Source organism: Corynebacterium sp. MSK195 (genome assembly GCF_030228885.1).
In the GTDB taxonomy this organism is placed as follows: Bacteria; Actinomycetota; Actinomycetes; order Mycobacteriales; family Mycobacteriaceae; genus Corynebacterium.
Genome location: NZ_JASPGT010000002.1, coordinates 222696 through 336553, shown reverse-complemented (window position 1 = coordinate 336553; position 113858 = coordinate 222696). Strand labels below are relative to the sequence as shown.

General features: G+C 62.8%; 107 protein-coding genes, 2 tRNA genes, 1 other RNA gene and 1 pseudogene (1 of these 111 only partly in view). 70 read left to right on the top strand and 41 right to left on the bottom strand.

Annotated features, from left to right (window positions below; all coding sequences use genetic code 11):
- Positions 1-38: 38 nt before the first annotated feature.
- The 6 genes from ffs to recR all read left to right on the top strand — a co-directional run bounded on the left by ffs (position 39) and on the right by recR (position 5547).
- Positions 39-137: signal recognition particle sRNA small type (gene ffs / locus QP909_RS03505), an RNA gene on the top strand.
- A gap of 60 nt (positions 138-197) precedes the next feature.
- A complete protein-coding gene (locus QP909_RS03500) occupies positions 198-1469 on the top strand; it encodes an aspartate aminotransferase type Ic (RefSeq protein ID WP_284766151.1) in 1272 nt (423 codons plus the stop codon).
- Entirely contained in the window at positions 1423-2013 is a 591-nt protein-coding gene (locus QP909_RS03495) for a hypothetical protein (protein WP_284766150.1), read from the top strand. Before QP909_RS03500 ends, QP909_RS03495 begins: the two co-directional genes overlap by 47 nt.
- 18 nt (positions 2014-2031) lie before the next feature.
- On the top strand, positions 2032-4389 hold the full coding sequence (locus QP909_RS03490) for a DNA polymerase III subunit gamma and tau (RefSeq protein ID WP_284766149.1): 2358 nt from the start codon (positions 2032-2034) through the stop codon (positions 4387-4389).
- 62 nt (positions 4390-4451) lie between these two features.
- Positions 4452-4820 (top strand): YbaB/EbfC family nucleoid-associated protein, encoded by a 369-nt coding sequence (locus tag QP909_RS03485; RefSeq protein ID WP_005327377.1) that lies wholly within the window; start codon positions 4452-4454, stop codon positions 4818-4820.
- A gap of 70 nt (positions 4821-4890) precedes the next feature.
- Positions 4891-5547 carry a recombination mediator RecR gene (gene recR / locus QP909_RS03480; RefSeq protein ID WP_005323161.1) on the top strand — a complete coding sequence of 219 codons (657 nt, stop codon included), beginning with the start codon at positions 4891-4893 and terminating at the stop codon, positions 5545-5547.
- Between the two features lie 23 nt (positions 5548-5570).
- Here the strand turns inward: recR and QP909_RS03475 are convergent, their stop codons facing one another.
- The 7 genes from QP909_RS03475 to leuA all read right to left on the bottom strand — a co-directional run bounded on the left by QP909_RS03475 (position 5571) and on the right by leuA (position 15194).
- Positions 5571-6674 (bottom strand): HNH endonuclease signature motif containing protein, encoded by a 1104-nt coding sequence (locus tag QP909_RS03475; RefSeq protein WP_284766148.1) that lies wholly within the window; start codon positions 6672-6674, stop codon positions 5571-5573.
- A gap of 109 nt (positions 6675-6783) precedes the next feature.
- Positions 6784-7557, bottom strand: a complete 774-nt coding sequence (locus tag QP909_RS03470) for a type 1 glutamine amidotransferase (protein WP_284766147.1) — start codon at positions 7555-7557, stop codon at positions 6784-6786.
- Positions 7550-8827: a Mur ligase family protein gene (locus tag QP909_RS03465; RefSeq protein ID WP_150851661.1), complete on the bottom strand. Its 1278-nt coding sequence runs from the start codon at positions 8825-8827 to the stop codon at positions 7550-7552. Before QP909_RS03465 ends, QP909_RS03470 begins: the two co-directional genes overlap by 8 nt.
- Positions 8828-8854: 27 nt before the next feature.
- On the bottom strand, positions 8855-10147 hold the full coding sequence (locus QP909_RS03460) for a DNA polymerase III subunit epsilon (protein ID WP_502868557.1): 1293 nt from the start codon (positions 10145-10147) through the stop codon (positions 8855-8857).
- A 198-nt stretch (positions 10148-10345) separates the two neighbouring features.
- Positions 10346-12430 carry a hypothetical protein gene (locus QP909_RS03455; protein ID WP_284766145.1) on the bottom strand — a complete coding sequence of 695 codons (2085 nt, stop codon included), beginning with the start codon at positions 12428-12430 and terminating at the stop codon, positions 10346-10348.
- A 109-nt stretch (positions 12431-12539) separates the two neighbouring features.
- On the bottom strand, positions 12540-13319 hold the full coding sequence (locus QP909_RS03450) for a hypothetical protein (protein WP_284766144.1): 780 nt from the start codon (positions 13317-13319) through the stop codon (positions 12540-12542).
- Between the two features lie 57 nt (positions 13320-13376).
- Positions 13377-15194, bottom strand: a complete 1818-nt coding sequence (gene leuA / locus QP909_RS03445) for a 2-isopropylmalate synthase (RefSeq protein ID WP_284766143.1) — start codon at positions 15192-15194, stop codon at positions 13377-13379.
- Positions 15195-15411: 217 nt separating this feature from the next.
- On the opposite strand from leuA, the gene QP909_RS03440 reads away from it, so the two are divergent.
- A complete protein-coding gene (locus QP909_RS03440) occupies positions 15412-16539 on the top strand; it encodes a mannosyltransferase family protein (protein WP_284766142.1) in 1128 nt (375 codons plus the stop codon).
- Here the strand turns inward: QP909_RS03440 and QP909_RS03435 are convergent.
- Positions 16536-17414, bottom strand: coding sequence for a DMT family transporter (locus tag QP909_RS03435; RefSeq protein WP_284766141.1), 879 nt, complete (start codon positions 17412-17414; stop codon positions 16536-16538). The genes QP909_RS03440 and QP909_RS03435 overlap by 4 nt on opposite strands.
- A 230-nt stretch (positions 17415-17644) precedes the next feature.
- Here QP909_RS03435 and QP909_RS03430 point away from each other — a divergent pair, with 230 nt between their 5' ends.
- On the top strand, positions 17645-18910 hold the full coding sequence (locus tag QP909_RS03430) for an aspartate kinase (protein ID WP_179387282.1): 1266 nt from the start codon (positions 17645-17647) through the stop codon (positions 18908-18910).
- Between the two features lie 34 nt (positions 18911-18944).
- A complete protein-coding gene (locus QP909_RS03425) occupies positions 18945-19976 on the top strand; it encodes an aspartate-semialdehyde dehydrogenase (RefSeq protein WP_239278455.1) in 1032 nt (343 codons plus the stop codon).
- 99 nt (positions 19977-20075) lie between these two features.
- On the opposite strand, the gene QP909_RS03420 is transcribed toward QP909_RS03425, so the two are convergent.
- Positions 20076-21488, bottom strand: coding sequence for a YkvI family membrane protein (locus QP909_RS03420; protein WP_284766140.1), 1413 nt, complete (start codon positions 21486-21488; stop codon positions 20076-20078).
- A gap of 284 nt (positions 21489-21772) precedes the next feature.
- Positions 21773-22315 carry an RNA polymerase sigma factor gene (locus tag QP909_RS03415; protein WP_284766139.1) on the bottom strand — a complete coding sequence of 181 codons (543 nt, stop codon included), beginning with the start codon at positions 22313-22315 and terminating at the stop codon, positions 21773-21775.
- 106 nt (positions 22316-22421) lie between these two features.
- Here QP909_RS03415 and QP909_RS03410 point away from each other — a divergent pair, with 106 nt between their 5' ends.
- Complete coding sequence (locus QP909_RS03410; protein ID WP_284766138.1) at positions 22422-23972, top strand: catalase; 1551 nt, start codon at positions 22422-22424, stop codon at positions 23970-23972.
- Positions 23973-24063: 91 nt separating this feature from the next.
- Here the strand turns inward: QP909_RS03410 and QP909_RS03405 are convergent, their stop codons facing one another.
- Positions 24064-24660 (bottom strand): hypothetical protein, encoded by a 597-nt coding sequence (locus tag QP909_RS03405; RefSeq protein ID WP_284766137.1) that lies wholly within the window; start codon positions 24658-24660, stop codon positions 24064-24066.
- Between the two features lie 86 nt (positions 24661-24746).
- Between QP909_RS03405 and QP909_RS03400 the strand changes: the two genes are divergently transcribed.
- Together QP909_RS03400 and QP909_RS03395 are read left to right on the top strand one after the other, a co-directional pair.
- Positions 24747-26195 (top strand): hypothetical protein, encoded by a 1449-nt coding sequence (locus QP909_RS03400; RefSeq protein WP_284766136.1) that lies wholly within the window; start codon positions 24747-24749, stop codon positions 26193-26195.
- Between the two features lie 455 nt (positions 26196-26650).
- Complete coding sequence (locus QP909_RS03395) at positions 26651-28015, top strand: CitMHS family transporter (protein ID WP_284766135.1); 1365 nt, start codon at positions 26651-26653, stop codon at positions 28013-28015.
- Positions 28016-28050: 35 nt separating this feature from the next.
- Here the strand turns inward: QP909_RS03395 and QP909_RS03390 are convergent.
- Positions 28051-28127: transfer RNA gene (locus QP909_RS03390), tRNA-Pro, on the bottom strand.
- 78 nt (positions 28128-28205) lie between these two features.
- A complete protein-coding gene (locus tag QP909_RS03385) occupies positions 28206-29096 on the bottom strand; it encodes a metallophosphoesterase (protein ID WP_284766134.1) in 891 nt (296 codons plus the stop codon).
- Between the two features lie 33 nt (positions 29097-29129).
- Here QP909_RS03385 and QP909_RS03380 point away from each other — a divergent pair, with 33 nt between their 5' ends.
- Positions 29130-29594, top strand: coding sequence for a GatB/YqeY domain-containing protein (locus QP909_RS03380; RefSeq protein ID WP_239278470.1), 465 nt, complete (start codon positions 29130-29132; stop codon positions 29592-29594).
- Between the two features lie 27 nt (positions 29595-29621).
- Here QP909_RS03380 and QP909_RS03375 read toward each other — a convergent pair whose 3' ends face one another.
- Positions 29622-32129 carry a transglycosylase domain-containing protein gene (locus tag QP909_RS03375; protein WP_284766133.1) on the bottom strand — a complete coding sequence of 836 codons (2508 nt, stop codon included), beginning with the start codon at positions 32127-32129 and terminating at the stop codon, positions 29622-29624.
- A 144-nt stretch (positions 32130-32273) separates the two neighbouring features.
- Here QP909_RS03375 and QP909_RS03370 point away from each other — a divergent pair, with 144 nt between their 5' ends.
- From QP909_RS03370 to QP909_RS03355, 4 genes are read left to right on the top strand one after another with little or no spacing between them, the layout of a single operon-like run.
- Positions 32274-32597 (top strand): WhiB family transcriptional regulator, encoded by a 324-nt coding sequence (locus QP909_RS03370; protein WP_005323132.1) that lies wholly within the window; start codon positions 32274-32276, stop codon positions 32595-32597.
- Between the two features lie 45 nt (positions 32598-32642).
- Positions 32643-32801, top strand: coding sequence for a Sp36 family protein (gene sp36 / locus QP909_RS03365; protein ID WP_005323131.1), 159 nt, complete (start codon positions 32643-32645; stop codon positions 32799-32801).
- Entirely contained in the window at positions 32802-33260 is a 459-nt protein-coding gene (locus QP909_RS03360) for a RidA family protein (protein ID WP_198492395.1), read from the top strand.
- An 18-nt stretch (positions 33261-33278) separates the two neighbouring features.
- Positions 33279-34094 (top strand): MBL fold metallo-hydrolase, encoded by an 816-nt coding sequence (locus QP909_RS03355; RefSeq protein ID WP_204610435.1) that lies wholly within the window; start codon positions 33279-33281, stop codon positions 34092-34094.
- A 219-nt stretch (positions 34095-34313) separates the two neighbouring features.
- Here the strand turns inward: QP909_RS03355 and glxR are convergent, their stop codons facing one another.
- Positions 34314-34997 carry a CRP-like cAMP-activated global transcriptional regulator GlxR gene (glxR, locus tag QP909_RS03350; RefSeq protein WP_005323128.1) on the bottom strand — a complete coding sequence of 228 codons (684 nt, stop codon included), beginning with the start codon at positions 34995-34997 and terminating at the stop codon, positions 34314-34316.
- A gap of 340 nt (positions 34998-35337) precedes the next feature.
- On the opposite strand from glxR, the gene nth reads away from it, so the two are divergent.
- Genes nth through QP909_RS03330 form a run of 4 tightly spaced genes read left to right on the top strand, consistent with a single transcriptional unit; the run spans position 35338 to position 38519 of the window.
- The gene (nth, locus tag QP909_RS03345; RefSeq protein ID WP_284766132.1) at positions 35338-35994 is read left to right on the top strand and encodes an endonuclease III; all 657 of its coding nucleotides are present in this window, start codon (positions 35338-35340) and stop codon (positions 35992-35994) included.
- Between the two features lie 9 nt (positions 35995-36003).
- The gene (locus tag QP909_RS03340; RefSeq protein ID WP_284766131.1) at positions 36004-36567 is read left to right on the top strand and encodes a TlpA family protein disulfide reductase; all 564 of its coding nucleotides are present in this window, start codon (positions 36004-36006) and stop codon (positions 36565-36567) included.
- Entirely contained in the window at positions 36564-37265 is a 702-nt protein-coding gene (locus tag QP909_RS03335) for an NUDIX hydrolase (RefSeq protein ID WP_284766130.1), read from the top strand. The genes QP909_RS03340 and QP909_RS03335 overlap by 4 nt, the downstream gene beginning before the upstream one ends.
- A 57-nt stretch (positions 37266-37322) precedes the next feature.
- Entirely contained in the window at positions 37323-38519 is a 1197-nt protein-coding gene (locus QP909_RS03330; protein ID WP_284766129.1) for a MarP family serine protease, read from the top strand.
- Here the strand turns inward: QP909_RS03330 and QP909_RS03325 are convergent.
- Positions 38516-39430, bottom strand: coding sequence for an alpha/beta fold hydrolase (locus QP909_RS03325; RefSeq protein ID WP_284766128.1), 915 nt, complete (start codon positions 39428-39430; stop codon positions 38516-38518). The genes QP909_RS03330 and QP909_RS03325 overlap by 4 nt on opposite strands.
- Before the next feature lie 122 nt (positions 39431-39552).
- The gene (locus QP909_RS03320) at positions 39553-40059 is read right to left on the bottom strand and encodes a phage holin family protein (RefSeq protein ID WP_239278546.1); all 507 of its coding nucleotides are present in this window, start codon (positions 40057-40059) and stop codon (positions 39553-39555) included.
- Between the two features lie 105 nt (positions 40060-40164).
- On the opposite strand from QP909_RS03320, the gene QP909_RS03315 reads away from it, so the two are divergent.
- The gene (locus QP909_RS03315) at positions 40165-40881 is read left to right on the top strand and encodes an oxidoreductase (protein ID WP_284766127.1); all 717 of its coding nucleotides are present in this window, start codon (positions 40165-40167) and stop codon (positions 40879-40881) included.
- Here QP909_RS03315 and QP909_RS03310 read toward each other — a convergent pair.
- Positions 40878-41756 (bottom strand): HAD family hydrolase, encoded by an 879-nt coding sequence (locus QP909_RS03310; protein ID WP_284766126.1) that lies wholly within the window; start codon positions 41754-41756, stop codon positions 40878-40880. The two genes, QP909_RS03315 and QP909_RS03310, sit on opposite strands and share 4 nt — an antisense overlap.
- Before the next feature lie 460 nt (positions 41757-42216).
- Here QP909_RS03310 and ssd point away from each other — a divergent pair, with 460 nt between their 5' ends.
- From ssd to QP909_RS03270, 8 genes are read left to right on the top strand one after another with little or no spacing between them, the layout of a single operon-like run.
- Complete coding sequence (gene ssd, locus QP909_RS03305; protein ID WP_284766125.1) at positions 42217-43284, top strand: septum site-determining protein Ssd; 1068 nt, start codon at positions 42217-42219, stop codon at positions 43282-43284.
- Positions 43281-44459, top strand: coding sequence for a TadA family conjugal transfer-associated ATPase (locus tag QP909_RS03300; RefSeq protein ID WP_284766124.1), 1179 nt, complete (start codon positions 43281-43283; stop codon positions 44457-44459). Before ssd ends, QP909_RS03300 begins: the two co-directional genes overlap by 4 nt.
- Positions 44452-45240: a type II secretion protein F gene (locus tag QP909_RS03295; RefSeq protein WP_284766123.1), complete on the top strand. Its 789-nt coding sequence runs from the start codon at positions 44452-44454 to the stop codon at positions 45238-45240. The genes QP909_RS03300 and QP909_RS03295 overlap by 8 nt, the downstream gene beginning before the upstream one ends.
- Positions 45237-45833 carry a type II secretion system F family protein gene (locus QP909_RS03290; protein WP_284766122.1) on the top strand — a complete coding sequence of 199 codons (597 nt, stop codon included), beginning with the start codon at positions 45237-45239 and terminating at the stop codon, positions 45831-45833. The genes QP909_RS03295 and QP909_RS03290 overlap by 4 nt, the downstream gene beginning before the upstream one ends.
- A 24-nt stretch (positions 45834-45857) precedes the next feature.
- Positions 45858-46046: a DUF4244 domain-containing protein gene (locus tag QP909_RS03285; RefSeq protein WP_284766121.1), complete on the top strand. Its 189-nt coding sequence runs from the start codon at positions 45858-45860 to the stop codon at positions 46044-46046.
- Between the two features lie 55 nt (positions 46047-46101).
- A complete protein-coding gene (locus tag QP909_RS03280; protein WP_284766169.1) occupies positions 46102-46416 on the top strand; it encodes a hypothetical protein in 315 nt (104 codons plus the stop codon).
- Positions 46409-46735, top strand: coding sequence for an Rv3654c family TadE-like protein (locus QP909_RS03275; RefSeq protein ID WP_284766120.1), 327 nt, complete (start codon positions 46409-46411; stop codon positions 46733-46735). Before QP909_RS03280 ends, QP909_RS03275 begins: the two co-directional genes overlap by 8 nt.
- The gene (locus QP909_RS03270) at positions 46732-47085 is read left to right on the top strand and encodes a hypothetical protein (RefSeq protein ID WP_284766119.1); all 354 of its coding nucleotides are present in this window, start codon (positions 46732-46734) and stop codon (positions 47083-47085) included. The genes QP909_RS03275 and QP909_RS03270 overlap by 4 nt, the downstream gene beginning before the upstream one ends.
- 201 nt (positions 47086-47286) lie before the next feature.
- Here QP909_RS03270 and QP909_RS03265 read toward each other — a convergent pair whose 3' ends face one another.
- A complete protein-coding gene (locus QP909_RS03265) occupies positions 47287-49650 on the bottom strand; it encodes a Zn-binding domain-containing protein (RefSeq protein WP_284766118.1) in 2364 nt (787 codons plus the stop codon).
- Between the two features lie 176 nt (positions 49651-49826).
- On the opposite strand from QP909_RS03265, the gene QP909_RS03260 reads away from it, so the two are divergent.
- Entirely contained in the window at positions 49827-50030 is a 204-nt protein-coding gene (locus QP909_RS03260) for a cold-shock protein (RefSeq protein ID WP_284766117.1), read from the top strand.
- Between the two features lie 30 nt (positions 50031-50060).
- On the opposite strand, the gene QP909_RS03255 is transcribed toward QP909_RS03260, so the two are convergent.
- Positions 50061-50690, bottom strand: coding sequence for a DedA family protein (locus QP909_RS03255; protein ID WP_284766116.1), 630 nt, complete (start codon positions 50688-50690; stop codon positions 50061-50063).
- A 248-nt stretch (positions 50691-50938) separates the two neighbouring features.
- On the opposite strand from QP909_RS03255, the gene topA reads away from it, so the two are divergent.
- Together topA and QP909_RS03245 are read left to right on the top strand one after the other, a co-directional pair.
- Positions 50939-53914: a type I DNA topoisomerase gene (gene topA, locus QP909_RS03250; protein WP_284766115.1), complete on the top strand. Its 2976-nt coding sequence runs from the start codon at positions 50939-50941 to the stop codon at positions 53912-53914.
- 18 nt (positions 53915-53932) lie between these two features.
- Positions 53933-54529, top strand: coding sequence for a hypothetical protein (locus QP909_RS03245; protein WP_284766114.1), 597 nt, complete (start codon positions 53933-53935; stop codon positions 54527-54529).
- On the opposite strand, the gene QP909_RS03240 is transcribed toward QP909_RS03245, so the two are convergent.
- Both QP909_RS03240 and QP909_RS03235 read right to left on the bottom strand, forming a co-directional pair.
- Positions 54479-55717 (bottom strand): DUF418 domain-containing protein, encoded by a 1239-nt coding sequence (locus QP909_RS03240; protein ID WP_284766113.1) that lies wholly within the window; start codon positions 55715-55717, stop codon positions 54479-54481. The two genes, QP909_RS03245 and QP909_RS03240, sit on opposite strands and share 51 nt — an antisense overlap.
- A gap of 11 nt (positions 55718-55728) precedes the next feature.
- A complete protein-coding gene (locus QP909_RS03235; RefSeq protein WP_284766112.1) occupies positions 55729-57261 on the bottom strand; it encodes an adenylate/guanylate cyclase domain-containing protein in 1533 nt (510 codons plus the stop codon).
- 37 nt (positions 57262-57298) lie between these two features.
- Here QP909_RS03235 and QP909_RS03230 point away from each other — a divergent pair, with 37 nt between their 5' ends.
- Entirely contained in the window at positions 57299-58498 is a 1200-nt protein-coding gene (locus QP909_RS03230) for a DNA polymerase III subunit delta' (protein ID WP_502868556.1), read from the top strand.
- Positions 58499-58574: 76 nt separating this feature from the next.
- Positions 58575-58650 (top strand) — tRNA-Thr (locus QP909_RS03225).
- Between the two features lie 54 nt (positions 58651-58704).
- Here QP909_RS03225 and QP909_RS03220 read toward each other — a convergent pair.
- Entirely contained in the window at positions 58705-60327 is a 1623-nt protein-coding gene (locus QP909_RS03220; RefSeq protein WP_284766110.1) for an AMP-binding protein, read from the bottom strand.
- Between the two features lie 151 nt (positions 60328-60478).
- Between QP909_RS03220 and QP909_RS03215 the strand changes: the two genes are divergently transcribed.
- The 3 genes from QP909_RS03215 to QP909_RS03205 are packed head-to-tail and all read left to right on the top strand — an operon-like array spanning position 60479 to position 63046.
- Positions 60479-61294, top strand: coding sequence for a GDSL-type esterase/lipase family protein (locus QP909_RS03215; protein ID WP_284766109.1), 816 nt, complete (start codon positions 60479-60481; stop codon positions 61292-61294).
- Between the two features lie 52 nt (positions 61295-61346).
- A complete protein-coding gene (locus QP909_RS03210; RefSeq protein ID WP_284766108.1) occupies positions 61347-62432 on the top strand; it encodes an S-(hydroxymethyl)mycothiol dehydrogenase in 1086 nt (361 codons plus the stop codon).
- The gene (locus QP909_RS03205; protein ID WP_005323087.1) at positions 62432-63046 is read left to right on the top strand and encodes an MBL fold metallo-hydrolase; all 615 of its coding nucleotides are present in this window, start codon (positions 62432-62434) and stop codon (positions 63044-63046) included. Before QP909_RS03210 ends, QP909_RS03205 begins: the two co-directional genes overlap by 1 nt.
- Before the next feature lie 3 nt (positions 63047-63049).
- On the opposite strand, the gene rfbA is transcribed toward QP909_RS03205, so the two are convergent.
- From rfbA to QP909_RS03170, 7 genes are all read right to left on the bottom strand, one after another.
- Positions 63050-63898, bottom strand: coding sequence for a glucose-1-phosphate thymidylyltransferase RfbA (rfbA, locus tag QP909_RS03200; protein ID WP_284766107.1), 849 nt, complete (start codon positions 63896-63898; stop codon positions 63050-63052).
- Positions 63899-65254, bottom strand: coding sequence for a dTDP-4-dehydrorhamnose reductase (gene rfbD / locus QP909_RS03195; protein ID WP_284766106.1), 1356 nt, complete (start codon positions 65252-65254; stop codon positions 63899-63901). It abuts the gene before it with no gap.
- A gap of 2 nt (positions 65255-65256) precedes the next feature.
- The gene (rfbB, locus tag QP909_RS03190) at positions 65257-66252 is read right to left on the bottom strand and encodes a dTDP-glucose 4,6-dehydratase (protein ID WP_284766168.1); all 996 of its coding nucleotides are present in this window, start codon (positions 66250-66252) and stop codon (positions 65257-65259) included.
- A 64-nt stretch (positions 66253-66316) separates the two neighbouring features.
- Positions 66317-67795, bottom strand: coding sequence for an HNH endonuclease signature motif containing protein (locus tag QP909_RS03185; protein WP_284766105.1), 1479 nt, complete (start codon positions 67793-67795; stop codon positions 66317-66319).
- 140 nt (positions 67796-67935) lie between these two features.
- Positions 67936-69261 (bottom strand): M1 family metallopeptidase, encoded by a 1326-nt coding sequence (locus QP909_RS03180; protein WP_284766104.1) that lies wholly within the window; start codon positions 69259-69261, stop codon positions 67936-67938.
- Positions 69262-69306: 45 nt separating this feature from the next.
- Positions 69307-70386, bottom strand: coding sequence for an alpha/beta hydrolase (locus tag QP909_RS03175; RefSeq protein ID WP_284766103.1), 1080 nt, complete (start codon positions 70384-70386; stop codon positions 69307-69309).
- Positions 70387-70419: 33 nt separating this feature from the next.
- Positions 70420-71805, bottom strand: coding sequence for an alpha/beta hydrolase (locus QP909_RS03170; protein WP_284766102.1), 1386 nt, complete (start codon positions 71803-71805; stop codon positions 70420-70422).
- Between the two features lie 533 nt (positions 71806-72338).
- On the opposite strand from QP909_RS03170, the gene lpdA reads away from it, so the two are divergent.
- A complete protein-coding gene (gene lpdA, locus QP909_RS03165) occupies positions 72339-73751 on the top strand; it encodes a dihydrolipoyl dehydrogenase (protein ID WP_005327177.1) in 1413 nt (470 codons plus the stop codon).
- Positions 73752-73877: 126 nt separating this feature from the next.
- Here lpdA and ramB read toward each other — a convergent pair whose 3' ends face one another.
- Complete coding sequence (gene ramB, locus QP909_RS03160; protein WP_284766101.1) at positions 73878-75287, bottom strand: acetate metabolism transcriptional regulator RamB; 1410 nt, start codon at positions 75285-75287, stop codon at positions 73878-73880.
- A 369-nt stretch (positions 75288-75656) separates the two neighbouring features.
- Here ramB and QP909_RS03155 point away from each other — a divergent pair, with 369 nt between their 5' ends.
- The 10 genes and pseudogenes from QP909_RS03155 (at position 75657) to QP909_RS03115 (ending at position 84580) form a co-directional block, all read left to right on the top strand.
- The gene (locus tag QP909_RS03155) at positions 75657-76412 is read left to right on the top strand and encodes a succinate dehydrogenase cytochrome b subunit (protein WP_284766100.1); all 756 of its coding nucleotides are present in this window, start codon (positions 75657-75659) and stop codon (positions 76410-76412) included.
- A gap of 15 nt (positions 76413-76427) precedes the next feature.
- Positions 76428-78443, top strand: coding sequence for a fumarate reductase/succinate dehydrogenase flavoprotein subunit (locus tag QP909_RS03150; protein WP_201802305.1), 2016 nt, complete (start codon positions 76428-76430; stop codon positions 78441-78443).
- Positions 78443-79192 carry a succinate dehydrogenase/fumarate reductase iron-sulfur subunit gene (locus tag QP909_RS03145; protein WP_005323073.1) on the top strand — a complete coding sequence of 250 codons (750 nt, stop codon included), beginning with the start codon at positions 78443-78445 and terminating at the stop codon, positions 79190-79192. Before QP909_RS03150 ends, QP909_RS03145 begins: the two co-directional genes overlap by 1 nt.
- A 56-nt stretch (positions 79193-79248) precedes the next feature.
- Positions 79249-79623 (top strand): hypothetical protein, encoded by a 375-nt coding sequence (locus QP909_RS03140; RefSeq protein WP_284766099.1) that lies wholly within the window; start codon positions 79249-79251, stop codon positions 79621-79623.
- Positions 79624-79908: 285 nt separating this feature from the next.
- Positions 79909-80430 (top strand): annotated as a pseudogene (locus QP909_RS03135) (IS6 family transposase); the annotation flags it as partial.
- Positions 80431-80846: 416 nt separating this feature from the next.
- A complete protein-coding gene (locus QP909_RS11885; RefSeq protein WP_350309213.1) occupies positions 80847-81191 on the top strand; it encodes a pentapeptide repeat-containing protein in 345 nt (114 codons plus the stop codon).
- 792 nt (positions 81192-81983) lie between these two features.
- A complete protein-coding gene (locus QP909_RS03130) occupies positions 81984-83318 on the top strand; it encodes a DUF445 domain-containing protein (RefSeq protein WP_284766098.1) in 1335 nt (444 codons plus the stop codon).
- Positions 83319-83337: 19 nt separating this feature from the next.
- Positions 83338-83775 (top strand): CGLAU_01105 family protein, encoded by a 438-nt coding sequence (locus tag QP909_RS03125; protein WP_284766097.1) that lies wholly within the window; start codon positions 83338-83340, stop codon positions 83773-83775.
- A gap of 5 nt (positions 83776-83780) precedes the next feature.
- Positions 83781-84071, top strand: a complete 291-nt coding sequence (locus tag QP909_RS03120; RefSeq protein ID WP_284766096.1) for a DUF2516 family protein — start codon at positions 83781-83783, stop codon at positions 84069-84071.
- On the top strand, positions 84071-84580 hold the full coding sequence (locus tag QP909_RS03115) for a beta/alpha barrel domain-containing protein (RefSeq protein ID WP_284766095.1): 510 nt from the start codon (positions 84071-84073) through the stop codon (positions 84578-84580). The genes QP909_RS03120 and QP909_RS03115 overlap by 1 nt, the downstream gene beginning before the upstream one ends.
- On the opposite strand, the gene QP909_RS03110 is transcribed toward QP909_RS03115, so the two are convergent.
- The 3 genes from QP909_RS03110 to QP909_RS03100 all read right to left on the bottom strand — a co-directional run bounded on the left by QP909_RS03110 (position 84577) and on the right by QP909_RS03100 (position 86814).
- Positions 84577-85425 carry an LmeA family phospholipid-binding protein gene (locus QP909_RS03110; RefSeq protein WP_284766094.1) on the bottom strand — a complete coding sequence of 283 codons (849 nt, stop codon included), beginning with the start codon at positions 85423-85425 and terminating at the stop codon, positions 84577-84579. The two genes, QP909_RS03115 and QP909_RS03110, sit on opposite strands and share 4 nt — an antisense overlap.
- Positions 85426-85489: 64 nt before the next feature.
- Entirely contained in the window at positions 85490-86302 is an 813-nt protein-coding gene (locus tag QP909_RS03105; protein WP_284766093.1) for a class I SAM-dependent methyltransferase, read from the bottom strand.
- Between the two features lie 20 nt (positions 86303-86322).
- Positions 86323-86814 (bottom strand): DUF2505 domain-containing protein, encoded by a 492-nt coding sequence (locus tag QP909_RS03100; RefSeq protein ID WP_005327201.1) that lies wholly within the window; start codon positions 86812-86814, stop codon positions 86323-86325.
- A 24-nt stretch (positions 86815-86838) separates the two neighbouring features.
- On the opposite strand from QP909_RS03100, the gene QP909_RS03095 reads away from it, so the two are divergent.
- Complete coding sequence (locus tag QP909_RS03095) at positions 86839-87945, top strand: UDP-N-acetylmuramate dehydrogenase (protein WP_284766092.1); 1107 nt, start codon at positions 86839-86841, stop codon at positions 87943-87945.
- A gap of 136 nt (positions 87946-88081) precedes the next feature.
- On the opposite strand, the gene QP909_RS03090 is transcribed toward QP909_RS03095, so the two are convergent.
- On the bottom strand, positions 88082-88558 hold the full coding sequence (locus QP909_RS03090; protein ID WP_023020462.1) for an S-ribosylhomocysteine lyase: 477 nt from the start codon (positions 88556-88558) through the stop codon (positions 88082-88084).
- A 71-nt stretch (positions 88559-88629) separates the two neighbouring features.
- Here QP909_RS03090 and QP909_RS03085 point away from each other — a divergent pair, with 71 nt between their 5' ends.
- Complete coding sequence (locus tag QP909_RS03085) at positions 88630-89913, top strand: YihY/virulence factor BrkB family protein (RefSeq protein ID WP_284766091.1); 1284 nt, start codon at positions 88630-88632, stop codon at positions 89911-89913.
- On the opposite strand, the gene QP909_RS03080 is transcribed toward QP909_RS03085, so the two are convergent.
- The 4 genes from QP909_RS03080 to QP909_RS03065 all read right to left on the bottom strand — a co-directional run bounded on the left by QP909_RS03080 (position 89910) and on the right by QP909_RS03065 (position 95444).
- Entirely contained in the window at positions 89910-91448 is a 1539-nt protein-coding gene (locus QP909_RS03080; protein ID WP_284766090.1) for an AMP-binding protein, read from the bottom strand. The two genes, QP909_RS03085 and QP909_RS03080, sit on opposite strands and share 4 nt — an antisense overlap.
- An 11-nt stretch (positions 91449-91459) precedes the next feature.
- Positions 91460-93169, bottom strand: coding sequence for a long-chain-fatty-acid--CoA ligase (locus tag QP909_RS03075; protein WP_284766089.1), 1710 nt, complete (start codon positions 93167-93169; stop codon positions 91460-91462).
- A 72-nt stretch (positions 93170-93241) separates the two neighbouring features.
- Positions 93242-93727 (bottom strand): methylated-DNA--[protein]-cysteine S-methyltransferase, encoded by a 486-nt coding sequence (locus QP909_RS03070; protein ID WP_284766088.1) that lies wholly within the window; start codon positions 93725-93727, stop codon positions 93242-93244.
- Between the two features lies 1 nt (position 93728).
- Positions 93729-95444, bottom strand: a complete 1716-nt coding sequence (locus QP909_RS03065) for a long-chain-fatty-acid--CoA ligase (RefSeq protein WP_284766087.1) — start codon at positions 95442-95444, stop codon at positions 93729-93731.
- Positions 95445-95510: 66 nt separating this feature from the next.
- On the opposite strand from QP909_RS03065, the gene mshA reads away from it, so the two are divergent.
- The 4 genes from mshA to QP909_RS03045 all read left to right on the top strand — a co-directional run bounded on the left by mshA (position 95511) and on the right by QP909_RS03045 (position 99592).
- Complete coding sequence (gene mshA, locus QP909_RS03060; RefSeq protein WP_284766086.1) at positions 95511-96776, top strand: D-inositol-3-phosphate glycosyltransferase; 1266 nt, start codon at positions 95511-95513, stop codon at positions 96774-96776.
- 39 nt (positions 96777-96815) lie between these two features.
- Positions 96816-97562: a phosphoglyceromutase gene (locus tag QP909_RS03055; RefSeq protein ID WP_284766085.1), complete on the top strand. Its 747-nt coding sequence runs from the start codon at positions 96816-96818 to the stop codon at positions 97560-97562.
- 63 nt (positions 97563-97625) lie between these two features.
- Positions 97626-98888, top strand: coding sequence for a sensor histidine kinase (locus tag QP909_RS03050; RefSeq protein WP_284766084.1), 1263 nt, complete (start codon positions 97626-97628; stop codon positions 98886-98888).
- Positions 98885-99592, top strand: a complete 708-nt coding sequence (locus QP909_RS03045; RefSeq protein ID WP_284766083.1) for a response regulator transcription factor — start codon at positions 98885-98887, stop codon at positions 99590-99592. The genes QP909_RS03050 and QP909_RS03045 overlap by 4 nt, the downstream gene beginning before the upstream one ends.
- Here QP909_RS03045 and QP909_RS03040 read toward each other — a convergent pair.
- Positions 99589-100515: a DUF3109 family protein gene (locus QP909_RS03040; protein WP_284766082.1), complete on the bottom strand. Its 927-nt coding sequence runs from the start codon at positions 100513-100515 to the stop codon at positions 99589-99591. The genes QP909_RS03045 and QP909_RS03040 overlap by 4 nt on opposite strands.
- Before the next feature lie 33 nt (positions 100516-100548).
- Here QP909_RS03040 and QP909_RS03035 point away from each other — a divergent pair, with 33 nt between their 5' ends.
- From QP909_RS03035 to QP909_RS03010, 6 genes are all read left to right on the top strand, one after another.
- Positions 100549-101478 carry a Ppx/GppA family phosphatase gene (locus QP909_RS03035; protein ID WP_284766081.1) on the top strand — a complete coding sequence of 310 codons (930 nt, stop codon included), beginning with the start codon at positions 100549-100551 and terminating at the stop codon, positions 101476-101478.
- A gap of 9 nt (positions 101479-101487) precedes the next feature.
- A complete protein-coding gene (locus QP909_RS03030; RefSeq protein ID WP_284766080.1) occupies positions 101488-102492 on the top strand; it encodes an Rv0497 family membrane protein in 1005 nt (334 codons plus the stop codon).
- Between the two features lie 72 nt (positions 102493-102564).
- Positions 102565-103356: a pyrroline-5-carboxylate reductase gene (proC, locus tag QP909_RS03025; protein WP_239230458.1), complete on the top strand. Its 792-nt coding sequence runs from the start codon at positions 102565-102567 to the stop codon at positions 103354-103356.
- A gap of 225 nt (positions 103357-103581) precedes the next feature.
- Entirely contained in the window at positions 103582-103770 is a 189-nt protein-coding gene (locus tag QP909_RS03020) for a helix-turn-helix domain-containing protein (RefSeq protein ID WP_005276651.1), read from the top strand.
- Between the two features lie 250 nt (positions 103771-104020).
- A complete protein-coding gene (locus QP909_RS03015) occupies positions 104021-104122 on the top strand; it encodes a 30S ribosomal protein bS22 (RefSeq protein ID WP_003855542.1) in 102 nt (33 codons plus the stop codon).
- 228 nt (positions 104123-104350) lie between these two features.
- Positions 104351-104716 (top strand): DoxX family protein, encoded by a 366-nt coding sequence (locus QP909_RS03010; RefSeq protein ID WP_284766079.1) that lies wholly within the window; start codon positions 104351-104353, stop codon positions 104714-104716.
- A gap of 70 nt (positions 104717-104786) precedes the next feature.
- On the opposite strand, the gene QP909_RS03005 is transcribed toward QP909_RS03010, so the two are convergent.
- Entirely contained in the window at positions 104787-105824 is a 1038-nt protein-coding gene (locus QP909_RS03005) for an HAD family hydrolase (RefSeq protein ID WP_284766078.1), read from the bottom strand.
- An 88-nt stretch (positions 105825-105912) separates the two neighbouring features.
- On the opposite strand from QP909_RS03005, the gene QP909_RS03000 reads away from it, so the two are divergent.
- The 9 genes from QP909_RS03000 to QP909_RS02960 all read left to right on the top strand — a co-directional run.
- Positions 105913-106155 (top strand): glutaredoxin family protein, encoded by a 243-nt coding sequence (locus tag QP909_RS03000; RefSeq protein WP_198492452.1) that lies wholly within the window; start codon positions 105913-105915, stop codon positions 106153-106155.
- Positions 106156-106228: 73 nt separating this feature from the next.
- A complete protein-coding gene (locus tag QP909_RS02995) occupies positions 106229-107563 on the top strand; it encodes a glutamyl-tRNA reductase (protein WP_284766077.1) in 1335 nt (444 codons plus the stop codon).
- Positions 107564-108451, top strand: coding sequence for a hydroxymethylbilane synthase (hemC, locus tag QP909_RS02990; protein ID WP_005323002.1), 888 nt, complete (start codon positions 107564-107566; stop codon positions 108449-108451). It begins immediately after the preceding gene.
- A gap of 208 nt (positions 108452-108659) precedes the next feature.
- Complete coding sequence (locus QP909_RS02985) at positions 108660-110336, top strand: bifunctional uroporphyrinogen-III C-methyltransferase/uroporphyrinogen-III synthase (protein WP_284766076.1); 1677 nt, start codon at positions 108660-108662, stop codon at positions 110334-110336.
- A gap of 28 nt (positions 110337-110364) precedes the next feature.
- A complete protein-coding gene (gene hemB, locus QP909_RS02980; RefSeq protein ID WP_284766075.1) occupies positions 110365-111348 on the top strand; it encodes a porphobilinogen synthase in 984 nt (327 codons plus the stop codon).
- Between the two features lie 9 nt (positions 111349-111357).
- Positions 111358-112098, top strand: a complete 741-nt coding sequence (locus tag QP909_RS02975; protein ID WP_284766074.1) for a hypothetical protein — start codon at positions 111358-111360, stop codon at positions 112096-112098.
- A complete protein-coding gene (locus QP909_RS02970) occupies positions 112095-112586 on the top strand; it encodes a tellurium resistance protein TerC (RefSeq protein ID WP_284766073.1) in 492 nt (163 codons plus the stop codon). Before QP909_RS02975 ends, QP909_RS02970 begins: the two co-directional genes overlap by 4 nt.
- A 37-nt stretch (positions 112587-112623) precedes the next feature.
- The gene (gene hemE / locus QP909_RS02965) at positions 112624-113658 is read left to right on the top strand and encodes a uroporphyrinogen decarboxylase (protein WP_284766072.1); all 1035 of its coding nucleotides are present in this window, start codon (positions 112624-112626) and stop codon (positions 113656-113658) included.
- A protein-coding gene (locus tag QP909_RS02960) for a protoporphyrinogen oxidase (RefSeq protein WP_284766071.1) crosses the window boundary here: on the top strand, positions 113659-113858 show its 5' portion. 1180 nt of this gene lie beyond the right edge of the window; only the first 200 of its 1380 coding nucleotides appear in the window; it begins with the start codon at positions 113659-113661; the stop codon falls past the right edge of the window.

Genomic DNA, 113858 nt, shown 5'->3' with positions numbered 1-113858 from the left:
CCATTTGGCTAAACCGGCGCGCGGGCGTTAAAGTATGGGGCAGGATTCCGCGTGGCGTCCATCCTCTGAACTCCCCCAGGGCAGGAATGCAGCAAGGGTCAGGAGGCTCTGGCGGGTGCGCGGGGTCCCCTTTTTGTATGGCGTGCGTTACTATTGGGGGCTAAAAGTCGCCCTATACATGGAAGGTAGACATACGCATGTCGCTTCTTACTTTGGAATCGTCCGAACTCGCGGAGCTCGCCGCCCAGGTCCGTAAGGACTACGAGGATCTTAAGGCTAAGGGCCTGAAATTGGACCTGACCCGCGGCAAGCCGGCGAAGGCGCAGCTGGACCTCTCCAACGATCTCCTCGCTTTGCCCGGCCTAGGCCATTACACCGACGCGGCCGGAAACGACCTGCGTAACTACGGCAACCAAAAGGGCATCAAAGAACTGCGCGATATCTGGGGCAAGCTGACCAACATGGACCCAGAGCTGCTGGTTGCCGCAGACTCGTCCTCGCTGAACATCATGTTCGACCTGATTTCTTGGGCGTTTCTCTTCGGCACCAATGATTCCGTGAAGCCGTGGAGCAAGGAAGAAAAGCTCAAGTGGATTTGCCCGGTGCCGGGCTACGACCGTCACTTTGCCATCACGGAGCAGTTCGGCTTCGAGCTGGTCACGGTGCCAATGGAGGAGGACGGGCCGGATGTAGAGGCCGTCGAAAAGCTGGTGGCGGATCCGGCAGTCAAGGGCATGTGGGTAGTGCCGATGTTCGCTAACCCCACCGGCGCTGTGATTTCTGAAGACAAGGCCCGCCGCCTCGCCCGCATGGAGGCCGGCGCGCCGGACTTCCGCATCGTGTGGGATAACGCCTACGCCGTGCACACCCTGACCGAGGACTTCCCGGAAATCCTGCCGATTCTGGATATCGCTGCGGAAGAAGGCAACCCGAACCGCTTCTGGGCCATGTCCTCTACCTCGAAGATCACCTTCGCGGGCGCGGGCGTGGGCTTCTTCGGCACCTCGGAGGACAACCTCGAGTGGTACCTGGAGCACGCGGGCATCCGCGGCATCGGCCCCAATAAGATTAACCAGCTGGCGCACCACGAGTTCTTCGGCTCTGCCGAGGGCGTGCGCGCCGTGATGCGCCGCCACGCAGCGCTGATTAAGCCCAAGTTCGATGCCGTGCTGCGCATCCTGGACAAGCGCCTCGGCGAGTACGAGGTGGCGCAGTGGACCAACCCGAAGGGCGGCTACTTCATCTCCCTCGACGTCGTCGACGGCACCGCCAACCGCGTCTGGGAGCTCGCGCGCGATGCCGGCATCCTGCTCACTCAGGCCGGATCCGCCTTCCCTTATGGTCAGGACGATAACGACCGCAATATCCGCCTCGCCCCAACCCTGCCGCCGCAGGAAGAGGTCGAGGCCGCGATGGACGGCGTTGCCACCTGCGTCCTGCTCGCCGCCGTGGAGAAGCTGGGGGCCTAAAATCAACGCCGACGAGTCTGCCCTGTGGCTGAGCGAGATTATCCCGGCGCCGCTGGAGTTCCGCTACGTCGATAAGCGCCGGCTAGGCCTTGCCTCGCTTGCCGACGCCCAATCGCTCGCCCTCACCACCACCTTCAACACCACCGACACCGGCCTGCAAAGCCAGGACGACGGCACCGATGTGCGCTGCGAGCTGCTCACGGTGGCACGCACCGGGCAGCCCGAGGTGGCCGCCGCCATCAACGCCGCGGCTGACACCTTCGAAAAGGCCGGCGGCCTGCTGCCGGCGCAGCCGGGCGTGATGCTGCCGTCCATCCTTGACGTCCCAGATATCACCGTGCACCACGGACTGTTCATCGCCCCGTACCTGTGGGGCGGGCAGACCCCGCAGTTTCGCGAGGAGGGCCGCCTGACCCTCATCTTGCAGCTGCTCATGCTGACGGATTCGGAATATGCGTTTGGGGTAGAAGAGGGCGTCGGCAAGCTGCAGGGAGCGGTGGCCGAGCAGGGCATTGACCTGCTGGACTGGTCGCGCGAGGGTTAGCCGGTAAACTGGCTAACCGTGGCTTTATACCGGAAATATCGTCCAGCAACGTTCGCGGAGGTCGTGGGCCAAGAGCAGGTCACCACGCCGCTATCCGCCGCCCTTGACGCAGGGCGCATCAACCACGCCTACCTCTTTTCCGGCCCGCGCGGCTGCGGCAAGACCTCCTCGGCGCGGATTATGGCCCGTTCGCTCAACTGCGAGCACGGGCCGACCTCGACGCCGTGCGGCAAATGCGATTCCTGCGTCTCCCTCGCCCCCGGCGGCCCGGGCAACCTGGACGTGACGGAGCTCGACGCCGCCTCGCACAACGGCGTGGAGGACATGCGCGAGCTGCGCGACCGCGCCTACTACGCTCCGGCCGAATCGCGCTACCGCATCTTCATTATTGACGAGGCGCATATGATCTCGCCCTCCGGTGCGAACGCGCTGCTCAAGGTGGTGGAGGAGCCGCCCGAGCACGTCATTTTCATCTTCGCGACCACGGAGCCGGAGAAAATCATCGGCACCATTCGCTCGCGTACCCACCACTATCCCTTCCGCCTGCTGACCCCGCCGGCCATGAAGGGCCTGCTGCAGCGCACCGTTGCGGCCGAAGGCGTGCATGTCGAAGACGCCGTGTACCCCATGGTCATTGAGGCGGGCGGCGGTTCCCCGCGCGATACTTTGTCTCTGCTGGACCAGCTGCTGGCCGGCGCCGGGCCCGATGGCCTGACCTATGACCTTGCCCGGCCGCTTTTGGGTGTCACCGATGTCTCGCTGCTTGACGACGCCATCGAAACCCTCGCCAACCAAGACAAACCCGGCCTCTTCGCGATGGTCGACCACGTCATCGAGGCCGGCCACGACCCGCGCCGCTTCGCCGTCGATTTGCTTGACCGTTTGCGCGATTTGATGATTCTGCAGGCCGTGCCCGGCGCCATCGAAGCCGGCCTCGTCTCCGCGCCCACCGACCGCGCCTCCGTGCTCACCGCCCAGGCGCAGCGCTTTTCCGGCCCGCAGCTAACTTACCTGGCCTCCACGGTCAACGACCGCATCAGCGACCTCACCGGTGCGACTTCACCGCGCCTGCTGCTGGAAATCATGTGCGCGCACCTGCTTATCGGATCCACCGGTCCGGCTGCTTCCGCGCCAGCACCCGCAGCGGCTACCGCCCCCGCTGCCAATGCTGCTGCGGTCTCGCCCGCGCCGGCTGGCCCAGCGACCCCGGGCGGTGCTCCCGCGGCCAACTCCGCCGTTGCCGGTGCCCAAGACCCCCAGTCCGCCGCGGCCGCCATCATCGCTCGCCGCCGCGCTAAGTCCCAGGAGCAGCAGGCTTCTGCCCCTTCTTCTGCTCCAACCTCTGCACCGGCCAACCAGCCGCAGCCGCAGGTCCCGTCCCAACCGGAATCGCAACCGGATGCGCAGCCGAAGGCGCAACCCGAGCAGCCGGCGGCCGCCGAGGCGCAACGCACGCAGAAGCCTCAGAACCAAGAGCCGCAACCGCAGCAGCAAGAGGCTGGGGACCCGTGGCAGCGTGAGCGGAAAATCCCGCAGGCAGAGGTGCCCGAGCAGCAATCGGCGCAGTCGGCGCAGAGTGAGGCGTCGCACTCAGCGTCGGCTGAGGAGAAGCATCGCGAGCCACTGGAGAAGCCCGTTCCGGCCCGTGCAGAGGAATCTGCCCAGGAAACCAAGCCGGAGTCTGGCGCAGAGAAGGCGTCGGAAATGGCGCAGCCGCAGGCGGCGGAAGAGCCGACAGGCGACTTCGCAGAGGCCGTGAGGGAGAAATGGGTGGCGTTGAGGGGGAGCGTCGGAAAGCGGAATAAGGTGGCCGAAATCATGCTGGCCGAAGCCCGCGTGCTTGGCTTCCGCGATGGCACCCTGACGCTGGGACACACCACCGGCGCGCTGGCCGAGCGCATCAACGCGCCCGCCAATAACGCCGTCATCGTGGAGGTGCTCAAGGAGGAGTTCCAGCGCGATGTGGCCGTGACCTGTGTGGTGGGTACCGACCCGAAGACCGCCGGTTTCGATGCCCCGCGGCCGCCGCAGAGCAAAGAAGCGTGGAAGCCTAATCCGCCGGCGCGCGAGCCTGCCGACGACCAGGAGGCGGAGAGTAAACCGGAAAGCGCGCCCGGGTGGCGCTCGCGCATCGCACGGGCGACGCAGGCTGCCAAGCAGCGCGATGAATCGCAGTTCAGCAACGGCGTGCCGCTGCCGCCCGAGCCTGAGCCGGACTTTGCCGCTCCGCCCGAGGAGCCGCCGGCCTATACCCGCGACGACGAAGAGCGCGACATGATGGAGGCCGCGCAGTCCACCGGCGAGATGGATCATCGCAGCGCTACCGAGGTAGCTATGGAGCTACTGGAGCGCGAGCTGGGCGCTCGGCGTGCCTAACCGGCAAGCACGGTACACTCGGGCGGTAGCGAAATTTACAGTTGATTTAGAAAGGAAACAACATGGCTGACCAAGACCCAATGCAGCAGGCAAATGACATGAACGACCTCATCGCGCAGGCCGCTCAGGTGCAGGCGGACCTGCAGAAGGCGCAGGAAGAAATCCTCGCCACCAACGTCGAGGGCCAGGCAGGTAACGGCCTGGTTAAGGTGACCATGACCGGCGGCGCCGAGCTCGTGGACCTGCAGATCGATAAGTCTGTCGTGGACCCAGAGGACGTCGATACCCTGCAGGATCTGGTCATGGGCGCGTTCAAGGAGGCCCACGCTGCGGCCGGCCGCCTGGCACAGGAGAAGATTGGCCCGCTGTCCCAGGGCATGGGCGGCCAGGGTGGTCCGTCTTTTGAGGATGTCTTCGGCGGCAACCAGTAGCCCGCGCGATACGATAAAAGGCCGTTGCCCCGGTTGGGGCCGCGGCCTTTTGCTGATTTGGGAGTAATTGATGTTTGAAGGACCTCTGCAAGACCTCATCGACGAGTTTTCGCGCCTGCCGGGCATTGGCCCGAAATCAGCGCAGCGCATCGCGTTTCACGTTTTGCACATGGAGCCCGAGGACATCGAGCGGCTGCAGAACGCATTGGGCGCGGTGCGCGATGGCGTGACCTTTTGCCGCATCTGCTGCAATATTTCCCGCGAGGATGTCTGCCGCATCTGCATTAATTCGCAGCGCGACGCCTCGACCATTTGCGTGGTGGAAGAGCCGAAGGATATCCAGGTCATCGAGCGCACCGGCGAGTATGAGGGCCGCTACCACGTCTTGGGTGGAGCGCTGGATCCGCTGGCGAATGTGGGCCCGCGCGATTTGAATATTTCCACGCTGCTACAGCGCCTGGGCGGCGTGCTGCCCGACCGCGAGCTGGCGGATTCCACCCCTGAAGCCCCGCTTTACGACGCCACCCCCACCATCCACGAAGTCATTCTCGCCACCGACCCCAATACCGAGGGCGAGGCCACCGCCGCATACTTGGTGCGGTTGCTGCGTGACTTCCCTGATTTGAAGATCACCAGATTGGCCTCCGGCATGCCGCTCGGAGGCGATCTGGAGTTCGTGGACGAGCTCACCTTGTCCCGCGCGCTCTCTGGCCGCCTGACCATTTAACGCGGGGAATCCGCAAGCGCGGGCTAGGGGACGGCGGCCGTGGGCCCGGTTCGCGCGCGGCCGGTGAACACCGGCGGGCCGTGCGCTCTGCTGGCCGTCCCGTTATCTGCGCTGCTGTGTATACCGCTGTGGCCGCTATGCATGCTGCTATGCGGGCTGCTAGGCGTAGCGTTGTGCCGGCTGGCGGGCGGGAGCCAAGCGATTCGACCGTTGACGCGGGCCATGCGGCCGCGGCCCGGCAGGCCGTTGATGGAGTTGTGATACGGGCAGAGCAGCGTCATGTTTTCGGGGTGGGTGAGGCCGCCGCGGGAGTATTCGATGAGGTGGTGGGCTTGGCATTCGGAGGCGGGGCGTCGGCAAGCGGGCCAGGCGCAGCGGGCGCCTTCGGCCTCGAGCATGCGACGCTGCTTAGGGGAGGCCTGCCGGGTGCGGTAGAGATTGACGGGGCCGCGCTCGGGATGGATGAGCGTGAAAAGGCCGGCGCCGGCTAGGGTGCGGCGGACGAGTTCGGCGCCGGTGATGGTCGCGCCATTGGTCATCGCGAGGCGGATGTCGTCGCCGTCGCCTGTCAGGATTTTCAGGTAATCCGGCAGCTCCATGATGACATTTGTGGTCACGGTCGCGGCCGCGGCGGCGCGGGAACCGGTGAGCCAGGCCAGCGGGTCGGACTTGGCGGCGGCCCAGATATCGGCCATCTGCGCGGCGGGGCCGGTGAAACTCAGAGTAGTTTTCTCGCCGTGCATGATACGGCGGCCGCCGTCCTCGCGCTCGGGCGGCGGGTTGATTTCGCGCAGCAGCCGAGTCGCCGCGCGCGAGACCTGCGCGGTGGTGCCGGCGGTGGCGCACAGCTTCTCGCGAAATTGCCAGCGTTTGGTGGGGTCAGAAATGCCGCGCGAGCGGCGGGCGATGAGCGCGAGGGTCTCCAGGCTGTGCTGGTTGCGGCGCGCGGCGGCCAGGGCGCGGGATTGGTAGCGCGAGTGGCTGGTGGGCGAGAGGAAGGCCGCGGCGGTGCGGCGCACGGTGCGCGCTTGGTCCGCGGGCAAGGGCAGGCTAGAGGCGGCGTGGGCCTCTTCGAGAAGTTCCACGCCGCGCTTAGCGATGTCGCCCAGCTGCTCCAATAACGTCATGCCCCGCAGCCTATGGGCGGGGGCACGCGGCTACAAGGGGTGGCGGCCGAGCCTGTGGATAACTTGGGGGTTTCGCGGCCGCTGGGCGAAGTTATCCACAGGTGTGGGCCTATCTTTGGGAGCGCGGGGGCTCGGAGGCGTTGAAACGTTCGACGCGCAGGCGGTCGACGGCCGGGATATCAATCGGCTCGAGGTCCGCGAGGGCCACGCCCATGGCCTGGGCGAGGAGGAGATCGGCCAGCTGCGGGTTTCGGGCCAGCGCCGGGCCGTGCATATAGGTGGCGATGACGCTGCCTTGGACGGCGCCTTCGTAGGTGCGCTGGGCGGAGCCGTCGCTGAGGTCGGCGGTGGCGGCCTGGTCGGCGTTGCCATTGCCGCGGGTGAGCGTGCCAAGCGGCTGCGCGGACGGGCCGAGGATGGTGGCACCCAGGTGGTTTTCAAAGCCGGTCAGCGGCTCGGTGAGGTCCGCGGTGACACCGGCGCGGGTGGGCTCGGAGGCTACCTCGCCGATGGCGCGGTCCTGCATGCCGGCCGTGGTGGCGTCGAGCAGCCCGACGCCGTCGACGATGCGGCCGGAGGCGCGGAAGGATTCGCCCAGGACCTGCAGGCCGGCGCAAATGGCAAAAATGGGGCGGCCTGCGTTAGCGGCGCGGGTAAGGCCACCATCGGAAATCAGGTGGTCCGCGGCCAGGATCTGCGCGGTATCTTCGCCGCCGCCGAGGGTGTAGATATCCAGCGTCTCGGGCACGGGCTCGCCCAAGCGGATGGGGTGAATCTCCGCCTCGAAGCCGCGCATGCGGGCGCGCTGGCGCAGGACGAGGGCGTTGCCGTCGTCGCCGTAGGTACCGAGGACGTCGGGAAGCACTAGGCCGATATTAAGCATTGGTGGCCTCCTTGGAAAGCGCCTTCTTCAAATCGCGGAAGGCGGTGTAGTTGGCGAGGACCTCGATGCGGCCCTCCGGGCAGGCGGCGAGCGCGTCCATAGGGTCTGGGATGAGCTCGTGGGAGATATCCGCGTAGACCAGGCGCACGGCGAGGTCGGTGCCGCGCTCGCCGGCGGCCTTGACGCTTAAGCCATTGAAGCCTTCGAATTTCACGTCCCACAGCCAGGACATGTCGATGCCATCGGCCACCTGGCCGTTGGTGGCAATGACCAGGCCATCGGCGCTGCGGTCCACCATGGACAGCGCTTCTTGCCAACCGGCCGGGTTCTTGGCCAGCAGCAGACGAATTTCGCGGCCCTTCCAGTGGATGGTGGAGTAGCGGCCGGCGACGTCGTCGATGCCTTCGGCGGCCGCAATGGCCTTATCGAGGTCCACACCGAAGCCCTGCACGGCCGCGGCGATGGCTTGGGCGGCGTTGCCCCGGTTCGCGCGGCCGGGCAGCGCCAGGTTCAGCGGACGCTTGGCGGTCGGGGTGATGATGCCCCGCTTATCGACGCCCCAGGTAGGCTGCGGCCGGCGGAATTCGCGGCCGTCGGCAAGCGGCTTAACAGCGTACCAGTCATCCTCGGTGCGCACGACGTGCCCGCCGGTGCGCGGGCAGGTGACGGAATCGCCGAGCCAGCCGGCGCCGGCCGAGACCCAAATGACATTCTTGGCGTCATAGGCCACGGAGGTCATGAGCACGTCGTCGCAATTGGCGATGACGAGCATGTCTGGGTGAGCCTCCACGGCGCCGCGCAGTGCGCGCTCAATCTTGTTGATTTCACCCACGCGGTCCAGCTGGTCGCGGGTGAGGTTGAGCAGGACCAGGGCCTGCGGGTTGAGGTTATCGGCCACGTGGGGCACGTGGAGCTCGTCCACCTCGAGGACCAGGTGCGAGGCGTCCTTGCCGGCCATGAGGGCGGAGATGATGCCGGCGTCCATGTTGTCGCCGCCGTCGTTGGTGGCTACGGTGTGCTCGGCGCGGACCGCCGCGGCCAACATGCGGGTGGTAGTGGACTTGCCGTTGGTGCCGGTAACCAGCACGGCCGGGCGCCCACCGCCCAGGTTGGTCATGATGGAGGGGTCAATGGCATTGGCGATTAGACCACCGATCATTCCGCCGGCGCCACGGCCGGTGGCGCGGGAAGCGGTGGTGGCCAGCTTCGCGGCGGTTGTGGCAGTGGTGGTGCGCAACTTCTTCAGCGCACCCGGGACTCTAAAACTCATGTCCCCTAGGGTAGTCGGGCGGGCAGCTTAGTCGTTCTTTTTCCCCGCCGAGCCGCCAGAATTTCGTCGGCCTCTGCCGCGGCCACCGCGGCGCCGGCGCCGCTTGTTGTTCTTCCCGCCGCCCTTTTTGTTGTGCTGCGGCGAGCATTGGGCGCGCGGCGCAGGCTTAGCGGATTCGGGTTCGGGCTCGGCGTCTTCGATGCGCGTGAGGGCGTCAAGAAACGCGGCATCCGACATCAGCGGAATGCCCTTGCGGTGGGCATGCATGGGCTTTCCCACCAGATCCGTGGTGACATTGCAGACTACCAGGGAGGACTCGCGGGTAAGCTTTTCCGAATAATTGAGCTCCTCGCGCATGAGCGCGGCGATGATGGTGTCCGGATCCTCGAGGATTTCCGGTGCGACCACGATCTCCATGCCGCGGCGCAGCTCCTTGCCCGGTTCGTATTTGCCGGGATTGTGGTGCTGGACGGGGGCCTCGGCGGCGTCGACGCGCACGTGGGAGCGTTGCAGGCCGAAGCGATCGGCGCGCACGTCTTCGGGCGCATAGCTGCGCACAGTTCCGCCTTCTTGCTGGCGGTAGAGCGCGATGAGCAGCTCGGTGTTCTCGCGTGAGGTTTCCGGCTCGGGCCGGCCGGCGCGCTCCACCGAGGCTTTCGGCGTGGCGTCCAGGCCGCTCTGCTTGGCGACGCCCCCTAAACGCACATCATTCGACCGCACCTGCTGCGCATAAGAGGTGGCCAAGGTATCGATAATGCGAACCGGTGTGGGGACGTGTCCGACCTTTTGGCGGCGCCGGCGGCCCTTGTTGCGGCCGCGGTTGCGGGCACGGTTTTGGCGCGCGGCGGCCATCATGGCGCGGCGGGCCTCGGCGACGATAAAGCCCCAGGTATAGGGGAGATCGTGGACGATGAGCGTGCGGCCATCGATAAGCTTGTCCAGCGATTTAAGGATTTTGCCAAAGGCGGGAGCCTGCTCAATATCGGTGGTGCTCAGCCCGTGGAGGTGGCGCGGGCCGGCATCGATATCGGGCTTGAGGACGGCGTGGAAGAGCTGGCCTTGTTCGCCGGCGTCGTTGAATGCGATGGCGTCGATAGTCACGATGCGCCCGGTGCTGGGGTGGATGCCGGTGGTCTGTAGGGTCAGCGCCACGTAGGGGTAGTCGGCCGCATCGGTGGATGAGTCGGCTTGCTGCGGCTGCTGTGGCTTCTGGTTAGCCGCTTTCGGCGCGGCAGGTCGCTCGTGGCGGGCAGATGGGTGCGGCTTTGGCTTTGGTATCGGCTTGGGTTTTGCGGCGTCCGGTTCACCGGACGGTCGCACCGCGCGGCGCGGCCGGGCGCGTCGCTGTTCTGTGCCCGGTTTGGGCGCTGTGGACCTGGCCGCGTGGCGCGAAGCCACCGTCGCGGGCGACGGCGCTGGGGCCGACGCCGGCGTGTGCTGCGGGGAGGGGCCAGGTGTGTTGTTCATTAAACTCAGTGTAGTATCCCGCATTTCGTGCAGGGGGACAGGGCGCGCCGCTTAATTTTCGGCGACGATGACGATGACCTTCGGCGGGGTCGTTGGCTCCTCGGGCTCTTCAGGTCGCCCCGGTTCCTCCGACTGCTGCGGCTCCTCCGGCTCGAGCGGTACCAGGGGCACCTCCGGTTCATCCGGTGCGCCGCGGTCCGTAGTAGGCAGTGCCGGTTCAGGCTCTACGGTGATCTCTGGTTCTGGCTTCGGGGTGGGTTCGAGTTCAGAGCCAGGGATCGTCGTCGTAGGTGCAGTGGTCTCCGGCTCTGGCGTTGGTTCGAGCTCGGAACCTGGGATAGTGGTATCCGGCGCCGGCTCTGGCTCGGACTCCGAGGTGAGCAACGTAGACGTCGTCGTAGGCGCGGTCGACTCCGAGGACTGTGGTTCCGAAGACTCAGGCGCCGAGGTAGGCGTAGACGGGTCTGCAGCCTGGGTCGGCTCAGACGTTGGCTCGCTCGTGGCAGAACTGGTGGCGGAGCTGGAAGGCTCTGCGGTCTGCTTTTCCGTCGAGGCTGCGGTGGTAGTTTCAGTCGTCGTTTCCTCGGAAGTTGTCTTTTCCGAGGTAGACGCGCTTGGGGTCGGCAGATCGGAAGGCTCGGCAGACTGGGAGGACGAGGAGGTTGCGGTCGGTCCCTTGGCTGCTACCTCGGGTGCGGGTTCCGAGCTGGAGGATGGCGTCGAGGCAGGCGTGGTCCGAGACGGTGCCGGTGCCGGGGCTGGGGCCGAGGCGACGTCATTGGCTGCGGCCATGGCGGCAGCGGTCGCGGCGGAGGCGGCGCGGGAAATTGCCTGGGAATCCTCGCCGTGGTGGCCGCCGCGGGGTTCGCTGTGGTGGCCACGTCGGTTGTCGGCGGCAGGGGCTTGGGCGCGGTCAGCGTGAGGAGAATGCGTCGCGCTGGGCTTCTTCGTGGTTTGCGAAGTGGAGGGGGCGTCGGCAAGCGGGGGCTGAGCTGAGGTACCGCTGGTGGGGCCGGCATCGTGGATGCGCGGCGTGGCGGGGTGCGCGGGGCGCTTGGGGCCATTGCCGTCGAAGTGGGAAGAATCGAGGGAGGAATGGTTGTCTTCCGGAGCGGGCGCGGTGGAATGCGTGTTGGTGTCTGAAAGGGCTTCGTCCTCGCTCAGCAGGTTGGTGGCTACGGTGGCACCGCCACCAACGAGCACGGCGACGCCGGCTGCGGCCAGCAGGTTCGAGGTCACGGCACCGGATGCGCCGGATGCACCGGCGGCAGAGGTGACGCTGAAACCGCTGGCTGCGGAGGTGCCAGCGGTAGAGACACCGGTAGCGGGGCCGCCGGGGACAGTGGATGCAGCCTGAGCGCGAGCTGCGGTAGCAGCGGACATGATGGCGGTGCCACCGGCGACGACGCCCAAAATTAGGCCCGCGTGGTGCTTATTGGCGGCGTTATGCGCATAAATGGTGAGCGCGGGGCGGTCATCGGCGTTGTAGTGGAAGTAACCGTGGGCAATGGCGAGGCGGCCGGTCTTGGTGCAGTCGAGGACGGCGGGGGCGATCTCGCGGGCGGCTTCCCGGGGAAGGGAGCCTAAGAAGGTGCTATTGATATAGACGTCGACGGTATTGCGGCGCAGGAAACCGCGGGTGCGCAAAGAAACGAGGTAGTGCTCGTCGGTGTGCGGAAAGGCGGTGACGTCCTTGGAAAACTCCGTCAGCGTGGCGGTGGTCTCGCCGGGCAGCATGGTCCAGCGCTGCGCCGGCGGGTTATTGGCGGGAATGCACAGGTGCGGCGCCGGCAGGAGCAGGTTTAGCGTGGGCCATTCTTCCCCAGCGGCATTCGTCATGCTCACATGGGCGGTGGCGCGTGGGTGCAGGCCGGCGCTGAGAATCCAGTCAAAGAGGGCATAGGCCTGGGAATCGGCAGAACTGAGGTGGCCCACAAGTGAGTCACCGATCCGAATCGCGAAGCCTTCCTCGGCGGTGCGGGGGCCGAGTTCCGCGGATAGGTACCCGTCTTCCGCAGCAGCGGACTCGAGCAAGTCGCTGAAAATCTCCGGCGAAACATCCGCAATAGGCAGGTTATGGATCACGCCAAAACCGTGGTCAGGGACCACGTAGGTGGCGGAATCCAGCGAAGTCATTGGGGCCTTTCCATGCGGACAATTGTTACTTCGCATTTTAAGCATCGCTAGGGGCGATTTCCAATTTCCCAAACCGGCGAGAACGGGGTGTTATCCTGCCCAAAAGTTCCTACAGAATAAAAATAAGTACGGCGATAAGCACCGCAATTACCAGAAGGGCAATGAGGGTAGGCCACCACTGCTGGCGGCGCGGTGCGGAGTCATCGACGTTGACGGCGCGAAAGCTTGTGGTTTCGAAGGTTTCGGTGGCGGCGGGGGAGGTAGGGGTGGCGTCGGCAAGCGAGGCCTCCTTTGAATCCGGCAGCGGCGCACCCGCATAGATACTGAGCACCCGGCCGGCGCTGCGCGGCGCATGGTAGGCATGGGCCAGGGTTGTGCCCTGCTTGGCGACGTCCACCCCATCCAGCCGCCCCACCCACTGCGGGCCCAAATAAGCATCGGCGCCGGATCCGGTGGTGCTGGGTGAAAGCGTCACCAATACGTGCATGCGCGCGTGGGCAGGAATATCTAAATCCGCGGGCAGGTCGGTGATGTTGATGGGTGGGGCATAGCCCAGCATCGTCCACGGACCGGCCGGCGGGTTATTGGCCGGCAGGCAGAGGCCCGGCCGAGGCAACAGCAGGGATAGGGAACCATCGGGCTGCGGCGCGGCCGTAGCTGCAGGAGTGAGCCCAGCGCGAAAAAGCAGATCTATCTCGGGGTATTCGGCGCGGTCTGCGCTGGTGATGTGCCCGATGGGGGAGTCGGTGCGCACCTCCAGGCCACCGTCCTCGCGGGGCGCCAAGGTGACGGTGAACTCCTGGTTTTCCTTCGTCTGCGCACCATAGACGGGCAGGGCCTGCACGGCGCCCAAGCCGCGGTGCGGAATGAGGTAGGTAGAAGAAGGCATACCCACCCTTCTACCACGCCAGGGTGCGGCACTGGTGTGCAGCACCGGCGACCGGGCTTAGGCCAGGGCGCGATTGACGGCGGAGTTAATTGCGTTAATGGAAGCCCGCGTGGTGGATCCGGCGATGCCGGCGCCCCACACCTTGTTCTGGTTAACGTCGGCTGCGATATAGCAGGCGGCCTCGGCGTCGTCGCCGGCGGAGCGGGACTGCTGGGAGTATTCCATGACCTCGAAGTCGATGCCCAGGGATTCCAGCGCGTTGGCATACGCCGCGATGGGGCCGTTGCCGGTGCCGGAGACGGTGGACTTTTCCCCGCGGAAGGTCACGGTGGCGGTCACGGCAGCGTCCTCCTCGTCCGTTGGGGCATTGTCCATATGGAAGGACGCTAGGGCCAGTGGAGTCTCGCGGTCCAAGAACTCGGTGGCAAAGATGTCCCACATGTTCTTGGAATTGACCTCGCCGCCCTCGGAGTCGGTGATTTCTTGTACCACGGTGGAAAATTCCGCTTGCATGGCGCGCGGCATATTGATGCCGTGGTCGGTCTTCATGATGTAGGCAACGCCGCCCTTGCCGGACTGGGAGTTGACGCGGATGACCGCCTGGTAGTCGCGGCCCACGTCCTTCGGATCGATGGGCAGGTAGGGAACCTCCCAGATGGCCTCGCGCAGTTCTTCCCACGAGACCTCGGTATTGTTCGCACCGGGGCGGATGGTAGCCGCCAGTGCATCGAGGCCCTTGTTGATGGCGTCTTGGTGGGAACCGGAAAAGGCGGTAAAGACCAACTCGCCGCCATAGGGGTGGCGCTCCGGCACGCGCAGCTGGTTGCAGTATTCGACGGTTTCGCGGATCTGCGGCAGATCGGAGAAGTCAATCTGTGGGTCCACGCCTTGGGTGAGCATGTTCAGCCCCAGGGTGATGAGATCGACGTTGCCGGTGCGCTCGCCGTTGCCAAATAGGCAGCCCTCGATGCGGTCTGCGCCGGCCATAAAGCCCAGCTCGGCGGCGGCAATTCCCTCGCCGCGGTCATTGTGCGGGTGCAGCGAGAGTAAAATGTCCTCGCGGCGGGCCAAATTGCGGTGCATCCACTCGATGGAATCGGCGTAGACATTGGGCGAGATCATCTCCACGGTGGAGGGCAGGTTGATGATCATCGGATTATCCGGGGAGGGATCCATGATTTCTACTACCTCATCGCAGACCTCGCGGGCGAAGTCCAGCTCGGTGCCGGTGAAGGATTCGGGGGAGTACTCCCAGCGCCACGTGGTATCCGGGTAGTCCGCAGCGATGGACTTGATGAGTGCGGCGGCGTCGGTAGCCAGCTTCTTAATGGCGGGCTTGTCCTTGCGGAAGACCACTTGGCGCTGCAGCTTCGAGGTGGAGTTATAGAAGTGCACGATGACGTTTTTGGCGCCCTCGCAGGCCTCAAAGGTGCGGCGGATCAGGTGTTCGCGGGCCTGGACTAGTACCTGGATGGTGACGTCATCGGGAATCTTATTGCCCTCGATGATTTCGCGGACGAAGTTGAAATCCGTTTGGGAGGCGGACGGGAAGCCGACCTCGATTTCCTTGTAGCCCATTTTGACCAGCAGGTCGAACATGCGGTGTTTGCGCTCTGGGCTCATGGGATCAATGAGCGCTTGGTTGCCATCGCGCAGATCCACCGCGCACCACTGCGGGGCGTGCGTGATTTTCTTGCTGGGCCACGTGCGGTCCGGCAGATCGATGTCTTCCACCTCGATGGCGAAGGGCTGGTAACGCTCGTGGGGCATGGCGGAGCCGCGCTGCTTATTCCACGCGGGCTGTCCCTCGCGGCGTGGGCCGTTGGGGGTGGTGATATCGCGAGGGGCGCTGATAAAAGAGTCAGTGGGGGACATGGTGCGGTTTCCTTGTCTGTGGTGTCTGTGGGGAGACGGCCAGCTGGGCTTGGGTAGCCGGACTCCGCGACGGGGCGCTGGCCAGTGCTTAGGCCGAAATCCCGCCGCGGCAGATAAGGAGTAGGTCAATCCGCTGTGTCATATCGGTCACACTACAGGCTCTCTCACTATGTGGCAAGAGATTTCATTCAATGAGACGCGACGGCGGTACGGTACTATGCCTTTCGTGTCTACTGCCCGCCATTCCGCATCCAACTCGTCGTCCATACTGCGCTCCTTGTGGGCGCCTGCCGCGCTCGTTGCGCTCATCGGAGCCGCAGTGCGCGTGGGCGTGCTCGCGGCGGTGGCCGCCGTGCAGGACGATAAGCTCTGGGGACTGCTCAATAAGTGGGACGCCAAGCACTACGTAGAAATTGCCCGCGGCGGGTACTTCGGTGCGGATATCTCTACGGATGGGCCGGTCCATGAGACAACCATGGCCTTCTTTCCAGGCTTTCCCTTCCTGGTGCGTGCGGTAAGCGGCATCTTGGGAACCGGTGAGGCTGGCACTGCCATCGCGCTCAACGTGCTCTTTAGCATCGCGCTGGCCGCCGGGGTGATGGCCCTAGCCGCGCAGATGGGCATGGGAAAGTGGGCCCAAGTGCTCAGCGCCGTAGTGGTAACCAGCGCGCCGATGTCCATCGTGTTTTCTATGCCGTATACCGAGGCGCTTTTCGGGGCACTGGCTATCTGGGCGGTAGTGGCGCTGGTGGGCGAGCGCTGGTGGGCCGCCGCGGCGTATATCTTTGTGGCCGGGCTCGTGCGCCTTACCGCGGTGGACCTCGTTGCGGTCTTTGGGCTTATGGTGCTGGTGCGGGCCCGAAAGGACTGGCGAGCCTGGGCCGCGGTGGCGTTTTCCGTCGTGTCGCTGGTGGGCTATTTGTGGTGGTCGAGCAGCCACTTGAAAGATGTCGGCGGTTATTTTGGTATCCAGAAAGAACATTGGAATTCCGGCTTTGATGGCGGCAAAGCCACGGCTATGTGGCTGTGGGAGACGCTGACTGGGGCCACCAATGGCGGCTACCTGCTCAGTGCCGGCGTAATGATCGCTGCCCCGGTATGCCTGGTGCTGGCATGGCGTCGCCTGCCGTTGGCGGCCTGGCTATTTTCCGCCGTCCTCATGGCCAATGTGCTGCTTTCTGATGGCATCATGCACTCGCGGCCCCGGCTGCTCCTGCCGGCGGTGATCGTGTTGTTGCCGTGGGTGAAAAAGGGGGCGTCGGCAAGCGTGGCGGTTATTGCCTGGGCCCTGTTTGGCGCGTGGTTTTCGGCCTATATGCTCGGCGTATTTGAGTGGGCCATCTAACCGCGCTGGCTCACCGGGCTGCGGGAGAGCACGATGGTGGACAGCACCATGACGGTTAGGGCGATGAGCATAATTGCCCAACCGACGGCCGTATCGATGAGGAATTTCTCTCCCAGGACCATGTATCCCAAGCCGAAGGCCACGATGGGCTCAAAGATGGTCATGGCCGGCAGGGAATGGGCCAGGGGGCCGGCGTTGAAGGAATATTGCTGTACCACCGTGCCGGTGAGCGCGAGGCCGATGAGGCCGTAGAACTGCCAGCTCGCCAATAGGGTGGCGAGGCCTTCATGAGTGAAAATATCCACCACGGCCTTAGAAAGCAGGGCGACGAAGCCATAAATAACGCCGCAGGCCGTGCCCAATGCCAAGGGGCGCTGATCCGGTAGCTTTGCGGCCGCCGCGCCGAGGATTGCGAGGGTGGCTAACCCTATGAGGAGCGCCGGCCACCAATCGCTCCATTCTGGGCGGGGATTGCCGGCAACCGGCCGGCCGTAGATGACCATGATGCCCACCGCAATGGTCAGCGCAATGGACCAGAAAACCTCGTGGAAGGGCATCTTACGGCCGGAGTACCATGCCGAGAGCGGCAGGGTAAACATCAAGGACAGCACCAAGATGGGCTGGACGACCAGCAAGGTGCCGAAGCCGAGCGCGATAACCTGCAGGCCGTAGGCGCCAATCGCGGCCGCGGTGCCCACCCACCACAAGGGGTTAGACATGGCGGCACGCATGACCGAATCATCGGCGTCGAGGGCAATGCGGTGGCGGACGACCGTGCCCCAAGCAACCGTCAGCGCGGATGCGAGCGCGAAAAAGATGGCGAGGAGGTTGCTTAACACCCGCTCAACGGTAGTAAAGATTCCTGTTATATGCATATTCTGCGCTGCATGGCGCGCGTTTTTCTCTATAGGGGGACGGCCGGCGCATGGCGCGCTTTACGCTCGGGGTGTGTGAATAAAAAGCAAGCATTGTCTAGGAATTATGATGAGGACTAGGCCCCTGCGGGGTAGCATGGGTATTTGACTAATGACCGACAGGTATTTCTGGTGGTGTGCGGACGCACGCGCCAGGGGTGCCTTGAAAGACGAAAGGCGGCATCCTTACCGTGGCCCTGATCGTGCAAAAATATGGCGGTTCATCCCTCGAATCCGCAGACCGCATTCGCGCCGTTGCGGAACGCATCGTGGCCACCAAGAAGCAGGGCAATGACGTCGTCGTGGTGTGCTCCGCCATGGGCGATACCACCGATGAGCTGCTCGACCTTGCCGCCCAGGTCAACCCCGTGCCACCACGGCGCGAAATGGACATGCTGCTGACCGCGGGCGAGCGCATCTCCAATGCGCTGGTGGCCATGGCCGTGGAATCCTTGGGTGCTCATGCCCAGTCCTTTACCGGCTCCCAGGCCGGCGTGCTCACCACCGAGCGCCACGGCAATGCCCGCATCGTGGACGTTACCCCAGGCCGCCTGACCGAAGCTCTCGATGAGGGCAAGATCTGCATCGTCGCCGGCTTCCAGGGAGTTAATAAGGAATCGCGCGATGTCACCACGCTGGGCCGCGGCGGTTCCGATACCACCGCGGTGGCGCTAGCAGCCGCGCTGAATGCGGACGTGTGCGAGATCTATTCCGATGTCGATGGCGTGTATACCGCAGACCCGCGCATCGTCCCGGACGCGCAGAAGCTAGAGAAGCTCTCCTTCGAGGAGATGCTGGAGATGGCCGCGGTAGGTTCCAAGATTTTGGTTCTGCGCAGCGTGGAATATGCCCGCGCGTTCAATGTACCCTTGCGAGTTCGCTCGTCTTATTCAAATGACCCCGGCACCCTAGTTACCGGATCAATGGAGGATATCCCTGTGGAAGAAGCAGTACTAACTGGTGTAGCAACCGATAAGTCCGAGGCAAAGGTCACCGTCCTTGGAATCCCGGACCGCCCCGGGGAGGCAGCGAAGGTTTTCCGTGTCATTGCCGATGCAGAGATCAATATTGACATGGTCTTGCAAAACGTCTCCTCCCTGGAGGATGGCACCACCGACATCACCTTCACCTGCCCGCGTGCTGACGGTCCACGCGCCATGGAGCTGTTGACCAAGCTGAAGTCCGAAGGTGGCTGGGCCAATGTGCTTTACGACGACCAAGTGGGCAAGGTCTCCCTCGTCGGTGCCGGCATGAAGTCCCACCCGGGCGTGACCGCCGAGTTTACCGAGGCCCTGCGCGACGTCGATGTCAATATGGAGCTCATCTCCACCTCCGAAATCCGCATCTCCGTGCTCACCCGCGAGGCTGACCTGGATAAGGCAGCTCGTGCGCTGCACGATAAGTTCCAGCTTGGTGGCGAAGAAGAAGCCACGGTTTATGCTGGAACCGGACGTTAAATACCTAAAAGCAACTACAGAGGATTTTTAAGTCATGACCACTGTTGCAGTCGTAGGCGCTACCGGCCAGGTCGGCCGCGTTATGCGCTCCATCTTGGAAGAACGCAATTTCCCGGCGGATAAGGTGCGCTTTTTCGCCTCGTCTCGCTCCGCCGGCACCGAGCTGGAATTTCGCGGCGAGCAGATTACCGTAGAAGACCTTGCTGAGGTCACCGAGCAATCCGTTGCCGATGTCGATATTGCCTTGTTTTCCGCCGGCGGCTCCACCTCTAAGCAGTGGGCCCCGGTATTCGCCGCGGCCGGCGCGACCGTGGTGGATAATTCCTCGGCTTACCGCAAGGACCCAGAGGTTCCCCTCATCGTTTCCGAGGTCAACCCCGAGGCAGTCAAGAACACCCCGAAGGGCATCATCGCGAACCCGAACTGCACCACCATGGCGGCCATGCCGGTGCTGAAGGTCCTCCACGACGCTGCTGGCCTGAATAAGCTCCACGTGTCCTCCTACCAGGCTGTGTCTGGCTCCGGTCTGGCAGGCGTGCAGGCGCTGGCCGCACAGGTCTATTCCGTCGGTGAGCACAATGTGGGCTTGGTCCACGATGGTTCCGCGCTTAATGACGAAGACTTTGGCCCGTACGTGGCGCCTATCGCCTATAACGCCCTGCCGATGGCTGGCAACCTCGTTGATGATGGCTCTCTGGAGACCGATGAGGAACAAAAGCTGCGTAACGAATCCCGCAAGATCCTGGACATTCCGGAGCTGAAGGTAGCGGGCACCTGCGTGCGCATCCCGGTCTTCACCGGCCACACTTTGACCATTCACGCCGAGTTCGATAAGCCCATCACCCCAGAGCAGGCCACCGAGCTTTTGGGTGGCGCTCCGGGCGTTACGCTTGCCGACGTCCCCACTCCGCTCGCCGCCACCGGCATCGACGAGTCCTTGGTCGGCCGCATCCGCCAAGACCAGACGGTGGACGATAACAAGGGCCTCGTGCTCGTCGTCGCCGGCGATAACCTGCGCAAGGGTGCTGCTCTTAACACCATCCAGATTGCAGAGCTGCTCGTCTAAGCCCACACCAGTGCGCCGCAAGGCACAATAAAAAGCTCGGCGCCTCCTTCCTAGCTACGGGAAAGGGGGCGCCGAGCTTTTGCGCTGCAGGCGGAGGAGTTAGTTCTCAGAGACCGGCTTAGCAGTTCCGGTGCCGGTGCCCTTGGCGCTACCCGCCGCGGAATCCTTCTTGCCAAAGTCGAGGTCGCTAGTGGACGACGGAACCTCCGGCTTGGTGTGCTGCACGTAGGTCACGGACGGCTCCGGATCTTCGCGGTCATACTCAATATCATCATCATTTTCGAGCTCCTCGTGGATCTCTTCTGCGATATTGGTGACGAACTCGGTGGTTTCCATATTGGATGCTGCAGCCAGCTTGCGCAGCTCGCGCTCGTTCTTCTTGGTAAAGCGCTTGCGCGGGTCCAGGCGGCGGGACACCAGCTCGTGGGCGCGCATGCGGCGGTCGGACTCGTCCGCGAGCTTGCTGCCGTTCTTGATGCGGTTAAAGACCATTACCACGATCATCAGCAGTCCGAGGTAGCCCAGGATTGGGTAGACGTTGCTGACCAAGGCCTGGAAGCCCACGAAGGACAAGATGAAGCCGATGATGCAGGCGCCGGCATAAACCGGGTAGAAGCGCTTGGGGTTATTGCGGGTCAAGCGCTTGCCCAGCGCGTAGAACATGCCGATGGCGGTATTAAAGACCATGCCGTAAATGACAAAGGTCATCAGCACGCCCAAGACTGGGTGGATGCTGGTAATCAGGCTCAGTACCGGCATGTCCTGGCCGTTGACGGTCTCTGCCTCGAAGAAGAGGGCGAAGACCAACAGTGCCAACAGGATGAGATAGAGCAGGCCGCCAATGAGGCCACCGACGCCAACTGCGCGGTTATCCAGGAAGTTACCGCCAATAACGATGGACATGGATACTGCCGTCATCACGTTCAGGCCGGTGTAGTTCAGTGCGGCTAGCCACCAATTAGGCAGCGAGGTATCAACATTATTGACCGCCCAGTCATTCATGGCAGAGAAATCAACGTCCGCATTCAAGATGGTGTAGCCGGTGGCAATCACCACGAAGATAATGATGAATGGGGTGATGGTACCGATGACCGCAGTTACTCGGTCGACATCCATCAGGCCGACGATCAGCACCAAAATCAGCATGGCGGTGGCGCCCACCCATACTGGGATGGACGGGAACTGCTGATTGATATTCGCACCGCCGCCGGCGAACATGACGAAGCCGATGGCGAACAGGGTCACCAGGGTGGACCAGTCCAAAATCTTGGCGGTAAACGGCGATGCGACCTTGTCGTAGACAGCGGTGTGCTCCTCGGCTTGGAAGTAGGAGCCGAGCTGCAGGATGGAGATGCCGGTGATCATCATCAAACCAGCGGCCAGGGCGATACCCCACAGGCCCCAGTTACCAAAGGCCACGAAGTACTGCATGGCCTCCTGGCCGGAGGCGAAGCCTGCGCCCACGACGACGCCGATAAACGCCATGGAAATTCCGATTGCGCGTTTTAACATGAAAGGGAGAAACTCTCTTACTCACACGCGCCGGGCCCGGCATTGGTATCGCGCGGGCCCGGATCGACGGTCGATTTATCACGTGTGTACACAACTAATAAACCACACATCGGACAGATATTTCGGGCAAGAATCGCCCCAACTGTGGCCTCATTTACCCCGGCCGTGGCGCGTAAAGCGCAGCTAAGTGCCAAAATTTGGGGCCCGTGGGGCACAAGGTAACCAGAGCGTAACAATTTGGGAGTGAAATTAACTCCGTAAGCCCAGGGGACTATTTGGGGGTATTACCCTGTCCCCGCGATGAGATCCTTGCGGGCGCGCGCCACGCGGGAGCGGATGGTGCCCACGCGCACGCCAGCAATCTTGGCCGCCTCCTCATAGGTATAGCCCAGCACTTGGGTAAGGATGAGGGCTTCGCGGCGGTCGGCCGGGAGGGCGTCGATAAGCGTACGGGCATCGATCCAGTCGCTCCACGCCGCGGAGTCTTCCGGCGCCGCACCCATCGCGTCTTCGTACTCGGTGGCAGACTTTCGCGGCCGGGCCATATCGTGGCGAATATTATCCACCCACACGCGCCGGGCCAAGGAGAGCAGCCACGTGCGCGCGGAGGACCGCGCCGCAAACCGCGGCAAGGCGCTGATGACGCGGAGATAGGTCTCCTGGGTGAGATCGTCAGCCCCCTCGGGCCCGCCCAAGTGCGCCAGCAAACGCCACACATCATCCTGGGTGGCCTTGATAAACTCCGTCAGTGCCGCGCGGTCGCCGCGACCGGCCCGAAGGGCAAGGTCGGTGACGCGGGCGTCGTCTGCTGCGGAGTGGTGGGTCACCTGAATGAATCTACCAGCACCCCTTACTCTCTTTGTCGAGCCCTGACAACCGTGCAAAGTTTTGCCACACTGGAGCGAACTGACCGCGAATTGCCAGGAGGCAAGAATGAGTGAATTTACCGCTGATGACATCCTGAACAAGGGCCAGCGCGCCGCTGGCAAGGGAAATACCACCCGCCCCTCGGGCCAGCCGGTGCCGTCCGAAAACACCTCGGTGACCGCCGGCCAGCAGGGCCCGGTGGCGCTGAATGATATCCACCTCATTGAAAAGCTCGCGCACTTCAACCGCGAGCGCGTGCCGGAGCGCACGCCGCACGCTAAGGGCCACGGCGCCTTCGGCGAGCTGCACATCACGGAAGATGTCTCTGCCTATACCAAGGCCAAGGTCTTCCAGAAGGGCACCGTTACCCCGATGATGGGCCGCTTTTCCACCGTGGCTGGCGAGCAAGGCTCCCCGGATACCTGGCGCGATGTGCACGGCTTTGCCCTGCGTTTCTACACCGAAGAAGGCAATCTCGACATCGTGGGCAATAACACCCCGGTCTTCTTCATCCGCGATGGCATTAAGTTCCCAGACTTCATCCACTCCCAGAAGCGCCTGGGCACCAATGGCCTGCGCGATGCCGATATGCAGTGGGACTTCTGGACCCGCAACCCGGAATCTGCACACCAGGTCACCTATCTGATGGGTGACCGCGGCACCCCGAAGTCCACCCGCCACCAGAATGGCTACGGCTCCCATACCTTCCAGTGGGTCAATGAGAAAGGCGAGGCTTTCTGGGTCAAGTACCACTTCAAGTCCCGCCAGGGCGTGGAGAACTTCACCGATGAAGAGGCCACTACCACCGCCGGCCAGAACCCGGATTGCCACCGCGAGGATCTCTACAATGCCATCGAGGAAGGCAACTACCCGATCTGGGACGTGAAGGTGCAGATCATGCCGCTGGATGAGGCGGAGAATTACCGCTTCAACCCCTTCGACCTGACCAAGGTCTGGTCCAAGAAGGACTACCCGCTGCATGATGTGGGCTACTTCGTCCTCAACCGCAATCCACGTAACTTCTTTGCCCAGATTGAGCAGGTGGCGCTCGACCCGTCCAATATCGTGCCCGGCGTTGGCCTGTCTCCGGATAAGATGCTGCAGGCTCGCGTCTTTGCTTACGCTGACCAGCAGCGTTACCGCATCGGACCGAACTATAAGCACCTGCCGGTCAACCAGCCGCAGAACGTGGACCAGGTCAATACTTATGAGCATGAGGGCCCGATGCAGTACCTCTTCAACGCTCCGGAGGACCCGGTTTATTCGCCCAACCGCCATGAGAAGGGTACGGGCGTGCTTGACGACGCCGCTGTAAACGACCGCTCCCAGCTCGAGACCACCACCGCGGCGGAGCTCTACATCAATCCGGAGTCTCACGGCAGCGACTTGGTGCGTGCACCATACGTTCGCCACGCCGAGGACGATGACTTTGTCCAGGCTCGCGACCTGTACGAGAACGTCTATGACGATGCCGCCAAGGAGCGCTTGGTCACCAATATCACCAACGCGATGGCCGGTGTATCCGAGGAGACCGAGGAGCGCGTCTACGAATACTGGACCAACGTGCACCCAGCCCTTGGCCAGCGCGTGCGCGAGGTCTACGCCGAGAAGAAGTAATCTTTCCCCGGCAGCGCCTCTGCGCTAACGACACCGCCCCCGTACCGAGTTGCTTTACTGCACGGTATGGGGGCGGTTTCTTGCTGTGCGGCTAGTCGCAGCGGCGCATCTTTTCCGTAACAAAGGCGGGAGCGCCCTCGGCGGCCCACTTATCCACGTCGTAGCACGGGGCGGCCATGCCGGAGGTTGCCGTGCCAATGGATTCAATGGCTACCCACTGGCCGCCCTCATAGCGTGCCCAGGCAGTCCAATCCGTGCTGTCTTTGCCAAAGTGGGCCCACTGGCCATCGCAATTATTGACTCGGATGTTGGTCATGGTGGGAGCTGCGGGCTGTAGCGCTTCTGGGGAGCAATCGCCGCGGCCGGTGTCGGCGGGTACGGCGGCCGGGGCTGCACTCTCCTCGTTGGCGGATTCTGCGGTCTCCTCAGCGGGAGCTGCCGCCGCAGAAGTAGGCTCGGCCTCCACAGTCTCGGTGGCGGTGTCTTCGGCTTCCGAAGTTGCGGGCTCGCCCGTGGTTTCTTCGGACGAGGTCTCCGTGGCCGAGGAGCTTGCGGCGGTGGCGTCGGAGAACTCCGGTTCTGCGGACGTATCGGCATCGTTGGAGCAGGCAACAAGGCTGAAGCACAGCGGCGCGATGGCCGCGGCGGCGAGGTAGCGGGAAGGGGCTAGGGAATAATTGTGGGACATGCCATATATCGTAGAGGAACTGCCATTGCGGGGGTGCTCGGCGCGCCTGCAACAGGGGAGTGACCTGCAAGGATAGGTTCAGTATTATGACCTCACGCCTTGCCTCCTCAGACGCTGCGTCCCTCTCCCGGTGGCGCAGCGTCCTCTTGATCCTCCTGCTCGCCCTGCCGCTCATTATCGGCGCTGCGGTGGCGGGCCTTGCGCAGTGGGAACCCGCCCACACCTGGTCTAGCGCCGCGCAGCCGTTTGGAGCGCCGCGGGAAAATTCCGCCTCGCCAGAGGTGAAGGAAGCCGCCGAGGCGGCCAGCCGCGCGCAGGCACAGGCGAGCATGCTGAAATCGGGTGCCACGCAGCTTGATGAAGGCACGGGAGAGCTGAATAAGGGAGCGGATGAGCTCGGAGGGGGCGTCGACAAGCTGGCGACGGGCTCCCAAGAATTGGTGGCCGGCCTCAATCAGCTGCAGTCCGGAACTAATACGCTCGGTGGCGGTGCAACGGAGCTGGCCAATGGTGTCGGCGGTGCCGTGGACCAGGTGGTGGGCCTCGGTGCCGTCCAGGGGCAGATTCTGCAGGCCATCGACGGCACGATGCGCGACCTGGAAGGAAATAAGTCCAAGGAAGCGAAGGAAATTCGCTCGCAGCTGGGCGATCTCCGTGCGCAGGTGAATAATTTCCGCCTGGATAATTCGGTGACCGATCAGCTCAAGAAGCTCAAGGACGGATCGCGCGATCTATCCAATCAGTTGGCGGTCAACGGCTATGCCTATCACGATGGCGTGAACCAAGCCGTCTCTGGCGCACAGGAGCTTAACGAGGGCATCGCGGAGCTGAACAAGCGCGTCGGTGAGGCGCAGGAGGGCGTGGACAAGCTTGATGACGGCGCCGGCAAGCTCTCCACCATGGCGGCCCAAAACCAGACCAATGTGGGTGAAATTCAGCGTGCCCTGCCGCCGGCGCATACCGCGACCGACGGCCCAGCACATCTGCTCAGCCCTATCGTGGCGATGCTGGTCTCCGCCCTGGTCTTGCTCGCAGGCGCCGCGGCCGGTGTGGCATGGCAGATGGGATTCCGCCCATGGTTGACAGTCCTCGGCGGCACGCTAGCCGCGGTTGCCATCGGGGAAATCCTCCTCTTTGTGCTCGCCACCGGATTTACCCCTGTGGCGGCGGTGTGGGCCGGCGCGGCGCTCCTTCTAGGCGCGCTGTCCATGGCGGCCATCACCCGCGGCCTACTCGGGCTATGCGGCATCACTGCCGGCAGCATCCTCGCGGCGCTGTTTGGCATCGGCCAGACCGCGCTGGTGGGATGGCTGTGGAAATCCGCGGCAATTGCCGGTGTTTCTAAGGTTTGGCAGATTGTTTCTAATCTTTTGCCGCTGAATTGGACTACCGCGGCCGTCACAACGGCGGGCAACGAAGGCGAGCCGGCCATCCTGTGGACCGGCGTTGCGGTATTGCTCGCCATCACTCTCATTGGGCTGAGTGCAAAGTGGTGGGCTCCATCCACAGGAAAAACCAAACCTACGGTTCATTAAGTCTGAAAAAACACACCTAAGAATAGAAAATATTGGTGGAAGCTGGGAACTTTGATTCGCGCTACCGTTTGCATTGCGCGAGTGCTACAGTTGGTCTTGCTCACAAAGCCTACTTAGGGGGTAGGCGAACGGTTTCTCCAATCCGTTGTGAGTGATAGGGAATAGGGACGACGCGGCGCTGTAGGGGCACCGCGTCGTTTCCCATATGTGGGGGTCTAGCTGCAATTTTTGCGGAAAAATCCGTGTAATTCCCAGAATGCTTTTGCTACAGTGGGACTTTTTCAGGCATTGCGAACTGCTTCGTGGTGGCGATTATCTATAGGTAATTCAATTTAAATCGGTGTGGACTTTGGGGGTAGTAGTAGCGTTGTCGATAGCCGGGGTTTAATCTGAGTCACACTCGCTTGTATTCGTAGCGTAGGACATGGTGAGTTGTCGACTTTTGAAGGAGCACTATGCAGACCCCGCTCGGGCTCACGGCCATGGGCCTCATCATCATTTTCGTGACGGTGGGAATTTTGATCCGCGGCCGAGTAAATCCCATTATCCCCATGACGCTGGTACCCGTGGTTGGTGCCTTAATATGTGGATTTGGTCTAGGTGAAATATCTGACTTTTTCAGCGAGGGCTTAAATTCCGTCATCAACGTCGTGGTGATGTTTATCTTCGCCATTATCTTCTTCGGCATTTTGCAAGACGTCGGCCTGTTTACCCCAGTCATTCGCGCGCTCATCAAGGCCACCCGGGGAAGGATCATGGCCGTAACGCTGGGCACTGCGGCGATTGGTGTGGTGGCGCACCTTGATGGATCGGGTTCTACTACCTTCCTCATCACCATCCCGGCCCTCTTGCCGCTCTACCGTGCGCTGAACATGTCGCGCTACGTGCTCATTACCATTGTGGCGATGGCCGCCTCGGTCATGAACATGGTTCCTTGGGGCGGCCCGCTGGGCCGCGCCGGTGCTGTGGTCGATCAGGAGCCCAATGCCATCTGGGTGCAACTCCTGCCTATTCAAGGCGTGGCGATTGTGCTGGTATTCCTCTTGGCTGCGCTTTTGGGGTGGTGGGAACAGCGCCGCGTTGCGGGGCTACGCGAAAGCGGCGAATGTGCAGGCGGTACTGCAGTGGACGTTAACGCATTGGCCGATGAATTCGCTGCTGCACAGGTGCGTGAACAACATAAATTGGGCTACCACATCCGCACAGGGCGCTGGGTAACCGTGGTCAATATCATCGTTGCACTTGCAGTCCTAGTGGCCTTGCTCTCGGGCGTAGTCCCGCCCGCCCCAGCCTTTCTCATTGCCACGACCATCACTCTGGCTATCAACTTCAGCGGTCCCATGGAGCAGGGTGAGGCCCTGCGACGGCATGCGCCAAACGCCTTGGCCATGGCAGGCGTTATCCTTGCCGCCGCAATGTTCTTGGGCGTCCTCAATGAAACCAAGATGCTTGAGGAAATCGCACTGACACTAGTGAACGTTCTACCAGAGGGCGTCGCACCGCACCTCCATGTGATCGTGGGCTTCTTCGGTGTGCCGCTTGATTTGTTGACCTCGACGGATGCTTATTACTTCTCAGTGCTTCCTATTGTTCAAGGAACTGTTGAAAGCTTTGGGGTCAGCGGCATGGGTGCGGCCTGCGCGCTCATTATCGGCAACGTGGTGGGCACCTTTGTCTCGCCCTTCTCTCCTGCATTGTGGCTGGCGCTGGGACTTGCGGAAGGTCAGATGGGTAAATACCTCAAGCTGGCTTTCCCAATTGCGTGGATTTTCTCCGCCATCTTGGTTGCCGTGGCGCTATTTACGGGAATGCTGGCGTAATAACGAAAAAGGCCCGCAGCAAAGCTGCGGGCTATTGGTCGGGATAACAGGATTTGAACCTGCGACCTCTTCGTCCCGAACGAAGCGCGCTACCAACCTGCGCCATATCCCGGCGTTCCGCCTTGAAAAGCGGTACCTGGATACTTTAACGCAAGCTGAGCGCAATCAACAAAACGGCAGGTGGCTGGGTTTAGTCCACCTCGGTGATTTTCAGCAGAGTGGCGGAAGGGCGGCAGAAGAGGCGTACCGGGGCGAATTTGGAGGTGCCCAGGCCATTGGAGACATGCATCTTCATCGGGCCGAAGTCGTGGAGGCCCTGCACGCGGTCGCGATCGATGCCGCAATTGGTAACCAACGCCTGGGAGCCGGGCAGGCAGATCTGGCCGCCGTGGGTGTGGCCGGACAGGGAAAGTTGGTAGCCATCGCCCGCAAACTTCTCCAGCACGCGGGGTTCGGGGGCATGGAGGAGCGCTAGGGACAAGTCGGCGTCCTCGTTGGGCGGGCCGGCGATTTCGGAATAGTCATCCAGATCGTGGTGCGGATCGTCCACGCCGGCGGCGGCAAGGCGGACGTTGCCTACCTTGAATTCATGGCGGGCCTGATTGGCATCGCGCCAACCGTGCTCCAAGAAGGCGGCGCGCATGCCGCGCCACGGCAAGTCCACATAGGAGGGCTCGCGCTTTTTGCCCAGCAGGTACTTGAAGGGGTTAACCGGCTGCGGCGCCCAGTAGTCATTGGTGCCAAAAACAAAGAGGCCGGGACGGGCCAGCAAAGGGCCGAGCGCGCGCAACGTATCGGGAACGGCCTGCTGATCGGAGAGATTATCGCCAGTGTTGACCACGAGGTCCGGCTCCAGGGCGTCGAGGGCAGACACCCAGGCAATCTTGGTCTCCTGGCCGGGGATCATATGCAGATCGGACAGATGCAGCAGCCGAAATTCCGGCTTACCGCGCAGCGTGCCCTTGGGCAGGAGGGGGAGCGTATATTCCTTGAGCTCGAATTTGGTCAGTTCGCTATAGCCCCATGCCGCGGCGCCCAGGCCGGCAGCGGTGAGGCCGCCAAGAATACGTAAAAGTTTCACGGCTACCACACTACCTGGCGTACATTGATAGGCATGAGCGAGCTAAAGCAAACCATCCGTGCAGATCTGAAAACCGCAATGAAGGCGAAGGAGAAGCAGCGCACCAGCGCCATCCGCGCCTTGCTGGCCGCCATCCAGGCCGAGGAGACCAATGGTTCCCGGCATGAGCTGGAGGACGCCGATATCCTCAAGGTGATTGCGCGCGAAATCAAAAAGCGCCGCGAGTCCGCCGAGGTCTATGAGGACAACGGCCGTCCGGAGCTGGCGGAAGCCGAGCTTGCCGACGTCCCCTTCTTCGAGGCCTACCAACCCCGCCAGCTGGACGAGTCCGAGCTACAAGCTTTGGTGAAGGAATCTATCGCGGAGGTTGAGGCCGAAAACGGCGAAGCACCCACCATGAAGCAGATGGGTGCAGTAATGAAGGTGGCCAATGCCAAGGCCGCCGGCCAGGCGGATGGCAAGCGCCTGTCCGCTGAGGTCAAGTCCCAGCTGAGCTAAAACGGGCGAGACCGCAACGGGCGAGGCTTAGCGGCCAAGGAGGCTGCGGACATCGTTGGCAAAGCTATCGATGTCCTCTTGGCGGATGCCAAAGTCTTCCGGCGAGAACCCGCCGCCGGTACCGCCACCGCCGTTGCCCCTTCCGCCGCCTGTGCCGCCAGTCGAGCGGCCCGGGCTCGTAGCACCGTCGGCATTACCGCCGCCGGTGCTATTTTGTGCGCCGGTGGAGTTGGCGTCGGCCACGCCGGAGGAGGGGGATTGGGAGGCCCCGGCGCCGTCGGAAAGCTGCAGCGTAATCTCCGCGCCCTTCTTCTTGCCGTCCTTGCCGGTAATCGCGCGAACCACGCGGCCATAAGGAACATTGCCGCCGATGACCCGGGAGGTCTTGACTACGTAGCCCTTGGACTCCAAGGTCTGGCGGGCCTCGGCCTCGGACTTGCCGCGCAGGCTATCAAGGGTCTTATCGGCCGTGGTGCCGTTGTCGTACTTCTTGTTGTAGTTCGGCAGTCCGGCCTTGGTCGCTATCGGCAGCTGCGTAGCCATGCTGAAGAAGGTCTGCGCCGGTTCCAAGCCGCCGTAGAGGTTGCCCCAACCCGCGCACTGGCGCACCGGCCCGGTACATAGCGGGACGGTGGAGGTGCCATCGTTATAGATATACGGCGCGGCGGAAATGCCCTCGTTGAATCCCAAAAATGCGGAGGATTGGTTGGACTCGGTGGTACCGGTCTTGGCCGCGATTGGGCTGGAATAACCGGCCGCTTGGGCGGCATCCTTGGCGGTGCCTTGCTTGGCGTCCTCGGACAGGGCATTGCTCATCGCGCGGGCTACGTCCTTATCAACGGCCTGCTCACACGGGGTTTCCTTGAGATAGACCTCGTTGCCTTCCTTATCCGTGACCTGGGAGATGGGGTTAGGCTCACACCACCTGCCATCCGCGGCCAGCGTGGCGCCGACATTGGAAAGCTCCAGCGGGTTGACCTGGTCGGGGCCCAAGGTGAAGGAGCCGGAGTTGGCGTCCTTGGTGTGCTGAGCAATCGAGGTGTCTTTATCAAAGCTGCCCTTGTCATCGTAGGAGCGCAGGCCTAAACGCACGGCCATATCGACGATGGGTGCCACGCCTACCTGCTCCGTGAGCTTGATAAACGGCGTATTGGGGGAGTGCGCCAGCGCTTCCTGTAGCGTCATCGTGGCCTTATAGGCACCAGCGTTTTCCACGCAGTAGCGGTCAGCTGGGCAGCCGGCGGCACCGCCGTGGCCTAGGCCTTCCGCCTCGTAGCGGGTGGGCACATCCACGGTGTTTTTGATGCCATAGCCCGCTTCGAGCGCGGCCGCGGCGGTAAAGACCTTGAAGATAGAACCTGCACCGTTGCCCACTAAGGAGTAGGGCTGCGGCAGGATGGTCTCATTTTTATCTAGGTCCAGGCCGTAATCGCGCGAGGAGACCATGGCCAGCACCTTGCGGTCCGACCTGCCTGGCTTGATGACGTTCATGACTTCAGCCACGCCCTGGGCATCCGGATTGGTGTGGTTTTGTACTGACTCGAGGGCCTTGTCTTGCACCGTTGGGTCCAGCGTGGTTTTGATGGTGTAGCCGCCGCGCGCTAGCTGTTCCTCGCTAATGCCCTTCTTATCCAGGTATTTCAGCACATAATCACAAAAGAAACCGCGGTCGCCGGCGCCGATGCAGCCATTGGCTAGCGTTTTGGGCTTCTTGCCGACGCCCAGCTTCTCCTCCTTATACTTATCCGCTTCCTGTTGCTTGATATGGCCATTATCCGCCATGGATTGCAGGACTAGGTTGCGTCGGTCGGTTACTTCCTCGGCGTTGGTATAGGGATTGAGGCGCTCAGAGGATTGGACCATGCCGGCCAGCATTGCTGCCTGCGGCACCGTGAGCTCGGAAGCATGCGTGCCAAAGTAGGTGCGGGCCGCCGCCTCGACGCCATAGGCGTGGTTACCAAAAGACACCAGGTTGAGATAGTTGGTGAGGATGTCCTCCTTATCCAATTCCGCATCCATCTTGGTGGCCATACGCATCTCGCGCAGCTTGCGGGCCGCGGATTGCTCGGTGGCCGCGGCGCGCTCTTCATCGGTGGTGGCAGAGACCAGCAAGAGGTAGTTCTTGACGTACTGCTGATCGATGGTGGAAGCGCCCTGGGAGACGCCGCCTGACGTCAGGTTTGTCCATAGCGCGCGGAAATTTCCCTGGAAGTCCACGCCTTCGTGATCATAAAAGCGCTCGTCCTCAATGGAGACGATGGCGTTTTTCATGGCCTTAGAGATCTTCTTGCTCTCCACCGGGTGGCGGCGTTGGCTGAAGACATAAGCCATGTCCTTGCCCTTGGCGTCTTTGATCGTGGTGACGCCTGGGATATTGCCGGCAGTCAGATCTTGCAGGTCAGATTGCATGGTTTCGTTAGTGCGGGCAATCGCTACACCGGAAATGCCCGCGAAGGGGGCAAGAGCCAGGGCGATGAGCGCGCCTACCAAGACCGTAGACAGGGCTATCTTGGCCAAAGATTTGATGACAGTCACGCCCCATACACTACGTGGTTGCCCTTGGTAGGTGGAAGATCACTCGCACCCCCTAAAGTGTGACGTGTTAGACAATCTTCTACCTGGATGAATAGACTCAGATGCGTTACATAGTATTCCGTCTGGGAAGGAGCACACTCACCCATGACCGTTCGTGTGAAGACTGCTGGAATGTCTAATACAGCCCGAAATCCCGAGCGTGGTGAGTGGGTCACCCAGGCCAAATGCCGCAAGGGCGACCCGGATGCCCTATTTGTTCGCGGTGCGGAACAGCGCAAGGCGGCCGTCATTTGCCGCCACTGCCCGGTGCTGACCGAATGCCGCGCCGATGCCCTGGATAATCGCGTCGAGTTCGGTGTGTGGGGCGGGCTGACCGAGCGCCAGCGCCGAGCCCTGCTGCGCAAGAACCCCCACATCACGGACTGGGCCCACTACTTGGCCCAAGGTGGCGAGCTCGTCGGCATTTAAGAATTTAGACGGCATAGTGCGTATTTAATAGTTAGAATGGACCCCATGACTAAATGGGAATACGCAACCGCACCTGTCCTTACCCACGCCACCAAGCAGATCCTCGATTCTTGGGGTGAAGATGGCTGGGAACTGGTCACCGTCACCCCGGGTCCTAACCCGGAAAACGTCGTGGCCTACTTCAAGCGCGAGGTGGCAGAGTAAATGGGCTTTCATGCTCGCTTGCGGGAGCTGGGGTATGAGCTGCCGGGCGTCGCCAAGCCGCTAGCTTCCTATGTGCCGGCCGTGCGCGTGGGTGATCAGGTCTGGACCTCTGGCCAGCTTCCTCTCGTGGAAGGCGCCCTGCCGCTCACCGGCAAGGTTGGCGCCGAAGTCACCACGGAACAAGCCCAGGAACAGGCTCGTATCGCGGCGCTGAATGCTCTTGCCGCTATCGATGCCGAAGTTGGCCTGGACAATGTCTCCCGCGTGGTAAAAATCGTGGGGTTTGTAGCCTCCGATCCGGCCTATGCAGACCAACCGGTAGTTATCAATGGTGCCTCCGATTTCATCGGTGAGGTCTTTGGGGATGCTGGAAAGCATGCTCGCTCCGCAGTGGGCGTAGCTGCGTTGCCTAAAAACGCCCCGGTAGAGATCGAACTAATCGTAGAAATTGCTGCTTGATCGGATAGGCTAGTAACTATGGAGCACCCCGCATATAGTCAATTGCGTCCCGTCAGCCAGTCCGTTGGCGTAGTCCTTTGTGATAACCCCAGCTACACCGCCCTTGAGGGGACGAATACGTGGATTATTCGCGCCGCTGAAGACTCTCGGGCGATCGTCGTGGATCCGGGTCCCGAGGATGAAGGCCATCTCAACGTTGTGCACCGCAACGCAGGTGAGGTGGCTTTGATTTTGATTACCCACCGCCATGATGACCACGCTTCGGGCGCACAACGCTTGCGGCAGATGACCGGCGCCCCCATCCGTGCCTTCGATCCGAGCTACTGCAATGGTGCCGAGGCCCTCCAGGACGGCGAGCACATCTCCCTCGATGGCATCACCCCAAGTCTCGAGGTCGTTCACACCCCAGGCCATACCGCGGATTCCACCTGCTTCTTTGTGTGGAGCGGCGAGGTAGGAAATTCCCGCCTCGAAGGCATTATCTCCGGTGACACCATCGCCGGCCGCCACACCGTTCTCCTTTCGGAGACGGACGGTAACTTGGCCGATTACCTGCAGACCCTCGACACCTTGGAAGAGCGCGGGAAGGATATTGCGCTGTTCCCGGGACACGGACCAGACTTGGATGACACCTCTCAGGTGGCCCGCAAGTACATTGACCGCCGCCACTACCGCCTTGACCAGATTAAGGAGATCCGCTCCCGCCTAGGCGATGATGTAGATCTGAATACCCTGGTCAACGAGATGTATGACGATGTGGACCCGGTGCTGCGCCACGCTGCGGAGCAGTCCACGCGCACCGCGCTGAAGTACTTGGACGGCGAGGCTAAATAAGCCTATCTCCATTCGCCCCTCTTCCTCATTGGTGGGAAGAGGGGCTTAATTGTGCTGTGGACTGAGGTAGGAGGTGCGCAGGGTCGACGTGCGGCCGCGGTATGGTCCGCAGGCAGTACGGTGTGGAGCGTACCGTGGCCGCAAGTGCGGTGTGGAACTGGTTAAGGGGGGTAAAACCAGCGAAACCCCGCCGAGGCGGGGTCGTGAGCCGGCGCGGTCTTAGCGAGCGCGGCGGGCGAGGTGCTCGGTATCGACGATGAGCACGGACTTGCCCTCGAGGCGGATCCAACCGCGGTGCGCGAAGGTTGCCAGCGCCTTGTTGACGGTCTCACGGGAAGCGCCCACCAGCTGGGCAATCTCTTCCTGGGTGAGGTCGTGGTTCACGCGCAGGGCGCTGCCTTCCTGGACGCCGAAGCGGTTAGCCAGCTGCAGCAAGGTCTTTGCCACGCGGCCCGGAACGTCGGTGAAGATGAGGTCAGCCAGGTTAGCGTTGGTGCGGCGCAGGCGGCGAGCCAGCACGCGCAGCAGCTGCTGGGCGATTTCGGGGTGGTCGCCTACCCACTTCTTGAGCAGCTCGGAGTTCATGGTGGCTGCCTGAACCTCGGTCACGCACACTGCGGAAGAGGTGCGCGGGCCCGGATCGAAGATGGACAGCTCGCCAAACATATCGGATGGGCCCATGACGGTCAGGAGGTTTTCGCGGCCATCCGGGGCGTGGCGGGCGAGCTTAATCTTGCCCGAGGTGATGATGTACAAGCGATCACCAGGCTCGCCTTCGTCGAAGATGGTGGTTCCGCGCGGGTAGCGCACGGTCTCCATCTGCTCGATTAGGTGCTGCACTGCAACGGGATCAACGCCTTGGAAGATTCCGGCGCGGGAGAGGATGTCCTGTACGCCTTCCACGTTTTACTCCTTGGATGTCGACTACGAAAGTCCATAGATGAGCCTGTGCCACATCTGGGTGCGGTCTTTCGTGCACTCGACAATGCGGAACAAGCGGGGTCACTGTGTAACGGATTTCATCTTACAGTGTAATTGGTCACTTTTGGTACTTCAGTGAAATTTTGTCACACTATAGAAACTCTACTCGTGCTAGGGCACGGTTCAGGCCAGCAGTTTTCCGGCCTAGTCAGCAAAAACGACTGCCTCAAGCTTTTCCATCAGGAGGGCGAAAAGGGCGATGGCAAGTGGCACCAGAATCACGAGTGAAATCATGGTTTCCTAGTCTACTAAGCTAAACCCCATGAATTCAGCACTGTCAGCGGCCAGCGCGCCGGAGCTGCGCGCACCGGAGATAAATCGGCGTTTGGCGCAGAAGTACCCGGATGCACGGTGTGCCTTGGATTATGACTCCCCGCTACAGCTGCTCGTTGCCACCGTTCTTTCCGCGCAATGTACGGATGAACGCGTGAATTCGGTGACCCCTGAACTCTTTGCTCGCTACCCCGAGGCGGCGGATTATGCTTCCGCGCAGCGCTCGGACTTGGAGAGCATCCTGCGGCCGCTTGGCTTTCAGCGCGCCAAGGCGGGGCACCTTTTGGGCATTGGGGAGAAGCTGGTGGCAGATTTTCAAGGCGAGGTCCCGCGCACGGTCAAGGAACTGACCAGCTTGCCCGGGGTCGGGCGCAAGACCGCGCTGGTGGTGCTCGGAAATGCCTTCGGGATCCCCGGGCTGACCGTGGATACGCATTTCGGCCGCCTCATGCAGCGGCTCGGGCTGACGGGGGAGACGACGCCGGTCAAGATTGAGCGGGACATCGCAAAGCTCGTGCCGGAAGAAGAGTGGACGATGTTTTCACACCGCGTCATCTTCCACGGGCGCCAGGTCTGCCATGCGCGCACGCCGGAGTGCGATGCATGCGTTCTGTGGGATATGTGTCCAGCCGCTCGTGGGCGCTAGGCTAACGGTATGAAGAACTACGTCCTTGGCACGGTAATTGCCGCGATCCTGATTGCCGTCATTGCGGTAGCTGGGGTCTCGCAGTTGCGGGGTGGGGACGGATCCGAGGAGGCGTCGCCAAGCGAGGCTTCCCCACAAGAAGTCCCGCAGCGTCCAGACTGCCCGGCCGGCACTGTGGCTGGGGTAGAGCTGGAGTGTTTAGGCGGTGCGGACGCCGGAAAGCCCGCCGATGAGGGCGTAGCCGTGGTCAATGTGTGGGCGTGGTGGTGCGAGCCGTGCCGCGCGGAGCTTCCCTATCTGCAGGATGTGGCGGAAGCGCACCCAGACTGGCAGGTTGTGGGCGTGCATGCGGATAAAAATGCGGGAAATGGTGCAGCTTTCTTGAATGACTTGGGCGTGGAGCTGCCGAGCTTCCAGGATTCGGATAATAAGTTTGCCGGTGAACTGGGCCTGCCGGGCGTGGTGCCGGTGACGGTGGTGCTCAAGGACGGTGAGGTGCGCAAGCAATTTGCGCAGCCGTTTAGCTCCGCAGCGGAGATTGAAAAGGCCGTGGAGGAGGCGATTGCGGCATGAGTCAACTCCTTCCCGAGCGCACACCAGATTGGCTCAAGCCGGCGCTGGGGGTAGACCCCAGCCAGGTGCAAGAGCTCATTGGCAACCGCCAGGCTTCGTCCCTCAACGGCACCAATGTGCAGGTGCCGGTCAAGCGGGAAGCGGCCGTGCTCATGCTACTGAGCGGTGAGAGCGCGGAGGAGGCCAGCATTTTGCTCACGCATCGCTCGCCGTCCATGCGCTCGCACTCGGGCCAGATAGCCTTTCCCGGCGGCCGCCGGGATCCCGCCGATACCTCCCTGGTGGATACCGCGCTGCGGGAAGCCTGGGAGGAAACGGATCTGCAGCGCAACTCCGTGACCCCGCTGGAGCAGTGGGAGCAGCTGCATATCCGCGCCACCGGCAATCCGGTGAGCCCCATTTTGGCGCATTGGGCCCATCCGGGGGAGGTCTATCCCGCCAGCCCCGATGAAACCGATGACGTGTTTCTCGTGCCTATCCGGGAGTTGATCGATCCGCGCAACCGCTTCATGGTGGGCTTTAGAAAGTGGCAAGGACCAGCATTTCACGCCAATGGCTACGTCATTTGGGGCTTTACCGCCGGCGTGCTCTCGGCACTATTGCAGCACGCCGGGTGGAGCGTTCCATGGGATAACAATTCAGTCATGGACCTGCGTGACTCCCTCACAAACTCCCGCAATAATGAGAAGATGTCCTAACCGCTTGTGCCGCGGTACGTATTCGTTTTAACTCCCAGATAGAAAGAACCCATAGCCATGACTCCTGCGCTCATCGTTGACGGCTTGATTGTGGTCGCCGTCCTCATAGCGCTCCTGAGTGGGTGGCGCAATGGCGCTCTCGCGGCGGTATTGGCCTCCATTGGTGTGGGCGCTGGGGTAGTGCTAGGCATTGCCGTGGCCCCGGCCGCCCTGCGCTTGGTGGAGCAGCCCTCGCTGCGCTTGCTGCTATTGGTGGGAATCCTGGTGCTTTTTGTGGGCGTCGGGCAGCTTATCGGATCCTCGTTGGGTGGCAGCGTGCGCGATCGTATGAAGGCGCGCAAGACGCAGCGCCTTGATTCCGCCGTGGGTGCGGTTTTTCAAGCCTTTGCCGCCTTGGTGGTTATTTGGCTCATTTCTATCCCCGTGGCCACCAATTTAGGCGGTGCGGCCGGTCAGGGCCTGCGCGATTCCCGCATCTTGGGCAACCTCAACTCGGCCGCGCCGGCGCAGGTAGCGTCGCTGCCCAATGGGGTGGCGGCGATGCTCAACGAGTCCGGCCTGCCGCCGCTAGTCTCGCCGTGGCAAAACTCGATTAGCACTGAGGAAGTAGAAGAGCCGGACCCAGACGTGCAGGATCCGGAGATGGTGCGGCGCATGCGGCCGTCTGTCATTCACGTGCTTGGCGACGCCGAAGAGTGCTCCCGCCGCCTCATGGGTTCCGGCTTCGTGGCGGCCGATGACTACGTGATCACCAATGCTCACGTAGTGGCCGGCACGCAGACCGTGCGCTTGGATACCAAGCTGGGCCTCAAGGACGCGACCGTGGTCTACTACAACCCGGATGTGGATGTGGCCGTGCTGCACTCGCGCGACCTGGGCATCGATCCGCTGCCGTGGGCCCAGGCCCCGGCCCAGACGGGCGATGATGCCATGGTCATGGGCTTCCCGCACTCTGGGCCTTTCGACGCCGAGATGGCGCGCGTGCGCGATCGCATCACCATTTCCGGACCGGATATCTACTCGCATGGTCGCGTGGAACGAGATTCCTACACCGTGCGCGGCAAGATCCAACAAGGAAATTCCGGCGGGCCGCTGGTCAACACGGCCGGCGAGGTCCTCGGCGTGGTCTTCGGTGCTTCGGTGGATGATTCCGAGACGGGCTATGCCCTAACCGCCGATGAGGTCAACGCCCAGATCGGAGACATCACGCGGCTTACCCACCCGGTTGATACCGGGGAGTGCGTGGCGCACTAGCGATGTTCTTGTAGCCAGGCCGCTAGCGTGGAAACGAAATCCGCCGGTGCTTCCAGGTGCGGAAGGTTCTTCGCGCCGGGGACGGTCGTGGCGGTAAATCCGCGGCGGGCGCGCGAGGCGGCGCGGCGGACCACGGGGTTCCACAGTCGCTGCTGGGCGTGGATGAAGAGCACGGGACGCTCTACTGTCAGTTCTATCCAGGTCAAGGGGACCACGGCGGTGCGCATGCGGTGGTTCCACAAGATTCCACGGCGGACGCTGCCGATGCGGGAGGCGCGCAGGCGGAGATCGAGGATGCGGTCTAGGGTGGCGTCGGCAAGCGAAGGCCCCGTATCCAGCTCCAACTCCTTGCGGTAGGCGCGCGGGCTAAGCAGCAGGTTTTGGGCGCGGGTAACGCGCGGCAGGCGGCACAGCAACGAGCGCAGGTTAATCCACCCAAAGTCCCACGGCCGGGCAGCAATCGCGCGGCGCAGATCCACCGGGTGGGCGGCGGAAATGGAGGCCAGGCCGCGCACTCGCTCAGGGCGCTCTGCCGCCAAGCACCATGCCACGGCGCCACCCGTATCGGCGCCCACCACAAAGGCGTCGTCATGGCCCAAGGCCTGAATGAGCCCGCTAATATCGCCCACTAAAGTGCGGATATCCTGCCCCGCATCAATGGGCGGCTTATCGGACATACCAAAGCCCCGCATATCCACGGCCGCGACGTGGAAGCCGCGTTGTGCAATCGGCGCTATGACGTCCTGGTAATCGAACCATCCGCCGAAGGCGCCGTGGATGAGCACCACGAGTGGCTGCGTGCTATCGCCCGCCGTGGCGACGTGCAGGCGAATGCCGCGGGTGTGGACGAACTCATGCGCATAAGGTCCATCCAGCTCCACCGTCGAGGGGGGCAGGGGTGCGAAGGCCATGGTGCCGCCTTTCTATAGTTGGGGCAGAAACGGTAGAGAAGAGGGGGGCGGAAGTACACAAAATCCGCCCCAGGCTAGCTAGGGCGGATAGAGGGGTGCACGTACGCGTGGCGCCTGCCGGTTTAGGTGTAGAGGCCGTTGGTGTTCTTACGGTCCAGGGACTTCTGCGCCTTGCCCGGAACCAAGTTCTTGAGTTCCTTGGTGGAGTCAATGGTCTTCTGCGGGGCCTTGACCTGCTTGACGTTCTTCAGGCCAACGAAGGCTAGGATGCCGGCGAGGACGATCATGATCAAGAAAACGATCAGGAACGCTGCCCAGCGGTCCAGCCAGACGGCGAGAAGCTCGGCCAGGAAGAAGAAAAAGAAGAAGGAGCTATACAGCGCGATGGTGCCTGCGCCGCCGAAGAGGCCTGCACCGATGCCGCCCTTCTTAGCAGACTCTGCCAGCTCGGTCTTGGCTAGTTCCACCTCGGAGCGCACGAGCTGGGACATCTGCTCGGTGGCGTTGGAGACCAGCTGGCCTACCGAGGTCTCGGACGAGGATGTATCCACGTCACTCAAAGGGATCGAGTTCACCTTCGGTGCAAATTGATCAGTACCGTCGGTAAAAAGTCCATCGTTGCTCACGATTAATTCTCCTCGCGTTTATCTAAACCTTGTAATGTCCCCAACAATAATGGAATCACTATTATCCCATGGTGCCACGCATACTTAGGGACTTCCACGGCTATCCTAATGGATATGTCAGAAAATGACGCGTTATCCCCGCTGTTTCGCCTGCCGGGGGTAAAAGAAAGTGCAGAAAAGGCCGCCGCTGCCATTGCCCGTGCACACCGCCGACCTGCAGGATTGCGCAAGTTTGAGGTCATCTCCGCCGAATCTCTCATGCGCGGCGCCCGTGCCAGCGTGGCGCTGGACGGCCACGCCATCCCCCCGAATCCGGGACCAGAAGATATGGAAGAAGGGCCGCTGGCCAGCGCTGTCAGTGCCTTTTCCGTGGCCGCCCCGGAACTCTTAGATGCTACGGTGCGATCCTTTGCGCGGGCACCGCTGCAGGTGCTGGCGCGCATCGACGTCGCGGCCGGCGGTACCGGCATTCCGGCCGGCGAGAGTGCGCGCTTGCAAGGGTTGGGCCGGCTCATCGCGCAGGGTGGCGGCCCTGCCTTCGATCTCTTGCTGCCGAGCGTGGTCCATGCCGAGATTGCCGCCGGCGAGTTCTTTGGCCCTCGCAGTGGCCTCGTCGCGCGCGTTGCCTCCCGCCTCGCCGCGGTGCATACGGGCTTTGACCCGCGCGGTTTTGCCGTGCCCGAGGTCTACTACACCCGCCACCGCGCCGAGTATGCCGCCGCGGTGGACAATTATCGCACCGCGCTTGCCGACGCCCTCTTAACCCACCTCGCCGCCTGGACCGCCGGTGGCAAAGAAGCCGACGCGATTGCTCGCGCGGCCTAAGAGGCGCGCCGTGGGCCCCGCTTGGGCGGGCCAGGGCGGCCCGGATGCTGCGTTAGCCACAGGCCAGCGCCGATAACTGCCGCGGTACCCGCCAGAACGGAGGCGCCGATTCCAATTTCCTTGGCGGTCGGTGCAGGAAGGAGCGGCACCGGGTCCTTAAAGGAGCGGATATTCCATTCGTGGGCGAGGGCGTGGCGCTTTAGCTGCTTGTCTGGGTTGACGGCGACGGGGTGGGCTACCTTTTCTAGCATCGGGATATCCGTAGCGGAATCCGAGTAGGCGTAGCTGGCATTAAGGTCGAGGTTTTCTGCCGCTGCGGTCTGCTCCAGTGCCTCTGCTTTAGTGGGGCCCTTGCAATAAAAGAGCACCTCCCCGGTAAAACGGCCGTTTTCCTCTGCCAACTCGGTGGCAATGACGTGTTCGACGCCGAGTTCTTCTGCGATGATGTCCACCAGCACGGCCGCGGAGGCAGAGACGATAACCACGTGGTGGCCAGCGGCGCGGTGGGCGCGGATAAGTTCGCGCGCCTCAGCATAAATGGAGGGCGTGACCACGTGATGCATGGTGTCGCGGGCGATGGCGCGCACCTCGTCCACGGACCACCCGGTGACCATTGCGGTGAGTTGGTCGCGGGTGGAATCCATGCCTTCGCTGGTCAAACCGGAGAACATATAGCTGGCCTTAGCGAGTGATAGCTGCAGTGCTTCGGCCGGCGAGATGAGCCCGTTGTGGAGGAACTCGCGGCCAAACGCATAGGCCGAGGAGGTGGCGATGATGGTCTTATCGAGATCGAAAAACGCCGCGGTGCGTGCGGGGTCGCCGCCAGCGCGGGTGGTGGCGCGGCGGGGATGACGGGGCTCGCGGGAAGTAGTCATGATGTGCTGTCGAGTGTAGCCGCACTTAGCGCTTGCTGGTGTAGAAGTGGCTGACGTTAGCGGTGATTTGTATGTCACTAATGTGGGATTGGGAGTCCGCGTGGGGGTGGCGCTGGGTGAACATGCATTCGGTGCAGGTCAGCGCCGTGACCGTGGAAATCTGCTGTTAGCTGTTGTGATTGGGTGGCGAACATGTCATAATAAGGCGTGCAAGGCCCCGATATACCGTGCGGCCTGCCCCGGCTCACCCCCCCGAGGCCGGGTTACTGACGGCCCGCGCGCACACCCCCCCGATGCGCGGGCCGTCACCTATATCTACCGCCGTGCGGCGCCGGTTATCCACAGATTTTTGGTTGAAACGACAACCAAATCGCGTCTGCATGGTGACGTCTGGCGGGTTATCCACAGCGCCGCCACCGGAGCCTCGCTGCGGTTGCGCGGATGCTTCAGGCTATGAGGCATGAACGCATTACACCCTGATTCCGCCGTCATCGTCGTCGCCATTGGTGACGAAGCGCTGCGCGCCGAGGCCGTTCACGCCGCGGCTGCGACCAGCCACGATGTGCTGACCGTGACCGATCCCCGCGATATTCCGCGCAGTTTGCCTGGCGCCTATGCGGTGCTGGTTGATTCCCTCATGGCCCGCGTGGTGGCAGCAGCGCGGCGCACCGACACCGCGCCTGCGCCGGTGCTTTTCCTGGCCGCGGACCCCGGACCGATTGATTACGAGGCGGCGCTCGCCTGCCACGCGGAGAGCGCCTTTATCATCCCCGCCCAGGTTAAGGAGTTGCTGGCGAGCATTGCCGCTGCGGGCGCGCCGCAGGAAGCGCGGCCGGGCAGTGCGACCATCGCCGTGGTGGGCGCGAGCGGCGGGGTGGGCGCTTCGACCTTCGCGGCCGCGTTGGCCCGCACCCAATGCGCAGCCGACGGTCGCGCCCTGCTTATCGACGCCCACCCATACTCCGGCGGCCTCGACCTCCTGCTCGGTGTAGAAGCGGAACCGGGGGCGCGCTGGCCGGAGCTTACCGTGGGCGATGGCAGCATCGATGCCGCCGATCTCTACCGCGCGCTGCCATCCACGCCTGATGGGGTAGCGGTGCTCTCGGCCGCGCGCAGCACCGTCGCGGATCCCTTCCGCTTGGACAAGGACCTGCTTGCCCGGGTAGTAGGGGCGGCCCATGCGGGCGAAGGGATATGCGTGGTGGATTGCACCCCGGAGACCATCCCGGATGCCTGTACCCACGTGGTCATCGTGGCGGCCGCGGAGGTGCGCTCGGCCGCGTCGGCCGCACAACTTCTGGTGCGCTTTGATGCTGCGCGGCGCAGGTGCGTGATGGTGCTTCGGCAACGCCAGTGGGCGTCGTTAAGCGCGGCGGAAGTAGAACGCATCGTCCACAGCACGGTGCTGGCAGAATTGCCGACGCTCCGGGGCCTCACCCGCGCGGTAGAAATCGGTGGCCTGCCGCAGCGCCTCCCCGCACCCTTGCGCAAGGCCGCCCGCGCGGTCCTCGAGGAGGTTGGCGCATGAGCGAGCATAAAGCAACACAAGAAACGCTGGAAAAGATGCAGCGCATCATTGCCGCCGAGCCCGACGTGGTGCATGATGCGGCAGCCCTGGCCCGGCGCATTCGCGCAGAAGCAGGCGTGATTAGTGACGTCGCAGTGCTTGACCTGCTGCGCCGCCTGCGCCAAGACGCCACCGGGATGGGCCCGCTCGATGCGGTGCTGGGGCGCGAGGGCGTCACAGACGTCGTAGTCAACGGGCCACACGCGGTATTCATGGACCGCGGCGAAGGCCTTGAGCGCACCGATATCACCTTCCGCGATGATGCCGAGGTCCGCCAGCTGGCCAGCCGGCTTGCGGCAGCCTCAGGCACGCGCCTCGATGATGCGCAGCCCTTTGCCGATGGCCGCGTTACTCGCCCCGATGGTGTCGTGCTGCGCGTCCACGCCTTGCTAAGCCCGCCCGCAGTGGCCGGGACTTGCCTGAGCCTGCGAGTGCTGCGCCAAGCGCAGACCACCCTGCCCCAGCTTGTAGACAATGGCACGCTGCCAGAAGACATCGCGGCGCTGCTGCGCGCCGTGGTGGACAAGCGGATTTCCTTCCTCGTCATCGGCGGCACCGGTTCCGGCAAAACCACCCTGCTCTCCGCGCTTTTGGGAACCGTCTCCGAGCGCGAACGCATCCTCGTTATCGAGGACACCGCCGAGCTCTCCCCACACCACCCGCACTGCGTCAGCGTGGTCTCGCGCCGGGCCAACGCGGAGGGAAGCGGCGAGGTCACGATGTCACAACTGCTGCGCCAAGCGCTGCGCATGCGGCCGGACCGCATCGTGGTGGGCGAGATCCGCGGCCCCGAGGTGGTGGATCTCCTTGCTGCGCTCAACACCGGCCACGACGGCGGCGCCGGCACGCTGCACGCCAATTCCCTCTTTGAAGTACCAGCCCGCATGGAGGCCCTCGCCGCCCTCGGTGGCTTGGACCGTGCGGCGCTGCACTCGCAATTGGCTGCGGCTGTGCACATGGTGCTGACTATGGAGCGCACCCCACAGGGCCGCCGCCTTGCCCATATTGGCGTGCTCGAGGGAAACCCAGTGACCCCGCGCATCATCTGGAGTGCCGAAGCTGGTCCGGCAGACGGCTTCGCGGAATTCTCCGCGCAGCTGCTGGGGGAGCATGCCGGGGAGGCCAGCCATGCTTAGCTACCTCATCCTTGCCGCTGCGCTGCTTATACCCGCGCCCTCGAGTGCCGGCCGCTTGGCCTCAGCCACGCGCCGGGCACAGACCAGCTCCGTGGTTATCCTAGGCGCGGTCTTTTGCGGCAGCCTGGTCTTCTACTCGGTGGGACGCATCAGCATTGCCATTGCCGCCGCCATTATCGCGTGGTGCGTGTCCTGGTACGTCAAAGACTTGGTGGCCGCGCGGGCGGAGCGGCGCGGCCGCGAGGGGCTGGCCGCCTACCTAGGCGTGGTTACCGCGGACCTGCGCGCAGGGGCGACCTTGGCTGGGGCGCTTGCCCGCGGCGTGGAGTCCCTTCCAGCCACCACCCCGCGCGAGGTATCCGCAGCACTAGAATCCACGGCCGTCCTCGCCGCGCGCGGTGCGCCGCCGCACATGGCGCTGATAGATGCGCGGGGCGGCAAGGCTCTGCCGGAACTTAACCGCCTAGGCCACCTATTAGAGCTGTCCACCTATCACGGCATAGCGGTGGCCAGCTTGCTCGACCAAGCGCAAAGCCGCCTCGACGCTTCCCGACGCCACCAGCAATCCACCTCCGCCAGCCTGCAAGGCCCCCAAGCTACCGCCACGGTGCTAGCGTGCCTGCCCATAGCCGGCATCGCCATGGGAGGATCCATGGGCGCTAACTCGCTCGGCTTCCTTTTAGACGGCGGTTTAGGCGGTATTCTCCTCGTGGTGGGCGTGGCGCTGGCCTGCGGCGGATTCGCCTGGTCGCGCGTCATCATCCGGAAGGCGGCCGCATGACCCCGCTCATCTTTATCGCCCTCGCCGCCCTCGTTGGCCTGCCGCCGCACACCGCCCGCTTGGCACCTGCCAGCGCAACCGAGACGACCGCCAAGACCCCGCGCGATGGCCCGACCGCGCGCGGGGGACTGATAAGCAAGCTCAAGCCCGCAGCACCGCTGGATCCACTGGCAGTAGCCGGCGACGTCGAACTTTTCGCAGCGTGCTTGGCCGCAGGGCTGTCCGTGCACGGTGCCACCACCGCGGTGGCCCGCACCGCGGATGCCCAGACCAAGGATCTGTGGGAGACCGTCGCCGCGCTGCTCGGCGTGGGCGTTCCCGCGCACTCCGCGTGGGGCCACATGAAGGGCCATGCGGGGCTGGCGGACTTAGCGCAGCTTGTCATCATGTCGGGCCAATCCGGCGCCACCATCGCGGCCGGATGCCACCGAATCTGTACTTCTTTGCGCGCGGAAGCATCCGCCCACGCCACGGCGCAGGCGGAGCGCGCAGGAGTATTTATTGCCCTCCCGCTGGCGGTGTGCTTCCTGCCAGCATTCATCGTTCTAGGCCTTGCGCCCGTAGTCATCAGTTTGGGCGCACAACTTCTCTAAACCTCACGTGAAAGGACACTAATCATGCACGCACTTAATAAATATTCCCAGATCATCCGCAATGACGAGGGGATGAGCACCATCGAATATGCCATGGGATCTTTGGCGGCCGCCGCGCTTGCCGGGGTGCTCTACATGGTCATCAACGGCGGCGGGGTGGTTGATGCCATCGAGGGCATCATCACCGACGCCCTCTCGAATACCCCGAGCTAGCGCCGCTCTCTCACCACGGCCGGCGGGCCCAGCCTGCCGGCAGAAAGGAGGAATGATGCACAGGGTATTTGATGACGATGGCTCCGTGACCATCGAGGCCGCCTTGGCTTTAAGCTCCCTAGTCTTGGTCGCGGCGGGAATCGTGGGTGCCATTGCCACGCTGGCATCCTATATCGCCGCGGTGGACATGGCGGGCGCGGTCGCGCGTTCGCACGCCATCGGTGTCGAATACCATCCCCCGCGCAAGGATGCCCAGGTCAGCGTGGAAGAAAGCGGTGGGTTGGTGAGGGCGTCGGTAAGCGTCGATGCCCCCGTCGGCACCATGCGCTCTGAGGCGGTATTTCCGGCCGAGGTGGGTGGAAATGAGTAGGCCGAAGCGCTGCGGCGAGGAAGGCTATGCCACCATTGCCGCGGCCGGCATCATCGTCGCCATCGTGAGCCTGCTGCTTATCGTGGCGGCAGTGGGCTCGCGCGTGGCCGCGCGACACGAGGCTCAGGTGGCGGCCGACCTCGCGGCGGTTGCCGGTGCCTGGGCCCTCGCTACGGGTGAAGATGCTTGTGCCGCCGCGCGCGATACCGCTGCGCTGAACGACGCCACCTTAGAAACCTGCACCGAATCCGGCCGCGACGTCATCGTCACCGCCACGGTCCGTGGCCGGTCCACTCAAGCGAAGGCCGGGCCGGTATGACCTGGCAGGAAGCAGTGGTGCGGCTTATTCCTACCGTAGTGGCGGCCGTGGCGGGCTTCATTGCTTGGCGGGAATACCGCCGAAAGGTACGCGAAGAAATCAAATCGGATCATAGGCGGGAACAAGATAGATGGTGGGGAATTGTGCAGTGGTGTATCGATAAGACTGACTCGGCGGAAAGCGCCGAAAGAATTACTGGATGGTATTTTCTCCCCACAATTCTGGGATTATTATCGGACGTTGAAGGAGATTCCCCTTTTATCAACACACTGTGGGATTTTGCCCAAGAGTTTAAAGAGGGCGAGCTCGACAAATCTGCCCCGAAAGAAGAAAGAGGCGATGCTCCATGAGGCATCCGCAAGGCTCGCCTTTTTATGAGCCGAATCCGGAAGTGCGGCGCACTCGCGCACGTGCAGCGGCGGAAATTCAGCGCATAATATTGGAGCGGTTTCCTCATCGGCGTGAGGAGCTGTTGCAGCGCAGCGCGGACTATGAATACGCGCGGGCGCAGCGAGTAAATGAAGAAAAAGGCAGAACCGCTTAAGTTGCGGCTAGCTCTGCGTCATGGTGACCAGCGCACCCAGTAGCTTGATGGCGCCGTCCTTGCTCAGCGGATTGTTTCCGTTACCGCACTTGGGCGATTGCACGCACGACGGACAACCGGCTTCGCACGGACAAGAGCGCACCGCCTCGAAGGTGGCCTCGATCCATTCGGGGAAGCGGCGGAAGCCTTCCTCAGCGAAACCGGCGCCGCCGGGGTGGCCGTCGTAGACAAAGACGGTGGGCAATTGCGTATCGGGGTGCAACGCGGTGGACACGCCGCCAATGTCCCAGCGGTCGCAGGTGGCGATAAGCGGTAGCAGGCCAATGGCGGCGTGCTCGGCCGCGTGCAAGGTGCCGGGCGTATCGGAGGCGGTAACCCCCATCGCAGAAAGCGCCATCGGATCGATGGTGTAGGCCACCGCCCGGGTGACCAGGCGCTGTTCGGGGAGATCGAGGGGGATATCGTCGCCAATGGTGCCGTCGGCAAGCCGCACCTGGTAGCCGGTGACGCGGTCGGTGACCTCCACCTCTACGTCCGCCACCCACAATCCTGGGGAGTAATTGACCAGGTTATCGGCCTCGCGCAGGATGCGGATATCCGTGGTGGAGCGCGGAGTCGTGGAATAGTCCGGGGCCTCGGGCCGGGCCAGCGCCAGGTAATCGCTGAGGATGAGCTCCTCGATGACGAAACTTTCGCCCTGGTGCAGGTATACCGCGCCGGGGTGGACCTGACTGGTGGCGCGGGCGGCGTCGATGGTGCCGAGCAGGCGGCCGTCGGAGGAATCCACAATCATGACTTCCTCGCCCGCTCCACCGCGCAGCGAAACCGCGGTATGGGCCGTCTCCGGGGAGAGCTCTTCCGGCGCATGGGCGGGGATGGGCACGGCGAACCAGCCGCGCTCGCGGCGGCGCAGCAGGCCAGATTCGGCCAGCTGGTGAACCACATCCTGCGCGCCCCAGGCGGCAATCGTGGCATCATCCAGCGGCTTTTCCACCGCGGCGCAATAGACGTGGCCGAAGAGGATATACGGATTGGCCGGATTGAATACGCTGGCCTCCACGGGCCAGCCCAGCAGGGCCTCGGGGTGGTGGACCAGGTAGGTATCCATCGGCTCATCGCGGGCGATGAGCACCACGAGCGAGCCCTGCCCGCGGCGGCCGGCGCGCCCTGCCTGTTGCCAAAAACTTGCGACGGTCCCCGGGAAACCGGCCGTGACCACGGCATCGAGCCCACCGACATCGATGCCCAGCTCGAGGGCGGAGGTGGTGGCGACGCCGAGCAAGGAGGCGTCATCAAGCGCGCGCTCCAACTTGCGGCGGTCCTCGGCCAGGTAACCCGCGCGATAGGCGGCGATGCGCTGGGCAAAATCGGGGCGGCCGAGGCTACCGGAGAGTACCTCGGCCGCGCGCATGGCCACCACCTCGGCCGAGCGGCGCGAACGCACAAAGGTCATGGTGCGCGCGCCTTCTGCGATGAAGGAGGCCATCATCTCGGCCGCCTCGGTGGTGGCGGCGCGTCGCACCGGCGCTCCGTGCTCGCCCTCGGCCCCTTCGATAAAACCCGGTTCCCATAGCGCCACGGTGCGCGCGCCGGTGGGGGCGGTGTCCTCCGTAATCGCGTGGGCGGGTCGGCCGGTAAGGCGCTGCGCATGCCGGCCCGGGTCCTTCATGGTGGCCGAGGCATAAATAACCGTCGGCCGCGAGCCATAGTGCGCGCACAGGCGCAGCAGGCGCCGCAGCACCAGCGCTACGTTGGCGCCGAATACGCCCCGGTAGGAATGGCATTCATCGACGACGATGAACTCCAGGTGCCGCAGCAGCCGCGCCCACCGCGCATGCGCCGCCAGCAGGGACATATGCACCATATCCGGATTGGAGAAAATGAACCGCGAATGATCGCGCACGCCCGCGCGGGATTCCTGCGGTGTATCGCCGTCATAGGGCGAGGGCACTACGTCCCTGAGCGCCGGAATGCCCCGACACAGCTCGAGCACCGCCTGCAGCTGGTCCGAGCCCAGCGCCTTGGTGGGGGTGAGATAGAGCGCGCAGGTGGTTGGGTCCTGCGCTAACCGGCTCAGGATGGGCAGCTGGTAGCCCAGGGACTTTCCCGAGGATGTGCCGGTAGAAATCACGGCATCCTCGCCGCCCCAGGCCGCTTGCGCCAGCTCGGCTTGGTGGCTATATAGCTTGCCGACGCCCCCATCTACCAGCTTCTCCTTTAATTCCGGCAGCACCCACTCGGGCCACTCGGCATACTGCGCGCGCTGCGGCGGCAGGGTGGTCTGAAATGTGAGAGTGGACTCATCGAGGCGGCGCTGGATGAACTCGAGGAGCTCTTCTCCCAGGGGATTATCCGTTTCCGGGTGAGCCAATTTCTACCCCCTCGTGAGTTAGGCCTATCGCTTTGGCGTGGAACGTGTCACACTGATATGAGGCCAATGATGTCTTGGTGCGGTGTTTACACTTTAAGGTACTGCTAAAGGACGCATTTACCGAACCCCTCGGCGCGGAATCGCCGCACCGCTAATCAAGAAAAGGACTGCACACCATGGCACAAGGAACCGTTAAGTGGTTTAACTCTGAAAAGGGCTACGGCTTCATCGAGCGTGCGGACGGCGAAGGCGATATCTTCGTCCACTACTCCGAGATCCAGGGCAGCGGCTTTCGCACCCTAGAAGAAAACCAGCAGGTCACGTTCGAGGTAGGCTCCGGTCCGAAGGGCGAGCAGGCCCAGGCCGTGTCCGTCATCTAGGCGGCCCGTTCCCTCGCTAAGGACTTCCCGCTACGGCGTTTCGGCGTAGCCGCGGCGGGTATCCCACCACTCGGTGAACTTATTCTGCAGTTTCTGCAGGCCCACGCCGATGATGACGGCGGCGATGATGCTGATCACCACAGCCAGCACCGGCGAATTGGAAAAGGCCATGCCGCCCAAGTAGCCAATGGCGAGTGCTTGGGCAGCCCAGAGCGCAACGCCAATGGTGTCGAAGAAAACAAAGACGATCCACGGGAAGCGCATGGACCCCAGCAGGATGGTCATAAACAGGCGCGCTGAAGGAATGAAGCGGGCAATAATAATGGCCGCACCGCCGCCGCGGCGCATATTGCGCTTGACCCAGTTGAGCCCCTCGTAGGCCTTCGATCCCTTAGGTACGCGCTGGAGCAGGGGCATAAACCGTGTGCCCAGCAGGAAACAGAGATTATCGCCCATCATGGCGGCAATGAGCGCTACAAAAAACATGGTGGGCAGGTGCGGAAAGCCCTGGGAGCCGGACCAGGCGCCGGCCATGTTTAGCGGGATTTCAGAAGGCAGCACGGGGAAGAAGCAGTCACCAAAGATCAGTACGCCCACCAGCGGGTAGATCCACTCTGTGGACATGACAGTTTCAATCCACATAGTGATGGTGTCAACCATGAATCCTCCCCGGGCGTCGTCTTGGGTGTGCTATTGTGCCCCACAATGCTTTCACAGCTACTGGGCGTTCTAAGTAGGCCAGTATAGACCCGTTCCGTGGGGGTACATAGTGCCCCTGAAAACGGCCTTTTGGCAGTACCGCGTATATGGTGCGAGAAAGGAAATGCAGATCAACTGTGTACGCTAGGGGCGATTGCTGAAAGCGTGCATACCTTATTGTTCGCATCATCGAAAGGGATGAAGTCGAAGTGGCAGAAGCAGCCGGGCCGGGAAAGACCTTGGTGATCGTCGAGTCGGCGACGAAGGCGAAGAAGATTCAGCCTTACCTCGGAGATAACTACATCGTGGAGGCCTCCGTGGGCCATATCCGCGATCTTCCCCGCGGTGCTGCGGACGTGCCGGCTAAGTATAAGAAGGAATCCTGGGCGCGCCTCGGCGTGAACCCGGAGGATGACTTCGCCCCGCTGTATGTGGTGAGCCCCGATAAGAAGAAAAAGGTCGCGGACCTCAAGTCCAAGCTGAAGCAGTGCGACCAGCTCTACCTCGCAACAGACCCCGACCGCGAGGGCGAGGCCATCGCCTGGCACCTGCTGGAGGTGCTCAAGCCCAAGGTTCCGGTGCGCCGCATGGTGTTCAATGAGATCACCAAGTCCGCGATCCTGGAGGCCGCGGATAATACCCGCGATCTGGATTACAACCTTATCGACGCCCAGGAAACCCGCCGCATCCTCGACCGACTCTACGGCTATGAGGTCTCCCCGGTGCTGTGGAAGAAGGTCATGCCGCGGCTTTCTGCCGGCCGCGTGCAGTCGGTGGCCACCCGCGTCATCGTCGAGCGCGAGCGCGAGCGCATGGCGTTCATCCCCGCGGACTATTGGGACCTGGCCGCCACGCTAGATACCGGCGCTGCGGACGCGGACAACCCCGCTACTTTCGACGCCCGCCTCACGGCCGTCAATAGCAAGCGCGTGGCCTTGGGCCGCGACTTTGATGACCGCGGAAACGTCAAGAGCAAAGACGTCATCGTCATCACCGAGCCACAGGCCAAGGCGCTAGAAACCGCGCTGCGCGGTGCGGATATGCAGGTCGCTGGGGTCGAACACAAGCCCTATACGCGCAAGCCCTATGCGCCGTTTATGACCTCGACGCTGCAGCAGGAGGCCGGCCGCCGCCTGCACTTTACCTCTGAGCGCACCATGCGCATTGCGCAGCGCCTGTACGAAAACGGCCACATTACTTATATGCGTACGGACTCCACCTCGCTGTCCAAGCAGGGCCTGTCCGCCGCGCGCAACTCCGCCACCAGCATCTATGGCGCAGAGTACGTTTCTGATTCCCCGCGCGTGTATGACCGCAAGGTGAAAAACTCCCAGGAGGCTCACGAGGCTATCCGCCCGGCTGGCGAGTCCTTCGCCACCCCGGGCCAGCTCTCCGGCCAATTGGATGCGGAGGAGTTTAAGCTTTATGACCTGATTTGGAAGCGTACCGTCGCCTCCCAGATGGCCGATGCCAAGGGAACCTCCATGAAGGTCACCGTGGCGGGCAATGCCACTACGGATAACGGCAGCTACGACGTGGAATTTTCCGCCACCGGCCGCACCATTACCTTCCCCGGCTTCCTGAAGGCCTACGGCGCGGACGAGGCCAAGGGTGATAAGAAGGGCGAGACCCGCCTGCCGCACTTGGAGGAGGGCCGCGCCCTGACCGCCAAGGAGGTCTCCGCCGAGGGCCATTCCACCAACCCGCCGGCGCGCTATACCGAAGCCAGCCTGGTCAAGAAGATGGAGGACCTGGGCATCGGTCGCCCGTCCACCTACGCGTCCATCATCAAGACCATCCAGGACCGCGGCTATGTAGTCTCGCGCGGCAATGCGCTGGTGCCTTCGTGGGTTGCCTTCGCCGTTGTGGGCCTGTTGGAGGAGAACTTCACCGAGCTGGTGGATTATGACTTCACCTCTTCCATGGAAGACGAGCTAGACCAGATTGCCACCGGTATCGAGGACGGCACCGCTTGGCTCAATGGTTTTTACTTTGGCAACGCCGAGGCCAACGAGCAGAAGGCGGCTTCCATTGCCCGTCACGGCGGCTTGAAGTCGCTTATCGACGTCAATCTGGAGGCCATCGACGCCCGCAAGGTCAACTCCCTGCGCCTCTACACCGACACCGAGGGTCGCGACGTCTTCGTCCGCGTGGGCCGCTACGGCCCGTATATCGAGCGCGCCGTTGGCACTAACGACGACGGCAGCATTGAGTATCAGCGCGCTAACCTATCCGAAACCGTCACCCCGGACGGCCTGAACGAGGAGCTGGCGGAAAAGCTCTTCGCCACGCCGCAGGGCGGCCGCGAGCTGGGCGAGAACCCGGAAAACGGCCGCATGATCGTGGCCAAGGAAGGCCGCTTCGGCCCCTATGTCACCGAGGTCGTCCGCGAGGATGAGCGGGAGAAGGCCGAGGGTGAGGCCGAGGAGATCGTCGCCAAGGAGCGCGCCGAGGAGGACAAGCAACGCGCCGAGGAAGGCAAGCGCGCCAAGAATTGGGAAACCAAAACGGCCGCAAAGCAGAAGGAAAAGCGCGTCAAGGAGTACATCGAAAACAAACTCAAGCCGGGTACGGCTTCGCTGTTTAGCTCGATGGAGCCTTCTACGGTCACCCTCGAAGAGGCACTTAAGCTGCTTTCCCTGCCGCGTGAGGTGGGCGAGGACGACGGCGTGATGATCACCGCGCAGAACGGGCGCTATGGCCCGTATCTGAAGAAGGGGACCGATTCGCGCTCGCTGGCTAAGGAAGAGCAGATCTTCACCGTCACCTTGGACGAGGCCCGCCGCATCTACGCCGAGCCGAAGCGTCGCGGCCGCGCAGCGGCTCAGCCGCCGATTAAGCAGCTGGGCGATAACGACGTCTCCGGCAAGCCCATGACCGTCAAGGACGGTCGCTTCGGCCCGTATGTCACCGATGGCACCACCAATGCCTCCCTGCGCCGCGGCGATGATCCAGAGCAGCTTACCGACGCCCGCGCGAATGAACTCCTTTCCGAGCGCCGCGCCAAGGAAGCTTCCGGCGAGACCAAGAAGAAGTCCACCAAGAAGTCCTCTAAGAAGACAACGAAGAAGAAGGCGACCAAGAAGGCCACCAAAAAGTCCACGAAGAAGGCTGGCAAGAAGGCAACTAAGAAGCCTTCGCCCGGCACGAAGAACGTGGTAAAGGCCGGCTCGCGCAAGAAGTAACCGCGTAAGGTGGCGGGCATGAACGATTTTCTTGCCCGTACCCAAGAAGGCGCCGCGGCCCTGTGGCGCGCCGTTACCGACATCAGCGCACGGCCGCAGCTTTTGGCCTCGGTTCGCGAAGAGCCCGCCATTGGCGCCGGAGTTGTAGCCGGGGCCATCGCCCAAGTGGAAAAGGCCCGCCGGCTGACCCGTCCTTCGGCGCTCGGCGTGGCGGCCGTAACGGCGAACCACGCCGCCTATGCGTGGAGCCTCTATCGCCGCGGCGCGCGCAATGATGCCCTGGGCTGGGGCCTGCGCGCGGCCGCATGGGGCGCGGGCGTTGCCGCCACTCGCACACAGCCGACGGCCGCTGCGGTCGCGGTGGGCGGCGCGGCCGTGCTCACGACCTCGGCTTTAGCGGGGGATCCAGTGCTGCGCACCGATGCCGGCAAAGGCATGAGCCACGGCGCCAACCTGCTCGTTGTGGCCGAGGGGCTGACGGCCCTGCGCGCGGCGCTCGCGCAGCACTATCGCGGTAAGCGGAAGCAGGGGGCGCGCCTAGTGGGCGCGGCCGAGGCGGGCGCCCTAGTTGTCGGTCACTTGCTGCTCCTTGATGGCCTGTGCCGCACGCGGTAGCTGCGGCTGCATCGTCGGACCGTAGGACAGCCGGCGGTGCACCGCCTCGAACGGCCCGCGGCGGTCGAAGATTTCCAGCACGCAGGCCCCGATAAGCGTGGCCAACCACACCGCGAAGGCCAGCGCGGCCTGGCCGAAGGCACCCAGATCGTGGCCGAAGTCCAGCGTGAACGGGTGCACGAGGAAGAAAAAAAGAATGGACTGCCCCACGTAGCCGCTCATGGAGCGCTTGCCCAGCGCCGCAAAGGGCCACAGCACCGCGGGCAGCGGCGCGCCGGCCGAGAGTCGCTCCTGCACCGGCTGCAGCAGCAGCGCGAGCCCGGCCAGGATGCCAGGCCCGGTAAAGACGCCGATGAAAGCGTTGGCATTATTGGCCGCATTGGCCCAGCGCTGCTCGATGACCCCCAGCGTGCTCAAAGACCATAAGGTACCGATTACGACGGTAATGGCCACCGCAATGGCGACCCAGCGCAGGAGGGTGGGGCGGTGAGAGGGGACGTCGGCAAGCACGCCCTGGCGCGCCCACACAAAGCCCACCAGCATGACGGGCAGGTACATCAGCATAATGATCGGCGTGGCAATGGCCTGGCTGCCTAAAGTAATAAGCTGGCTGAGCAGCAGATCGGGGTAGGACTCGATGGTGCCAATGCCCTCCGTGGCCACCACGCCGAGGGGATCCATGGCGCCGGAAATAAAGGCCACAACTCCGCCCAGCGCGCACAGCGCAAACAGAATATAGGCAATGAGCATGAGGGTAGAATCCCGTTTGCGCAGCAGAAAGGCGATGATAATTCCCGCCACGCCATAGAAGAACATAATGTCGCCCCAAAACAGCAGCACCAGGTGCACTGCGCCCATCGCCGCCAAGAAGGCATAGCGCTTGGCGATGACCCTGCGCGCCGCCCGCACCGGAAACCCGCGCCGCCACAGACTCATCGCAATGAGCCCCACGCCAAAGCCGAGCAGGGTAGAAAACATGGGCAGGCCGCGGTTGTGGACAAAGAAGGCGCCAAAGACGACGGCCGCCTTATCCCACGCGCTGTCATCGATGATGCCGCCGAAATAGCTGCCCGGCCGGTCGGTGGTGATGATCCATGCCGTGGTCATATTGGCCATGGCGATGCCTAGAAGGGCCATGCCGCGCGCCACATCGGGCACGATCATGCGGGGCCGGGAAGCTGAGCTCACTGAAAACCTCGTTATACCTCGGAACGTTCTGCCAGGGTAGCGCGGATAGGGCGAGCCAGCTGGGTCATGCGGTGACGCCCGCGCAGCTCAATGGATTTCATCATAGTCCAGCGGGCCTGCTCGGCCTCATTGGCGGTCTTGAGCGTGGCGGCGTTGGTGAGCACCTGGCCCGGGGTGTCCTTGGCCAGCTCGGTCAGGCGCGCGGCCTCGTTTACAGCGTCACCGATGACGGTGTATTCAAAGCGATCCGCGCCGCCGATGTGCCCGGCGACGACGTGCCCCGCCGCCACGCCGATGCCCGCTTGCAGCTCCAGCCCGCGCAACTCGCCGCGCAGCTCGCGGGCGGCCTGCAGGGCCATGGAGGCGGAATCATAAACATTGAGCGGCGCGCCAAAGACAGCCAGCGCGGCATCGCCCTGGAACTTGTTAATGATGCCCTTGTTGCGGTGCACCACCTTGACGACGTGCTCGAAGAACTTATTGAGCTCCTCCACTACCTCCTCAGGGGAGTGGTTGACGGCGAAGGTAGTAGAACCGATGACGTCAATGAAGAGCACCGCGACCTTGCGGTCCTCGCCGCCCAACTCGGGGCGCTCCTCTAGGGCGCGCTGCGCCACCTCGGCGCCGACGTAGCGGCCGAAGATATCGCGCACGCGCTGGCGCTCGCGCAGGCCACGCATCATCTCGTTGAAACCGGCCTGCAGTACGCCCAGTTCGGACCCGTCATAGATATCGACCTCGGCATTGTTCTCGCCGCGGCGCACCCGGTTAATGGCGTCCTGCAGCTCCACAATCGGGTCCACCACGCTCATCACCGCGAAGCTAGTACCGATAAACCCGGTGGCCAGGGCGGTAAGTGCCAGGGCCGTGATGGCGGGAACCAGGTCTCCTGCGGTGCCGGAGAAGAGCCCGGTGCGCTGGGCGATGAGCACCAGCAAGATGCCGACCAGCGGCACGCCGGAGGTCATCAGCCAGGTGGAAATCAGCCGGTATTTGATGGGCGGCTCCAGGGTGGCATCCTCGAAGCGGCGCGCCACCGCCTGGGCGGCCACCGGGCGCACGAGGCGTTCTGCCTGCAGGTAGGTCAAGATGACCACTACGAGGCCGGCCAGGGTGGCGGACACTCCCACGACGAGTCCGAGGCGGCCGGATTCCCGGGCGGAAATCACCACGGCCAGGATGATGCCGATGAGCCACACCGCGGCCGCCACCACGGATTGGTAGACGGGGATACGCATGACCAAGTTGCGCACCATATTCGGATCGTGCTCGTCCGGGTTGCGCTGCCAGTCCAGCACCGGGCGGAAAAGCAGCAGGGTGACGGCGATGCCGATGACCACGGCAAAGATGAGGTACACCGCGGCGACGCCCATCAGGCTGGGCAGCTCGGCGGCAAAGTCCTTAATCTCCGGCATCGGTAGGAAATAAAGGACAAAGGTCATGATCGCTATGGCGCCAATGAGATTCGCGCCAAGGACTAAGGCGGCGTAGACCGGCCATTGGGTACCCATGAGCCATCGTGCGCCGCGCAGTAGTCTGTTCATGCCTTCATACTTTAGTAAGACCAGTAGGCTAGGGCGAGTGAATACCGGAAGCGTTGCGCAAAGATTGGCAGATACCCCAGGTGTGGCTCGCACCATCCTGGGCGCCGCCCGGGCAGCTCGGGGGATGCCGGGGGCAGACCCGCGGGCGATGAGCCATTCCTGGCTGTTTACCGGCCCGCCGGGCTCCGGCCGTTCCCTGGCCGCCATCGATTTTGCGGCCGCGCTCATGTGCACGGACCCAGAGGAGCCGGGCTGCGGCCGCTGCGAGGCCTGCCGCGCGGTGCTGGAGACCAAGCAGCACACCGATCTGGTCCTCGTGGATCCGCAGGAGGTCATCATTCCCGTGGATACGGTGCGCGAGGTCATCGGCCGCGCGGCGAGCCTGCCCACGGTGGCCCCTTGGCGCGTGGTGATCTTCAATAATGCTGACCGCCTGAACAATAACGGTGCGAATGCCCTGCTCAAGACGGTGGAGGAGCCGCCGGCGCGCACCGTAATTATCATGTGCGCTCCTTCCGACGCCCCCGAGGACTTCTCCCAAACCCTCCGCTCGCGCTGCCGTCACCTCTACATCCCCTCCCCGTCGGTGAAGAGCATTACCGCTCAGTTGGTCAGCGAGGGCGCCTCGGATCACGACGCCCACTTGGCCGCCCTTACCTCCCTCCGCCACGTCGGCAGGGCGCGGCGCCTAGTCAACGATCCGGCCGTGCAAAAGCGCCGCGCGGTGGCCATCAACCTGGCAGAAGAGGTCTTCCACGGCTCTCAGGGCTTCCAAGCGGTGACCTCGCTGCTGAAGATGGTGGACGCGGAGGCGAAGGACTCGCACAAGGAACAAGAAGAGGCCGAGCTGGCGAAGTTGGAACAAACCCTCGGCGTGGGTGCGAAGGGCAAGGGCGCGGCCAAGGCACAGCGCGACGCCCGCTCCGCCATTAAAGACTTACAGGATCAGCACAAGAAGCGGGCCAAGCGCCGCGTGATCGACAACCTGGACCTCGTGCTTGTTGATCTCTCCGGCGTCTACCGCGATGCGCTCATGCAGAAGGTGGGGGCGCAGGTGGATCTGACCCACCCGGACTTCGCCGGTCTTTCCGGTGAGCTCGCGCAGCGCGTGAGCGAGGAAGGCCTGTTGGACTGCCAAGCGGCCATCACGCTGTGCCGCGAGCAGCTGACCCAAAACGTCGGCACGCAGATCGCCTTCGACGGGTTGGTGGGCCGCCTGCGCCGTGCGTGCCTGTAGGTGGGACCCGATTTCTATTCCGCGGCGCCCCTAGGTTAAACTCTCTCTTGCTGCACTGGCGCATGCCAAGCAGCGCGCCGCCTTAGCTCAGTCGGTAGAGCATTTCACTCGTAATGAAAAGGTCGCGAGTTCGATTCTCGCAGGCGGCTCCACAGCGGCCGCAGGTTTTATTGCCTGCGGCCTTTCGCGGTTTTGGGGACAGCGCGTTAAGCCTCGCCGTGGTTAGTCAAGAGGCGCGGGACCACCTTGCCGGTAGCGTTGCGCGGGAGCTTGGCTAGGAAGTGCACGTCGCGCGGAACGGAGTGATCGGCAAGCTTGGTGCGGACCCAGTCGCGGATGGCGTCGGCGGTGAGGGCCTTTCCGGCGGCGTCGGCAGTAGGCACCGCCCACACGGCGATGCGCTGGAAAGTCTCGCTATCCTTTACGCCACCGGCGTGGACCTCGTGGATGCCGGGCATGGCCTCGAGGACTTCGGTGACGGACTGCGGGTGGACGTTTTCGCCGCCGACGATGATCATGTCATCGGCGCGGCCGACCACGTGCAGGAAGTCGTGCTCGTCGATGTAGCCCAAGTCTCCAATAGAGATGAGCCCGTCCACCTTATTGAGCCGCAGGTTCGGGTTGGTATAGCCGGTCATTGCGGTGGAGTTGGTGAGGTAGATCTCTCCCACCTTGCCGCGGGGAACCGGGTGGCCCTCCTTATCGAGGATGCGCAGCTTCGTGCCCGAGGCCACGCGCCCGGCGATGGTGGGGTTGGCGGCCACCTGGTCCATGGTGGCGGTCGTCGCCAGTGCGAGCTCGGTGGATCCGTACACGTTGCACAGGATGGCGCCGAAGCGCTCATTGGTCTCCTTGACCACCTCCGGGGTCAGCGCATTGCCGGCCGAGGCAATGAATTTCAGGCTCGAGGTATCGAACTCGCCGGCCGGGTCGCGCTCCACCAAGCGCTTAAAGAAGATGGGGGAGGAAATCATGCCATCGAGGCGGTAGCGCTGGACGTCGTCAAGCACTTGCTCCGCGTCGAATACGCGGCGGGTGACGATGGTATTGCGCAGGCCCAGCGCGATATTGATGCAGGCCCAGCCCCAGGTATGAAAAATGGAGGCGGTGAGCTGCAGGCGCTGGTCGGCGCGCCACGGAATCGTATCCACGATGGAGGCCAGCACCACGGGCAGGGTCGGTTCCGGCCGCACAATGCCCTTCGGAATGCCGGTGGTGCCGGAGGACATGAGCACGATTGGGCCGTGCTTGGGGAAGCGCGGCAGCTCCACGGCCGGTGGGTTCTTCACAATCTTGTCCAGCTTCGGCAGATCGCTTGCGCCCGTATCGTGCGCGATAATGACCGGGATATCGGTGTCCACGCGGTCGATGAACTCATCATCCACCACGAGCACGTTGATGCCATTTTCCTCGATGCAGCCGGCCAGCTGTTCCGGGGAAGAACCCACGTTGAGCAGGTAAATAGAAGCGCCCACATAGCCCTTGGCGCCGAGTGGAATGATGATGCCACGGCCGTTGCGCGCCATGACGCCGAGGCGAATCTCGGGCAGGTCCAGCGAGCGGAGATAGCGGGCGAAGCCCTGCGTGTGGGTGCGCAGCTGGCGGTAGGTGAGGGTGCCGTCGTCGTCGATAAGCGCCAAGCGCTCCGGGCAGGCGAGGTAGCCCTGTTCTATCTCGCGCGCGGTGGTGAAGCGGTAGCGGGCCAGGTTCGGCAGCAGATTGAGCTGGGCCTTCGCGCCGCCTTGGTGGCTGACAAGTCCGGCGTTAAGAAGCGCCGGCACGAACCGGCCGAGGGCTGCAGCGTGGAATGTGAAATCAGAAAAATTCACGATCGGGAAAGCTCCAAATTAGCGAAGATAACGAAAAGATAACTATGGACGATATCGTGAGAGAGGCGGGCGGTGTTGCCGCCAACTCGAAATATGTTACAGAAGTAACTACAGTTACCTGAAGTTACTGGTGTTTCTAGAAAAGGATCTCATGAAATCTCTGCAGCTGAAAGTACTCTCCGTGGTGGCTTCCGCGCTGGCTGTCGTAGGCGTGGCTGTCGCGCCGCAGGCCACCGCCGCGGAGCGCAACCTAGTGGCCTTCGGTGATTCCGTCTTGGCGGATCCAGACGCCGGCTCCTACTTCGCCCACCGCTACGATCCCTCTAAAGGTGTGGGCGTAGATTGCCCGACCTCCAATAACTACGCCAAGCGCGCCGGCGCCAAGCTGCGCCTTCCGGTGCGGGACTTCTCCTGCTCCGGTGCCGTGTCCATGTCTCGCGGCCCGCAGGTTTCCCAGCAGGTGGATGCGGCCATCCGCAGCGGTGCGCTGACTCCGGCTACCAACCGCGTGGTTATTACTACCGGTTTCAATGACACCTATAACCACCGCGAGCTCAACCTGCCGCAGATTCGCAAGCAGTTTGCGGACCGCACCGCGCCTCAGATTGAGCGCATCAAGCGCGCGGCCCCGAACGCCCGCGTCCAGATCGTTGGCTACCCCACCATCGGTTCTGGCCCGTACTACTGCCTCTTCCACTTCGGTCCGCGCCCGGCCGATTCCACCTTCCTGCCGCCAATCCAGGACTTTGAGAATAAGGCGCAGTGGATGCAAGTGGACCTGGCGGCGCGCACCGGCGTGCAGTTCCTAGACCTGAAGCCCTCTACCCGCAATAACGGCATGTGTGCCGATGCAAACCAGCGCATGTGGGCTGGTCTGGTGGACTTTACTGGTGGTGACGGCAACCTTCCCATCCATATGAACCAGCGCGGCCACGAGCATACGGCCAACGTCATTGCCCGCTCTTAAAACGAGTTTTCAATAATGCGCCGGTTTTGAAAATATCGGTACGCTCGGGCGCATGACTGTAAAAGCTGTTATTGCCCGTTCCAAGGGCGCGGAAGTCGAAACCGTCAACATTGTCGTTCCTGATCCCGGCCCTAACGACGTCATCGTGCGCGTCCAGGCCTGCGGTGTGTGCCACACCGACCTTGCTTACCGCGATGGCGATATTGAAGACGCCTTCCCCTTCCTGCTCGGCCACGAGGCCGCAGGCGTGGTGGAAACCGTAGGTTCTGCGGTTACCCACGTGGAGGAAGGCGACTTCGTCATTTTGAACTGGCGCGCCGTGTGCGGCGAGTGCCGCGCCTGCAAGAAGGGCGAGCCAAAGTACTGCTTCAATACCCACAACGCCTCCAAGAAGATGACCCTCGAGGATGGCACCGAGCTCACCCCTGCGTTGGGCATCGGTTCCTTCGCTGAGAAGACCCTGGTCCACGAGGGCCAGTGCACCAAGGTGGAAGACACCGACCCAGCCGCTGCCGGCCTACTGGGCTGCGGCATCATGGCGGGCCTCGGCGCGGCCGTGAACACCGGCGATATCCAGCTCGGCGAGTCCGTTGCCGTCTTCGGCTGCGGCGGCGTGGGTATGGCTGCCATTGCGGGCGCCAAGCTGGCGAGCGCGGCAAAGATCATTGCCGTGGACATCGACGAGTCCAAGCTGGAGACCGCCCGCGAGTTCGGCGCGACCGACACCATCTGCTCCAAGGACCTTTCGGAGCAGGAGGTTATTGACGCTGTCCGCGAGCTCACCGGCGGCTTCGGCACCGATGTCTCTATCGACGCCGTGGGCATTCAGCCCACTTGGCGCCAGGCCTTCTACTCCCGCGACCACGCCGGCCGCATGGTCATGGTGGGCGTGCCGAACCTCACCGACCACGTGGATATCCCGGCCATCGACCTCTACGGCCGCGGCGGTTCCATCAAGCCCGCGTGGTACGGCGATTGCCTCCCAGAGCGCGATTTCCCCGCTTATGTGGCGCTGTCTAAGGCCGGCAATTTCCCACTGGATAAGTTCGTCTCTGAGCGCATTGCGCTTGACGACGTCGAGCAGGCCTTTGCCACCATGAAGTCCGGCAAGGTTCTACGTTCGGTGGTGGAGTTCTAATGCGTATCGATAGCACGGTTACTTCTGGCAAGTTCCGCCTCGATGGCGGCGAGTGGGACGTGGACAATAACGTCTACGTCGTGGGCGATGACTCCAGTGTGTACGTGGTGGACCCCTCCCACGACCTCGATGCGGTAGCAGAGCTCGTTGGCGACCGTCGCGTGGAAGGCATCTTGCTCACCCACGCGCACAATGACCACTGCGAGCTCGCCCCCGAGGCCGCAAAGCGCTTCGATACCGAGGTCTACCTGCACCCGGACGATGACATGCTGTGGCAGGAGTCCAATGGTGATGCTCCGTACACGCCATTGGCGGACCGCGGCCAGTTCGATATTGGCGGCGAGAAGATTACGGTCTACCACACCCCGGGCCACTCGCCGGGCTGCGTGGTGCTGCACGTGGGCGAGACGCTGCTGTCGGGCGATACGCTCTTCAACGGTGGCCCTGGTGCCACCGGCCGCAAGTACTCCGACTTCGATGTGATCATCGAGTCGCTGAAGAACGTCGTCTTCACCCTGCCGGAGGACACCAAGGTCCTGCCAGGGCATGGCGACGCTACCACGGTGGGCGCGGAGGCCGCGCGCATCGACGAATACATCGAGCGCGGCTACTAGCCTCTAGTACGCCCGCAGGTACTCGCCGTAGCCGGACTTGAGTAACGGCTCGGCGAGTTTTTCTAGCTGGGCGCGGTCGATGAAGCCCGCCTCGTATGCGGCGACCTCGGGCGATCCGATAACGATGCCGGTGCGTTTTTGCATCACCTCGACGTAGGCGGAGGCCTCGCTCATCGAGTCCACCGTTCCCGTATCGAGCCACACGCTGCCGCGGTGCAGGCGCTGGACATTCAGCTCGCCGCGGCGCAGGTACTCCTCGTTTACCGCCGTGATTTCCAGTTCACCGCGGCCGCTGGGCTCGATGCCCTTGGCTATCTCCACCACGGAGTTGTCATAAAAGTACAAGCCCACCACCGCGTGGTTCGACCGCGGCACTTCCGGCTTTTCCTCGATGCTCAACGCATGGCCTGCGGCGTCGAATTCCACGACACCATAGCGCTGCGGATCCGAGACCTCGTAGGCGAAGATGATGCCGCCCTCCGGATCCTGGCAGTGGGCGAGCTCGCCGCCGAAGCCGTGGAAGATATTATCGCCGAGTACCAGCGCGACGCTGTCGTCTCCAATAAACTCCTCGCCAATCAAAAAGGCCTGCGCGAGCCCCTCCGGCCGCGGCTGAACTGCATAATCGATCATCACCCCAAGCTGCGATCCATCGCCAAAGAGGCGCTGGAAGGCCCCCGCATCCTCTGGGGTGGTAATGATAAGGATCTCCCGAATACCCGCCTGAATGAGCGTGGTTAGCGGGTAATAAATCATCGGCTTGTCATAAATGGGCATGAGTTGCTTCGAGATGCCCTTGGTAATCGGGTAGAGCCGCGTGCCGGAACCGCCGGCCAGGATGATGCCTTTCATTTAATCCTCCGGGTACAGCGCCAAGTACAGGGCAAGGGCCGCGCGCCAGTTCTGCGGCTTGAAGCCCGTAGCCTCGATTTTATCTAGCGCAAGCGTCGACTCCTTGGGGCGCGGCGCCTCTGGGCCCGCGATCTCGCGGTACTGCTCGGTGCTTACCGGAGTGACCTCGGCCGGGTCGTGGCCGAGCCCGATGAACACGGCCATGGCGATCTCATCGCGGCCCACGGTATCGCCCGAGTTGGAGAGGTTATACACGCCGTAGTCCGCGTCGGAATTGAGCAGGTGGACGATGCCCTTGGCCAGGTCCTCGGCAAACGTGGGCCGCCCGCGCTGGTCATGGATGACCTTCGGCTCCACACCCTTGTTGGCCAGCCGGCGCATGGTGGACATGAAATTCTCACCATCACCAAAGACCCAGGAAGTACGGATGACGTAGTGCTGCGGCGCGGTCTGTGCGGCGGTATCGCCCGCGGCTTTCGACGCCCCATACGCACTCAGCGGCGACGGCAGTTCCTCCTCGGTGTGGACCTCGTTGGTGCCGTCGAAGATATAGTCGCTCGACACATGCACCAGCGTGAGTTGGTTCTCTGCGGCGATGCGCGCCAGCCGTGCGGGCGCTTCCGCATTGACGGCCCAGGCGGCGGCGCGGTCGTTTTCGGCACCGTTGACGTCGTTATACGCCGCGCAATTGATGATGGCGGAGTACTGCTTCCAATTCCGTTCTGGTGGGTCGGTGATGTCGAAGTCGGCGTGGGTGCACAATTCGGCGTCGGCAAGCAGGCGCTTGAGCGCACGCCCCAACTGCCCGTTCGCGCCGGTGACGAGGATGCGGCGGGCGGGCATCGGGCTCACCTCTACAAGAGCGGGGTGCTGCTTGTCTTTCTCCGAAATCTCGGTGGGCTCCAGCGGCCAGTCGACGATGTTGAGGTTCACCGCGGCATAGCGAGCCTCGGCCGACCAATGCTCATTGACCAGGTAACAGTAGGAGGTTTCCTCCAGCGCCTGAAAGCCATTGGCGACGCCCCGCGGGACAAACACCGCAGTCTCCGGCCCCACCTCGTGGGTGACGACCTCGCCAAAGCTTTCCGATCCCTCGCGCAAGTCGCACCATGCGCCGAAAATCTTGCCCTGCGCCACCGAGACGAGCTTGTCCCACGGCTCTGCGTGCAGGCCGCGCGTAGCGCCGGCGTGATTAAAAGAGATATTGTTCTGCACCGGCTGGAAGCTCGCGAGCTCTGGCGCGAGGCCGGTGAATTTCTCGCGTTGCCAATTCTCCTTGAACCAGCCGCGGTTATCGCCGTGCACGTCGAGGTCGATGATGAGCAGCCCCGGGATGGCGGTTTCGGTAATGCGCATATTTACTGTCCTTGCTGCTTGTAGCGGGCTTCCACGTTTTCTTTCTCGGGCTTCCACCAGCCTTCGTTATCGCGATACCACGCGATGGTGTCTTCGAGACCGGCGCGGATATCCGTGAACCGCGGGGTCCATCCCAGCTCGCGACGCAGCTTGGCGGCGTCCATCGCATAACGTTGGTCGTGGCCGGGGCGGTCCGCCACGTGCTCATAGAGCGCGCGCCCATTGCGGGTGTGGCCCATGATTTCGCAGATCAGCTCAATGACCTGCTTATTATTAATATCTTCCTGGTCTGCGCCGATATTGTAGGTCTCGCCGATGCGGCCCCGCTCGAGGATGGCGAGCACCGCTTCGTTGTGGTCATCGACGTGGATCCAATCGCGCACCTGCTCGCCGGTGCCATAGAGCTTTGGCGTGTGACCGGAGAGGATATTGGTGATTTGGCGGGGGATGAACTTCTCGATGTGTTGGTACGGCCCGTAATTATTGGAGCAGTTTGAGATGGTGGCGCGCAGCCCGAAGGAACGCACCCATGCCCGCACGAGGTGGTCAGACCCCGCCTTGGTGGCCGAGTAGGGGCTGGAGGGAGCGTAGGCGGTGTGCTCAGTAAACTTGGTGTCTGCCCCGATTTCCAGGTCACCGAAAACCTCGTCAGTGGAGACATGGTGGAAGCGGGTATCGTGCTTGCGGCAGGCTTCCAGAAGGTTGAAGGTGCCTACGAGGTTCGTGTGGATGAAGGGCGAGGGGTCGCGCAAAGAATTGTCGTTATGGGACTCGGCGGCAAAATGAACCACTACATCGGCAGCGGCGACGCGCGGTTCTACGGTGGCGGGATCGGCGATATCGCCTTCCACGAGGTCAATATCGAGGCCGGCGAGGTTAGCGCGGTTTCCGGCGTAGGTGAGTTTATCGAGCACCGTAACGCGGGTATCGGGACGCGCCTGGCATATAAGGCGCACGAAATTGGCGCCGATAAAACCGGCGCCGCCAGTGACGAGCATCGTTTGCATGGTTATCCAGTGTAGGGCAGTCGGGCGCGCGGCTGTGGCAGGCTGCGGGCCCCGGTCAGGCCGCGCCCGGGGGTGGCGGCGGTGGCGAAGGCGGATCGGTGAGCCTGCGGGCCGGGGCTTGTTCCGCGGCGGGGTGCTCGTTGACCTTCACGGTGGGCGATAGGCCGTCGGGGTGGGCGGCTCGGTATCCTACCCGGCCCGTGTCGAGGTCTCGTTCGGCGTGTCCCATTCCGTTGCGGCCATCGCGGTAATCGTTATTGTCCACGTGGTGCCGGCGGCATAACAGAGTGAGGTTCTTGAGGTCGGTGGCACCACCGTGGGACCAGGCTTGGAGGTGGTGGACGTCGCAGTCCTGCCACGGGCGGTGGCACTCTGGGTGCGTGCAGACGAGCTCGGAGGCTGCGAGAGCGAGCTTCTGCCACAGAGAAGCGGTGCGCTTGGTGCGGCCAAGCTCGAGGGGGAAGCCCTTGTCGTCCACAGCACAGAAGAAATCGTGCTGCGCGCCGCCCAGGCGGAGGAAGTCGAGCGGAGTGAGCTCGATGCCGGTGCTGGTGGCGAAGCGGGTATCTCCGCCCATTGCCTCCAGTTCTTCCAATGTGGTGGCGACGAAGAAGGAGCCGAGACCGTCGGAGTTCTTTTGGGTGGCGGAAAGGTAGCTCGACAGGGCGGCGGTTAGTTGGTCCGCCATGCGTTGGGCATAGGTGCGGGTATCGTCCTCGGGGCTGAGGTCCGCGCTGCCCTTATTCTTTGCGGGCGCGAAGGCGCTGGCGAGGATGGCGGCTGCGGAGGCATCGAGGTAGCCGGAGATGTGCACGCCGCCGTCAGCATCTTGGCGGGAGATACTAAAGCGGCGCTTGCGGGTAGCGGCGTGCGGATCGGGCTCGCCGGCTGGGTTGAGAGCGTGCTTATTCGCTTTGCGGATGGCCTTGCGCAGCCACTCTCGTAGAGAGTCGAAGGAACGACGCTTGGCCTGCTCGAGAGCTTGATTGCGCAGTTCGCTCGGGCCAGGGATGGCGTACTTGCTGAGGCTGCGCAACTCGTTTTCGATGAGGTTGAGGATGCGCTCGGGGATAGGCTCTTCCTCAAAGAGCTTCTTGCGGCGCTTCTCCTCCTCGCGCCGCTCGCGGTCGGCGCGGCGGCGGGATTCCTCCTCGGCTCGGGCGCGTGCGGCCTCGTCAGCATCGGGGTCCGCAGGGGGAGCCGGCTCCGGATCGGGGATGGGTGCGAAGAGATTGCGTCCATTGCGGAGGCGGGCGGCGGCCTCGGCATCGGTAAGACCTAGGCGCGTGGTCAGGTAGTCCTTGGCCTTGGAGGAACCAACGCGGCGGCCGGCGTCATCCCGCTCCGCGATGAAAGCGAAGGCGGCGTCGATAGTGGACTTATTTCCTAGCGCCCGCTCCAAGTGCTCGAAATGAGGATGAAGAAGCTCGAAAGACAGATCGGAGGGATCTTGCATGAGGCTGCGCAGCTGGGTGAGCCCAGTGGCAACCTGCGCGATGGCGGAGTCTATCTCCGCGTGCTTGGTGGTCTGCATGATCCCTCCCTTCCTTTTCGTTTACATGTTCTATCTTACCCAGATAAAACACCCCGTCAACAGGAAAGAAGGGACTGGTCAATAGATTAGACATTCCCCAAACAAACGCAGGAAAACCCCACAAAACGGGGCCAAAACCACTAACTCGGGAAGGGAGGAAGGGCCTTCTGGTTAAGCCAGGTGTCTACGGTGGCGTCGAAAAGCGCGGCGTCAGGAGCGGCGGCGCGGAAGGAATCCAGCAGCATGGAAGGCTCTACCACCGAATGCTGGTGCTCGGTGAGGTAGCTGCGGAGGGTGGTAAAGAAGGCGTCGCCAAGCAGGCGGTGGATGGCGTGCACGGTCAAGGCGCCGCGCTTATACACGCGGTCATCGAACATGTCGCGCGCACCCGGATCGGAAACGGTGAGGTTCTGCGCCTTGCGTCCCAGGACGTTGTAGTGGGAACGTGCCGCCTCGCGCGCGGTGGTCTCGCCCTTGTGCTCGCCCCATAGCCACTCGCTGTAGCAGGCAAAGCCCTCGTTGAGCCAGATATCCTTCCACTCGCCCAGGCCGACGGAATTGCCAAACCACTGGTGGGAAAGCTCATGGGCAATAAGACGCTCAAAGGCATGATCGCCCTTAATATGATTAGAGCCAAAGATGGACAGGCCCTGCGCCTCCAGCGGTATTTCCAGCTCATCTTCCGTGATGACCACCTGGTAATCCGTAAACGGGTAAGGGCCGTAAATGGAGGAGAAGAAGTCCACCATTTCCTGCTGCTGGGCAAACTCATCGAGCACGCGCTCGCGCAGCTCGGCCGGTGCCCAGGCGCGTGTGGAAGGCCCCAAATCAAAATTAGAGAACTCGCCTACCTGGACCGTCGCCAGGTAGGTGGCCATGGGCTCGCGGGTGCGGTAGTGCCACCGCGTGGTGGAGCCGCCCGCCCGGCGGGAGACGAGGTCACCATTGGATACCACGATGAAGGGATCATCGGCCGTAATGATGATGTCATAGTGCGCCTTTTCAGACGGCGTATCGTCACAAGGGAACCAACTCGGCGCGCCGTTGGGCTGGCTGGCCACCAGCGAGCCGGATTCGGTTTCTTCCCAGCCAATCTCGCCCCAGGTGGTGCGGATCGGCCGCGGGCTGCCGCCATAGCGAATAATCAGCTCAAATTCCGTACCAGCGGCAATCTCCTCAGCAAAACGCAGGCGCAGCTTGCCGGAAGACTGACGGAACTTAGCCACCCGCGGCGCACCCTTTGCGGTCACGCGCCGAGCCACCATCGCCCCGCCTAGGTCTAGGGTCAGCGACGTTAAATCCTCGTCGGCCCGGATGGCCAAAGTAGCCTCGCCTTGAAGTAGGTTGGGCTCCACGCGGTAGGTCAGATCCAGCGTGTAGTGGGAAACCTCGAAACCGAGGTTAAAATCCACGCCGGTATAAGGATCAGTGTGGGCACGCGAAAGGGCGGTAGGAAGCAACTTCATAATGCTGCAAGCCTACCGCCCTTTTAGCCGCGGAAAGAAACGAGCTTATTTATTGAAAGCGCGCTCGAAGACCGGCCAAGAATCCTTGAGGTCCGCAATCCAGTGCGGCCAGGAGTGGGTGCCGGTATTGCGGAAGTTGTAGGTCGCTGGGATGCCAGCCTGGTCCAGCTTGGCCTTAAAGTTGTGGGTGCAGTAGTTCACGCCAGCCTCGATGGCGCCGCCTTCCACCTGCAGCTGAGCGGAGCCCAAAGCAGCGGTAGCAGGGTTGTAGCCCTTAGCCACGTTATAGGAGAAGGTATCCTCCTTGCCTGCCAACCCAGAACCGGAAGAGATGTACAGCTCCGTGCCACGCAGCTTCTCGTGGTTCATCATCGCGTCGTTGTAGCGGTTGGTGGGGGAGCCGAACGGGCCCCACATCTGCTCCGTGGTCGCACCGCCGCGGTTGACGGTGAGCTCAACGGCCTTGTGCTCTACCGGGTAAGCGGTGGCCGCGCAGCCGGCGTAGGAACCCACGGCGTCGTAGAAGCCCTGGTTGTGCTCTGCCAGTAGCAGGGAGGAGGTGGCGGACATGGACATGCCCGCGATGGCACGGTGGTTATCGGCCTTGATATGGCCCTCGATGGCGCCCGGCAGTTCCTTGGTGAGGAAGGTCTCCCACTTCTGCGGGCCCTTGAGATACTTGGAGTTCGGCTCGGATACCCAGTCGGTGTAGTAGGAGAAAGCGCCGGCCTGCGGGATGACCACGTTGACGTTCTTGGAATGGTAGAAATCAACGGCGTCAGAAAGCTTCAGCCAGTCCATGTCCTGCTCCGCGCCGCCTGCACCATTGAGCAGGTAGATGGTCGGGCGGTTCTCATCCGTTGCGCGAATGACGGCCAGCGGAATCTTACGGCCGTTCATGGCTGGGGAGGTGGCCTGCAGCTTTTCGACGCGCGGATCGTCCTTGTACTTCTGGTACCAAGTCTGCTGCTCCAGCTCTGGGGTGACCTCCAGCGGGGCCAGGGTGGACTGGGCGGCGTTGCCCGCTACCTGTTGCGGGGTGAGCTGTGCGGCCCCCGCCATTGGGGCGCAGGCCAAGCCTGCGCACACTGCGGTGCCGGCAAGGATGGAGCTAAGGCGCTTCATAGTGCTTCTTTCCTGTAGTTAATGAATTCCTGATTATTCGGCAGCGACAGCAGCCTCGGCGGCCGCTGCGCCCTCTGCGTCCATGCCCTCGACAAAGTCCTTGTCCGGGGACTGGTCAGCGGCGCTCGGGGCGTCCTTAACCTGCGCATTTTCCTCAGCCTGCGGTGCCTCGATAGAGAGCTCGTTGGGCTTTACCTCCGGCTCGGCCGGTGCCTCTGCAGCATCCTTGTTAAAGCCACGCTCGAAGGTTGCCCAGGAGGTGAAGAGGTCATTGCGCCAGCCCGGCCAGGAGTGGGTGCCGGTATTGCGGAAGTTCCAGTCCGCGTCCATGCCCTGGGAATCCATCTTGGCCTTGAGGTCATGGGTGCAGGAGTTCATCGCGGCCTCGATGACGCCGCCTTCAACGATGAGGGTGGAAGACCCCGGAACACCCCAGTCATTGGCGCCGCCCAGGCCGGAGTTGACCGAGACATAGGTCTCGGACTTGCCCAGGTTATTCGGGTTAGCGTTCACCAGGGCATCGTTGTACACGTTGTACTCGCTGCCCATAGCGCCCCACATCTGATCGGCCGAGCCACCGCCGCGGTTGACGGTCAGCTGGGTGTACAGGCGTGGCAGCGGGCGAGAGGTGGCAGCGCAGCCGGAGAAGGAGCCCACGGCGTTGTAGAAGCCCGGGTTGTGCTCTGCCAGCAGCAGGGAAGAGGTAGCGGACATGGACATGCCGGCGATGCCGCGCTTGCCATTGCCGCCGATGTGCTTTTCCAGTGCGTCCGGTAGCTCCTTGGTGAGGAAGGTTTCCCACTTCTGTGGGCCCTTGAGGTAGCCGCTATTCGGGGAAGATACCCAGTCGGTGTAATAAGAGAAGGCGCCGGCCTGCGGGATGACCACGTTGACGTCCTTGGACGTGTAAAAGTCCACCATGTCCTGCACGCCCTCAGTCTCAGGGTCGATGTCATGGTTGGCGGTGGCGGTCAGCCAGTCCATGCCCTGCTCAGCGCCGCCGGCGCCGTTGAGCAGGTACAGGGTGGGGCGCTTCTTCTCAAAGTCGCCGTCTGGGGTGATGACCGCCAGCGGAACCTCGCGGCCGCCCATGGCGGCGGAGGTGGCGGTCAGGGTCTTAACGTGGTTGCCGTAGTGCTTGCCAGCCTTGCTCTTATGGCCAAAGGCATAGCCCTTCCACTTGTCCTTATCCTTTAGGCCGGCAATATCCACCACGCGGCTATCACCTTTGGTGGTGATGGCGTAGTTGATGTTTTCCGGATCTGCCGGGTCGGTGAGGTTGACCTCGCGGATGGTGGACGGGGTGGCGTCACCCTGGATCTCGGCCGGCTCGACGGCGGAGGCGATAGGGGCGGAGAGGACTCCTGCCGCGATGGCGATGCCTGCGACGCTGGAGCCGATAGAGCGCAAAGTATGCATATTTTTAGCTTCCTCGAGTTAAGAGAATCTTCTCAGTAGGTATCGTTCCGCAAAGCGGGAGTGTTAGCAAGACTCTATGCCTTAATAGCCCTTTTAATGTAGCAAAACCTGTGACGTATGTGGTTTATGTGTCATAATTCTGAACACGGAGCGTATGTAACGGTGGCGCTACAATCTCCGCTAGTACTAAACGTGTGAATAATGCGGGCCCATTCACGAGCCCATCCCTCGCTCTAGGCAAGTAAAAACACAGAAAGAAGCATAATGAACATTTTCGATTCCATCCTCGTAGCCATCAACGAAGTTCTGGGCCAGTTCCTGCACGCCGGCTCCTCCATGTCCTCCACCGCTGCACTGGCTCTCGGCCTGTTCTAAAACACCGAGCCCATAGCCCTGCGTGGGGGCGTCGCGTGCTTGCCGACGCCGCCGTGCAGGGCCTTTGTGCGTTTTACCCCCCGAAGCGTGGGGTACTCGGGCATAAGAGTGTGACCCAATGCGCGACATGGAGGGGAAAGTTACGTATCCTAAAGGGCGTGACTAATGAACATTATGACGTAGTAGTACTCGGCGCGGGCCCTGGCGGCTACGTGGCCGCCATCCGTGCAGCTCAGCTTGGTAAGAAAGTTGCCGTAATCGAGAAGCAGTACTGGGGCGGTGTCTGCCTCAACGTAGGCTGCATCCCTTCTAAGGCGCTGCTGAAGAACGCTGAGGTTGCCCACACCTTCAACCACGAGGCCAAGGACTTCGGCATTTCCGGCGATGTCTCCTTCGACTTCGGTGTTGCCCACAAGCGTTCCCGCAAGGTTTCCGCGGGCATCGTCAAGGGTGTCCATTACCTGATGAAGAAGAACAAGATCACCGAAATCAACGGACTTGGCTCCTTCAAGGACGATAAGACCATCGAAATCACCGATGGTGATGACAAGGGCAAGACCGTCACCTTCGATGACTGCATCATCGCTACCGGTTCCGTGGTCAAGTCCCTGCCGGGCGTAGAGCTCGGCGGCAACATCGTGTCCTACGAGGAGCAGATCCTCAACGATGAGGCCCCGAAATCCATGGTCATCGTCGGCGCCGGCGCCATCGGCATGGAATTTGCTTATGTTCTGTCCAACTATGGCGTAGACGTCACCATCGTGGAGTTCATGGACCGCGTCCTGCCGAACGAGGACAAGGACGTCTCCAAGGCCATTGCCAAGGAGTACAAGAAGCTCGGCGTCAAGCTGCTGACCGGCTACAAGACCACCTCCGTGAAGGACAACGGCGATAATGTCACCGTTGAGGTGGAGTCCAAGGACGGCTCCAAGCAGGACACCCTCACCGTGGACCGTGCCATGATCTCCATCGGCTTCGCCCCGCGCACCGAGGGCTTCGGCCTGGAGAACACCGGCGTTGAGCTCACCGAGCGCGGCGCTATTGCCATCGATGACACCATGCGCACCAACGTCGACCACATCTACGCCATCGGTGACGTCACCGCGAAGCTGCAGCTCGCCCACGTTGCTGAGGCCCAGGGCGTTGTCGCCGCAGAGACCATCGCCGGCGTGGAGACCCAGCTCTTGGGTGACTACATGAATATGCCGCGCGCTACCTTCTGCAACCCGCAGGTCGCTTCCTTCGGCTACACCGAAGAAGCTGCCAAGGAGAAGTTCGCGGACCGCGATATCAAGGTCGCTACCTTCCCGTTCTCCGCTAACGGCAAGGCCGCTGGCCTCAATGAGACCGCCGGCTTTGTCAAGCTCATCGCGGACGGCGAGTACGGCGAGCTCATCGGCGGCCACATGGTGGGCTCCAACGTATCCGAGCTGCTGCCGGAGCTGACCTTGGCGCAGCGCTTCGACCTCACCGCTGAGGAAATCGGCCGCAACGTTCACACCCACCCGACCCTCTCTGAGGCCATGAAGGAAGCAGCCGAGGGCATCGGCGGCCACATGATTAACCTCTAAGCAGGGCTGCTTGCCGACGTCGCCATAGAGCGCGACGCCAGCGGCACCGCACCGTTCGCTCCCCTCGTTGGAGGGAGGCGGACCGCGGTGCCGCTTTTCTATGTGCAGTCCACCTGGGTGGCAGAGTTAGTACGGTGCCACGGCGGAGCGGTGGGCGTCGACGCTAATGACCTCGTTGATGGGTGGAAAGGCGCGTTGCGCGCAGTTCTCGCGCGGGCACGTGCGGCAGCCGGAGCCGATGGGGGTGGCGGTAGAGAGATCGGTGAGATCGAGGCCTTCGGCGTAGACGGTGCGGTCGGCGTGGCGGGCTTCGCAGCCTAGGCCGATGGCGAAGAGCTTATCGGTATCGCCAAAGCGCCCCTGGTGGTGCTGGACGGCGCGCGAAATCCACAGGTAGTTGCGACCATCGGGCATTTGGGCCAGCTGGCGGGAGATAATGCCGGGCTGGGTGAAGGTCTCGTAGACATTCCACAGCGGGCAGGTGCCGCCGTTATTGGAAAAGTGCACGCCGGTGGCGGATTGGCGCTTGGACATATTGCCGGCGCGGTCGACGCGAACAAAAGTAAAAGGAATGCCGCGGAGGTTATCGCGCTGCAGGGTGGACAGGCGGGAGGCCACGGATTCATAGCCCACGCCGAAGACCTGGCAGAGGTATTCCACGTCGTAGCCGGAGCGCTCGGCCTCGGAATGCATCAGTTCATAGGGCATCACGGTGGCGGCGGCGAAGTAGCTGGCCAAGCCGCGCTGCGCGAGGTTGCGAGAAGCATCCGAGGTGAACGGCTCCTCCTCTACTAGGGAAGCGATATCGTCCCCGGCCTCGAGGAAGCTCAGCTCCGCGGCCATGCGGAAGGCGCGCTGACCTTCGCTCAGGCGCGACGCGAGCCGGAACTCGCCGGTTTCTCGGTCAAAGCTGTGTAGCGTGCCATCCATCTGGGAAGTGATGTGGATATCTACGTTGTGGCGATCGCGCAGGCGCTGGGCCAGGGCGTGTTCGGTGTCGCGAATGCCGAAGTGGGTGACCGAGAGGGCGTCGGCAAGCTGCTCTGCATGGTGGTCCAGGTTGTCCAAGTAGTTTTGGCGAGCGTAGAAGAAGTCGCGTACCTCGTCGTGCGGCATGGATAGGGCCTGGGTGGCCTCGGTGGTGCGGCGGGCATCAGTGGCCAGCGAGAGCTTATCGCGCACATTGCGGTAGCGGCGGTGGACGTCTACCAGCGTGCGAGCCACGGTGGGGTGGTTATAGACCAGCTCCGAGAGCTCCTGCAGCTCGACGGGGGAGGGGCAGAGCTCCTTGTCTTGGATGACGTCCTGGATCTCGGCAAGAAGGCGGGAGTCATCGTCACGGGAGAAGAAGGTGGCATCGACGCCGAAGACCTCGGTGATGCGCAGGAGCACTGGGACTGTGAGCGGACGGACGTCGTGCTCGATCTGGTTGACGTAGCTGGCGGAGAGACCCAGCGTCGCGGCAAGGGAAGCCTGACTGAGATCGCGCTCACGGCGAAGCTGGCGAAGGCGGGATCCCACATACGTCTTACTCATGCCGGCAAGGTTACTGGCTGGCCTGCGGGTGTGCACCCTAATTGCAAAGATCTTGCGAAGAATGTTCACCCGCCTGTGGGCTACATGTGGGTTTCATGCGAAAGTTTGACACATAAAGGGGTAAGGCGGTCACTCTGGCAACACTGGGTGACCAAGTTCACAAATCTGGGGCGAATTACGCAACGCCAATATTGCGGAATTCCGAGCCGCCAAGGTAGTGACGTTTTGCCCGGAGGCTTTTAAGGCAACCCTTACCTAAGAGAATTCTGACTTTAACCGTACCGCCGTACCGTTAGGTGAAACGCTGCAGGAATTGACTAGTAACCAGCGGTTAAGCCCAGTTAAAGTGAGGGCGACAATGGAGGTGTCATGACTTTAAGAAATCCGGACCGTGAGGCAGTAGCTCACGGCCACATCACTAACGAACCAATCCGTCAGAAGCCGGGAGTGCCCTCCTGGGTTCTGAAGCTCATTATGGCCGTCACTGGCCTGCTTTTTGCCCTTTTCGTTGTTGGCCACATGGCCGGCAACCTGAAGTTGTACTTGCCGGCGCACGGCGGCGAAGAGGCGCTGGATGAATACGGCGCATTCCTGCGCTCCATGGGCGAGCCGTTGTTCCCGCACGAGGGTGCATTGTGGATTATCCGCGCCATCCTGCTGGTTGCCATCCTCGCCCACATCTATGGTGCATTTGCCCTGACCGCACGCTCTAAGGCGTCCCGCGGCAAGTTCCGCCGCAGCAACCTGATGGGCGGCCTTGATTCCTTCGCTACCAAGTCCATGCTGGTCACCGGCATCGTCTTGCTGCTGTTCATCATCTTCCACCTGCTGGACCTGACCCTGGGCGTGCAGCCTTTCGCCCCCGGCGACTTTGCAGAGGGCGCGGTGAAGGCCAATATGATCGCCACCTTCAGCCGCTGGCCGGTCACCATCGTGTACGTGATCGCTATGTGCTTCCTGTTCCTGCACCTCACCCACGGCATTCGCCTTGCCGCCTCTGACCTGGGTATCACCGGTGCGAAGTGGCGTCAGACCTTCCTGATCTTGGCGTACGTCATCCCGGCCGTTGTCTGCATCGGCAACATCGTTATGCCTTTGTCCGTTGCCCTGGGCTTGGTCAGCTAAAGGAGTTAGAAACCCATGACTAATACTGAACTCAAGCGCGAGCACCCTAAGTTCTCGCACCCACAGTCCATCGTTCCGGGCGTATCTGCCGGCAACATCCTGGAATCCCACGAGCCGCACGGCGTGCCGATGAAAGATATGTGGTCCCACCAGAAGGATCACATGCAGCTGGTTTCCCCGCTGAATCGCCGCAAGTTTGAGGTTCTCGTGGTTGGTACCGGCCTGTCCGCCGGTTCCGCTGCGGCCGCACTGGGCGAGCTGGGCTACAAGGTAAAGGTATTCACCTACCACGATTCCCCGCGCCGCGCGCACTCCATTGCCGCGCAGGGTGGCGTCAACGCCTCTCGTGCCAAGAAGGTGGACAACGACTCCGCCTACCGCCACACCAAGGACACCGTTAAGGGCGGCGACTACCGCTGCCGCGAGTCCGACTGCTGGCGCCTGGCAAACGAGTCCGTTCGCGTCATTGACCACATGAACGCCATCGGCGCCCCATTCGCTCGCGAGTACGGCGGCACCCTGGCTACCCGTTCCTTCGGTGGCGTGCAGGTCTCCCGTACCTACTACACCCGTGGCCAAACAGGTCAGCAGCTGCAGCTGTCCACCACCTCGGCGCTCTACCGCCAGATTGGCCTGGGCAACGTGGAGCTTTTCGCTCACAACGACCTGCAGGACATCATCGTCTACAACGACAATGGTAAGAAGCGCGCCGGCGGCATCGTTACCCGCAACCTGATTACCGGTGAGCTCAAGGCCTTCACTGGCCACGCAGTTGTGCTGGGTACCGGCGGCTACGGCAACGTCTACCACATGTCCACACTGGCAAAGAACTCCAATGCCAGCGCCATGATGCGTGCGTATGACAGTGGTGCCTACCTGGCCTCCCCAGCCTTCGTGCAGTTCCACCCGACGGGCCTGCCGGTCAACTCCGATTGGCAGTCCAAGACCATCCTGATGTCGGAGTCCTTGCGTAACGACGGCCGCATTTGGTCCCCGAAGAAGGAGGGCGACGACCGCGACCCGAATACCATTCCGGAAGAAGAGCGCGACTACTTCTTGGAGCGCCGCTACCCGGCATTCGGCAACCTGGTTCCGCGTGACGTTGCCTCCCGTGCCATCTCCCAGCAGATCAACGCCGGCCTGGGCGTTGGCCCGCTGCACAACTCGGTGTACCTAGACTTCCGCGACGCCATCGAGCGCCTGGGCAAGGACAAGATCCGCGAGCGTTACTCCAACCTCATCGAGATGTACGAAGAGGCTATCGGTGAGTCCGCCTATGAGACCCCGATGCGCATCGCCCCGACCTGCCACTTCACCATGGGTGGCCTGTGGACCGACTTCAACGAGATGACCTCCATCGACGGCCTCTTTGCCGCCGGTGAGTGCTCCTGGACCTACCACGGCGCTAACCGCCTGGGTGCAAATTCCCTGCTTTCGGCTTCCGTCGATGGCTGGTTCACCCTGCCGTTTACCATCCCGAACTACCTGGCTGATCACCTCAACGAGGAGAAGCTGGCGGAGGATTCCCCAGAGGCACAGGCAACCCTGGCACAGTCCCAGGAGCGCATCGACCGCCTCATGGGCGTGCGCGGAGAGAACCCGCACGGTCCGTCCTACTACCACCGCCAGCTGGGCGATATCCTCTACCACGGCTGCGGTGTGTCCCGTAACGTCGAAGACCTCAAGGCCGCCATCACCAAGATCCGCGAGCTGCGCGAGGACTTCTGGGCTAATGTCCGCATCCCGGGCGAGGCCAATGACATGAACCAGGTCCTGGAATACGGCCTGCGCGTTGCCGACTACCTGGACTTGGGCGAGCTCATGTGTGTTGACGCTTTGGACCGCGATGAGTCCTGTGGTGCTCACTTCCGCGAGGACCACCTCACCGAGGACGGCGAGGCAGAACGTGACGATGAGAACTGGTGCTTCGTTTCCGCATGGGAGCCGGGCGCAAATAAGAACGAGTTCATCCGCCACGCCGAGCCGCTGTACTTTGATTCGATCCCGCTGATGACAAGGAACTACAAGTAATGAAACTGACACTTGAGATCTGGCGTCAAGCCGGACCGACCCAAGAAGGCCACTTCGAGACCGTCCAGGTGGATGACGCCTCTGAGCAGATGTCCATCCTGGAGCTGCTGGACCACGTCAACGAGGGCTACATTGAGCGCGGCGAAGAGCCCTTCGCTTTCGCTTCCGACTGCCGTGAGGGCATCTGCGGTACCTGTGGTTTGACCGTCAATGGTCGCCCGCACGGCCCAGGCCAGAACACCCCTGCCTGCCAGCAGCGCCTGTTTAACTTCACCGATGGCCAGACCGTCAAGCTGGAGCCATTCCGTTCTGCTGCCTACCCGGTCATCAAGGACATGGTCGTGGACCGCGCGGCACTGGATCACGTCATGGAGCAGGGCGGTTACGTCTCCATGGACGCTGGTACTGCTCCGGATGCGGATACCATGCACCTCAACCACGAGACCGCCGAGTACTCGCTGGACCACGCTGCCTGCATTGGCTGCGGTGCCTGCGTTGCTGCCTGCCCGAACGGTGCGGCTCACCTGTTTACCGGCGCGAAGCTGGTGCACCTTTCCCTCATGCCGCTGGGCAAGGAAGAGCGTGGCCGCCGTGCCCGCAACATGGTCGACGACCTGGAAGCCAACTTTGGTCACTGCTCCCTCTACGGTGAGTGCGCCGATGTCTGCCCGGCCGGCGTTCCGCTGACCGCAGTTTCTGCGGTTACCCGCGAACGTGCACGTGCTGCTTTCCGTGGCAAGGACGACTAAGCTAAGGTTATTCCGTAGGAATACTAGGAACGAGAGAAAGACAGAAAGACTCCGCCATGAGCGATAACACCCACGCAGTCGCTGACTACACCAGCGAGACCTACCCGGAGTTCTCCGGCAAGATTCAGGACACCTACATTGAGGGCTACGATCCAGTATCCTTCGGTGCTCCTCACTCTTCCCTTCTTCGCACCTCCACCTGGGTGGGCATGGGTCTGATCCTGTCTTGCCTCCCGGCTGCCGGCATCATCATTTGGGGCCTTGGCGTGTGGGATACCCCGCTGGGTACCGCAGGCGAGGGTGACTACACCCTGACCATGATCATCGGCATCATCTCCCTGGTCATTGTGGCCATCGCCGCAGTAGGCACCGTCCACTACGGCCGCCGCTACTACCGCAAGTACCGCAAGGAAACCGGCCGCGTTAACTAGTATTCGCTTTTAAACCAAGCACCAACAACCCCCGCTCCTCACAGCACGCACGCCATGCAGGGAGGCGGGGGTTGTTGCATATCTTGAGCCAAAGGCCCAAGAAGGCGCCAACATAGCGTTGCTTTAAGCAGCGCTTGCCGACGCCTCCCTCCTTACCGTTGCTTCAACGCCCCCCAGATCGCGATCGAGAGGTGCTCCCCGCGTTCGTAGTTGAACGAAGGCGGATCAGTGGGTGCTGTTGCAAAGTTGGGGCAGTAGGAAGAGTGACGTGAAATAATCACAGCCATGGGTATTTTCTCCGGTCGTCATTTCCCCCGTGACATCATTCTGTGGGCGGTGCGGTGGTACTGCCGCTACGGGGTGAGCTACCGCGATCTGGAGGAAATGATGACCGAGCGGGGCGTGCCGGTCGATCACACCGCGATCTACCGCTGGGTTCAGAAATACGTCCCTGAGCTGGACAAGCAAACACGGTGGTACCGGCAGGTACCTGACTGGCAGGCCAGTTCCTGGCGGGTGGATGAGACCTATATCCGGGTCGGCGGCAGGTGGTGCTATCTCTATCGGGCGATCACCGCCGGTGGTCAGACCCTGGACTTTTACCTCTCTCCGAAGCGGAACGTGGCCGCAGCGAAGCGTTTCCTGGCCAAGGCCGTCAGATCCAATGCGTCAGCCGGGTATCCCAGAGTGATCAACACCGATAAAGCACCCTGCCTAGCCAGGGCAATCGCCGAGTTGAAGTCAGAGGGAATCTGCCCGCCAACAGTGGAACACCGGCAGGTGAAATACCTCAACAACATCTTCCAGAATATCTAAGCAGGCTGGGACATAATGCTGGCCAGGCGACGAAGAAAGGAGTGTTCGCGGTTCTCCACCCAACTTTGCAACAGCACCCCCGTATGCAACTCGATGCTAGAGAGAAGAAATACAGTTTCGCTTTTCACTGTGAGTAGACATGGAAAATAGCAAAGTTCTTGTTTTAATTGGAATCACCCTAATTATTTGGTGCGCGTTATACAGGTACAGAACAACCACCGCTAAATGGGTTTTTATTGCAGCCTCTTTAAGCACCTGTCTAGCGTTTGTCCTAGGTCTATCAGGATTTCTAGGGTTAGGTCATGGTTACATCGATTTGTTGTCTCTAGTAAACGTATTTTTAAACGCATTTATATTGTTGGCCATAGGCCAGTTCCACAATCGAAACAGATCGGACCACGTAAAAGATGTATAGAGCAATGCCCCAAACGTGGGTCACGGGACTCGCTGGTAAAGACATTTCCGGAAAAGATATGTCCAACTATGACCTGACGGATATCAATCTCGAAGGAAGCATATGTAAAGGATGCTCTTTCCGCGGCTCCATGGTGGCATGGGCTAACTTGAAATCGGCAGATTTCACCGACGCAGATTTTACGAACGCAATTCTTAGCGAGTCAGACCTTCGTGGAGCGACATTAACGCGCGCTAATCTTACTAACGCATATCTAGTACCTGTTACCGCCAATCCAAGGCAATTCTCTGGATGTACAGGTTTCGATGCAAGGAATGCGATATTTTATAGCCCTTGATTGCGCCTACACGAATTCCGTTTGAACCCTTTTTTATAATGAGCATTGAAAACGTGTAAACAACGCAATGTGAGGGTAAATCAGTGCACTCGCCGAGCCCGCCATAAATCAGAACATATGCTAAAGCATATGTTCTGATTTATGGTTTTAGCTGCTGGTTTCCCTAGAGAAGATGAAAGCAAGGGGCAAATCGACATGATAATGCGTGTCTCTGGGTGAACCTGGGCGGATTTTTACTTTGCGTACTTCTGGGCATTAAAAGCCTCTGACGCTGCTTCCGGGAAAGTTGGAATTGGGGATGTGGTTATGACACTACGGTTGGGCTCTATCCAACAATCGCTTTCGAAGGGATAGCCTTCTGCTGCTCGGACACGTCACCGCGTTTCGTGATGCGCACGTACTCTTGATCAATAAATTCGCTGCGCCAGCAGAGTGTCAGCGCAGCGATGTGCAGAGACAGAGACGAGGAGGCCGAGGATTAGTCGTCCTTCAGGCCGCCGATAACCTTGTTGGCCTTATCCTTCATACCCTCGGCAGCATCGAAGAGCTTATCCTTAGCCTCGGAAGCGACCTGGTCAACCCCATTAAGACCGCCTGCTTAGATCAACGAAGTTAGTGTTTGTGCTAGTGGGTATTTATCTTCTCTAACAGAACAAAATCTGGTGCCCTTCAGTTCAGATTCTTTGTCGTCCATAAACTTAATTACTGAAGGCAGAGATCGAGTGCTTTTAAGTACGCACTAGTCTTAATGGCCGAAGCCCGAACACATCTTCACAATCCCAAGGAGAACTCATGACGCACCGCGCGGACGAAGGCCTCGAATCGGCTCCGGCAACGGCATCGTCGGGTGCTGCTCCTGTGCCGCAGGCTGGCAATCAGGAGGCGCGGCGGGCGGACCTGCGCCGGTGGAAGGCGATTGCGCTGTCGTTCCTGATTGGTGCGGCGGTGATCTTTTTGGGGTGTTCGTGGTGGCAGGCGTCGGAAAGCGGGGCTCCGGTATGGGTAGGCTACGTGCGCGCAGCGGCGGAGGCCGGCATGGTGGGCGGCTTGGCGGACTGGTTCGCGGTGACCGCGCTATTTCGCCGGCCGTTGGGGCTGCCCATCCCGCACACGGCGCTGATTCCGAATAACAAGGACCGCGTGGGCGATGCCTTGAAGGACTTCGTGGAGGAGAACTTCCTGACCGCGGATGCGCTTAGCGCCAAGGTGCGGGAGGCGGAGCTGCCGCTATGGCTGGCACGCCAGGGTGTGGAGCCCGGCAAGGCGGAGGAGGTCTCCGCGTGGATTGGCGAGCGTGCCGCCAGCGTGGTGGAGGATCTCGACCCCGAAGAAGCAGAGCAGTTCATCCGCACCCAAGTCATGGACCGCCTGGCCGAGCCTGAGTGGGGCCCGCCGCTGGGTAGGTTGCTGGAGGGCTATATTGCTGACGGCAAGGCTCGTCCGCTGGAAGACGACCTCATCGAGTGGGCGCACGGCAAGATTCTGAGCATGGAGCCCACCGTGGTCACCGCCATCGATGAACGCATGCCAGGATGGGCGCCGCGCTTTGCCCGCGAGATGGTGGGGGAGAAGGTCTATACCGAGCTCGTGGAATTCGCCGATGAAGTGCGCCGCAATGGCAACCACGAGGCCCGCCTGGCCATTCGCCGCAACCTGTCCAAGCTGGCCGCGGACCTGCAGTGGGATGCGGACATGCGCGGGCGCATCGAGGGCATCAAGCAAGAGATGCTCACCTCCGACCAAGCCCAGCAGGCACCGGCGGCCATGTGGCGCACGGTGTCCACCACGCTCATTGACCAGCTCAATGACCCAGAGTCTTTCCTGCGCCTGAAGATTACGGCGAAGGTAAAGGAGTTGGCGCACCGTCTGCTCGAGGACTCCGAATTCCTGGCCCAAGCCAATGCGCTCGTGGATAAGGCCGCGCGCTACGCCGTGGAGAAATTCGCGCCAGAAATTATCGCGATTATCCCGGAGACCATCAAGCGCTGGGATGCGGAGGAAGCCTCCCACAATATCGAGCTCATGGTGGGCAAGGACCTGCAGTTTATTCGTTTGAACGGCACTATCGTCGGTTCCCTGGCAGGATTGGTGATATTCGCGATCAACCACCTTATCTTTGGTGCTTAAACACAAGGAGTAATGAGCAATGAGCGATAATAAGAAGATTTTTGATTCCCTAAAGGATGCCGGCAGCGCCGCTTTCGACGTAGCCAAGGACTTTGGCGGACGCCTGCAAGAAGAGCGCACCCAGCACGCTCATGGCGCGCAGGCGGAGAGCCCCTATGGCAGCACTGGCAAGGACGGCCTAGTTGATAAGGCCACCGCCACCGCGAAGGAATTTGGTGCTTCCTTAAAGAAGGCCGCGGACGGCACCCGCGAGTCCGCGTCTTTCGCTGACGCCAAGGGCAAGTTCACTACCGCCTATCAAGAGACCCGCGAGGGCGTCGTAGACGCCTATAACTCCGCCCAGGCCCGCCGCGCGGAGAAGAAAAATGGCCCGCGCCCCGGCCAGAATTCGGCTCCTTCGCAGGGCGATAATATTATCGATGGCGAAGTAATCGACACCGACGACCCACAGAATTAATCTGCATGTATTTACTTTATGATCTTGTCCTGAATCTAGACAGGTACATCTTCCAAATCCTCGCCCTGACTGCCATCGTCGGCGCGGTGATTGCCGCCGCCACGCGCGAGGATGCCTTCCGTGCCGGCGACCGCCAGGGCAAGTGGGTGTGGGTTGGCCTGCTGGCGGGCTCGGCCGTAGCGATGGCCACCGGTATGCCCTTCTTGTCATGGATTGGCGCGGTCATTACCGGCGTGTACTGGTTTGATGTGCGCCCGCAGCTCAAGGCCATCATCAACGGCGATTACAGCTACTAATGCTTAACCTGCTTGCTGCCCCGGCCGCGACGGTCAAGGACTGCGCCGCCGATAACACCGTCGTGGTCTCCCCGCACCATGTTTCCATTGCCGCGGGGGCCGGCGCGACCGATATCATCTCCGTCGCCGGCTATCCCACCGGCCGCCACCACACGCTCATCAAGGCCTCTGAGGCGCGCTTGGCCATCCAATCGGGCGCCAGCGAGGTGTGGGTCAGCCTTGATGAGACCGTGACGGATGCCAATGCCGTGCTCTCCGAGCTCATCGCCATCCGCGAGGCCTGCCCCGACCCGGCCCGCTTGGGCCTCATCGTCCCAGACGCCCCGCTTGCCGACGCCGCCCTCAACGCCGCCCACCAAGCCGGCTACCAGCGCCTCATTGTGCGCAGCTCCGCGGCCGCAGCCGCGGACCGCGCGGAATCCGGCGCCGGTGAAGAAGGCATGAAAAAAGGACCGGAGTTGGCGGCTGCCACTCTTCCGGTCCTCGAATTTCCCGCAGCTTTGGTTTAGGCGGCTTCCTTCGGCGCGTCCTGCTGCGGCGCGCCATTGTTGGCCCCACCATTGCCGGTGGTGCCCTCGCCGCCGGCCAGCTTATCCACGTCGTTCATCGGAACATCAGTGCCGGTGATGGTGAGCTTGAGCTCGCCATCGAGGACCTCCACGGAATCGACGTTCATGTCCGAACCCACGAACTGATCCGACATGCCGTTTTGCAGCGCGGAGGAGATGGCTTCGGTGGCCTGATCCGGCAGCTCAAGTCCGAAGATGGAGGCTTCGGTGGCGCGAATATCGAGCTTTCCGTCGTGGGCGGTAGGCTCTAGCGAGAGGTTGGCCAGGCCGCCGGCGAACTTCACGTCCAGTACGTGGTCTTGCTCATTGGCGGTGATCTCCGTAACCACCATATTGCCTATTTTCTCGCTGCCTGCCTGCTCGGAAATGCCCTTCTGGAAGGATGCCAGCAGGTAGTCATCCGGCACGGTGGTAGAAGCGCGTAGCTTGCCGGCCACCGGATTCTCCTGGTCGGTGCTCATATCTTCCACGTGGATCTCGGAGGCAGGCTGGCCCTTGATCTCGGTGCCGTCGATTTGCAGGGTGGACGGCGTGGTCATATCCATTTGGGAAATGGAACCCTTGAACAGCCCTACGAGCAGTGGGCTGCCGCCAAAGCTGACGGAGGGATCTTCTTTGACCTGGATTCCCTCTTGCTCCGCGGCCTCGTTGAATTGCGAGGTCATCTGGTGACCGATGAACCAGCGCAGGCCGAACTCGGCCAAGAGGATGAGCACGAGGAGTGCTACGAGGATGCCAATGATGATTTTCCAGGCGAGTGAACCCGCCGATTTCTTCGAAGCCATGCGTACCAGTGTGGCGCATGAGACGGCGCGGGGCAAAGTCTGCGGTGAAGTTAGCAGGACATTTTTAACCTTGCGGCGCCACCGATTCCCAGTCCACGGTGAGCACATTATCGCGCAGGCGCCGGCGGACGGGGTGGATGTCAAAGGGGGCGTCGGCAAGCAAGGCCCTTGCCATGCGCCAGCGCACGCGCGGACCGTAGGGCGCCCACCCCGCTGCGTGGTCCCAGGCCTCGTCGGCGGCCTTGAGGAGTTCGTGGATGGGCTCGCCGGGCACGTTGCGGTGGATGAGGATTTTGGGCAGGCGCTCGGCAATATCGGAAGGGCGCGCCACATCGAACGGATCCCACGCCAGGGTGAGCGTCCGCGGACCGTGGGCATCCAGCAGCAACCAGGCCGCGCGCCGGCCGAGCTCATCGCAGGTGCCCTCCACAAAGAAGCCTCCTGGGGCAAGACGGGAGCACACCGTCTGCCAGGCCTCTTCCACCTGGTCCACATCGTACTGGCGCAGCACATTAAACGCGCGCACCAGCTGCGGACGGTAGCCGGCCAGCTCAAAACCGCCCAGCTCAAAGCGCACGCCATCGCGCGGCGGCAGCACCCGGTCCGGGTGGATCTCCAGCCCGCGCACGTCTACCCGCGGATTCGCCCGGCGCAGCCACCCTGCCCACTCCACAGTGGTCGCATGCGAGGCCCCGTAGCCCACGTCGAGCGCCAGCGGGGTATCTACATGCCGCAGCAGCGCGGAAATCTCCGGGTGCGCGAGCATCCACCTATCGCAGCGCCGCAGCCGGTTGTGGTTGGTGGTGCCGCGGGTGATAACGCCAAAAGGCCGACCCGCAGCTGCGCTAGCGCGCAGATTATGTGCGTGGTCGGCCATAAATTTCGGTTCTGTAGAACTTAGGCGTTCTCAGAGATCCACTGCTCGGTCAGCTTGCCCTCGTTATCGAAGAGCTCGGCCAGGGACTCGCCCACCTTCGGCTCGATGGCGGCGCCCATCATCGGGATATTGACGGAGATCTCGTTGACGTAGGACAGCTTGGTCATTTCGCCCTCGCCGGCCAGGGAGATATCGCCCTTGAAATCAACCGGGGTGCCCTTGACATCCGCGGTGTAGTTAACGTCAGCAGCCTCACCGTTGAGCTCGCCCACGGTAACCACGCGCTTGACCTTCAGGTCCTGGGAGACCATGGCGCGCACTGCCTCTGGCAGCAGGGTGGTCGGCAGAACCTCGAAGAGGGTGGCTACGTTATCGCTGAAGTCGTGCACCTGGCCCGCCTCAGGGGAGAGGTTGGCCACGATGTACTCCCAGTATTCCTTGGTGAGCAGCGCCTTGTGGACCTTTTCGATGGGCTGATTGATGGTTACGGTGTTTTCACTACGGGTTGACATGCCTAACAGACTACCTTGGTAGGCGTGCTTGATAAATCTTTGACGCAAAAGCTCACAGCGATCGACGGCGTAGAACTGGACCCCGCCGCCACCTTTGCGGACCTGACTACGCTGCGTGTAGGCGGAAAACCGCAGGCCGCACTGCGCTGCTCGCAGCCGGAGGCCGCCGTTGCCGTGGTGCGTGCCCTTGATCACGCCGAAGTGAAATTCATCGTCGTTGGCGGCGGCTCCAACCTCTTGGTGGCCGATGGCGCAGTGGATCTCGTCGCGGTCATCCTTGACTTTGATGAGGTCTCCATGGACACCGAAACCGGCGTGGTGCGCGCACAGGCGGGTGCCGTCTGGGATGACGTGGTAGCCCGCTCCGTGCAGCTCGGCCTGGGCGGCATAGAGTGCCTCTCCGGCATTCCCGGCACCGTGGGCGCGGTCCCCGTGCAGAATGTGGGTGCCTATGGCGCGGAAATTTCTGAGGTCCTTACCCGCGTGCGCCTCTATAACCGCCGCACCGATACCGATGAATGGGTTCCCGCCTCCGACCTGGAGCTGGCGTATCGCTATTCCAACCTGAAATTCACCGGCCGCGCCGTGGTGTTGGAGGTGGAGCTGCAGCTCGATACCGAGGGCCTTTCCCGCCCGCTGCGCTTTGGCCAGCTCACCCAGAATCCGGGCGAGCGCCGCCCCGTGGCCGAGGTCCGCGAGGAGGTCTTAAAGCTCCGCCGCGGCAAGGGTATGGTGCTCGACCCCACCGACCATGACACCTGGTCCGCCGGCTCTTTCTTTACCAACCCGGTGGTGGACTCCGCTCTTGCCGACGCCGTCCAGGCCAAGATCCGTGCCTCGCTTGGCGACGCCACCGCAGACTCCATGCCGCGCCACCCCTCTGCCGAGACCGGCCGGGAAAAGCTGTCCGCCGCCTGGCTCATTGACCGCGCCGGGTTTGCCAAGGGCTACCCGGGCTCCGGCCGGGCCACGCTCTCGACGAAGCACACGCTGGCGCTGACCAACCGCGGCGCGGCTAAGGCCGCCGATATCGTGGATCTTGCCCGCACCATCCGCGACGGCGTCCATGAGACCTTCGGCGTAGAGCTCGTGCCCGAACCCGTGTGGATCGGCCTCGCCCTCGACGAGTAGCGCGCGACTGCGCTTTCACTCCGGGCTCTAGGGCATAAAACCTACAAAGCAGCCACGATAGCGCCCTTAACCACGCGGTTTTCGGGTCTATCGTGGCTGCTTTTTCAGTTCGGCACCTACCGTGCCGGCGACTGGCTTAGGCGGCCATGACCTGGAGCCACTCATCCTTAGCGCCCAAGAATGCGCGGGCTGCCTCCTGCGCGCCCTCCAAACTGTGGTGCGCACCCCAACCGCACTGCTCTTCATTGGCGGCCGGTACCTCGGTAGCGTTAAGAATATCGTTGAGCGCGCCTTCCACCGCGCGCAGCAGCTCGTCCTGCTCCATGCCGTTGGTGATGGCGTAGAAGCCGGTGCGGCAGCCCATCGGGGCGAAGCCGATGAGCTTATCGGTGTAGTTGCGCATGAAGTTTGCCATCATGTGCTCCACCGAGTGCAGCGCCTTGGTATCCAGGTGGTCCTGGTTAGGCTGGCAGAAACGCAGGTCATACTTGATGATTTCGACGCCGCCGCCCAAATCCGTGCGGTCGGCCACGCGGATATATGGCGCGCTGACTAGGCGGTGGTCGAGTTCGAAGGACTTAACGTTGAGCTTCTTGTCATTCTGTTCAGTCATGCTTCTCCAGTGTAATCACGGCTGAGTGTCACTTCCTGAAATAGATTCTTTACCGCATACGCTGGGATAATATGAGCACTCTGGACGACGCCGCCGAGGCCCCCGGCGCCGCACGCACCCCTGGGGACTTGCCTTCTGCCGAACAGCCTGAAGGTAAGCAGCCCGCCGGCCGCCAGCCTGCCGGGGCTCCGTCGAGCGCCGCGGCCACTCCGGTGAGCGAATCCGGGTACGAGGGGGCGGATAAGGTCGTGCCCAGCACCGCGCCCACCGTGGTCAAGATTGAGGGCCATACCGAGGAAGTAGATCCCCTGGCCCGCGGTAACCGCTTACGTAAGGAAAGCTGGGGGCTGGTGGCGCGCCGCGTGTGGGCCGATTTCTTCCACGATGCCTTGATGGACCGTGCGGCCACGATGACGTACTTCACGCTCATGGCCTTTGCTCCCACGGTGCTGGCCGCCTATTCCATCGCCACGCTCATCTTCTCCTCGCGGCGTGCCGAGGTACACGAATTAACCTCGCACTTCATTGCGGACTACGTGCCCAGTTCCATGACGGAGCAGGCCGAAAAACTGGTTGGCTCCATCATTGGTTCCACGGCGCAAGGCACCTTCGCGCTGGTGGTATCCGTGCTAGTTTCGCTCTTTGCGGCCTCGGCCTATGTGCGCGCCTTCTCGCGCACGGCCAATACCGTCTATGGGCGAGTAGAGGGCCGTGGAATCATCCGCACCTGGGCATTGATGTGGGGGCTGACCATTGTTCTCGTCATCGGTGCGGTCATTGTCCTCTTTGCTAACCTGCTGCGCGATACCATCGTGAGCGGCGTTATCAATCCGCTCGCGGGCAAGCTGGAGATGCAGGGCACTGCGGACTTTTTGGGTGGGATCTTCATGCCAGTGTGGAATTGGCTGCGCTTCCCGCTCACCGTGGTGATCGTGCTGAGCTTGATCGCTATCTTGTATCACTTTTCCCCGAACGTGCGGCCGGCGCGCTTTCGGTGGATAACCCTAGGCTCCGTCGTGGCGCTGAGCACCAATGTTGTGGTGTGGGGAGCATTTGCGCTGTATACCCAGCGCTTTGCCGGAGCCAGCGTCTACGGCGCCTTCAGCCTCATTATGGCCGTATTCATGGCCGTGTGGCTATCTAATACGATGCTCATTTTGGGCATCAAAATCGATGCGGAGGTTCTGCGCGCCAAAGAACTGCAATTGGGCCTGCACGCCGCGCGGCATATTCAGGCTCCGCCGCGTTCCGACGCCGCCGCTAAAGCCCAAGCCCGCGCCCAGCACGACCTTGAGGAACGATCCGAGCGCATCTACGAACAGGCGGTGCGCCGGGAAGCGCGTGAACAAGGCTAGCCCTGGTTGAGCAGGGCGAGGAGATCGCGCTGGACATCGCGGCGGCGCAGCTTGCCCAGCTGGTCGGCGGCGAGCGTCTCCATGGCAAAGAAGCGCTGCGGGACCTTATAGCGCGCCAACAACCCGCGGCAATGGTCGCGCAAGGCAGACTCGTCGAGTTGCGCGCCGGGGGCAAGCACCACGCAAGCGGCGACATCCTCTGAACCATCGGAGCGAGGAACGCCCACGACTGCGGCCTGGGCAATATCAGGATGGGAGGTTAAGGCCTCCTCAACCTCGCCGGGATAGACATTGAAGCCACCGGTGATGATGATTTCCTTGATGCGGCCCACCAACCTGATATGGCCATCGGGCTCGCGAACGCCCATGTCCCCGGTGCGGAACCAGCCGTCATGGAAGGCGGCGGCGGTTGCGGGGGCGTCGGCAAGGTAGCCGCTAAAGACTTGCGGGCCGCGGGCGAGGATCTCGCCGGCCTCGCCATCCGGCTGGGTGCGGCTGAGGTCGTGAGGATCACCGATGCGCAGCTGCGTATCCGGAAGCGGCAGGCCGATGGTGCCGGCGCGCCGGGAGTCGTCGAGGGGATTGATAGTCAGCACGGGAGAGGTCTCCGTAAGCCCATAGCCTTCCACCAGCATGCCGCCGGTGCGCGCCTCCCACGGCTCGATGATGCGCGAGGGGAGCGAGGCCGCGCCCGAGATGGAGTAGCGTACCCCGCCGAGATCCGTAGGCGCGTCAGAAGCGGTGGTGGCTGCGGCCGAGGGAGTGGCCGCCATGGCGCGCTCGTAGATGGTGGGCACGCCCGGCATCCAGGTGGGGCGGCGGGCGGCAAGCGCCTTGGTCACCGCGTCGGTGTGTGGGGCAGGCAGCAGGATGATCTCGGCCGCGCAGCGCACCGCGAGGAGCACGCTCATCGTCAAGCCATAGGAATGGAACATCGGCAGCGCGGCCAGGAAGCGCTCGTGTCCGGAGCGCAGCGGGGCCTGGGTCTCCAGCTGCAGGCAGTTGGCCGCGAGGTTGCCGTGGGTTAAGACCACGCCCTTGGGGCGAGCGGTGGTGCCGGAGGTGTAGAGGATAAGGGCGGCGTCGGCAAGCGCGGCAGGGTGCGGTTCCACCGGGGTGCCGCTGAGGGGAAGCGGCTCGCTGAGGGAAACGGCAATGGTGGTCTCTACCTGCGCAGACACGGTGGGGGCGATGTCCTCCCAGGCAATTGCCACGCGGGCGCCATGGTGGGCGAGCAGCGGGGTGAGCTCGTGCGCGGTATAGCGCGGATTGTGCTCCACCACCACCGCGCCCAGGCGCAGGATGGCGAAGAATGCCACTACGTGCTGCGGGCAATTGGGCAGCAGGAGCGCCACGCGGTCGCCGGGGCGCACGCCCATCTCGCGTAGGGCACCGGCCGCGGCCGCCACTTGGGCGTCGAGCTCGCTATAGGTGAGCGTGTGGCCAGCGAAGTAGGTGGCGGGGCGCTGCGGAAATCTCGAGACGGCGGCCGCGAGGAAATCCGTCAAGGTAGCGCCATAATGAATATCTGCCATAGCCGCTAAGTTTAGGCCTTTGCCTCCAGCAGCTCGAGTAGGTCCTTGCGCACCTGGTGGCGGCGGATTTTGCCCAGGTGGTCGCGCGCCAGATCTTCGAAGTGGTAGAAGGTGCGCGGCACCTTATAGCGGGTCAGGCGCTCGCGGCAGAATTCCTTCAAGCCTTCTGGATCGAGCACGGCGCCATCGCGCAGGGTAACGCAGCCGACGACATCCTCGGAGCCATCCTGGCGCGGGCGGCCCACGGCGGCGACATCCACGACGTCGGGATGCTGGGCAATCGCCTCTTCCACCTCGGCGGGGTAGACGTTGAAGCCGCCGGTGATGATGATTTCTTTGATGCGGCTGACCAGCTTGATATAGCCATCCGGTTCCATGAGTGCCATATCACCGGTGCGGAACCAGCCATTGTGGAAGGTCTTTTCGGTAGCGGCGGCATTGCCAGAGTAACCCTGGAAAATCTGCGGGCCGCGCGCGAGCATCTCGCCCGGTTGGCCATCGGGCTGGGTCTCATCCAGGTTCTCAGGGTTGGCGATGCGCACCTCCGTATCCGGGAAGGGCACGCCTACATAGCCGGGGCGGTGCTTGCCGTTCATGGGATTGGCCGTAAGCACCGGGGAAGTCTCCGTCATGCCGAAGCCCTCCACCAGCCGGCCGCCGGTCATGGTCTCCCAGCGCTCCACAATCTCTACGGGTAGTGTGGCGGCGCCGGAGAAAGCATTGCGGATGCCGCTTAAGTCGACGTCCTTTTCTTCCGCCGCGTCCATGATCTTCTGATACAACGTGGGCACGCCCGGCAGCCAAGTAGGCGTGCGCTTCTTCACGATGTCCATAATCAGCGGCATCTGCGGGGAGGGGACCAGGATGAGCTCGGCGCCAAGGTAGATGCTGAAGATACACAGCGTGGTCATGCCGTAGGCGTGGAAGATGGGCAGTGCTGCGAGGAAGCGCTCTTGTTGCTTGCCCATCTGTGGCACCCAGGCCTTGCCCTGAATGGCATTGGCAATGAGGTTGCCATGCGAAAGTAGGGCACCCTTGGGCTTTCCGGTGGTGCCGGAGGTATAGAGGATGAGCGCGATATCGTCCTGGGAGATCTCAGGGATATCGAGGTCCGAGCCATCGCCGCCAATGGCCGCGCCGATGAGGGTGGACCATTCCACGGTATTGGGTGCGGGGCTGGTGAGCTGCTCGCGCTTGGCGGCCAGCGGTGGGAGGGGCAGGCGCAGCGCGAGGCGCTTGAGTGGTGGCATGGCATCGACCATATTGACGGAGACGATGGTCTCCAGCGGGGTGGTCGAGCGTAGCTTTTCCAGAGTGGAGGCGGTTTTATCCCAGGAGATGACCACGCGCGCCCCATGGTCATTGAGCAGCCCTTCCAGCTCCGGGGCGGTATAGAGCGGGTTGTGTTCGACCACGGTGGCGCCAAGTAATTGCACCGCGTAGAAGGCCGCGACGTGCTGGGGGCAGTTAGGCAGCACGATGGCCACCTTGTCGCCGGGGCGAATACCAAAAGCCTTGAGACCAGCCGCAGCGGCGCGCACTTGGGTATCGAGCTCCGCGTAGGTCTGTGTCTTTCCGAAGAAGTAGGTGGCGGATTTATTGGCATTGACCCGTAGGTTATTGCGGTAGTAGTCGACGATGGTTTTATCGCCGTAGTCCAGCGTGTGTGGGGTCCAATCGCTGTAGTGCTCGAGCCAGGCTCGGGAGGTGGAAGCGGACACGCGGAAAACCTTTCGTTTGGCTACAAAAACTATTTCTGAGGGGATAGCATATCCCAAATATGAGGAATCCCTCTAGTTTTCTTCCAGTGTCAGCAAAAAACGTTTGGCTTCCAGACCACCCGCATAGCCGCCGAGACCGCCATCGCTGCGCAGCACACGGTGGCATGGCCGCACGATGAGCAGGGGATTGGCGCCGCACGCACTGCCCACGGCCCGCGTCGCGCCGGGCCGGCCCAGCAGCTTGGCGACGTCGCGGTAGCTGACCGTCTCCCCATAGCCAATCTCGGCCAGCCGCGCATGCACCGCGGCGCGAAAGTCGGTCGTCGCAGGCGGGTCGAGGGGCAACTCGAAGGAACGGCGCTGGCCGGCGAAATACTCCGCGAGCTGTGCCTGGGCAGCGTCGAGCACGTCCGCGCTGCGCTTATCGACGCCCCCTTCTTCCACACCGCCCACCGCTTCCTGTGGAGTGCTGGCCGCGGTGAATTCGATGCGGGAAAGCCCCCGCGGGCTCGCCTGCAAGCGCAGGGGTCCGAGGGGGCTATCGATGAGGCGGAACATGTTAATTCTGTTCGGCCTCGAGGCGGCGGATGAGGTCTGCCTGGACCTCGCGGCGACGGATCTTGCCCATCTGGTCCTTGGCCAGCTCCTCAAAATGGTAGAAGGTGCGCGGGACCTTGTAGCGGGTCAGGCGCTCGCGGCAGTAGTCCTTGAGTCCCTCCGGATCCAGGGCGGCGCCATCGGCGAGGTCGAGGCAGGCCACGACGTCCTCGGAGCCGTCCTCGCGCGGGCGGCCGACCACGGCGACGTCATCGATGCTCGGGTGCTCGCGCAGGATTTCTTCCACCTCGCCCGGATACACGTTGAAGCCGCCGGTGATGATGATTTCCTTGATGCGGCTGACCAGGCGGATAAAACCGTCTTCTTCCATGACGCCCATGTCACCGGTGCGGAACCACTCGCCGTGGAAGGCGGCCTCGGTGGCCTCTTCATTGTTGAGGTAGCCCTTGAAGATCTGCGGGCCGCGGGCCAGAACCTCGCCTTCGACGCCGTCCGGCTGGGTCTCGTCCAGGTTATCCGGGTTGGCAATGCGCACCTGGGTATCCGGGAACGGAATGCCCACGTAGCCTGGGCGGCGGTCGGTGCTCATGGGGTTGCCCACGATAATCGGCGAGCACTCGGTGAGGCCGTAGCCCTCCACCAAGAGGCCGCCGGTGTAGTTCTCCCACTTGTTGACCGTGTCCGAAGGCAGGGTAGACGCGCCGGAGAAGGCCGCGCGCACACCCTTGATGGGGATTTCCTGATCCTCGGCGGCCTTCACGATGCGCTCGTAGAGCGTTGGCACGCCCGGTACCCAGGTCGGGGTGTGCTTCTTCATCAACTGCATGATGAGCGACATATCTGGCTTGGGCAGGATGACTAGCTCGCCGCCGATGAACTGCGCCAAGGTCACGTTCATGGTCAGGCCATAAGCGTGGAAGAAGGGGAGGGCTGCCAGCATGCGCTCCGGCTTATCGCCCAAACCTGGTACCCACGCCTTGCCCTGCATCAGGTTAGAAAACAGGTTGCCGTGCGAGAGCATGGCGCCCTTCGGGGCGCCGGTGGTGCCAGAGGTGTACATAATCAGCGCGATGGTGTCCTTGTCCACGTCCTCCGGCGTGGTGATATCGCTGCCGTCGCCGCCGATGGCGTTGCCCACCAAGGTCTCCCACGGCACGGTATTAGGTGCCGGGGACGAGAGCTGCTCGCGCTTGGACTTCAGCGGCGGGATGGGCAGGCGCAGGGCGGCGCGCTGCAGGGTGGGCATGGCGTTGATCATGTTGATGGACACGACCGTTTCCAGGTTGGTGGTTGCGCGCAGCTTCTCCAAGGTCGGGGCTGCCTTATCCCAGGCAATGGCAATGCGCGCGCCGTGATCCTGGAAGAGCCCCTCCAGCTCGTGGGCGGTGTAGAGCGGGTTGTGCAGCACCACCTGGGCGCCCAGCTTCAAGATGGCGTAGAATGCCGCGATGTACTGCGGCGAGTTTGGTGCCACGATGGCTACGCGGTCACCGGGGCGCACACCGAAGGCCTTCAAGCCAGCGGCGGCAGCGCGAACCTGCCGGTCCAGCTCCGCATACGTTTGGGTGCGCCCGAAGAAGTAGGTGGCCGGTTTATCGGCGTTGACCTCAAGATTGTTGTCGTAGATGTCCAACAACGTGGTGTCGCCGTACTCGAGGTGGTGCGGTGTCCATTCCGGGTAATACTGGAGCCAAGCCTGTGATTCGTATGCGGACAAAACTTTACCTTTCGGTGGCGTAGGTTTCTGGCAGGGGCCAGTATAGCGCCGGTAGAATTGAGCGCCATGCGCATCGCCATGATCTCTATGCATACCTCGCCGATTGAACAGCCCGGCTCGGGGGACGCCGGCGGTATGAACGTCTACGTCCTCAATAGTGCGCGCCAACTGGCTCGCCGGGGGATCGAGGTGGACGTCTATACGCGCGCCACTCGGCCTAGCCAGGGCGAAATCATTGCGGTCGAGCCCGGCCTGCGCGTTATCAATATTGTCGCTGGCCCATACGAGGGCCTAGACAAGGAGGACCTGCCCACCCAGTTGGCCGCCTTCGCGGGCGGCATGGTGCAATTTGCCAAGTGGCAGGGCAAGAAATATGACCTCATTCACTCGCACTACTGGCTCTCCGGCCAGGTGGGCTGGCTACTGCGGGATCTCTGGGGCATACCGCTCATCCACACGGCCCATACCCTGGCCGCGGTAAAAAACGCTTCTCGGACGGCGGATGACACCCTGGAGTCCGAGGCCCGCCGCATTTGCGAGCAGCAATTGGTGGATAACGCGGACCTGCTCGTGGTCAATACCGAGCAAGAGGCCCGCGACTTGGCCGAGCACTACGACGCCGAGTGCGACATCATTCGCGTGGTCTCGCCCGGCGCCGACGTCGAGCTATTTACCCCAGGCACGGACCGCAATACCGAGCGCTCCCGCCGCGAGCTGGGCATTCCACTGCACACCAAGGTGGTGGCCTTTGTGGGGCGCCTGCAAAAATTCAAGGGCCCAGAGGTCCTCATTCGTGCCACGGCCGAGCTCTTCCGCCGCGAACCGACCCGCAACCTGCGCGTGGTCATTTGTGGTGGACCATCGGGAGCCAATACGGCGCCGGAGGCCTATAGGGAATTGGCGCGCGAGTTGGGCGTCGATAAGCGCGTGCGCTTTTTGGGTGCCCGCCCGCCAGAGGAGCTGGTGGGGGTCTACCGCGCGGCCGATATTGTGGCGGTGCCTAGCTATAACGAGTCCTTCGGACTGGTGTCGCTGGAAGCTCAGGCTTCTGGCACGCCGGTGGTAGCCGCGGCCGTCGGCGGGTTGCCCATCGCCGTGGCCGAAGGGGAGACCGGCCTGCTGGTGCACTCGCACGACCCATCCGACTGGGCCGATGCTCTAGCCCGCCTGCTTGACGACGACCCCATGCGCATCGCCATGGGCGAAGCCGCCGTCGCCCACGCTGCGCGCTTTAGCTGGGCCAGCTCCGCCGCCGCGCTCGCAGAAATTTATGACGAGGCCAGCCGCATCGAGGTCCCGGATTGCCATCAACGGCGGGCGATTGGGGATTAAACCCTGACGCCGGTAATAATTTCGTGGCATGCTGGAGGCATGACTAACGGAAAGCTGATTCTTCTTCGCCATGGCCAATCCAAGTGGAACGAGTCCAACCAGTTCACTGGCTGGGTCGATGTAGATCTGACCGAAAAGGGCGAGGCGGAAGCCAAGCGCGGCGGTGAGCTGCTCGCGCAGGAAGGTGTTCTGCCCGATGTCCTCTATACCTCTCTTCTTCGCCGTGCTATCCGCACCGCGAACATCGCTCTCAACGCCGCCGACCGCCACTGGATTCCAGTGGTGCGCGACTGGCGCCTCAACGAGCGCCACTACGGCGCCCTGCAGGGCCTGAACAAGGCCGAGACCAAGGAAGAATACGGTGAGGAAAAGTTCATGGCATGGCGCCGCTCCTATGACACGCGCCCGCCGGAGCTGGCCGATGACTCCGAGTACTCCCAGGTCGATGACCCGCGCTACGCGGACCTGGATAAGGTCCCGCAGACCGAGTGCTTGAAGGACGTCGTCGCCCGCTTCGTTCCGTACTTCGAGGAGGAAATCCTCCCACGCGCCAAGAAGGGTGAAACCGTACTCATCGCCGCGCACGGCAACTCCCTGCGCGCTCTGGTTAAGCACCTGGACAATATCTCCGATGATGATATTGCCGGCCTGAATATTCCGACCGGCATCCCGCTGGTATATGAGATCACCGAGGATGGCTCCGTAGTAAACCCAGGTGGCACCTACCTGGATCCGGAAGCCGCCGCTGCCGGTGCCGCCGCCGTTGCTGCGCAGGGCGGTAAGTAAGAAACTGCGCCACAGTCCCCGGGGAGTATTCCCTGGGGACTTTGTGGTGGATAGGGTAGACACGTGGAATTGATTCTTTCCTTTGCCGCCGGCGTGGTGGCCTGCGGGCTGGCGCTACCGGCGATTTCTTGGCTGCGCGGGCGCATTGCGCACTACCGCCAAGCCAGCGATGCCGAGGCCAACCAGGTCACGACGGTCAGCCAGGTACTGCACTTGGCCGTGCAAGGCTCGCCGACGGCCCTGGCGGTGTTGGACCGCAGCCAAGAAATCGTCATGTCCAATTCCGCCGCCCACGAGATGTCCCTGGTGCATGATCGCGCCGTGAACCCGGACGTGTGGCAGACCGCGCAGGAGGTCTTCGAGGACAAGGAGACCCGCACCGTCGACCTGGCCATTCCCAAGCGCCGCACTGGCCACCGTGTCACACAGGTCAAGGCGGTCATTAAGCCGCTGACGCTTAACGACGGCCGCTTTGTCATCATCTACGGCACCGATGAGAGCGAAAACGTCCGCATGGAATCCGCCCGTCGCGACTTCGTGGCAAACGTCTCCCACGAACTCAAGACCCCCGTCGGCGGCATTGCCCTGCTGGCCGAGGCCTTGCTACAAGACCCCGGTGACCAGGAAAACGTGGAGTACTTTGGCAATAAGGTTTACAAGGAAGCCAACCGCATGGCCGATATGGTCAGCGAGCTTATTTCCCTGTCCAAGCTGCAGGGCGCCGAGGCCTTGCCGGAAATGGAACCGTTGGCCGTCGATGACCTCATCGAGGAAGCGCTCTCGCGCAACCAACTGGCTGCGGAGGCTCGCTCCATCGAGCTCAATCGGGGCGCCTCGGTTGGCGTGCAGGTCAAAGGAGATAGGTCCCTGCTGGTTACCGCACTATCTAACCTCATCTCCAACGCGATTAACTATTCGCCGGAGAAGATGCCGGTATCGGTCTCCCAGAAAGTCGTGGATGGCGGGGTCGTGCTCATCCGCGTCACGGACCGCGGCATCGGTATCGCACCGGATGATCAAAAACGTGTTTTTGAGCGCTTCTTCCGCGTAGACCAAGCCCGGTCGCGGCAGACCGGAGGCACTGGCCTAGGATTAGCAATTGTTAAACACGTGGTGGCCAACCATGGCGGCAACATCAAACTGTGGTCCCGGCCCGGTACGGGTTCTACATTCACCATTGAGTTGCCTATCTACAGGGAAGAAAAGCCAGCGCAGGATGCTGGCATGAAGGATAATGAGAATCAGGATGCCGTCACTGCGGCGGCGCCTGGGCTCCCGCGTGCAGTAGCACGCGTTGCAGCACGTCGAAAGGATAAAGCACAATGACCACCATCCTCATCGTTGAAGATGAAGAGTCGCTGGCAGATCCGCTGGCATTCCTTCTCCGCAAGGAGGGTTTCGAGCCGATCATCGCGCACGATGGCCCCACCGCGCTGGAAAAGTTTGCCGCTAACGACATCGATATCGTCCTTCTAGACCTCATGCTGCCCGGCATGTCCGGCACCGAGGTATGCAAGCAGCTGCGCACCTCTTCTTCCGTGCCGGTCATCATGGTGACCGCGCGCGATTCCGAGATCGACAAGGTCGTCGGCCTCGAGCTGGGCGCTGATGATTACGTGACCAAGCCTTATTCCTCCCGCGAGCTCATCGCGCGTATCCGCGCGGTCCTGCGCCGCGGCCACGATTCCGGTGCCGGTGCCGACACCGAGGTGGAGGAAGAAGTAGCCGATCAGATCCTCGAGGGCGGCCGCGTCAAGATGGACGTGGAACGCCACACCGTTACCGTCGCGGATGAGCCGGTATCCATGCCTCTTAAGGAATTTGACCTCCTGGAGTACCTGCTGCGCAACGCCGGCCGCGTACTCACCCGCGGCCAGCTCATTGATCGCATCTGGGGCGCCGATTATGTTGGCGACACCAAGACGCTCGATGTTCACGTCAAGCGCCTGCGCTCCAAGATCGAGGAGCAGCCCTCCCGTCCGAAGCACCTGGTTACGGTGCGCGGCCTGGGCTATAAATTCGAGCTCTAGCTCTCCGCCTGCTGGCTTCCTGCCTGTAGGCTCCCGGCCTTCACGCTGGCCGGGTGCTGTGTGAGCCGGACGCCGTGCTCTGCCGCCGCGGCGCGTGCCTTGCAGTGCGCGGCCAAAATCTCATAGGACTCTCGGCCCATGAGCGCTACCAGCTCGTCTTCGTGCGATTGCCACATCGGCAGCGGGTTGGCGTGGCAGGCCGCATCAGCCGAGCAATACCAATCAAAGTCTTCGCCGCCATTACCCCAACCGCGGCGGTCATACTCGCCGATCTGCGTGCGCAAAATCTCCTGCCCATCTGGGCGCTCTTCATAATCCTCGTATCGGCGCAGCGGCAACTGCCAGCACACCTCGGGTTTTACCACCGTGAGCTCCTCGCCGGTATCGACAGCCCACTGGTGCAGCGCGCAGCCCGTACCTGTAGCCCAGCCGGCGCGGTTGGCAAAAATGCACGCGCCATCCACAATGGGTGTCTTCAGCGCCGGCTCCGGTTCGCCGTCCTCGCCGTCGAGCTCATCCCACTCCAGCCACGGCTCCAACTCATCCGTAGCGTCCTGCGCGAGGAACTCATCTACCCCCGCTGGGCGCAGCTGCCAATACTTGGCAGGCATGCGCGAGACGGCGTCGTAAAGCTGGTCGCGGTCTTCCTCATCGGCCATATAGGCGCCATGCACGCAGCAGCCCACCTCGGGCTGGCTCTTATCGATGCCCCGGCATGCCGACGTTCCAAATTGGCAGCTGTAGTGCGATTCCACCCATGTCAGGTCGATGGAAAAGACGTGGTGTGGGTCGTTCGGGTTGGTAAATTCAAACCACTCCCGCGGGAAATCGGGGGCCTCTTCGCGGCCCGCTCTTATCGACGCCGCCGCGGGCGAGCTCGCGGGAAAACCTAGGTATACCGTGTCAGATTTTGGGCGATTCACACCTAACCACGGTAGACCTACTACGCTATTAGTGTGCGATTAGGTGTATTAGACGTCGGAAGCAATACCGTCCACCTCGTTGCGGTCGATGCCGCGACGGGCGGGCGGCCCACTCCGATGAGCGATTGGAAGACCCCGCTCCGGCTGGTAGAACAGCTGGACAAGAAGGGCAACATCCATGAAAAGGGTGTAAAGAAGCTGGTCAGTGCCGTAGCAGAGGCGAGCGAGCTGGGCGAAAAGTTGGGCTGCGCTGAATTTATCGCCTTTGCTACCTCGGCGGTGCGCTCCGCGCATAATTCGGAGGCCGTGCTCGATGAGGTGGAAAAGCAGACCGGCGTACGCCTGCAGATTCTCTCTGGCGTGGAAGAAGCCCAGCTGACCTTCCTCTCCGCACGCCGCTGGTACGGCTGGTCCGCCGGGCGTATCACCAACCTAGACATCGGCGGCGGCTCGCTAGAGCTGTCCACCGGTACCGACGAGCACCCCGACCTTGCGTTCTCCCTCGACCTGGGCGCTGGCCGGTTGACCCATAATTGGTTCGACACCGACCCGCCGGAGAAGAAGAAGGTAAGCGCGCTGCGCGATTTTATTGATGCGGAGCTTGAGGACGCCGCTCAGCAGATGAAGGCCATGGGCCCCGCTGGCCTTGCCGTGGGTACCTCCAAAACCTTCCGTACGCTGGCCCGCCTGACCGGTGCCGCACCTTCGTCTGCCGGCCCATACGTCAAGCGCACGTTGACTGCACCGGGTCTGCGCCAGTTGATTTCCTTCATCTCTCGCATGACTGCGGCAGACAGAGCGGACCTTGAAGGTGTAAGTTCTAACCGATCGCACCAAATCGTTGCCGGCGCTCTGGTGGCCGAGGCATCCATGCGAGCCTTGGACATTGAGAAGCTGGAAATCTGCCCGTGGGCGCTGCGTGAGGGCGTCATTTTGCGCCGGACCGATAAGGGATTGGAATAGGAAGAGATCATGGCTGACAAGAACAAGTTGACCGTGGCAGAGCTGCTGGCTCGCGATAAAAAAGCCCGCGGCGAGAAGGGCGGCAAGGATGACAAGCGTTCGCGCCGCCACCGCCGCAGCCTCGATGAAGGCGGCATTTCCGTTGCCGAGCTAACCGGCAACCTTAAGAAGGTCGAGGCTTCGCCTGCCGAGGCCAAGCACACCTCCGTCTCTATCGACGAGGACGCTCCCGTCATCCGCGCCCCCAAGACTGCCGACGCGACCGATGCTGACTCCGCAAAGAAGTCCGCCGACAAGCCTGCAGCCAAGGCTGCCGCAAAGCCTGCTGCGTCCGCCCCGTCGGCTGCACAGCCCACCGCAAAGAAGTCGGCTTCTGCCGGCGCGGCACAAGAGGCGGCGAAGAAGAAGCAGCCTTCTGCCGATGACACCGCGGTAATCCAGCGCGTGGATAAGGCGAAGGCGGATGACGCCAAGCCTGCCGCGGCGAAGGCCGCTACGGCCAAGCCCGCAGCAGAGAAGCCGACCGTAGACAAGTCCGGCGCGGACAAGGCCACCGCAGCGAAGCCCGTTGCCGAAAAGCCGAAGGCCGACAAGGGCGCAAAGGCGGCCGGAGCGGGAGCCGCGGCAGCTGGCGCTGGAGCTGCCGCTGCAGCGGCGGTGCCGGCGTCGAAGAAGGCGGGCGTCGCTAAGAGTGCAGAGGAAACCGGCAACCTTCCCAAGGTCGAGGACGACGAAGAGTGGATCGAGGAAGAGCACGAGAAGCTCAACCCAGTGTCCATCCTCCTGATGATTGTCGCGGGCATCCTGCTGGCGATTGTCATCTTCAAGGGCTTTGAGATTCTGTGGGATAGCTTCCCGCGCCTGGTCGTCGCCATTCTCGCGCTGTGCGTCACCGCAATTATGGTGGGCGTGACGCACGCCCTGCGCACCGCGCGCGACGGATTCTCCATGTTCCTGGCCGGCTTTACCGGCCTTATCCTGACCTTCGGCCCGCTGCTGTTGGTGATGCTCTAAGCCCCCGCTTGTCGACGCCCCGGTTACCCCACGTGGTAGCCGGGGTTCCGCATTTTTGGCATGGTGGAGACTATGACAAAGATTGCAATTTTAGGCGGCGGACAAATCGGTGAGGCTTTGACCTCGGGACTCGTAGCATCGGGCTTTGCGGGCTCTGATATCACGGTCACCAACCGCACCGAATCCCGCAGCAAGGAACTTCAGGATGCCTATGGCGTCACCACCACCAGCGATAATGCAGCGGCGGTAGACGGCGCGGACTATATCTTCGCGTGCGTGAAGCCCTACGCCATCCTGGACCTGCTCGAAGGCCTTGAGCCGGCCAAGGATGCCGTGGTCGTGTCCATGGCCGCGGGCCTGACGCTAGAGCAGCTGCAGGGTGCGGCGGGCGAAGGTGTGCCGGTGGTGCGCGTTATGCCCAATACCCCCATGTTGGTGCGCCGCGGCATGTGCACCTGCGCGGCCGGTGAGCACGTGAGCGACGCCCAGATGGACGGCGTGCGCGAGCTGCTGGAGGCCGTCGGCGAGGTAGCGGTCATCCCGGAGAAGAATATCGACGCCGCCACCGCACTGGCAGGTTCCTCCCCGGCCTACTTCTTCCTCGTGGCAGAGGCGCTTGTCGACGCCGGCGTACAGCTCGGCCTTCCCCGCGACGTCGCCGAGAAGCTTGCCGCCCAGGCCGCAGCCGGCTCTGGTGAGATGCTGGCTAGCTCCGGCCGCTCGGCCACCCAGCTGCGTGCTGGCGTAACCTCGCCGGGCGGCACCACAGCCGCCGCCGTCCGCGAGCTGGAGGAGTCCGGACTGCGCGGCGCGTTCTACCGCGCGGCAGAGGCCTGCTCCGATAAGGCCAAGGAGCTCGGCTAGCGCCGCCGTGTGCGACCTCCCCGTGGTGGGGGTGTACCCACCCGGGAGTGTTGGGGCGGGTGTTAAGCAGCGCTTTTAGGGGAAACCCTAATGAATGCTGTGAAAAAATTTGGCACTTGGGTCGCATTAGTCACATGTTTCACGATAGGCTAGGGCAAGCACGTGCGTGAAGTCCTGTGGGAGGGGAAGCCTACAGCGCGTAACGAGCTGAAGGGTTAGATATATATGGCAAATGAAGAAAAGGGAACCTTTCTGACGATCGCGGAGGTCGCCGAGATTATGCGCGTCTCCAAGATGACCGTCTACCGTTTGGTTCATGCAGGCGAAATGCCGGCTGTTCGCGTCGGACGCTCCTTCCGCGTTCACGAGTCTGCCGTCAACGAGTACCTGGAGGCTTCCGTCTACGGAGCCTAGGCTCGCGCCGCACAGACAGCGCCCACCTCTGTTGGCCCTCGTGGTCAGCGGTGGTGGGCGCTGTTGTTTCTCGCTGTTGTTGTCGCGGGCCCTTTTTGGTCACGGGCTGGGTGCTGGGTAAGATGGTGTGCATTCGTGTCGGCTCGCTGATGTGGCCCGCGGTCCGTGCGGCCACGGCGGCAAGAGTGCACCTTCGCCGTTCTAGCGCCGACAAGTTTGACAGTACGTACTACACGAAAGTGAGGACTCCATGGGTTCCGTCATTAAGAAGCGCCGCAAGCGCATGTCCAAGAAGAAGCACCGCAAGATGCTGCGCCGCACCCGCGTGCAGCGCCGTAAGCTGGGCAAGTAAACCCCAGCCCGCTTCTTTCCCTCCGCACCGTGCCTTTGCATGGGGCGGAGGTTTTCTGTTTTCGGGTTAAGCCAAGGGCAGTGAGACTGGCCATTCCAGGTGGCTTTTGCGCTGACCTTCCCACGAGCGTTCGCTTCCCAGTCTTGAACTGTAGACTCGATTCAACCTAAAAAAGTTGGTTCATGCGATGCATGGTGTACTCAGTACCTGATTCAAGGAAGGTTTTGCATGGGGTCTTTAGCTGTCTTTGGTACGTATTTTTTAGCCGTCGTTTTAATAGGCGATGCTGTGCTTTCTATCAAGCCGCCTAAATTCATTAGTCGCTGCCTTAGCGGAGTTAATTTCCCTCAAGACTGGTGGTGGGCGCTTATCGGAATTAAGGCACTCGCTGCACTTGGCTTGATCCTCGGGGCAACCTTGAATAACCCGTCGATTACAGCCACTGTCTCAGTTGGTGTACTCGGTTACTTTGTTTTTGCCATTATCGCTCATATCAAAGCGAACTTCGTCGGTCAGGAGTTTTGGGTTAATTGCCTCGGGATGACGGCCCTTAGTGCGGTTGTTCTCGCGTGCAACGTCGCGGCTATGGGGTAGCTATACATCCCGATGGGCTTAGGAACGTAAGTCGTCTGCCCATTTAGAGACGTTAGTGTTGGCGCTATTTCTATCGCCGATAGTAGCGCCAGCCGCCATAGGAAAAGGCGGCGGTGGCCAGCGCCGGGAGGCCATAGGTGCGGATGGCGCGGCGCACGGAGCGATAGTCGCGCACGAGCCAGCCGCGGTCGCCAGCGATATCGCGCAGCTTGCGGTCTGGGTTAATGGCCACGGCGGTGCCGACCATGGACAACATGGGCACGTCGTTGGCGGAATCCGAATACGCAGTGCAGCGCGAGAGGTCGAGGCCTTCGATGGTCGCGAGCGCGGCCACGGCGTGCTTTTTGCCGGGCCCATGGAGGATATCGCCGACCAGCCGGCCGGTGAACTTGCCGTCCTTGACCTCCGCGACGGTGCCGAGCGCGCCCGTAAACCCGAAGCGCCGGGCGAGCACCTGCGCCAGCTGGACCGGGGTGGCGGTGACCAGCCATACCTGCTGGCCGGCGGCTAGGTGCATCTCCGCGAGCTGCGTGGTGCCGGGGTAGGCGCGGCGGGCGAGCGAGGCGTCCACGATTTCTTCGCATAGTTCCACCAGCTCGTCGACGCTGCGGCCTTTGACAAACTCCAGCGCCTGCGCGCGGCCGACGGCGACGTCCTTGGCATTTTCGCTGCCGGAGACGCGGAACTTGAGCTGCTTCCACGCAATCGGCAGGATTTCAGAAAGCCGGAAGTAGCGCTTGCGCGCCAAGCCAAAGGCGAATTCCACGAGGGAAGAGCCTTGGATGAGGGTGTTGTCGACGTCGAAAAACGCTGCCGCGCCCACATCCACCGGTACGTCCGGATCCTGGGCAGTGATGCGCTGCGCGCCGGCCGCGTCATAGGAGCCGGTGACCGAGTCCACGCCGGAGGCAAAATCCTCCAGTTCCAGCCCGAATTCCTCCAGCGCTGCGGCGGCCGCGGCTTCACCGGCGGTGCGCTGCGATTCCTCGTCCAGCGGGGCGAGCGCTTGGGTCTCCAAGAAATTACGCAGGTTACCGCGCGAGGCGGTCCAATTGGCCAAGAAGTCGCGGGGGGATTCGGGGAACCCTGGGGGAGTGGTAGCGGACACGAGTGAGACAAACAGCTTTCGCAAACGCGGGGTGGACTAACGTGTCCATAGTAATGGTTTCGACCGCTGCCGTCCTTGTGAGGAGAATATGTCTCAGCATCTCGTCGAGCTCATGGTGCGCACCACCTGCGGTTCTTGCGCGCGCGTGAGGGAGCAGATCACCCCCGTCGTCAAGCGGGCAGGCGCGGAGCTTGCCGTGCGTAACGTGGATGAGGACGCGGAGCTGGCCATGGAGTTCGGTGACCGCGTGCCCGTTGTGGTCATCGACGGCGAAGAGTTTGCATGCTGGGAAGTAGACAACGAGGAGTTAGCGGCCGAGCTAGCCGGTTGATTCGGGATCCGCGACACCGACGGGTAGTCTTTTGGAGGATTAAAATCAATCAAAGGGTTGAGGAGTGTTGTGCATGAGCGTGCTCGTCGTGGGCATGTCCCACCAGTCGGCGCCGGTGGCGCTGCTGGAAAAGCTGAGCATGGATAGTGCGGTCCAGGATTCCGCCTGCGGGCAACTCGTGGCGGCCGAGCCGCTGTCAGAGGCGATGATTATCTCCACCTGCAACCGCATGGAGGTCTACACCGTCACCAACTCCTTCCACGCCAGCGTCCAGGAAGTCGTGCGCGTGCTCACCCAGGTTTCGGGCGTAGGCGAGCAGGAGCTGCGCAACTACCTCTACGTGCGCTATGCCGACGCCGCGGCCGAGCACCTCATGTCCGTGACCTCCGGCCTGGATTCCATGGTGGTGGGCGAGCAGCAGATCATCGGCCAGGTGCGCAGCGCCTACCAGTCCGCCTCCGAGCAGGGCACGGTCGGCCCGCGCATTCACGCGCTGGCGCAGGCCGCGCTGCGGGCGGGCAAGCGCGTGCACTCCGAGACCGATATCGACGAGGCCGGCGCCTCCATGGTGTCCTTCGCCTTCGACCAGGCCTTGCAGCGCCTCGACGCCGCGGACCTGACCGGCAAGACCGCGCTAGTCCTTGGCGCGGGCGCCATGGCGTCCCTCGCCGCCACCCACGCCGGCCGGCTGGGCGTCAAGGAACTAGTGTTGGCCAACCGCACCCGCGAGCGCGCCGAGCGCCTGGCTAGCCACGCCGAGGAGGCGGGCGTTGCCACCCGCGTCGTAGACTTTTCCGAGCGCGCCGCCGCGCTTTCCGACGTCGACCTGGCCATTTCCGCCACCGGCGCCGATAACTTCACCATCGAAGCCGCCGACCTCCCCGCCGGCCGCGATCTCATGCTCATCGATCTCTCCCTGCCGCGCGATATCGAAGATGCCGCCGCCGCGGCCGAGGGCGTGGACTTGGTCAATATCGAGCGCCTGAGCAAGTCGCTTTCGGCCGCCGATACCGATGTCGCGGCCGGGACCAGCCCGCACGTGCAGGCCCGCCACATCGTCGACGAAGAGCTGGCGGCCTATACCTCGGCCCAGCGCGTGCGCGACGTCGCCCCGGCCGTAAGCGCCCTGCACCGCCGCGCGGCCGATCTCGTCGAGTGCGAGGCCGCGCGCCTGCAGCACAAGCACCCCGAGCTCGCGGGCAAGCAGCTCGAGGACGTTCAGCGCGCGCTCAAGCGTGTGGCCGATAAACTGCTGCATGAACCGACGGTTAGGGCGAAGAAGCTGGCGGCGTCGGAAAGCAGTGTCAGCAGCGAAAACGCCCTGCAGGAGCTTTTTGGCCTGCAGCTGGAAGGCTCCGGTGTGTCCGTGGCCGTCAATGAACTGCCCACCATGGCAAAGGAGGCCTAAATGTTTCAGATTGGTACCCGCGGCTCCAAGCTCGCCACCACCCAGGCGGGTCATGTGCGCGATTGGCTTATCGACGCCGGCTTTGACTCCCAACTCCACATCGTCACCACCGCCGGCGACGTCAATATGGCGCCGGTCGAGCGCATCGGCGTCGGCGTATTTACCCAGGCGCTGCGCGAGGCGCTCTATGCCGGTGAATGCGATATTGCCGTGCACTCGTTTAAGGACCTGCCCACCGCCCCCGATGAACGCTTCCGCCTCGTGGTGCCGCAGCGCCAGGATTCCCGCGAGGCGCTCGTCGCCCGCGATGGTCTGAGCCTGGCGCAGCTGCCGCAGGGCGCGCGTGTGGGCACCTCCGCCCCGCGCCGCATCTCCCAGCTGGCCGCTCTCCGCCCAGACCTGGAAATTCGCCCGCTGCGCGGCAACATCGATACTCGCATGTCCAAGGTCACCGACGGCGAGCTCGACGCCGTCCTGCTGGCCTACGCCGGCCTGCTGCGCGGCGGCTACGCGGACCGCGCCACCGAAATCTTCGAGCCTTCCGTCTTCATGCCGGCGCCGGCCCAGGGCGCACTCGCCATCGAGGCCGTGGCCGGCACTGAGGCAGCCGCGGCCCTAGACGCCATTGTCGACGACCGCGCCTCGGCCGCCGCTGCTGGTGAGCGCGCCGTGCTGGCCCGCCTCGAGGCCGGCTGCACCGCGCCGGTGGCCGCCACCTCGCGCTGGGACGGTGACCAGCTCACCGTGCGCGGCGGCGTCTTCGCGCTCGACGGATCCCGCCAGCTCACCGCCACCGCTTCCGGCTCCGCGGCCGAAGCCGCCGATCTTGGCGCGCGCATCTCGGACGAGCTTTTCGCCGGTGGCGCGGCCGAGCTGCTGGGCAAGTAATTTCGCCTTTAGGCGCTAATAATTTAAGGTGTAGATACCACAGATCATTGTCCCGCAATGATCCGGCCCCCTTTAAGGGCATCCCAGGACGCAAGGCCTGGGATTTTGGCCGTTAAGACCGTGTCACCCACCGCCGGCGCGGGGAACCACACCGCATGCGATCATGTCCGTGCGCGGTGCCGCGCGCCCGATTTTAGAAAAGAACTTTATGAGCAATGCCGCGCCAGACACCCAATTGGGCAAGATCGTCTTTGTGGGCGCTGGTCCAGGTAATCCCGACCTGCTGACCGTGCGCGCCCGCGAGGTTCTGGCAAATAGTGCCATCGCCGTGACCGATCCGCAGGTCATGCAGGGCGTGCGCGATGCCGTCGCCGCCGCGCTGCCCGTTCCGCAAGAGCTTCTCGACGCCGCCGAGGCCGAATACGCCCAAATGTGCGCCGATGCCAAAGCCAAGGGCGCGCGCCGCAAACCGCCCCGCCCCGCGCCGCCAACGGCCGCGGTGTTGTACGAGCCGGCCGAAGATATCGTGGGCCAGCTGCGTGAGTGCTTGGTCGAGGCCGATGGCGAGGACGTCATCCGACTGGTCACCGGCAACCCGCTGCACCGCGAGTCCATCAAGGCCGAGATCAACGCCGTGGCGTCTGCTGGCCTGGAATTCCAGGTAGTGCCGGGCATGTCCCTGCCGTCTACCGTGCCGTCCTTTGCCGGCATTGCCCTCGGCTCCACCTATACCGAGGCCGACGTTACCGACGGCGCCGATTGGGACGCGCTGGCCAACGCCACCCAGCCCATCGTCCTGCAGGCCACCAAGGAGGACCTGCCTGTCATCTCCGAGGAGCTGCAGCAGCGCGGCATGCCGGCCGAGACCGATGCATTTGTCACCGTCCACGGCACCACCCGCCTGCAGCGCACCTATGAGACCACGCTGGGCACCATGGGCAAGCTCGACGCGGACCTCACCGGCCCGCTCGTCGTTACTCTCGGCCGCAGCATCGACGACCGCACCAAGTACTCCTGGTGGGAAAACCGCCCACTCTATGGCTGGCGCGTGCTCGTCCCGCGCACCAAGGAACAAGCTGGCCCGATGTCCGCGCGTCTGGCCGGCTACGGCGCCATCCCGCAAAACGTGCCCACCATCTCCATCGAGCCGCCGCGCAACCCGGCGCAGATGGACCGCGCCATCAAGGGCATCGTTGAGGGCCGCTATAAGTGGATCGTCTTCACCTCCGTCAACGCCGTGACCGCGGTGTGGGACAAGATTGCCCAGCTTGGCCTCGACGCCCGCGATTTCGCCGGCGTCCACCTCGCGGCCGTGGGCACCAAAACCGCGGCCGCCATCCGCGCCAAGGGTATGGTCCCAGAGCTTTTGCCACACAAGAAGAAGCAGAACGCCGAGGGCCTGCTCGATGTCTTCCCCAACTTCGTAGAAGACATCGACGCCGTCGGCCGCGTCCTACTCCCGCGCGCCGATATCGCGGCCGACACCCTGGTTGACGGGCTCAAGGCCCTCGACTGGGAGGTCGACGACGTCGTGGCCTACCGCACCGTCCGCGCCGCCCCGCCTTCGGCCGAGATCCGCGACATGATCAAGACCGGCGGCTTCGACGCCGTCGCCTTCACCTCCGGGTCCACCGTGCGCAATCTGGTGGGCATTGCGGGCAAACCGCACCAGCGGACGATCATTGCGTGTATCGGGCCGTCGGCAAGAGCGGCCGCGGAAGAGATGGGCCTGCGCGTCGATGTGGTGCCCGAAGTCGCCGATGTGCCCGCGCTTGTCGACGCCCTCGCAGACCACGTCGCCGCCCTCCGCGCCGCCGGAAACCTGCCCGCGCCGCGCAAGAAACGCCGCTCGCGCAAGAAGGCTACTAAGGTCGACAAGGCATAAGTTTTAGTCTCGCTCTAAGGAGTACCCAATGAGCACCTTCCCAGCCCGCCGCCCACGCCGCCTGCGCACCACCCCGCAGATGCGCAATTTCGTGGCCGAAACCGAGGTCCGCCCCTCGGACCTGATTCTGCCCATGTTCATCGTGGACGGCCTCGACGCACCGCGCGAGATTCCCTCCATGCCGGGCGTCTACCAGCACACCTTCGACTCGCTGCGCCGCGCGGCCGAAGAGGCGTTGGAGGCCGGCGTGGCGTGCATCGACCTTTTCGGCGTGCCGCTCGATGAGGACAAGGACGATACCGGCTCCGTCGCCTGGGACCCGCAGGGCATTTTGAACCGCGGTATTTCCTGCCTGCACGAGGAATTCGGCGATGACCTCATCGTTATGGCCGATACTTGCCTGGACGAGTTCACCTCCCACGGCCACTGCGGCGTATTAGATGACAAGGGCCGCGTGCTTAACGACGAATCCGTCAAGCTCTACCAAGACATGGCCCGCTCCCAAGCCCGCGCCGGCGCCCAGATCGTCTCCCCGTCGGGCATGATGGACGGCCAGGTCGGCGCCATCCGCGCCGATCTCGACGAGGCCGGCCACGAGGACGTGGCCATCATGGCCTATTCCGCCAAGTACGCCTCCGCCTTCTTCGGCCCGTTCCGCGATGCCGTCGGTTCCTCCCTGGAAGGCGACCGTCGCACCTACCAGCAGGATCCGCGCAACTTCCGCGAGTCCCTGCTCGAGGCCGAGCTCGACATCGAAGAGGGCGCGGACTTCGTTATGGTCAAGCCCGGCCTGCCCTACCTGGACGTGCTCTCGGCCGTGGCGGAGACTTCTCCCGTGCCGGTCGCGGTCTACCAGGTCTCCGGCGAGTACGCGATGGTCAAGGCCGCGGCCGCCAACGGGTGGATCGACGGCGAAGCCATCATGCTCGAGTCGCTGACCGCATTCAAGCGCGCCGGCGCCGGCCAGATTCTGACCTACTTCGCTACCGAAGCCGCCCGCCTGCTCAAGTAAAGGACCCCTGTGACTGCTACGCCCCCGTCGCCCGCCCCTGCCCCTCGCACGCAACGCCCGCCGCGGCAGCAGCGGCCGGAGTCCGTGACGTACATGCTGTGGCTGTGGCTGGGCGGGCTATGCGGCGAGGCCGTGCACCAGGTGCTCAACGTGGTGCTCACGCTGCTCAACCACGACGTACTCATGTCGCAGGCCAAGGAGATGGCCAAATCCGCACCGGCCGGCGTGGATGAAGCCCAGCTTTCCGACGCCTTCCTCCGCACCGCCGCCTACGGCTCCGTCGCTCTTTCGGCGGCCATTTCGCTTGCGATTATCGTGCTGCTGGCCTTCCTGTTGCGGTCCCTTGCTAACCGCAGCAAGCGGGCCGGCACCTCGCGCCGCGTGTGGTTCGCTTTTTCGCTCTACTTCGGCTTCCGCATCCTGCTGACCTTCATGGTCACCCCGGCCGGCGCGGACGTGCCCGATTGGCTCTTTGCCGCCGATGGCATGGTGCAGATCCTTGTCGGCGTCGCGGCGGTACTCGGCCTGATTTTCTCCGTGCGGGCCGAGACCTTGGACTACACCGGCGAACTCGAGCAGATGCGCGAGCTGGAAAAGGAACTCGAGCAAGCGCAGCGCGAGAAGAAGCGCGCCGAAGAAGAGCGCAAGCGCTCTAAAGACGACCAGCGCAGCAAACGCGACGGCAACAGGCGCGACCGCACCAACCGTGCCGACGGTGCTAGCCGCACTGACCGGGAGAACAAGCGATGAATAATACCGAGCGGCCCGGGCCCCGCGACTATAACCGCGCGGCCCGAAACACCTCTGCCAAGGAGAGCGTCGACGCGTGGCCGCGGCCGCTGCGCTGGGCATATTGGGTGCTCGTCGTCAGCGCCGTGATCATGTTGGTGAGCGGCATGGTGGGCATCTTCGGCTCGGGCGGGCCACAGGTGGAGCCGCAGAATGCGCAGGTCGCGGAGTACCTCCACTCCAATCGCCTATTTGTCGCGGTGACCAATGCCGTCGGCGCTATCCTGCTTGCGCTCTTCGCGGCGCAGCTGGCCGGCGGGTCCAAGTGGGCGCGCCGCATCATCACCGTGGTCATCGCATTCGCGCTTTTTACCAATATCGCCGCTCTTGCACTCGGCATCGGCGGGCTCGGGCTGCTGATTATCCCCATCACCTTGATCGTCGCCCTCGCGCTGCTTTTCCAGCCGCAGTCCAACCGCTTTATCAAGGACCGCAGCTTGCGTGGCTAATTAGCCCTCACTCCAACTTTTGATTCATAATTGGGGCATGTCTCGACTCAATCGTGCCCCGCTTATCGACGCCGCCCTCGGCCGCACCCCCTCCCGACCCCCAGTCTGGTTCATGCGCCAGGCCGGCCGCTCGCTGCCGGAGTACCGCGCCGCCCGCGAGGGGATTAGCATGCTCGATTCTTGCTTCATGCCGGAACTGCTGGCAGAAATTACCCTGCAGCCGGTGCGCCGCCACGACGTTGACGCCGCCATCTTGTTCTCCGATATCGTCGTCCCGCTCAAGGCCGCGGGCGTCAAGGTTGATATCGTGCCGGGGCGTGGGCCGGTGATGGAGCAGGCGGTGCGGAGTAGGGAGGACGTCGGCAAGCTGCCGCTGCTGGAGACCGACGTCCCCGAGGTCACCGAAGGCATCGCCCGCATCCTGGCCGAGCTCACCGAAACCCAAGCGCTCATCGGCTTCGTTGGCGCGCCGTTCACGCTGGCCAGCTACCTTGTTGAGGGCGGGCCATCCAAGAACCACGAGCGCACCAAGGCGCTCATGCACGCAGAGCCGGAGACCTGGCACATGCTCATGCGCCGCCTGGTGCCGACCATCACCCGTTTCCTGCAAGTACAGGTCGACGCCGGCATTGACGCCATGCAGCTCTTTGATTCCTGGGCCGGCTACCTCAACGAGCGCGACTACCGCGAGTTCGTGCTGCCGTACTCCCGGGAAATCCTGGCCGGCGTGAAAATCCCGCGCATCCACTTCGGCGTCGGCACCGGCGAGCTATTGCCGGCCATGTCGGAGGCGGGGTCGGAAGTTATGGGCGTCGATTATCGCGTGCCCATGGACGCCGCGGCCGAGCGCGTGAGCGCCCGCGTGTTGCAGGGCAACCTCGACCCGGCCATGCTTTTTGCCGGCGACGACGCCGTGCGCCAGGCCGTGCGCACCATCCGCGGCGAGGTCGATCGGGCCCGCGAGCGCGGCGATATCGACGGCCATATCTGGAACCTCGGCCATGGGGTCTTGCCAACTACCGACGCGGAGGCCATCACCCGCGCCGTATCCATCATTCACGAGGAGGGCTAAATGCGTATTGCGATTATTGGTGCCGGCCTGGCGGGCTTGACGGCCGCTTACGAGCTGCGCGACCACGACGTTGAGGTTTTCGAGGCCGCCGGCCGTATCGGCGGCAAGCTGTACTCCGTGCCGTTTAATGACGGCCCGACCGACATGGGTGCCGAGGCCTTCCTGGCCCGCCGCTACGATGCCGTGGAATTTATCGAATC

Coding starts and splice junctions, on each gene's coding strand:
- QP909_RS03295 (WP_284766123.1), top strand. CDS start 44,452: ATGCTTAGCTACCTCATCCTTGCCGCTGCGCTGCTTATACCCGCGCCC.
- QP909_RS03020 (WP_005276651.1), top strand. CDS start 103,582: ATGGCAAATGAAGAAAAGGGAACCTTTCTGACGATCGCGGAGGTCGCC.
- QP909_RS03470 (WP_284766147.1), bottom strand. CDS start 7,557: ATGCTTAATATCGGCCTAGTGCTTCCCGACGTCCTCGGTACCTACGGC.
- QP909_RS03245 (WP_284766114.1), top strand. CDS start 53,933: ATGAACGATTTTCTTGCCCGTACCCAAGAAGGCGCCGCGGCCCTGTGG.
- QP909_RS03090 (WP_023020462.1), bottom strand. CDS start 88,558: ATGACTGAACAGAATGACAAGAAGCTCAACGTTAAGTCCTTCGAACTC.
- QP909_RS03010 (WP_284766079.1), top strand. CDS start 104,351: ATGGGGTCTTTAGCTGTCTTTGGTACGTATTTTTTAGCCGTCGTTTTA.
- QP909_RS03270 (WP_284766119.1), top strand. CDS start 46,732: ATGACCTGGCAGGAAGCAGTGGTGCGGCTTATTCCTACCGTAGTGGCG.
- QP909_RS02985 (WP_284766076.1), top strand. CDS start 108,660: ATGAGCAATGCCGCGCCAGACACCCAATTGGGCAAGATCGTCTTTGTG.
- QP909_RS03310 (WP_284766126.1), bottom strand. CDS start 41,756: ATGACTACTTCCCGCGAGCCCCGTCATCCCCGCCGCGCCACCACCCGC.
- QP909_RS03150 (WP_201802305.1), top strand. CDS start 76,428: ATGACTAATACTGAACTCAAGCGCGAGCACCCTAAGTTCTCGCACCCA.
- rfbA (WP_284766107.1), bottom strand. CDS start 63,898: ATGAAAGGCATCATCCTGGCCGGCGGTTCCGGCACGCGGCTCTACCCG.
- QP909_RS03485 (WP_005327377.1), top strand. CDS start 4,452: ATGGCTGACCAAGACCCAATGCAGCAGGCAAATGACATGAACGACCTC.
- QP909_RS03465 (WP_150851661.1), bottom strand. CDS start 8,827: ATGAGTTTTAGAGTCCCGGGTGCGCTGAAGAAGTTGCGCACCACCACT.
- sp36 (WP_005323131.1), top strand. CDS start 32,643: ATGACTAAATGGGAATACGCAACCGCACCTGTCCTTACCCACGCCACC.
- QP909_RS03115 (WP_284766095.1), top strand. CDS start 84,071: ATGCTTAACCTGCTTGCTGCCCCGGCCGCGACGGTCAAGGACTGCGCC.
- QP909_RS03410 (WP_284766138.1), top strand. CDS start 22,422: ATGAGTGAATTTACCGCTGATGACATCCTGAACAAGGGCCAGCGCGCC.
- proC (WP_239230458.1), top strand. CDS start 102,565: ATGACAAAGATTGCAATTTTAGGCGGCGGACAAATCGGTGAGGCTTTG.
- QP909_RS03015 (WP_003855542.1), top strand. CDS start 104,021: ATGGGTTCCGTCATTAAGAAGCGCCGCAAGCGCATGTCCAAGAAGAAG.
- QP909_RS03330 (WP_284766129.1), top strand. CDS start 37,323: ATGACTCCTGCGCTCATCGTTGACGGCTTGATTGTGGTCGCCGTCCTC.
- QP909_RS03205 (WP_005323087.1), top strand. CDS start 62,432: ATGCGTATCGATAGCACGGTTACTTCTGGCAAGTTCCGCCTCGATGGC.
- QP909_RS03285 (WP_284766121.1), top strand. CDS start 45,858: ATGCACGCACTTAATAAATATTCCCAGATCATCCGCAATGACGAGGGG.
- rfbB (WP_284766168.1), bottom strand. CDS start 66,252: ATGCTCGTCACTGGCGGCGCCGGTTTTATCGGCGCCAATTTCGTGCGC.
- QP909_RS03355 (WP_204610435.1), top strand. CDS start 33,279: ATGGAGCACCCCGCATATAGTCAATTGCGTCCCGTCAGCCAGTCCGTT.
- QP909_RS03120 (WP_284766096.1), top strand. CDS start 83,781: ATGTATTTACTTTATGATCTTGTCCTGAATCTAGACAGGTACATCTTC.
- QP909_RS03000 (WP_198492452.1), top strand. CDS start 105,913: ATGTCTCAGCATCTCGTCGAGCTCATGGTGCGCACCACCTGCGGTTCT.
- QP909_RS03175 (WP_284766103.1), bottom strand. CDS start 70,386: ATGAAGCGCCTTAGCTCCATCCTTGCCGGCACCGCAGTGTGCGCAGGC.
- QP909_RS03155 (WP_284766100.1), top strand. CDS start 75,657: ATGACTTTAAGAAATCCGGACCGTGAGGCAGTAGCTCACGGCCACATC.
- QP909_RS03500 (WP_284766151.1), top strand. CDS start 198: ATGTCGCTTCTTACTTTGGAATCGTCCGAACTCGCGGAGCTCGCCGCC.
- QP909_RS03260 (WP_284766117.1), top strand. CDS start 49,827: ATGGCACAAGGAACCGTTAAGTGGTTTAACTCTGAAAAGGGCTACGGC.
- QP909_RS03420 (WP_284766140.1), bottom strand. CDS start 21,488: ATGTTAAAACGCGCAATCGGAATTTCCATGGCGTTTATCGGCGTCGTC.
- QP909_RS03455 (WP_284766145.1), bottom strand. CDS start 12,430: ATGACTTCGCTGGATTCCGCCACCTACGTGGTCCCTGACCACGGTTTT.
- QP909_RS03475 (WP_284766148.1), bottom strand. CDS start 6,674: ATGACGTTATTGGAGCAGCTGGGCGACATCGCTAAGCGCGGCGTGGAA.
- QP909_RS03425 (WP_239278455.1), top strand. CDS start 18,945: ATGACCACTGTTGCAGTCGTAGGCGCTACCGGCCAGGTCGGCCGCGTT.
- QP909_RS03180 (WP_284766104.1), bottom strand. CDS start 69,261: ATGAAGTTGCTTCCTACCGCCCTTTCGCGTGCCCACACTGATCCTTAT.
- QP909_RS03140 (WP_284766099.1), top strand. CDS start 79,249: ATGAGCGATAACACCCACGCAGTCGCTGACTACACCAGCGAGACCTAC.
- rfbD (WP_284766106.1), bottom strand. CDS start 65,254: ATGCGCATTACCGAAACCGCCATCCCGGGGCTGCTCATCATCGACCTC.
- ramB (WP_284766101.1), bottom strand. CDS start 75,287: ATGAGTAAGACGTATGTGGGATCCCGCCTTCGCCAGCTTCGCCGTGAG.
- QP909_RS03210 (WP_284766108.1), top strand. CDS start 61,347: ATGACTGTAAAAGCTGTTATTGCCCGTTCCAAGGGCGCGGAAGTCGAA.
- QP909_RS03435 (WP_284766141.1), bottom strand. CDS start 17,414: ATGCATATAACAGGAATCTTTACTACCGTTGAGCGGGTGTTAAGCAAC.
- QP909_RS03405 (WP_284766137.1), bottom strand. CDS start 24,660: ATGTCCCACAATTATTCCCTAGCCCCTTCCCGCTACCTCGCCGCCGCG.
- QP909_RS03255 (WP_284766116.1), bottom strand. CDS start 50,690: ATGGTTGACACCATCACTATGTGGATTGAAACTGTCATGTCCACAGAG.
- QP909_RS03280 (WP_284766169.1), top strand. CDS start 46,102: ATGCACAGGGTATTTGATGACGATGGCTCCGTGACCATCGAGGCCGCC.
- QP909_RS03300 (WP_284766124.1), top strand. CDS start 43,281: ATGAGCGAGCATAAAGCAACACAAGAAACGCTGGAAAAGATGCAGCGC.
- hemE (WP_284766072.1), top strand. CDS start 112,624: ATGTCTCGACTCAATCGTGCCCCGCTTATCGACGCCGCCCTCGGCCGC.
- QP909_RS03080 (WP_284766090.1), bottom strand. CDS start 91,448: ATGGCAGATATTCATTATGGCGCTACCTTGACGGATTTCCTCGCGGCC.
- QP909_RS03110 (WP_284766094.1), bottom strand. CDS start 85,425: ATGGCTTCGAAGAAATCGGCGGGTTCACTCGCCTGGAAAATCATCATT.
- QP909_RS03400 (WP_284766136.1), top strand. CDS start 24,747: ATGACCTCACGCCTTGCCTCCTCAGACGCTGCGTCCCTCTCCCGGTGG.
- QP909_RS03130 (WP_284766098.1), top strand. CDS start 81,984: ATGACGCACCGCGCGGACGAAGGCCTCGAATCGGCTCCGGCAACGGCA.
- QP909_RS03085 (WP_284766091.1), top strand. CDS start 88,630: ATGAGCACTCTGGACGACGCCGCCGAGGCCCCCGGCGCCGCACGCACC.
- QP909_RS03235 (WP_284766112.1), bottom strand. CDS start 57,261: ATGAACAGACTACTGCGCGGCGCACGATGGCTCATGGGTACCCAATGG.
- QP909_RS03100 (WP_005327201.1), bottom strand. CDS start 86,814: ATGTCAACCCGTAGTGAAAACACCGTAACCATCAATCAGCCCATCGAA.
- QP909_RS03450 (WP_284766144.1), bottom strand. CDS start 13,319: ATGCCTTCTTCTACCTACCTCATTCCGCACCGCGGCTTGGGCGCCGTG.
- QP909_RS03395 (WP_284766135.1), top strand. CDS start 26,651: ATGCAGACCCCGCTCGGGCTCACGGCCATGGGCCTCATCATCATTTTC.
- hemC (WP_005323002.1), top strand. CDS start 107,564: ATGTTTCAGATTGGTACCCGCGGCTCCAAGCTCGCCACCACCCAGGCG.
- QP909_RS03440 (WP_284766142.1), top strand. CDS start 15,412: ATGCCTTTCGTGTCTACTGCCCGCCATTCCGCATCCAACTCGTCGTCC.
- QP909_RS03125 (WP_284766097.1), top strand. CDS start 83,338: ATGAGCGATAATAAGAAGATTTTTGATTCCCTAAAGGATGCCGGCAGC.
- QP909_RS02970 (WP_284766073.1), top strand. CDS start 112,095: ATGAATAATACCGAGCGGCCCGGGCCCCGCGACTATAACCGCGCGGCC.
- leuA (WP_284766143.1), bottom strand. CDS start 15,194: ATGTCCCCCACTGACTCTTTTATCAGCGCCCCTCGCGATATCACCACC.
- QP909_RS11885 (WP_350309213.1), top strand. CDS start 80,847: ATGTATAGAGCAATGCCCCAAACGTGGGTCACGGGACTCGCTGGTAAA.
- hemB (WP_284766075.1), top strand. CDS start 110,365: ATGAGCACCTTCCCAGCCCGCCGCCCACGCCGCCTGCGCACCACCCCG.
- QP909_RS02995 (WP_284766077.1), top strand. CDS start 106,229: ATGAGCGTGCTCGTCGTGGGCATGTCCCACCAGTCGGCGCCGGTGGCG.
- QP909_RS03340 (WP_284766131.1), top strand. CDS start 36,004: ATGAAGAACTACGTCCTTGGCACGGTAATTGCCGCGATCCTGATTGCC.
- QP909_RS03105 (WP_284766093.1), bottom strand. CDS start 86,302: ATGGCCGACCACGCACATAATCTGCGCGCTAGCGCAGCTGCGGGTCGG.
- nth (WP_284766132.1), top strand. CDS start 35,338: ATGAATTCAGCACTGTCAGCGGCCAGCGCGCCGGAGCTGCGCGCACCG.
- QP909_RS03215 (WP_284766109.1), top strand. CDS start 60,479: ATGAAATCTCTGCAGCTGAAAGTACTCTCCGTGGTGGCTTCCGCGCTG.
- QP909_RS03170 (WP_284766102.1), bottom strand. CDS start 71,805: ATGCATACTTTGCGCTCTATCGGCTCCAGCGTCGCAGGCATCGCCATC.
- recR (WP_005323161.1), top strand. CDS start 4,891: ATGTTTGAAGGACCTCTGCAAGACCTCATCGACGAGTTTTCGCGCCTG.
- QP909_RS03185 (WP_284766105.1), bottom strand. CDS start 67,795: ATGCAGACCACCAAGCACGCGGAGATAGACTCCGCCATCGCGCAGGTT.
- QP909_RS03380 (WP_239278470.1), top strand. CDS start 29,130: ATGAGCGAGCTAAAGCAAACCATCCGTGCAGATCTGAAAACCGCAATG.
- QP909_RS03070 (WP_284766088.1), bottom strand. CDS start 93,727: ATGTTCCGCCTCATCGATAGCCCCCTCGGACCCCTGCGCTTGCAGGCG.
- QP909_RS03030 (WP_284766080.1), top strand. CDS start 101,488: ATGGCTGACAAGAACAAGTTGACCGTGGCAGAGCTGCTGGCTCGCGAT.
- QP909_RS03360 (WP_198492395.1), top strand. CDS start 32,802: ATGGGCTTTCATGCTCGCTTGCGGGAGCTGGGGTATGAGCTGCCGGGC.
- ssd (WP_284766125.1), top strand. CDS start 42,217: ATGAACGCATTACACCCTGATTCCGCCGTCATCGTCGTCGCCATTGGT.
- QP909_RS03325 (WP_284766128.1), bottom strand. CDS start 39,430: ATGGCCTTCGCACCCCTGCCCCCCTCGACGGTGGAGCTGGATGGACCT.
- QP909_RS03315 (WP_284766127.1), top strand. CDS start 40,165: ATGGATATGTCAGAAAATGACGCGTTATCCCCGCTGTTTCGCCTGCCG.
- QP909_RS03145 (WP_005323073.1), top strand. CDS start 78,443: ATGAAACTGACACTTGAGATCTGGCGTCAAGCCGGACCGACCCAAGAA.
- QP909_RS03370 (WP_005323132.1), top strand. CDS start 32,274: ATGACCGTTCGTGTGAAGACTGCTGGAATGTCTAATACAGCCCGAAAT.
- QP909_RS03055 (WP_284766085.1), top strand. CDS start 96,816: ATGACTAACGGAAAGCTGATTCTTCTTCGCCATGGCCAATCCAAGTGG.
- QP909_RS03275 (WP_284766120.1), top strand. CDS start 46,409: ATGAGTAGGCCGAAGCGCTGCGGCGAGGAAGGCTATGCCACCATTGCC.
- QP909_RS03290 (WP_284766122.1), top strand. CDS start 45,237: ATGACCCCGCTCATCTTTATCGCCCTCGCCGCCCTCGTTGGCCTGCCG.
- mshA (WP_284766086.1), top strand. CDS start 95,511: ATGCGCATCGCCATGATCTCTATGCATACCTCGCCGATTGAACAGCCC.
- QP909_RS03045 (WP_284766083.1), top strand. CDS start 98,885: ATGACCACCATCCTCATCGTTGAAGATGAAGAGTCGCTGGCAGATCCG.
- QP909_RS03335 (WP_284766130.1), top strand. CDS start 36,564: ATGAGTCAACTCCTTCCCGAGCGCACACCAGATTGGCTCAAGCCGGCG.